Annotated in this window: 76 protein-coding genes (1 of these 76 only partly in view); 8 read left to right on the forward strand and 68 right to left on the reverse strand. The window is 41.6% G+C overall.

The window, feature by feature from the left end; genetic code table 11:
• The 7 genes from ACRD7A_RS02885 to ACRD7A_RS02915 form a co-directional block, all read right to left on the reverse strand.
• A protein-coding gene (locus tag ACRD7A_RS02885) for a class I adenylate-forming enzyme family protein (protein ID WP_430809847.1) crosses the window boundary here: on the reverse strand, positions 1 to 503 show its beginning. 961 nt of this gene lie to the left of the window's left edge; the window shows 503 of its 1,464 coding nt (coding positions 1–503); it begins with the start codon at positions 501 to 503; the stop codon falls past the left edge of the window.
• Between the two features lie 6 nt (positions 504 to 509).
• Positions 510 to 1,493, reverse strand: a complete 984-nt coding sequence (nadE, locus tag ACRD7A_RS02890; protein ID WP_430809848.1) for an NAD(+) synthase — start codon at positions 1,491 to 1,493, stop codon at positions 510 to 512.
• Between the two features lie 10 nt (positions 1,494 to 1,503).
• Positions 1,504 to 3,477 (reverse strand): asparagine synthase (glutamine-hydrolyzing), encoded by a 1,974-nt coding sequence (asnB, locus tag ACRD7A_RS02895; protein WP_430809849.1) that lies wholly within the window; start codon positions 3,475 to 3,477, stop codon positions 1,504 to 1,506.
• A gap of 9 nt (positions 3,478 to 3,486) precedes the next feature.
• Positions 3,487 to 3,729, reverse strand: coding sequence for an acyl carrier protein (locus ACRD7A_RS02900; RefSeq protein ID WP_430809850.1), 243 nt, complete (start codon positions 3,727 to 3,729; stop codon positions 3,487 to 3,489).
• Between the two features lie 185 nt (positions 3,730 to 3,914).
• Complete coding sequence (locus ACRD7A_RS02905; RefSeq protein WP_430809851.1) at positions 3,915 to 5,207, reverse strand: T9SS type A sorting domain-containing protein; 1,293 nt, start codon at positions 5,205 to 5,207, stop codon at positions 3,915 to 3,917.
• 365 nt (positions 5,208 to 5,572) lie between these two features.
• A complete protein-coding gene (locus ACRD7A_RS02910; RefSeq protein WP_430809852.1) occupies positions 5,573 to 7,507 on the reverse strand; it encodes a polysaccharide biosynthesis protein in 1,935 nt (644 codons plus the stop codon).
• 464 nt (positions 7,508 to 7,971) lie between these two features.
• Positions 7,972 to 9,192: a T9SS type A sorting domain-containing protein gene (locus ACRD7A_RS02915; protein ID WP_430809853.1), complete on the reverse strand. Its 1,221-nt coding sequence runs from the start codon at positions 9,190 to 9,192 to the stop codon at positions 7,972 to 7,974.
• Positions 9,193 to 9,287: 95 nt separating this feature from the next.
• Here ACRD7A_RS02915 and ACRD7A_RS02920 point away from each other — a divergent pair, with 95 nt between their 5' ends.
• A complete protein-coding gene (locus tag ACRD7A_RS02920; protein WP_430809854.1) occupies positions 9,288 to 10,160 on the forward strand; it encodes a hypothetical protein in 873 nt (290 codons plus the stop codon).
• Positions 10,161 to 10,172: 12 nt separating this feature from the next.
• Here the strand turns inward: ACRD7A_RS02920 and ACRD7A_RS02925 are convergent, their stop codons facing one another.
• Positions 10,173 to 11,066 carry a hypothetical protein gene (locus ACRD7A_RS02925; RefSeq protein ID WP_430809855.1) on the reverse strand — a complete coding sequence of 298 codons (894 nt, stop codon included), beginning with the start codon at positions 11,064 to 11,066 and terminating at the stop codon, positions 10,173 to 10,175.
• 47 nt (positions 11,067 to 11,113) lie between these two features.
• Positions 11,114 to 12,547 (reverse strand): MBOAT family O-acyltransferase, encoded by a 1,434-nt coding sequence (locus ACRD7A_RS02930; protein WP_430809857.1) that lies wholly within the window; start codon positions 12,545 to 12,547, stop codon positions 11,114 to 11,116.
• Positions 12,548 to 12,829: 282 nt separating this feature from the next.
• Between ACRD7A_RS02930 and ACRD7A_RS02935 the strand changes: the two genes are divergently transcribed.
• The gene (locus tag ACRD7A_RS02935; RefSeq protein ID WP_430809858.1) at positions 12,830 to 14,827 is read left to right on the forward strand and encodes a right-handed parallel beta-helix repeat-containing protein; all 1,998 of its coding nucleotides are present in this window, start codon (positions 12,830 to 12,832) and stop codon (positions 14,825 to 14,827) included.
• A gap of 184 nt (positions 14,828 to 15,011) precedes the next feature.
• Here the strand turns inward: ACRD7A_RS02935 and ACRD7A_RS02940 are convergent, their stop codons facing one another.
• The 46 genes from ACRD7A_RS02940 to ACRD7A_RS03165 all read right to left on the reverse strand — a co-directional run bounded on the left by ACRD7A_RS02940 (position 15,012) and on the right by ACRD7A_RS03165 (position 69,433).
• Positions 15,012 to 16,160, reverse strand: a complete 1,149-nt coding sequence (locus ACRD7A_RS02940) for an aminotransferase class I/II-fold pyridoxal phosphate-dependent enzyme (protein WP_430809859.1) — start codon at positions 16,158 to 16,160, stop codon at positions 15,012 to 15,014.
• Positions 16,161 to 16,186: 26 nt separating this feature from the next.
• Entirely contained in the window at positions 16,187 to 16,771 is a 585-nt protein-coding gene (locus ACRD7A_RS02945) for a sugar transferase (protein ID WP_430809860.1), read from the reverse strand.
• A 150-nt stretch (positions 16,772 to 16,921) separates the two neighbouring features.
• Positions 16,922 to 17,518 carry a GNAT family N-acetyltransferase gene (locus ACRD7A_RS02950; RefSeq protein ID WP_430809862.1) on the reverse strand — a complete coding sequence of 199 codons (597 nt, stop codon included), beginning with the start codon at positions 17,516 to 17,518 and terminating at the stop codon, positions 16,922 to 16,924.
• A 6-nt stretch (positions 17,519 to 17,524) separates the two neighbouring features.
• The gene (locus ACRD7A_RS02955; protein WP_430817923.1) at positions 17,525 to 18,835 is read right to left on the reverse strand and encodes a phenylacetate--CoA ligase family protein; all 1,311 of its coding nucleotides are present in this window, start codon (positions 18,833 to 18,835) and stop codon (positions 17,525 to 17,527) included.
• Between the two features lie 23 nt (positions 18,836 to 18,858).
• Entirely contained in the window at positions 18,859 to 19,941 is a 1,083-nt protein-coding gene (locus ACRD7A_RS02960) for a CapA family protein (RefSeq protein WP_430809865.1), read from the reverse strand.
• A 2-nt stretch (positions 19,942 to 19,943) separates the two neighbouring features.
• Positions 19,944 to 21,065, reverse strand: coding sequence for a hypothetical protein (locus tag ACRD7A_RS02965; protein ID WP_430809866.1), 1,122 nt, complete (start codon positions 21,063 to 21,065; stop codon positions 19,944 to 19,946).
• Positions 21,065 to 21,970, reverse strand: coding sequence for a polysaccharide deacetylase family protein (locus ACRD7A_RS02970; protein WP_430809867.1), 906 nt, complete (start codon positions 21,968 to 21,970; stop codon positions 21,065 to 21,067). The genes ACRD7A_RS02965 and ACRD7A_RS02970 overlap by 1 nt, the downstream gene beginning before the upstream one ends.
• Positions 21,971 to 21,977: 7 nt before the next feature.
• Positions 21,978 to 23,159 (reverse strand): carboxylate--amine ligase, encoded by a 1,182-nt coding sequence (locus ACRD7A_RS02975; protein ID WP_430809868.1) that lies wholly within the window; start codon positions 23,157 to 23,159, stop codon positions 21,978 to 21,980.
• Complete coding sequence (locus ACRD7A_RS02980) at positions 23,152 to 24,363, reverse strand: glycosyltransferase family 4 protein (RefSeq protein ID WP_430809869.1); 1,212 nt, start codon at positions 24,361 to 24,363, stop codon at positions 23,152 to 23,154. Before ACRD7A_RS02980 ends, ACRD7A_RS02975 begins: the two co-directional genes overlap by 8 nt.
• A gap of 65 nt (positions 24,364 to 24,428) precedes the next feature.
• Positions 24,429 to 25,574, reverse strand: a complete 1,146-nt coding sequence (locus tag ACRD7A_RS02985; RefSeq protein ID WP_430809870.1) for a glycosyltransferase family 4 protein — start codon at positions 25,572 to 25,574, stop codon at positions 24,429 to 24,431.
• A gap of 24 nt (positions 25,575 to 25,598) precedes the next feature.
• A complete protein-coding gene (locus ACRD7A_RS02990) occupies positions 25,599 to 26,513 on the reverse strand; it encodes an NAD-dependent epimerase/dehydratase family protein (protein WP_430809871.1) in 915 nt (304 codons plus the stop codon).
• A 33-nt stretch (positions 26,514 to 26,546) separates the two neighbouring features.
• Positions 26,547 to 27,635, reverse strand: coding sequence for a glycosyltransferase (locus tag ACRD7A_RS02995; protein WP_430817924.1), 1,089 nt, complete (start codon positions 27,633 to 27,635; stop codon positions 26,547 to 26,549).
• A gap of 15 nt (positions 27,636 to 27,650) precedes the next feature.
• Entirely contained in the window at positions 27,651 to 28,676 is a 1,026-nt protein-coding gene (locus tag ACRD7A_RS03000; protein ID WP_430809873.1) for an ATP-grasp domain-containing protein, read from the reverse strand.
• A 67-nt stretch (positions 28,677 to 28,743) separates the two neighbouring features.
• On the reverse strand, positions 28,744 to 30,654 hold the full coding sequence (gene asnB, locus ACRD7A_RS03005) for an asparagine synthase (glutamine-hydrolyzing) (protein ID WP_430809874.1): 1,911 nt from the start codon (positions 30,652 to 30,654) through the stop codon (positions 28,744 to 28,746).
• A 325-nt stretch (positions 30,655 to 30,979) separates the two neighbouring features.
• A complete protein-coding gene (locus ACRD7A_RS03010) occupies positions 30,980 to 32,122 on the reverse strand; it encodes a CapA family protein (RefSeq protein WP_430809875.1) in 1,143 nt (380 codons plus the stop codon).
• Between the two features lie 118 nt (positions 32,123 to 32,240).
• The gene (locus tag ACRD7A_RS03015) at positions 32,241 to 33,368 is read right to left on the reverse strand and encodes a hypothetical protein (protein WP_430809876.1); all 1,128 of its coding nucleotides are present in this window, start codon (positions 33,366 to 33,368) and stop codon (positions 32,241 to 32,243) included.
• A 29-nt stretch (positions 33,369 to 33,397) separates the two neighbouring features.
• A complete protein-coding gene (locus ACRD7A_RS03020) occupies positions 33,398 to 34,465 on the reverse strand; it encodes an EpsG family protein (RefSeq protein ID WP_430809877.1) in 1,068 nt (355 codons plus the stop codon).
• A 373-nt stretch (positions 34,466 to 34,838) separates the two neighbouring features.
• Positions 34,839 to 35,960 (reverse strand): glycosyltransferase family protein, encoded by a 1,122-nt coding sequence (locus ACRD7A_RS03025; protein ID WP_430809878.1) that lies wholly within the window; start codon positions 35,958 to 35,960, stop codon positions 34,839 to 34,841.
• Complete coding sequence (locus ACRD7A_RS03030; RefSeq protein WP_430809879.1) at positions 35,953 to 37,614, reverse strand: asparagine synthase-related protein; 1,662 nt, start codon at positions 37,612 to 37,614, stop codon at positions 35,953 to 35,955. The genes ACRD7A_RS03025 and ACRD7A_RS03030 overlap by 8 nt, the downstream gene beginning before the upstream one ends.
• A 34-nt stretch (positions 37,615 to 37,648) precedes the next feature.
• Positions 37,649 to 39,337, reverse strand: coding sequence for an asparagine synthase-related protein (locus ACRD7A_RS03035; protein WP_430809880.1), 1,689 nt, complete (start codon positions 39,335 to 39,337; stop codon positions 37,649 to 37,651).
• A gap of 55 nt (positions 39,338 to 39,392) precedes the next feature.
• The gene (locus ACRD7A_RS03040; protein WP_430809881.1) at positions 39,393 to 40,436 is read right to left on the reverse strand and encodes a glycosyltransferase family 2 protein; all 1,044 of its coding nucleotides are present in this window, start codon (positions 40,434 to 40,436) and stop codon (positions 39,393 to 39,395) included.
• Between the two features lie 37 nt (positions 40,437 to 40,473).
• Positions 40,474 to 41,445 carry a glycosyltransferase gene (locus ACRD7A_RS03045; RefSeq protein ID WP_430809882.1) on the reverse strand — a complete coding sequence of 324 codons (972 nt, stop codon included), beginning with the start codon at positions 41,443 to 41,445 and terminating at the stop codon, positions 40,474 to 40,476.
• A gap of 28 nt (positions 41,446 to 41,473) precedes the next feature.
• A complete protein-coding gene (locus ACRD7A_RS03050) occupies positions 41,474 to 43,033 on the reverse strand; it encodes an O-antigen translocase (protein WP_430809883.1) in 1,560 nt (519 codons plus the stop codon).
• A 266-nt stretch (positions 43,034 to 43,299) separates the two neighbouring features.
• Positions 43,300 to 44,268 (reverse strand): Gfo/Idh/MocA family oxidoreductase, encoded by a 969-nt coding sequence (locus ACRD7A_RS03055; RefSeq protein ID WP_430809884.1) that lies wholly within the window; start codon positions 44,266 to 44,268, stop codon positions 43,300 to 43,302.
• A 98-nt stretch (positions 44,269 to 44,366) separates the two neighbouring features.
• Positions 44,367 to 45,506, reverse strand: a complete 1,140-nt coding sequence (locus tag ACRD7A_RS03060; RefSeq protein ID WP_430809885.1) for a DegT/DnrJ/EryC1/StrS family aminotransferase — start codon at positions 45,504 to 45,506, stop codon at positions 44,367 to 44,369.
• Positions 45,507 to 45,527: 21 nt separating this feature from the next.
• Entirely contained in the window at positions 45,528 to 46,442 is a 915-nt protein-coding gene (locus ACRD7A_RS03065) for a DegT/DnrJ/EryC1/StrS family aminotransferase (protein ID WP_430809886.1), read from the reverse strand.
• Entirely contained in the window at positions 46,442 to 47,377 is a 936-nt protein-coding gene (locus ACRD7A_RS03070; protein ID WP_430809887.1) for a hypothetical protein, read from the reverse strand. Before ACRD7A_RS03070 ends, ACRD7A_RS03065 begins: the two co-directional genes overlap by 1 nt.
• 2 nt (positions 47,378 to 47,379) lie before the next feature.
• Positions 47,380 to 47,802 carry a sugar 3,4-ketoisomerase gene (locus tag ACRD7A_RS03075; protein WP_430809888.1) on the reverse strand — a complete coding sequence of 141 codons (423 nt, stop codon included), beginning with the start codon at positions 47,800 to 47,802 and terminating at the stop codon, positions 47,380 to 47,382.
• Positions 47,796 to 48,224, reverse strand: a complete 429-nt coding sequence (locus ACRD7A_RS03080; protein ID WP_430809889.1) for a sugar 3,4-ketoisomerase — start codon at positions 48,222 to 48,224, stop codon at positions 47,796 to 47,798. Before ACRD7A_RS03080 ends, ACRD7A_RS03075 begins: the two co-directional genes overlap by 7 nt.
• Positions 48,225 to 48,235: 11 nt before the next feature.
• Positions 48,236 to 50,557, reverse strand: a complete 2,322-nt coding sequence (locus ACRD7A_RS03085) for a GumC family protein (RefSeq protein ID WP_430809890.1) — start codon at positions 50,555 to 50,557, stop codon at positions 48,236 to 48,238.
• Positions 50,558 to 50,715: 158 nt separating this feature from the next.
• The gene (locus ACRD7A_RS03090; protein WP_430809891.1) at positions 50,716 to 51,501 is read right to left on the reverse strand and encodes a polysaccharide biosynthesis/export family protein; all 786 of its coding nucleotides are present in this window, start codon (positions 51,499 to 51,501) and stop codon (positions 50,716 to 50,718) included.
• A gap of 169 nt (positions 51,502 to 51,670) precedes the next feature.
• A complete protein-coding gene (locus ACRD7A_RS03095; protein WP_430809892.1) occupies positions 51,671 to 52,567 on the reverse strand; it encodes a TolB-like translocation protein in 897 nt (298 codons plus the stop codon).
• Between the two features lie 20 nt (positions 52,568 to 52,587).
• A complete protein-coding gene (locus ACRD7A_RS03100; RefSeq protein WP_430809893.1) occupies positions 52,588 to 53,517 on the reverse strand; it encodes a PorP/SprF family type IX secretion system membrane protein in 930 nt (309 codons plus the stop codon).
• Positions 53,518 to 53,522: 5 nt separating this feature from the next.
• Positions 53,523 to 54,380: a T9SS type B sorting domain-containing protein gene (locus tag ACRD7A_RS03105; protein WP_430809894.1), complete on the reverse strand. Its 858-nt coding sequence runs from the start codon at positions 54,378 to 54,380 to the stop codon at positions 53,523 to 53,525.
• Between the two features lie 504 nt (positions 54,381 to 54,884).
• On the reverse strand, positions 54,885 to 55,727 hold the full coding sequence (locus ACRD7A_RS03110; protein ID WP_430809895.1) for a hypothetical protein: 843 nt from the start codon (positions 55,725 to 55,727) through the stop codon (positions 54,885 to 54,887).
• Positions 55,728 to 55,895: 168 nt separating this feature from the next.
• The gene (locus ACRD7A_RS03115) at positions 55,896 to 56,852 is read right to left on the reverse strand and encodes a polysaccharide deacetylase family protein (RefSeq protein ID WP_430809896.1); all 957 of its coding nucleotides are present in this window, start codon (positions 56,850 to 56,852) and stop codon (positions 55,896 to 55,898) included.
• Positions 56,853 to 56,862: 10 nt separating this feature from the next.
• Positions 56,863 to 57,972: a glycosyltransferase family 4 protein gene (locus ACRD7A_RS03120; RefSeq protein WP_430809897.1), complete on the reverse strand. Its 1,110-nt coding sequence runs from the start codon at positions 57,970 to 57,972 to the stop codon at positions 56,863 to 56,865.
• 251 nt (positions 57,973 to 58,223) lie between these two features.
• Entirely contained in the window at positions 58,224 to 59,780 is a 1,557-nt protein-coding gene (locus ACRD7A_RS03125) for a lipopolysaccharide biosynthesis protein (RefSeq protein ID WP_430809898.1), read from the reverse strand.
• Positions 59,781 to 59,782: 2 nt separating this feature from the next.
• Positions 59,783 to 60,802 carry a polysaccharide deacetylase family protein gene (locus ACRD7A_RS03130; protein ID WP_430809899.1) on the reverse strand — a complete coding sequence of 340 codons (1,020 nt, stop codon included), beginning with the start codon at positions 60,800 to 60,802 and terminating at the stop codon, positions 59,783 to 59,785.
• Complete coding sequence (locus tag ACRD7A_RS03135) at positions 60,789 to 61,838, reverse strand: glycosyltransferase family 2 protein (protein WP_430809900.1); 1,050 nt, start codon at positions 61,836 to 61,838, stop codon at positions 60,789 to 60,791. The genes ACRD7A_RS03130 and ACRD7A_RS03135 overlap by 14 nt, the downstream gene beginning before the upstream one ends.
• Positions 61,748 to 62,617 carry a glycosyltransferase family 2 protein gene (locus ACRD7A_RS03140; RefSeq protein WP_430809901.1) on the reverse strand — a complete coding sequence of 290 codons (870 nt, stop codon included), beginning with the start codon at positions 62,615 to 62,617 and terminating at the stop codon, positions 61,748 to 61,750. Before ACRD7A_RS03140 ends, ACRD7A_RS03135 begins: the two co-directional genes overlap by 91 nt.
• A gap of 1 nt (position 62,618) precedes the next feature.
• On the reverse strand, positions 62,619 to 63,842 hold the full coding sequence (locus tag ACRD7A_RS03145; protein ID WP_430809902.1) for a hypothetical protein: 1,224 nt from the start codon (positions 63,840 to 63,842) through the stop codon (positions 62,619 to 62,621).
• Positions 63,832 to 65,064: a glycosyltransferase gene (locus tag ACRD7A_RS03150; protein WP_430809903.1), complete on the reverse strand. Its 1,233-nt coding sequence runs from the start codon at positions 65,062 to 65,064 to the stop codon at positions 63,832 to 63,834. Before ACRD7A_RS03150 ends, ACRD7A_RS03145 begins: the two co-directional genes overlap by 11 nt.
• A complete protein-coding gene (locus ACRD7A_RS03155; protein WP_430809904.1) occupies positions 65,055 to 66,194 on the reverse strand; it encodes a glycosyltransferase family 4 protein in 1,140 nt (379 codons plus the stop codon). Before ACRD7A_RS03155 ends, ACRD7A_RS03150 begins: the two co-directional genes overlap by 10 nt.
• A 1-nt stretch (position 66,195) precedes the next feature.
• Entirely contained in the window at positions 66,196 to 68,559 is a 2,364-nt protein-coding gene (locus ACRD7A_RS03160; RefSeq protein WP_430809905.1) for a polysaccharide biosynthesis tyrosine autokinase, read from the reverse strand.
• 85 nt (positions 68,560 to 68,644) lie between these two features.
• Positions 68,645 to 69,433 (reverse strand): polysaccharide biosynthesis/export family protein, encoded by a 789-nt coding sequence (locus ACRD7A_RS03165; protein WP_430809906.1) that lies wholly within the window; start codon positions 69,431 to 69,433, stop codon positions 68,645 to 68,647.
• Positions 69,434 to 69,579: 146 nt separating this feature from the next.
• Between ACRD7A_RS03165 and ACRD7A_RS03170 the strand changes: the two genes are divergently transcribed.
• A complete protein-coding gene (locus tag ACRD7A_RS03170) occupies positions 69,580 to 70,230 on the forward strand; it encodes a DUF8692 domain-containing protein (RefSeq protein ID WP_430809907.1) in 651 nt (216 codons plus the stop codon).
• A gap of 359 nt (positions 70,231 to 70,589) precedes the next feature.
• Here the strand turns inward: ACRD7A_RS03170 and def are convergent, their stop codons facing one another.
• The 6 genes from def to ACRD7A_RS03200 all read right to left on the reverse strand — a co-directional run bounded on the left by def (position 70,590) and on the right by ACRD7A_RS03200 (position 80,666).
• Positions 70,590 to 71,138 (reverse strand): peptide deformylase, encoded by a 549-nt coding sequence (def, locus tag ACRD7A_RS03175; RefSeq protein WP_430809908.1) that lies wholly within the window; start codon positions 71,136 to 71,138, stop codon positions 70,590 to 70,592.
• Positions 71,135 to 71,548, reverse strand: a complete 414-nt coding sequence (gene ruvX, locus ACRD7A_RS03180) for a Holliday junction resolvase RuvX (RefSeq protein ID WP_430809909.1) — start codon at positions 71,546 to 71,548, stop codon at positions 71,135 to 71,137. Before ruvX ends, def begins: the two co-directional genes overlap by 4 nt.
• A gap of 106 nt (positions 71,549 to 71,654) precedes the next feature.
• Positions 71,655 to 74,360 (reverse strand): pyruvate, phosphate dikinase, encoded by a 2,706-nt coding sequence (ppdK, locus tag ACRD7A_RS03185; RefSeq protein WP_430809910.1) that lies wholly within the window; start codon positions 74,358 to 74,360, stop codon positions 71,655 to 71,657.
• A gap of 232 nt (positions 74,361 to 74,592) precedes the next feature.
• Positions 74,593 to 75,603, reverse strand: coding sequence for a dihydroorotate dehydrogenase-like protein (locus tag ACRD7A_RS03190; RefSeq protein WP_430809911.1), 1,011 nt, complete (start codon positions 75,601 to 75,603; stop codon positions 74,593 to 74,595).
• Between the two features lie 177 nt (positions 75,604 to 75,780).
• Positions 75,781 to 79,320, reverse strand: a complete 3,540-nt coding sequence (nifJ, locus tag ACRD7A_RS03195; RefSeq protein ID WP_430809912.1) for a pyruvate:ferredoxin (flavodoxin) oxidoreductase — start codon at positions 79,318 to 79,320, stop codon at positions 75,781 to 75,783.
• A 170-nt stretch (positions 79,321 to 79,490) separates the two neighbouring features.
• A complete protein-coding gene (locus ACRD7A_RS03200; RefSeq protein ID WP_430809913.1) occupies positions 79,491 to 80,666 on the reverse strand; it encodes an ATP-binding protein in 1,176 nt (391 codons plus the stop codon).
• A gap of 431 nt (positions 80,667 to 81,097) precedes the next feature.
• On the opposite strand from ACRD7A_RS03200, the gene ACRD7A_RS03205 reads away from it, so the two are divergent.
• Entirely contained in the window at positions 81,098 to 83,677 is a 2,580-nt protein-coding gene (locus tag ACRD7A_RS03205; protein ID WP_430809914.1) for a beta-mannosidase, read from the forward strand.
• Between the two features lie 86 nt (positions 83,678 to 83,763).
• On the opposite strand, the gene ACRD7A_RS03210 is transcribed toward ACRD7A_RS03205, so the two are convergent.
• Genes ACRD7A_RS03210 through ACRD7A_RS03220 form a run of 3 tightly spaced genes read right to left on the reverse strand, consistent with a single transcriptional unit; the run spans position 83,764 to position 86,886 of the window.
• Entirely contained in the window at positions 83,764 to 84,741 is a 978-nt protein-coding gene (locus ACRD7A_RS03210; RefSeq protein WP_430809915.1) for a type I phosphomannose isomerase catalytic subunit, read from the reverse strand.
• Between the two features lie 48 nt (positions 84,742 to 84,789).
• The gene (locus ACRD7A_RS03215) at positions 84,790 to 85,878 is read right to left on the reverse strand and encodes an ROK family protein (RefSeq protein ID WP_430809916.1); all 1,089 of its coding nucleotides are present in this window, start codon (positions 85,876 to 85,878) and stop codon (positions 84,790 to 84,792) included.
• A gap of 30 nt (positions 85,879 to 85,908) precedes the next feature.
• Positions 85,909 to 86,886: a LacI family DNA-binding transcriptional regulator gene (locus ACRD7A_RS03220; RefSeq protein WP_430809917.1), complete on the reverse strand. Its 978-nt coding sequence runs from the start codon at positions 86,884 to 86,886 to the stop codon at positions 85,909 to 85,911.
• A 250-nt stretch (positions 86,887 to 87,136) separates the two neighbouring features.
• On the opposite strand from ACRD7A_RS03220, the gene ACRD7A_RS03225 reads away from it, so the two are divergent.
• A complete protein-coding gene (locus ACRD7A_RS03225) occupies positions 87,137 to 88,090 on the forward strand; it encodes an endonuclease/exonuclease/phosphatase family protein (RefSeq protein ID WP_430809918.1) in 954 nt (317 codons plus the stop codon).
• A gap of 104 nt (positions 88,091 to 88,194) precedes the next feature.
• Here ACRD7A_RS03225 and ACRD7A_RS03230 read toward each other — a convergent pair whose 3' ends face one another.
• Entirely contained in the window at positions 88,195 to 89,409 is a 1,215-nt protein-coding gene (locus ACRD7A_RS03230; RefSeq protein ID WP_430809919.1) for a PNGase F N-terminal domain-containing protein, read from the reverse strand.
• A gap of 444 nt (positions 89,410 to 89,853) precedes the next feature.
• On the reverse strand, positions 89,854 to 91,218 hold the full coding sequence (locus ACRD7A_RS03235) for a DUF3078 domain-containing protein (protein ID WP_430817925.1): 1,365 nt from the start codon (positions 91,216 to 91,218) through the stop codon (positions 89,854 to 89,856).
• Between the two features lie 430 nt (positions 91,219 to 91,648).
• Between ACRD7A_RS03235 and tnaA the strand changes: the two genes are divergently transcribed.
• Positions 91,649 to 93,040, forward strand: a complete 1,392-nt coding sequence (tnaA, locus tag ACRD7A_RS03240) for a tryptophanase TnaA (protein ID WP_430809921.1) — start codon at positions 91,649 to 91,651, stop codon at positions 93,038 to 93,040.
• 170 nt (positions 93,041 to 93,210) lie between these two features.
• Positions 93,211 to 94,551: an MATE family efflux transporter gene (locus ACRD7A_RS03245; RefSeq protein WP_430809922.1), complete on the forward strand. Its 1,341-nt coding sequence runs from the start codon at positions 93,211 to 93,213 to the stop codon at positions 94,549 to 94,551.
• Positions 94,552 to 94,599: 48 nt separating this feature from the next.
• On the opposite strand, the gene ACRD7A_RS03250 is transcribed toward ACRD7A_RS03245, so the two are convergent.
• Positions 94,600 to 95,484, reverse strand: a complete 885-nt coding sequence (locus ACRD7A_RS03250; RefSeq protein ID WP_430809923.1) for a MerR family transcriptional regulator — start codon at positions 95,482 to 95,484, stop codon at positions 94,600 to 94,602.
• A 138-nt stretch (positions 95,485 to 95,622) separates the two neighbouring features.
• Positions 95,623 to 96,999 (reverse strand): fasciclin domain-containing protein, encoded by a 1,377-nt coding sequence (locus ACRD7A_RS03255; protein ID WP_430809924.1) that lies wholly within the window; start codon positions 96,997 to 96,999, stop codon positions 95,623 to 95,625.
• 244 nt (positions 97,000 to 97,243) lie between these two features.
• On the opposite strand from ACRD7A_RS03255, the gene ACRD7A_RS03260 reads away from it, so the two are divergent.
• Positions 97,244 to 98,119, forward strand: a complete 876-nt coding sequence (locus tag ACRD7A_RS03260; RefSeq protein WP_430809925.1) for a YicC/YloC family endoribonuclease — start codon at positions 97,244 to 97,246, stop codon at positions 98,117 to 98,119.
• The last annotated feature ends 85 nt before the right edge of the window (positions 98,120 to 98,204 follow it).

Genomic DNA, 98,204 nt, shown 5'->3' on the forward strand with positions numbered 1-98,204 from the left:
ATATTACGATGTGAAATCATCACACCTTTTGGCAAAGCCGTAGAGCCGGAGGTAAATATAATTTGTGCAAGCTTATCATTACCAACCTTACCGGACTGCCAGGGCACATGGGATTCTGCTTTTAATAATTCATCCAGATTGGGTTCTGTTAACACCTGCCTTAGGTCTGGCTTGATACGTGCTTCCACCTGACGCGATAAAACTGCATATTGGGCTCCACAACGCATGATAATATCCTCAAAACCCGCCTTTTCAAGCTGCGGATTAAGGGGCACCACCACATTACCCGATTTCATAATGGCCAGGTAGCTTATTACTGAATAATGGCTATTGGGCATCATCAAAATAATATTGTTGCCGGTGCCCACCGCTTGTTCGAACCACGCGCTCAGCTTGGCTACCCCATCGGCCAAGTCGCGGTAGGACAATGAAGAACCTCGTCCCAAAATAAAATTATCAGATCTTTCCGTGTGCTCTTGCAATAGATAATCAACACAATTCATATACGATCAGTTATAGTTGTGGATGGGTGGTCGTCGCAGATAGTCTGTGGTTCTTTTCTTACGCTCAAAATTTCGGAAAATGCGCTCAATATCTAGGCGTTCCTTACCCATCACCGATGCTACTTCTTCGGGCTGGTAACCATTCTCCCAGGCATACCACAGTAAATCCATCGCTTCAAAAGGCATTTGATAGAAGAACTCCTCCTGGGTCTGTTCGGCGCTGTAGGTGTCGGTGGTTGGCGTTCGTTCGATAATCTCGCGGGGCACTCCCAGGGCATGCGCCAACTCATACACCTGTGTTTTATACAAATCACCAATGGGCATCACATCAGCCCCTCCATCGCCGTACTTCACAAAAAATCCCTGCTGCACCTCATGCTTATTGGGTGTTCCTATCACTGCATAATGGCGTGCTTCTGCGTGATAGTAGAGCATGGTCATGCGGCTACGCTGCTTAAAGTTAGAAGCTGCCACAATCTGAAGATATTCGGCCATGGGCAGGCGCTCGCTCTGCTCCCTTCCATCAGCAAAAATGACGGTAAGGTAAAACACAGGTGGCAGGTTAGAGTTAATAAATTCTTCCGGAATGACAATCTTCATCTTGTCGCTATCCGGATTATAACTGGGTATCACTCGCTTAACAGCTTCATCGCGCCGTTGGTAACAGGCAAAGCCATCCAAAGCAGCGCTGATGTTCTCTTCCACCACTTCAATCCCAAACTTATTCGCCAACTTAAGTGCAAAGGCTTTGCTATCGCCACTGGAATCCTTTTCAGGCAGCATTACCCCCAAAACCTTATCGGCACCAAAGGCCTTTACTGCCAAAGCCAATGTTACCGATGAATCGATGCCACCGCTAATGCCCACAACAGCTCCCTGCCTTCGTAACACACGAGTTACATCATTTTTAAGACGTTCAACAATATGGTTGATGGTAGCCTGAACATCATTGATTTTTATGAGATCTTTTGAAAAAACGGGTTTGGTCATATTTAGAATATTAATAGGTTACCTTTTCTTTATTGCGAACAATGCCACGCAGCACACTCCCTTCATCAGATGGCTTAAAATCGGCAATATACTTATCGTGCAAAATTTGGGTGGATAACACAGCCATTAGCGCCATATTATCCTGCTCGGCCACATCACGGCTCTGGCTGATACGGATCAATAAAGCACCCACCTTCTGAGGATTAAAGAGTTGTGCCGCACGAATACTATCCGGATTCAAATATTCATCAATCAATACCTTATTGCGAAGTAAAGCCTGCGCTATGGGCGCACGGTAGGCCTGTTTAGAACGCTTCAACACAGCCTCAGGGAGCTGTTGAGCCATCATCTGCTTAAGCACATATTTCTCGTTGAGCCCCTTCAACTTAAAGTTATCAGGCAGAGAAGCACAAAACTCAGCCACACGATGATCAAGAAACGGATAACGCCCTTCCACCGAATTGGCCATGGCCATACGATCGCCTTGTGAAGACAACAGATAGCCCGACATGAACAGGCGTGACTCAATGGCCTGAGCCTTTTCCAAAGCCGTGTAATTTTGAAACTCACCCTCCAATTGCTCTGCCATCTTTTCAACTGGATTATATCCATCCAGGGTCTCCAACAAGGAAGGGTGTAACAGTTTGGTAAGCTGCGTGCCATTTTTCCAGCGCAACAAATGTGAATATACCGGTGATTGCGTCTCGCCCAGTCGGTAGGCAAAGAAGAGCTTTAGCATCATGGGACTTGCATTGGCCAGTTGTGGAATATAAGGATATAGCTTCTTCAGTAACAGGGGGCGAATGACCGACTGCGGCTGACGCGCCCAAAAATGGCGGATCAAAGTTTCCTTAAAGATATTATAGCCGCCCAGCAGCTCATCAGCTCCTTCGCCTGTCAGCACCACTTTAATACCCTGCCGGCGCACAAGACCCGACAGCAACATCATGGGGATGGGGGCAGTGCGCAAAATGGGCGCTTCTGCATGATACACGGCTTGAGGCAGCCAATTGGCAATGTCCTCATTGGTACAGGTCACATGCTCATGACGTGTCTTTAAAAATGAAGCCACTTTATTCTGATAGGCCGATTCATCGTATTGGGCATCCTCAAAGCAGATGGAGAAAGTATTCAGCACCGAAGGATCTATCTCCTTCACCAAGGCGGTTGTAACGCTCGAGTCAAGTCCGCCACTGAGATAGGCAGCCACCTGTACATCAGCACGCAAGCGCAGAGAAATACTACTTTTCAATAAGCTACGCAATTCCTCAGCCGCCTCATTCACAGTGCCTTTAAAACCCTGATGACCTAAAGAATACTGCCAATACGACGCTTTTGTTATGCTGCCTTGGTCAAAAGAAAGGTAATGCCCGGGCGGCAACTCATAAATGCCCTCAAAAAACGTATTGGGTGACTGTGGTGCCCAATGCACAAAGCTTTCCTTAAGGGCGGCATAGTTAATACTGCGAGCCACATTTGGATGACTTAGCAAACATTTTATCTCCGAGGCAAATATCAGTTCATCACCCTGTTGCGTATAGTACAAGGGGCGAATACCGAAACGGTCACGCGCCAAGAAAAGAATTTTTTTACGCTCGTCCCATATCGCAAAGGCAAACTGACCGTTTAATGCCTGTAAACAATCAGCACCATATTCCTCATACATGTGCAGCACGACCTCAGTATCGCAATTTGTACGAAAACGATGTCCTTTTTTGCGCAGTTCATCACGCAGTTCCGGATGATTATATACTTCGCCATTATAGGCAATCCATAAACTACCTTCCTGATTACACAAGGGCTGTTGTCCGCTTCCTAAGTCCACAATACTCAGGCGCACATTGCCCATGCCACACTGGGGTGAAATATATAGACCCGTTTCATCGGGCCCGCGATGCTGTATGCGGGTCAACATAGTGTTGAGCAGGCGCTCATGTTGCACTGCCTCTCCCTTATAATTGGTGAAACCTACAATACCACACATAGCTATTTTTTAGCTTACCAATGCCCTTTTTCGCTCCAGATAATCAGCAATGCGTTGCACACTACCAAAATTTTCTTCCTGCAGGTCAGTATCCTCGGCTACTACACCAAATTCTGATTCCAGAAAGGTGATTAAATTTAATAATGCCATGGAGTCAAAAATTCCCTCCTCGAAAATGAGGGTATCGTCTTTAATAATCCCAGGATCGGTATAGGTTGCCTCTGCAATAAAATCACGGATTTTGTCTTTCATAGTTCAAGCCATTTTATGATTGGATTAGCATTCGTTATGTTGCTCACTCATATGGTAAAAGATGTGTTAACCAATTAAATATATCAAAAAAAAAAAGCACCTGAACAATACTTTGCCCAAGTGCCTGATTTAATAGACTAACCGTCTGTTTATCACAATCAATGACCTATCACTGATAAGCTTTGCTATTTTTTGATAAACTTCACTGTGCTTTCCCCTCCTTCAAACTTAACAAGCAGAATATACACACCCGCTTTAAGACGACTAACATCAATGCTACGTCCACTTGCCATCACCTCCTGTGTGTGCACTACTTTGCCATCCATCGAACAGATAGCCAACTCACGTGCCTCGCCCTTATAATTCATTATCAAGTAATTTTCAGCAGGATTCGGATAAACGCTTAGACCAAAATCCTCCTGCTCTTTCACATCCTCGCCTGAGGCTGTCATGGGTTGATAATGATAAACGGTTTTTAAATACTTATCGTAGTCTTCAGTCTGCGAATTATAGTAATAAATTGACTCTTCTGTCTTAATACCATCCTTGTTATACCCAAGGACAATTCGCTTATAGGGCAGCCAATCACTTAAAATGGCATCCCATTGCTCAAGGTTTCGCTCCAACAACTGTCCATTATTCCCCAACTCGTCGCTTTGTCTCACTGAAGGTGCCCAATCATCTAATGCGACATCCCAGTTTTCTCGCACTTCTATTCGTATATTAGGCTGAGCGTTATTAATTTCCACCAGGCGCACATTCTCCCACTGCTGATTACTCTCATCCCGATCTATGATTTCCTGACGCAGTAACTTTCCGGATGCATCGTAAGTCTGCAGCACCTGCCATTCATCTTTCCACAGCCTTGTATCAGCATCGAAGGACTGATTGACTACCTCCACAAGTTTTCCGTTTTCATCATAAACCCTATCGTACTTCCAGTAAGAAATCCATGAATTGGTCCCGGCATCCCAATAATCCGTGTTATAGGCCTGAAAATGTCCGGCAGAACTATACAACTGCTTCTGCTGCCAAACGTTCTGCCAGGCATTATCTTTCCACTCGGCATAACGAATGCTCAACTGTCCATTAACCGGATTATTGTCGTAATACTTAGTCCATGTATTTTTCCATGTATCATTACTCTCATCCCATCGCTGCTCCAACTGTTGAACAACATTCTCATTTGTATAGATGTACTGTAAACGTGTTGCATCCTGCCAGTTATTCAATGCCTTAGTTTGTACCTGTGAATTAATCAGGTCTTTTTCATCGTTATACACAAATGATTCGCAACCTACCAGCGACCACATATCATTTTGTACTATATAGGTATAAACTGAATCCAGCCGATAGTAGAAGCTATCTGATATTTCTACAATCTGACCACTTCCCAGGCCTTTCGCCTGTAATTCAAGCTGCGCCCCAATGGGCTTAAAACACGCCACCAAGGCCGCCACAATCAAAATCTTTCTCATCACAATATTATAATTCAGGTGTTTTTTTTGCTTTCTACGGCGCAAAATTAAAAATGTTGTCATTTATCACAAATAACAATCACTTAATCACCTAAAATAACACACTCGCAGGCAGTACAATAGCCTTTATCAAATGTGCAAATGATGAGATATTATGAATCGAACTAACGCTTAGTGTGTAACATTACTGTAAAGTACAATTTCCTGTGTTTGATATAATCAGCAATAATGGCCAACTAATAATTATTTATAAATTATTATTATGAAGCTATTTTTTTGATGTGAAATAAATCGCATTTAAGACATTTTGAGCCTGTTAAGCCATTATCTTAATTAATTCTAAATAATGTTGGGACGATATTTTTTTATCGGAAAGATATCATTTCAATAGGTACTGGAACTATTCTACCCTGAACTTCCACTTCAGTATACTTGCTGTTCTGACTCAGATATTCAGGCACCAACTTTTTTAAACGCAGCACCAAATCAACATCCGTCTCGCTTTGCAAGGCTAACAATAGTTCTTCGACCTGCCCATTTACCTCATCATAATCAAACAAAAGCGTCTTACCAATCATGATTTTATCATGATGAGAAGGAAGAGTGTTTTCTTTAGAAGCCAATAACTCCTCGTACAGCTTCTCACCGGGTCGCAAGCCCGTATAGGCTATATTAATATCTTCGTCCACTTTTAACCCCGACAAACGGATCATCTCTTTGGCAAGATCAACTATTTTAACTGGATCTCCCATGTCAAAAACAAAGATCTCGCCACCAGCACCCATAAATCCAGCTTCAAGAACCAATTGACATGCCTCCGGTATGGTCATAAAATAGCGTACAATATCCTTGTGCGTGACGGTAACCGGACCACCATTCTGAATCTGTTTCTTAAACAAAGGAACCACCGAACCATTGGATCCCAATACATTACCAAAACGCGTGGTAATAAAAGCTGTTTTGATATCGTTACGTTGCGCCAGCGCCTGCACATAGATCTCACATGCCCGCTTACTGGCGCCCATCACATTAGTTGGATTGACGGCCTTATCAGTAGATACCATCACAAACTTATCTACCTGATATTTTAAAGCAAGATCAGCTAAATTCTTAAGTCCTCCAATATTAACACGAACGGCCTCATAAGGGTAGGCTTCCATTAAAGGAACATGCTTATACGCTGCAGCATTAAATATAATCTGAGGCGCGTACTGAATAAACAACTCTTCCATCCGTCGATGGTTAGTAACGTCAGCCAACACTGCCTCGAAGGGATGATCCTCATGCCCCAGCAATAACTCTTGCTGAAGATCATACAAGGCGGATTCTGCCATATCAACCATTACCACCTTACGCACAGGGAAACGCAATAGCTGACGTACAATTTCTGAACCAATGGATCCGGCGGCTCCGGTTACCATAATCGTTTTACCACTGAGTCCATCAGTGATACGCCGCTGGTTAAGAGTAATCTCTTCACGCCCCAAAATATCTTCAATACGGATATCCCGTATTTGCTGCTGGTTAGATACTCCATTCACCCAATTGCGTACCGAAGGCATTACTTTTAACTTACACCCCTTATCGAGGCATGCCATAGTAATCTGATGCTTTCGCTGCACACTGATGTGGTTAACGGCTAAAATCATCTCTTGCACATTTTTTCGTTCACACAGATCCATGGCCCTGCTCCAGCTCATAACCGGACGCCCATGCAATAAAATACTTTGCTTTCTTACTGCATCATCCACAAAACCAATGACATTATATCGATTATCTTTGTCATTGCAAATTGCCTCGTAGGTAATTTGACCCATTTCACCAGCACCAAAAATCAACACATCAGTCGTGGTCTTCTTAGGCGTAAGGAAGACATATACCTCTTTCACAAACATACGAAATGTAATGGTGAGCAGAGCCGTGAGTAAGAAATGAAAAATCAATAAGAAACGTGATATCTGCAGCCACTCCACATTAAAATAGATAAGTAACTCATTGCCGATAAAAAGAAAAGTAAAGGCCAAAAAGCTCACCCTCAACATCATTTTGAAGTCCTGATAGTTACTATGCCTTACCACCCCCCGGTAAGATCCCGTTGCTAAAAACACAAACCCATAACAGGCGAGCACTACGAATCCACTAAAGGAGATACTTGACAAGGAATAGTCCGGTAAATAAACGTTGATCCTTAAAAGATAAATCACAATAAACACATTGGCAACAATCCCCATATCAATCATGAATATCCACCAAGGCGACACGATGCGGCCTTTGAATAATTTTAAGAGTAATGCTCGCATAAAAGTTTGATTAATCCATAGCCCAATCTGTTTGGCTTAATGCATCTCTTCGTCAGTTCCTAATAGCGCCCAGACCTTCTTTTGCAGCATTCCCATACCAACAGACTGATAGCTAATTTATGACATGTCAGAGAGAATGTCAGATAATATGGGGTTAAATCCAGCTTTTTGTGATGAATGATATAAAATAAAGGGCTAATCGCTAGCGATTAATTGTGAGGATTATAACTAAAACAAGGAGGCTGTTCAAAAGAGGTGTCATTAGATCCATGAACAGAACAGTCCAACCAATACGCTAGAATTAAGAGTAAACCCAAGGAACTATCAAAACCAACCAAAAAGCAAACTCGGGTTCCGTGAAAAAAAGAACACTCAATTGAAATCAATTAAATAACACCACCTATGAACATTAAGAATCATATCGGTTCCTAAGGGTTATCAACGCATCAACCTATTAGGCACAGCTACAAAATTACCTTTCTTGTTTCTGAAGCATCAGATTTATTTAATTTCACAAAATAAACTCCTCTTCTATGGCGATCTGTCCGGATATGACAGCTACCACCTCTTACAACGACTTCATCCACACATTTGCCTTCCAAATTGATTAACGTTACAGAAGTATATCCTGCAGACTCATCCATCTCAATCACAATCTCACGATCATGCACGAATACTTTGGCTGATTCAACTCCATTATCATTTGGTTCTATTCCTGTAGATTCTCCATCCCAACCTGCGGCACGCGCCAGGAGCCACCACATGGCCTTGGCGATACGCAGCGCTCCCGCATCACCAATATGATCATCCATCTCACCGGGGGGAAGTGACACACCGGGTATAGCTTCCAGATTATCCGGGTGTATCTGATCGTGGGCACGGGGTGTGCCCCCATCATCCCAAACGGCCTGATGCTTCTCTCCTGCGGCATTATGACTCAATATATCCGCATAATCCAGAAAGAAGATATTAGGATCATTGCTATTCAACACGTAATTACGGATATGCTGATTCTTTAACTCACGCTGAAAACCGTTTTCCGTACCGGCATTACCGTCGATGGCACCCGTGGTGATAAAGAACTTAGTGTCATAATTATTGGTAAGGGTATGCGTGATAAAAGTGTCCGTAGTAGCCAGATAATAATCCATGCAGATGGGGTTACCTGTCAGGGCTTCATCACCCGCATCCAGCCCCCATATACCCAGTACATTACCCCCCCAATGCACATTATACACGGGATCGATGGTGCCGCCGGGGGGATTCTCCCAGGTCGATTCATAGCTGTGGGCGATCCAATAGGCATGAATAGGGTTATTGGCGGTATAGGAATTATCGATATCAATCATGGTGTTTCGCCTAAAAGGGGTCTCACTCCATTGGGTGGCACCGCCCCAGCCCGGTCGTCCCAGACGTAAGGCGTTGGTCTGTGGTGCAAGGGGATCGGTATGATACCAGATATCCACCTGAAAGCGATTATCGACCACCTCCAGCAGTTCTGCTCCGTAGAAATAACCGTAGCCATGCGACATGCCAGGTACCCACACCAGTTGCTTTTTTACCAAATCAATCCACTCCTGCGGAATATTATCAAAATCATCTACAATAGCATGATTTGCAATCACCTGAGCATTCACAATTACAAGGTGAAAGCAAAACAAAAACAAAAAATATAATCTTCTCATGATAAATGTACTTCTAATTAAAAATCATGAATAAATTTCTGGAAAAAATTGAAATAAATCCATTTATAACTTATTTTAGAACAAACTTTTAAACAATGTCTACAAAAATTACTATCTCTGCCCTTATGGCTTTAGCTCTTTTATTGGGGTCATGCTCGACAGGAGATATGACAGAAAACGAGGTTAATATTATTTTCTTACACCACAGTACAGGTGATCATATTTGGAACGGACAGCCTCCCTCCTTCTCCCGGAAAGTTATTAGAAAACTAAGCCCTCAGTTAGATAAAAAATTGAATAGTAAAGGACTACTTCCCTCGCTTTTCAATACACACAACGAGACGCACAAAACGAATTACGAGGTTGTAGAACAAAATTTCCCTAAGGTATCCCCTTACGGCTGGAACAACTATCCCTTTGATTATTACAATATATGGGTGAAACATGCGGGTAACAACTTGTTCAAGGAAGAACCAACGCTTGAACTCCTAAGCCCAAAATACGATGTCATTGTTTTTAAACATTGCTATCCGGTCAGCAGCATTGTAAGTACAACCGATTCTAATAATATCGAATCATATCAACGAACACTTGGCAACTATAAACTGCAATACTTAGCATTACGTGATAAGCTGCATACCTTTCCTCAAACTAAGTTTATACTATTTACGGGGCCAGTTCAAGTACAGGCAAATTTAGAAACAGAAGAAGCTCTTAGAGCTAAAAAATTTTATGATTGGGTAGTTAGTGAGTGGGACCAACCCGATGATAACATTTTCTTGTGGGATTTATATGCCCTCCAAACGGAAGGTGGTTTATTTTTTAAAGATGAACATGCCGTATCTCCAACTGATTCTCATCCCAACAAAACTTTTTCAACCCAAGCAGCTAAGCTTTTATTTGAAAGAATAATAGATATAACAGAAAATAGTGGCAAAAACACCCTTCTAACAGGACACAAAAAGTAAACAAGATTATTTCTAATCCATAGAACTTAATTGATTTCTTAATTGAATCTCATTTAAAAGTCGGTAGGTAAACTTCACTGCACCATATTTGTTAAAATGCGAGAGTCCTGACCAGTCCCTATCCGGGTCAATAAATTCACAAAAAGATCGTGAATTAAAGTTATATAACTTGGCAGAGGATCCATTTTCAAATTCCAGTATGAAAGGGCCCACTTCACATTGGTTTTGAGTATTTTGAACCCCTGGAATTTCGATCAGAATTAACTTTATCTGATAATCATGACATAGATTAGCTGTCTTTTGTATCCATTTGGCATCCCGATACTTTTTGATATCTAATTGTAAGGCTTGATGTTGCGTCTCATCCGGTTCAATTCGAATACTTTTTTTGTGACCACTGGTCATGCTCATTTTTCTATAATCTGAGAACAAGGCCTTTTTTAAAAGCTCCATCCCTGCCCATCCAAATTTACTTACGGGTACATCTTTAATTCCATAGCGATGTCCTTGCATGGTAAACTCGACAACTGGTTGTATTCCTTCCTGATGAAAAGCTTCCAAATAAGCATTTACAGCCAATATCACAACTTTTGGTTGTGACTGATAATTATGAAGGTACTCCCTTAATTGAATATAATTTGTCTTTATCGAACTCCCCACCAACGATAAATTAAAGGAAGGGATGCCCTTGCTTGACATCAGTTCTGTATCAATACCGTACTCACATAAACTTGAGCCCAACACCAACACTTCGTAACTTGGCTGATCAAAACGTAAGGACTTAATTCTTTTAACAAAATCCCAGTCGGTATTAAAAATGACTAAGAGAAAAATTCCATTGATAAGAATGGAAAATAAAAGAAAGTAAATAACGAAACTAACTGCTCTACGTACTAGACTTTTCATATAGCTAAAATTAAATTCCACCGCTATAACATATTCAATTCCTTCTTTTAGAAATTGGCATATACAAACTGTTCGGACTTAAGCCCCTGAATAAACATAATCGTAATGAGAGTAGAATAAATTCCCCAGCGCAATATTCTGCTCTTTTTTGTTTTGGCATACCACACATTTCGCAATTTTGCATTATAATCGGGATAATCATTTTCAAGCAGTTCTAATAAAAAAATCACAGGCACATAAATTAATAAAAAAATCGGTTTCGTACTAAGTGCATCCAATGGTAACTCACCACTAAAGCTTAATAATTTAGCCAGATAATCAAAAGCATACTTCAAATTTGGCGCAAAAAAGAAGACCAATGAAACACTGTAGAATAAATAGGTAACTACACGTCCAAACCAGATTCGAAGGCTATTGGGCCAATGGGAATAAATACGATAACGCCATTTTTTAGTAAAAAACTCATAATATATAGCAACAGCCTGTAGAACACCTAGTGCAAAAAAGTTCCATCCTGCTCCATGCCAAACACCGAATAAAATCCATGTTATAAAAACCCCATACACCGTAGCATAAGTACCCCATTTTCGGAACTTAAAACTAAATTGCCGAAATACATATTCATTAAACCAGCTTCCTAAGGTGATATGAAAACGTCTCCAAAAAACTGTCATATTTTCAGAAAAAAAAGGTCGTTTAAAATTATCAAGCAACTCAATGTTAAAGCATCGGGCAAGTCCTATGGCCATATCTGTATAAGCTGAAAAATCGAAATACAGATAAAGTGGTAAAATCAAGGTCATAACCAATAGGGAAGCTCCATTGAATTCTTCTACATTACGAAAACTATCCATTACGTAGGGTGCCAACTCATTGGCAATGGCTATTTTCTTAAAAAGACCATATAAAATTAAGCGCAAGCCATTTATGAAATTAGACTCTGTGAATTGCATTTTACCTTTTAACTGAGGCAAAAAATGCTTTGAACGCTCAATAGGTCCCGCCAAAAATTTTGGGAAAAATGAGATATACAAGAAGAAATGGTCAAACCGCTTTTCAGGTTTCTCCCACCCCATCTTAACATTAATAATGTAACCTATGCCCTGTAAGGTAAAGTAAGAAATCCCAATCGGCACCAACAATTCAGACAAAAGAGAAACTCTCACACTACTATTAAACCACTCAAAAACAGGATCGATAATAAAATCGGCATAATGTAAAAGAACTAACTGTAAAAGATTAAATGCAATAGCGATACGATAAAACGTAGCATTTTTTCGATCCTGAGCAATACGCTTACCCCAATAAAAATTAATGCCACTATACGCCAGCACATACACGAGCAACTTTAGATCAATCAAACTTAAAAACACACTGCTTAATAAAACTAGATAAAGCACTCTGTATTTTAAGGCTATAAAATTTAATATAAAAGCAGCAGTGATCGTTACTAAAACAAATGTTGGGGACAAAATATCCATACAATATTGATTTTAACGCAATTGTTAAAGAAAAATATAGAAATACATCGAGTTAATTATAATCAGCTATTACAATTTTGACTAAACCCCTATAAAACCGTACTAACAGCAAGGAATCTGAGCATGGATTGCCCTATAAATTAGACTGTTTTATTCTGGTATCTTTATACTTGATTAGTTTTTTTATAGAAAAAAAACATAACCTTTTCGTAAAAAAAACGTTTATTCGCAGTGTAATTTGCAATGATGCAGCAATATAAATGATGGAGGTTAATTTTTAACATGAAGAACGTTTTATTAGTGGCCTTACTGCTTCTATGCTGGAAGAGTAATGCCCAAGACATTGGGGGAGATTATTATGTTGCAGTCAATGGTAATGATGCCAACCCCGGAACTTACGAACAACCCTTTGCCACATGGCAACGAGCGGTTGATGTAGCTTTACCGGGTGATACGGTTTACATCAGAGGGGGTGTGTACTTACCCAAAAGGCATGCACATGGCACCGGAGCCTTTATGATTATTCGCCCTCGAAATGGTATTGGAAAAAGTGGAACAAAAGCAAATCCCATTTGCTATTTTGCTTATCCAGGCGAAACGCCTATATTAGATGGCAGTCAATATATACCGGATGGGAACTGGAATATGGCTATTGGCGTTGAATATGCTGAATACATTCATTTTAGAGGGCTTACCGTTCGAAATATCTATCAGTACTATCATCCGGCTCAGGCACATGGTATTTCAACGCTGGCCGTTGCCAACATGACTTTTGAAAATTGTGTGGTTCACCATGTATCCGGCAGAGGTTTTTATTATGAGAGTGGTGCCTGGACAGAAAAATATGGCCCCGGTGCACCTTTTACCTCGGATACAACCCGATACATCAATTGTGATGCCTATAGCTTATGCGACAGTATTGATCATACCCAGTCCAATACACCGGGTAATGCCGCCGATGGTTATAAATTAATTAATTACGATGGAAATCTATTGGTTTTTGACGGGTGTCGTGCTTGGGATTATTCAGATGATGGTTTTGATCCTAATCCTTTTGGCCGTATGGATATGACCAACTGTTGGGCTTTTAATGCCAAAGATCGAATCTTCTATCAGGGAGCCTGGCATACGATGGAAGGTAACGGCTTTAAGATAGGAGGCAGAGCAGCTGCTTACGCCCCCTATGATGCCTATAGCAATGCGACGGTGAGCAATTGTATAGCGGCCAATGTACCAGGCAGGGGATTTTATAATAACCTTGAATCGGAGATTTATAACAATGCCATTTTTTTGAATAACACGTCTTACTTAAACGGTTATGGTTTTGCCAATGTTTACTTTGGCGAACCGGCACCCAATGGTAGTATATTTCGCAATAACATTGTTTATGGTAGCACTAATGTATCAGCTATTCAAGAACCTTATGAATGCGCCTTGGGACAACCACCTTACGAAGAAAGTAATAATACCTGGATTTATGACAGTGGCTACCCTTATTTTCAATACAACCCGGCAGTGACGGTCAGCGATAACGATTTTGTCAGTCTGGATGTTAATCAACTGGCACAAGCGCGTAAGGCTGATGGTTCATTGCCGGATATCACTTTTATGCAACTGGCACCCGGTAGTGATTTGATCGATGCAGGTACTGATGTAGGTCTGACTTATTACGGAAACAGTCCCGATATTGGTGCTATTGAGTACAATGATGGTATCACGAATACTCACCCAAGTGTACAATTAACATCGCCCCAGTCAGGTAGTTCTTTTTCCGTTGGACAAACCATAAAACTTAGTGCTGAAGCATCTGATACAGATGGCACAGTTGAAAAAGTAAGCTATTACTTTGGAGATTCTCAAAAAATAGGAGAATCCACAGCCGCCCCATGGTCATACGATTGGACCAATACGCCAGAGGGTGAATACCAGATATGGGCCATAGCAACTGACAATCAGAATGCACAAACCAATTCTAAGAAGGTTAACATCACTATTGAGGAAGATAATCAGGTCATCTATTTCAAAATACTCAACACATCACCGAACCCTACCGTGGATATTATTACTGCAGAATTTACCTGCCCGCGAGCCACTAAGGTTGGAATTAATGTAGTGGATATTTTCAATCGTAATGCTTTATCGGATCATATTGAAACAGATATTGGCCGAAACAAACTTGTACTAAATTTATCCACACTAAAAACGGGAAATTACACTATCATCCTTAATATGGAAGATGAAGAAATAAGAGTTCCAATTACCAGACAAGAAATCTTGTGATAATTAAGGTATTTCTATTTGTTGATAGATGCCAAAAATAAAAACCCACAAGGGACATATCTCAAACTAAACTTCAGTCAAAGGGCGCAAGTTGTAAAACACTATTTTTTTTACGACTTTGCGCCCTTTATCGATATTATACTGCGCATACTCAGGAATCGCTATTTGATTTACTTAGCGTAATTTACCTTTGTAAAACTTTTAAAATCTCAACTAATACATGCTGCTTTTCAGACTCTGCCATATTTGTACCCGATGGTAAACATAGGCCATGTTGAAACAAGCAATCCGAGACACCACTGATATAACAGTCATAATCCTTAAAGATTGGTTGCCGGTGCATAGGCTTCCACAAGGGGCGAGTTTCAACATTCATTTTTTCAAGATGCTGCTGTATTTGCCCTCTGGACAACTTATACTTTTGCTCATCAATTAATATGGTTGTTAACCACCGATTGGAGAAGAATGAACCGTCAGGCTCCGCTAAAAAAGTTAAGCATTGCTCTCTGCTCAAATTCTCTTTATAAAAAAGATAGATCGCTCTTTTCTGCCTAACCCTTTCATCTAAAATTTCCATTTGCCCCAAACCAATCCCTGCTAACACGTTGCTCATTCGGTAGTTATAACCAAGCTCACTATGCTGATAATGTGGTGCCGGATCGCGCGCCTGAGTAGCCAAAAAACGGGCCTTTTCGGCATATGGCTCTTCGTTGCAAAGAAGGGCGCCTCCTCCTGATGTCGTTATAATCTTGTTACCATTAAAAGACAAAATACCTATTTTGCCAAAGGAACCCAAGGCTTTTCCTTTATATTTACTCCCCAGCGATTCAGCCGCATCTTCTACAACGGGTACTCCATAACGATCGGCCACATCCATTATCCGATCCATTTGCGCCGGCATGCCATATAAATGCACCACAATGATGGCTTTTACCCTCTCCAAACTATTCTTTGCCTTGCGATCTGCCAGTGCCTGCTCTAACAATTCGGGATCCATATTCCAGGTCACATTTTCACTATCTATAAAGACCGGTTGTGCACCTTGATAAATAATTGGGTTCACGGATGCTGAAAAAGTAAAGGTGGATACCAACACTTCATCTCCTTGCCGGACGCCAAGCATTATTAATGCCAAATGGATGGCCGCCGTACCAGAACTCAGGACCGCAGCATGATTTACTCCGCAATACTGTGCTAATGATTGCTCAAAGGCATCGACATTTGGACCCAATGGTGCTATCCAATTTTGCGCGAAGGCCGCTTGTATATATTTCTGTTCGTGCCCCGACATGTGCGGGGAAGAGAGATAAATTCGTTCCTTACTATTCGCCATTACATCTAAATTATTAACTCATTGGCTTACCAACGGAATAGTGTTTTCAAAATGATTTTTATATCCAAAAAGAATGTTCGGTGATAGTAATAATCTAGGTTCATCCTCACTTTATCTGGCCAAATAACCTCATCGTTATACCTATACGGATCGGATACGGTAGACAATATTTCTTCTTCCTTGGCATATTTTAAGGATGCAGGTCCAGTGATGCCAGGGCGTAATTCCAGAATCAGCTTCTCTTCCCCACGGAGACGATCATAAAATTCAGCCGTATCAGGTCGCGGCCCCACGAAACTCATTTCCCCTATCAGCACGTTCCACAACTCGGGCAACTCATCGAATTTATACTTGCGCATCCAAGCTCCTAGAGGAGTAATCCTGTTTTCGCCTTTCACCGAAACAGTACTTCCCCCGTGCCCCACTGTCATGCTCCTAAACTTATGAATGGTAAAAGGCTTGCCATACCGTCCCACACGCCGTTGATGAAACAATACAGGTCCGGGCATCTTAACCTTTATTAGTATGGCTATCAGAATGAATAGGGGCCATAAAAGCATGAGCCCAAGCAAAGAGAACATCACGTCAAAAATTCTTTTTCCCAAATTCATATCGGTCTATTAGTTATTAGGCAGTAGTAATTTGAGATTTGAGTAGTGAGAAACATTTGCATCATATATAAATTCGAAAAATGATGACATAACTTGCCTATTACAAATCTAAACCACTACCCATCAATCAACAGAATCATACCACCGGTGCTATTGGCTATTTTGCACAAACTCCACTAGCAAATAATCGTTACTAAGCTTTTTTAAGACTTTCATAGACGAATTTTTTGAGTGAGCCTGCATAACAGCCTTGTTATTTTGTGAAATGGTGGAAAGACAACGGAAATTCATCTGCCAGGCAAGTTCATACATTACCTTATTCATTATTTTACCAAGCCCTTTACCTCTATAGTTACGATCAGTTAAACGTCCCACAAAACACTTTTTATTGATAAAAAGTCGGAGGAAGAAATAACCAACCAAAGTATTTTTATCGAAAACACCCATCATTAAAAAAGCAGATTTACTAAATTGTTTTTCTAGTGATTTCATATCAAAACCATGAGGTTTAAAATATTTAAGATCGCTGACATCTTGCGAATTGATTAAACAATATAACTGATGCAAATCTACTCTGCGCAACTCCCTACAGCTTAATTCTCCTGGATTTATATTGGTTAAGGCATTTTCCAAAGCCTGATTAAAAATAGACTTAAAAAACGCACTAAATAAATGATTATTAAACCAATCAATTACATTCCAAAGAAATGGAAATTTATGCTTAACGTAAATTAATAAACGCTCCATTGTGGCTTAATAATTTTTGTAATTATTAACTATCTTCCTTCTTTTTCCTGATGCCAATAATGGTATCTCATCCACATACTCAACATTCAACAAAGCATCTGTACCTAAAAAAGTTTTAAACTCTTCAACCAACTGCTTTTCTTTTAAAAATGCTCCCTTCACATTTATCTTAAAACAGTATTCTTTGGCTCGTTCCTGTATTAGTTGATACTGATCAATTTCGGGATACTGCCACATATTTTTGTAGACTATATATGAAGATACAAGCTCACCAGATGTATCATATAGCAAGTCGAGCTTTCTTCCTTCTACAACTGAAAGGTACTTTAGCCCCGGTGTTGTCGGATCGGTTTGCAAAGCCCCTATATCTCCCGTATCATACCTGATAAAGGGCATTAAATAGTTAAAATAGTCCGTAACGACAATCCTACCCATTTCGCCTTCATGGGCTGGTTCATCAGAATCCATTTTTAATATCTCGATATGATAACTGGCGGTATTAATCAAAAACCCTTTTGATCCATTCACCTCTTGTTGGGCTAGAATACCATTTTCAAGATTGGAATACCGGGAAACAACCGGTACCTCAAAATATTTTTCCATGACCAATTTTGTATGATCAGTAAGCGCTTCCGAAATGGCAATAATAGAATTTACCGCTACGTGCGAATATGATTTATCTTCCCGTTCTAAATGCGTACACATCAAATCTAGTACGGAGGAATAGGCCAGTATTCCATAGGTGCAGCTATTCTTTCTAATGGCATTTAACAATCGGGCTATATCCTTCTCATTAAACTGAATTACGTCTATGGGGACAATATTTTGAGCCCAATAAGCGAGTTTATTACGCATTTTCTGCTTCACCCAAATTTTCATATATATCAGCCGATGCCCCACTTTATATCCTGCTCTTTCAGCAAAATAAATTGTATCTGCATTGTTACGATACTTTTTATTCTGATTTTGATAGGACCTAAACGGCGTACCAGTTGACCCACTGGTAGTTACCTCAAAGGACTTTTCGGATAATTCTTGGACTTTAAAGCGGTTTTGATTATTCTTGATAATACTCTTATTCACAACAGGGAAGGAGCTCAATTCAAGACTTCCTGCATTTTTACTGTAATAATCGCACTGCTTTACTACATGCTTAAGTAGTTGTCTCAGGTTATGTGCATGGAGTTCTTTAGCCCTGCTTGAACCCGGATTTTCCATCACAAATTTTACTTCTTTGTAGTGCTTTAATACTTTACTACCGCGAAGAAAATCAAATATCCAAAAGATACGATATCGTATATATTCCAAAACTCTCATTATTTAAAAGTCATATCATATTACTAATTTTGCCAACCAATAAGCTTTATCTTGGCTAAAAAACGTGCTGTTGTTGCTCTTCCTTTCAATAAGTATGTATTGATGGCATTTGTCCGAATCTGTTTGTAATTCTTATATGTCGGAATTAGAAATTTCTTTCGTCGATTTTTTTTAAAAAAATTTACATACTCTTTTCTATTCAACCCTTTATATGGCGAATATTTGTGCAATAATTCAGAGGTTTCAAACTCATCAGAATTTTTAAGCTGCCAACTAAAATTATCAATGCTATCATTAAATTCAAACCAATGGCATTTCATTTTATTTTCACTCACATTCCAGTCCAGAGCCAATTGCATGATTGATAGAGAAGGGAACTTCAGTTTCCCTTGAGCATAAATACTGCTGGGTATAAAAAAATTACCCAATCCATAAAAGATAATATTGCCATTGTATTTCTCACCTCCCTGAATACAATGAGAATGAGTTCCTAAAACCAAATTTGCTCCTACATCAATAAGATCCATTGCAAATTGGCGATACATAGGAAATGGTAAAATCTCCAGATCCAAACTCCAGTGGAAATAGATAACGATATGAGCATTAGGTGAAGATTCTCGCCACTTCCTTACTTCTTTTAGTAATCGATTTTCCTTAATTTCTGCAACAAATACATTACCTGTTGGATTCTTGTGATTGTATAATAGGAAATTCCAACAAGCATTAAACAGTAAAATTTCATTCTCATTTTCGTAAAACCTCACTGGTTTACCTGCTTCTGCAGGAGAATTACCAGCACCACAAAATGGAATATCTTCATTTTTAAGTATTCGTTTCGTGTTCTCAAATTGATCGGCAAGATCCAATGTGTGATTATTGGCTAGACAAAATACTGGATCAATATGCTTTTTCAATTGCTCAGGAAGATGTGGGTGGTTAAATAAAACTGGCTGATTATCGCTATTGGGGTCATGGTCGGCCAGCAATCCTTCAAGATTAAAAACAACCTTATTCTGGCTGAATACCTGTGAATAGGTTTCGAAAAATTCACCAATGATATTATTGGTCTGCCGGTTGGGGGATGCAATGTCACCTAAAAAAATCAAATCTACGCCTTTTTATACATGCAGTTTAACAAATCTCTTGAACTCATAAAAATCACATCTGGCCATTTCTTTTGAATTAATTCCAATAGCTTTTGCAATTCTCTCAAGCCTTTCTCCCTATTTTGGGGATCTATCCCTCCAACAAAGTTGACCCGGTGGGTGCTTATTACCGCAGGCTTTCGCCATCGAAAAGCAGATTCAATTTGCTTCAATGTGGCATCAACTCCAATATACTTTGGATCTGATGGTTCAAACGCACAGTTTCTAACACAATATGTTAAACCCGACTGGGATTGCTTTCCATTTCTATAGTACTTCAGCCGAATGTCTCCCTTCTCTGGTATTGGATTAAGATGCATAACATTTAAATACTGAATACCAGAATCTGCTAATGTCGTTTCAAATTGAGGATGAAATATGCCATTACTTGGCACAAACAATTTGGGGCTATAACCTAATTTCTTTCTGAAAATTGTAACCCCTTCCTTTATTGACTCTCGAAGAAACGGAATGCGCCTTTCATTTTCAAAATAAAACTCAGCCCTGAAACCACGTGCAGCTGGAGGCACACTACTCATTTCTAATGATACATATTCCTGGCTAAATGCATAACGCAGGTCATCATGGCCTTCTCTTAATTTCTCCATCCAAAGTTGAACTGCAATATGTTCCTTTCCATGTATTTCAGGCACAAACACACCATTACTCAAGCCTTCCCTCCATAAATCCAACACTTGCTTCCCTCTACCATAGCGTTCCAAAGTGTTTGAGAATTCTTCAAAATAGTAGTTTTGATAATCATCCTTTTCAATTCTCTTGAAATCCGGATTTGCAACATTTACAATAGGAGTCATCACTGCTGGCTTATCATTTAGACCTTTAACACTTCCCAGGGTATAAAAAAGCTGCTCCATATCTTCTACAGTAGCCAATGTATCGAACCGATAACGACAATGTGGGTCAACCAGGTTTCTATCAACTAAGTTGTCATATACTTCCTTTGATGGAGTTCGTATTCCCCCCCAATCATCGCATTCAATAACAACAATCTTCTCTGAGACCTTAGGTCCAGGTATGTTTTTAATATTGCGTATAATTGATTCCTTTATCCCCGGAAGTCCCATTATTGCCAGATATTGAGTTTAACATTTGGAATTTTCTGCCTTTCATCCATCTTTTGAATAATTTCTCTCATTGAAGTGATTTTAAACTCCTTCGTGATTCTATCAAGTTTGGTGGCAACTGTATCCTTTTTAAATCTATATAAACTTAGCAATGCTCTTTTTTTCATTGGTGCTTTAGAAACAGCCTCATGAAAATAATCCGGATACTTTTTGGTGTCCAGTTCATAGGGATGCAAGTAGAAAATAGCTGGCCGTTGCCTTACAATTTTCGATATGGCTTTACGCGTCAAGTCATATGGGAAGTAGCGCAGGTATCCACCTCCCCCGACAGGAATGTCCCTACCAAACAATCGAACAACAGACAAAGGAACCTCAACCAAAGAATTTGAATGATCCAGCTCTATTCGACAAATATCCTTAGAAAATCCTTTCCATCCATACCTCAGTGATAATGAAGGGAAGATACTACTATCATAAGTAAATCCAGACTCTGCAATAATTGGAAGCGCCCAAGCAGTTTTTGCATTAATCGAAAATGCTGGTGCTCGAAAACCATCAATTTCTTTTCCAATTAATTCGCCAATTTGCCCCCGTGCACGTTTCAGATCCTCGCGTAGTTTCTCAGGTGATAAGCGGAATATTTGATGATGTCTGTATCCATGTACTCCAATCTCATGACCTAAAGAATCTATCCTCCTTATCAATTCCGGGTAATTCTTAGCAATTTCTCCTAATATGAAGAAGGTTCCTGTGACGCTATTCTTCTCACAAATATCCAATATAACCTCTACATTATCTACAACCCTGGAAGTGGGTTCCATTTTTACTTTGAAATTATCATACATGGAAATATTAATGCCATCCTCGACATCTATAGTCAATGCAGATAAGTGAGAATTTCTCATAATTTATTTACTTAAGAAACTTCGCCTTAAAATTTTTAAAACTCAAATATTTTTTAATCATATGTAAAAAGAATCCCAGGCCGGTAAAAGGATCATCCCAGCTAAACAATTGATCAACTGAGTTTTTACCATACAACCTTAAAAGTGAAGGCTGCATATTATGTTTCATTTCCCAGGTCGAGAACAAAAACCATAGTATCTCAAGAAATACATTACGACACAAGACATCTTTTCGATAATCGCGAATCAAAGGAACCTCTTCTTTAAGTGCCAGATTTAAGTGCAAATCAGCAAAATCAATTCCGGCCACAAATCCTATTTTAATACCTGCCGTAACACGAGGATTAATTTCGAGAATTTTTGGAGTATTATCTCGTGGATCAAAAATGTAATCAACGTCTGCAGGTCCCTGCCATTTCAATCCCTCCAAAAGTTGTTTGGTGATCTCATGAATTTCGGTATGCTCAACTGTTACATTTGCCGTACTGGTTCCACCGGTCACCGGGAAAAACCTCGGTTTGAGAATAACCAAACAAGCCCTCAGCATGTGCCTTTCGTCAAGAAAGGCTTCGGCCTGATACTGAACTCCACCCTCTTGTGGTATATATTCCTGCACAAGCAAAGATCCAAACTCCTGCTTAAGAGAGGAATACTCCTGTGTTAAAGTATGAATGTTATTATACCTTTTCACGCCAACAGCACCAACACCCCGGAGAGGTTTGATAATCACAGGGAATCCGATAAGACTTTCAAGTTTGCCAAGGATAGATTCATCCAATTCAAATGTTTTAGGACATGGCAGGTGATTCGCCATGCAATATTTCATTAGCTTCAGCTTATCTGCTCCTTGTAAAAACGTCTCATATTCAGGTGAAGTTATATGAGTGAACTTCTCAATCCTGCTCTTGTTTTTAGATAAGATATCGGATGATATATCCCCAACACTTATTGTAACATCAACCGTATTATTTTCTAAATACTCAAATAATTTCTGTTCAAACTCATCTCTTTGGTTGACATAATTCGGCCACAGAAGTTTTCGATTAGGATATCTTGAAAAATAACATTCATTAAGCCTTGTATTGCACACTACAGTTATATGGTGTCCTGCCTTTGCATACGACTTCAAAAAAGGAAGAGCTTGTCTTCCTGCATCAAGAATTAGGATATTTAGATGAGGCTTACGCATTCAAATGCTTCATTATTATATCGTAACTATGCTTAACTGTATATCTTTCCAATAGTAACTGCCTTCCCTTCTCTCCCATCTGCTCTCTTTCGTCACTATTCTCTGAAAAGAATTTGATTTCTTTAATAAAATCAGCCATTTCACCATGAATTACCGAACGACCACAACCATAATCTGTTACAATCTCACCAATGTCAGTTTCTTTATTTACAGCGCAAAGAACAGGTTTTGCATACTCTAAATAGCTTAATAAGCGCGAAGGAAATTGTGGTGAGGTATAACGATAAAGAAAAATAAGCCCCACATCACTGGTTTGTAATATTTGCTCGTAATCCTCTCTTGGCAGCCAACTGTAAAGAAGTGCATTTTTCAATTGCAATTTATTCAACTCATTTTCCAAATAATTATACTGCGTTCCTGATCCACCGATAACAAAATAAGCTTTGGGGTAATCAAGCAGCTTTTTTAGGGTGTCAACTATAAAATGTAGTCCGTGTCCAATACCCAGATTCCCACTAAACAAAAACACACAAGCATCGGATGGAATGTTATACTTTTGCCTTATATCATTATTAGCGATCACTACATGCTTTTCTTTGGGTCTAATTGAATTGGGACATACCTCAACTTTTGACGGTTCTATGTAACCATTATTGGATATTACATACTTTGCTCCCTTAGGTGACATACAACCAATAAAGTCAGCCTCTTTATAGATACGTTTTTCATGTGATCTAAAGAAAAACCAAGGCAAACTATATTTCCTAAAAACTTTTAGATCGACGGAACCCTGTGGCCAAATATCCTTAAGTAGCAAATAAAATGGTGAGTTGTACTTTTTCTTCAAACTTTTGTATAAATATGATAATGTAATTGGTGGTGTGGGACCAATAATCAGATCAAAATTATACTGTGAATAATGCTTATTAATTGCTTTCTTCATCTTCGTACCCAGCACAATCAAAGATCTAATCTTTCTTAAATACGATGCCTTTCGAATTTGACCGGAAGCTACTCGAACGACCTTCATACCCCTTTCCTTCGATAAATCAGAACCCATTTTCAGATCCGCATCTTTTGTTCCAACAACAAAAACATCATGTCCTTGGGCTACAAATTCCTCCATAAGGTCGGTGTACAAATTAGCCTGCCCCCTTTTGGGCCAGGCAATGGAGATAAACAGTATTTTCTTTTGAATCACCATTAAAATAACAGCTCCGTACCATTTCGTAATGAATCTCTCAAAATCAGATAATATACTTCTTGGCTTTAAACTGGACTTAAAATTTTCATAAGGGTTTGTGCAGCTTCTTTAACCCGCTTCTCATAAGGATCATACAACATATCACCCATATTCCTTTCTGGATAATCCTTCAATATTTCCACCAATTGATCTACGTTATGCGGATCAAAGTAACCGTGATCATCTCCCAACTGCTCAATATTCACACCTAAGCTGGAAGCAATAACAGGCACCTGCAACGACCTTGCATCTTCAATAACTGTGCTCCACCCTTCGAATAAACTCGGCTGAATAACAGCTTGTGAGTGTCTCATTAATTGTAACTGATCGTTTCGAGATATAATTCCAAGAAGGCTGATTTGATCATTAAGTTTATTCTCATCAATTATAGCATGCAACTCACCCATATACGGGGAAACTGATGCATCAGGCATCTTACCGGTCATTGCCAGGTGAATACGAATACCCATTTTTTTCATTTTAGCCAATGCCAAAAGAACAACTTTATGGTTCTTATGTCGATGAAACTGATTCGAGATGATATAGTACTTATCTGGAAGGTCATACTTGGCTCGTAATTCCTTCATATTCACATCTTCAACTTTATCAATAATTGAAACGAAATGATAAATGTGAACATTGATACCATCACGAACCTTAAAAAAATGCTTAAGATCTTTGTGTGCATCATGACTGGATAAAACCAGATTATCCGTATTTTTAAGGGCATTATTAACCCGTTGATGCCTTCCAATAAGGTTTTTCTTAGTAAAAAATTCGGGATAGTGTTTATTTTGGAAATCTGCGCTCCATGAAACGAGTTTCACCTTTGTTTTCGTCCGTACTGGATAATCCTGCAACGGATATATTACATCTAATTCATACTTCTTTAATAGTGGACTTACAAAAAGATTTTTCCTCAATAGCCACGATTTAACATTTCCCTTTACAAGAGAAGGATAATCGTATTCGACCTTTTTCAGATATGGGTATTCATCAAATTCGTTTAAAAACTTAACCAACTCTGGCTTATAAAAAAGTGTAATAGCAGGTTTTTCCTCATCATCAAGAAAATTTAAAGTCTTCACAATATTGATGATATATATAATGCCTCCCATCCAGGATGGCTGGAAGTTAAATAGTATACCTAGCTTCAATCGTTCTCTATGCATAATTTTAAGTGTTAGTTTCTGTCTCTATTTCCAGTTATCAATAAGGTTTTTGATTCCTTCATCGATCCCCCAAACTGGTTCCCATCCAATTTTCTTTAACTTGGTAACGTCTGCCAATAAATGCTGACGTTCTACTTTTCGAACCCTTGCCTGATCAACATTTATCTGTACCTTTTCATTTAATTGACGCGCAAATGCCTCCACTATCTCAACAACCGAATACTCTATTCCTCTCCCAAGGTTAAAAACGTCGAAACCAATGTCCTTTTGAGCCAGCAATGTTTTTACAGCGTTGGCCATATCGTGGGTATGAATAAAGTCACGTTTTGGTGTAAGATTACCCAGATTTATGGTGCGCAAGCCTTCCCTTAGCTGCTTTTCAACCTCAGGTATCAGGTGTGGATTTGTTTCGTTGGGACCAAAGGCGTTAAAAAAACGGCATACGATTGTATCTATCCCCGTGTCCAAATAAAACCCCGAACATAAATGTTCGCCGGTAAGTTTGCTCAAACCGTATATGTCAAGCGGATGTTGCTCGTGTTTTTCACTTACCGCCTCATCATAGATAGGATACACTGCGGCTGTTGAGGCAAAAAATAGTTTTTTCAGTCCCTTCACTTGTTTGATGGCATCCAAAATGTTCATGGTGCCCCTGATATTGGTATCTGCTGCCTCGTAAGGATGCTGGTTACAATATGGTATAAAGTGAATGGCTGCCAAATGAACAACTATATCCGGCTGAATTTCCAGTATCGCCTTTTCAACAGCTTTCTTGTCCCGAATATCAGTCAAATAAAAATGGTCATCGTTTACATCAATAAAATCACGGCTACCAAACGAAAGGTTGTCAAGTACAAATACATCGTATCCTTCCTTTTGAAGCAAGGGGACTACTGCTGATCCGATAAAACCGGCTCCTCCTGTGACTAAAGTTTTCATAATGTGGGATTTATATTAGTGATTCAACAATAATTAATTCGGAAGAATAAAATTCAGGGTTTCCGCCCCAATCTTATCAATGCTAAAATTTACTATGTCAATACGCCCTTTTTTTCCAAAAGCCCTTCTCATTTCCTCATTTTCCATGAGTGCCCTTAATTTCTCCTCGAACTCTCTATAATTGAAAAGAGGAATCAAGAAGCCATTTTCACCATCATTAATCATTTCCGACGGTCCGGCAATACAATCGAATGCTATTACCGGAAGACCGGCAGACTGTGCTTCCCCAATCACATTGGGAAATCCTTCGGAGCTTGACGTAAAGGCAAAAATCTTACTGCTTAAATAATAAGCCTCCACATCAGACTGCTTACCTGCTAGGGTAATCCTATCCTGAGCGTTGCTTCTCGCTATGATTCTTTTTAAATTTTCAGAATTTTTTTGTTTTTGGTGATCGTACCCTACAATAACCAACTTCCAATGGGGATTGGCAATATTAATAAACATCTCTATCAGCTTGTCGTGATGTTTTGTCTTTATTAAACGGCCAACCATCAGTACAATGTTTTGGCGGCCAACATCCCCACGTTTTTCTATTTTTCTGATTGGGTTGCCGATAACACGAATATTATTATGATTAAATTGAGTATGGTAAATCTGTTTTGCTTTTTCGGTTTGAGCAATTACACCTGTAGCCAAAGGATAAAGCCACTTGCGCAACTTATCGTGTAGTTTTCCAAAGGACTTATTGGGCTGGCATCTGTCCGAAATAAAAAGAGGAGTTCTTTTTCCCAACAGAGCAATCAACACTAGGCTATTCCAATATTCCCCAAAACTGAGGGTGGCATCGGGGTTAATATCCACAACTACCTTACGAATATAAAGGACAGTTTGAAGGGTGGAGTAGAGCCGTTTATTATTATTGAACTTGAACTTAGGCTTGTGAATAATCACATTGTTAGGTAGATCGTAAAAAATCTGGCGACTAATGCCGTACAGTACTAAGTGAGTTTCGATGTTTTCCTGCGAGGAAAAATAAGATGCCAGTTCCGCCATTACCCTTTCCATCCCCCCTGCTTGCATAGAATGAATCACTAAGCATACTTTTTTTTTTCGCTTCAAAACCATTATAAAATTTTATACCTCCCTATTCTTTATGCTGTCTATCAAATCATTCACCATCCAGCCATAGGGATTGAAGGACCCGGAATGCCAGTTCATATCTCTATCCCAGTATCCTACGCAATCATCATAACCATGCATAGCAAACCCGTAGCTTATTTCTACAATAAGCGGTTTTCCATCATCAAACACAAAATCATAAGCCATACACTGATCGTTTAGCCTTTCTGATACCTGAAAGGCAGTTTCAATTGTATCTTCATCAAAGTATTTTTTATCATATAGAATCGTTCCGCTACCGGAAGCTCTAAAATCATTTTCGCGCACCATTCGTTTAATAGCAAACGCTCTTCCGTTAACCACACAAACCCTTATATCAGAATCATTGCCCGGAATAAAATCCTGAAAATAAACATAGCCCTTCTCATTGCCAGTCACCCGGGCATATTCCGTAGTATACCCTAGCCTTAGAATTCCTTTTGTCACATTCCACGTTGATGTTTTTCCCTTGCGGTATTTTCTCAATCGCTCCTTTAGGTTTGCCCAGGCGTCGTATTGCTGAAAACCTCTGCCAAAGGCTTTGCGTATTAACCGCTCAGCCTGCTTGTGGCTTTTGACCAGTTTTACATTGTCCGAGCCTGCACCGTTCCGCAACTTAAAAACTATGGGAAGCAGTGTACTCTCAGCCCATTTAAGAGCCTCTTTTTTGCTGTAAAAAACATAAGAAGGTGCGAGTGGGGCTCCAATACCTTCCAAAAGGTATTTCTGCGCCACCTTATCGTCAAAGTGCCACGCGGTATGAAAATCAGGAAACACAACCTTACCGGCATGCTGTACAGCGTGCAACAGTTGTTTGGCAAATTTACTCTCGCGAGCACCTTTGTGGTTAAAATGCCACATTAGCGCATTGCAGTCGGCCAGATGTTGCATAATATCACTGGCATAACAGTTCACGATTTTATAATCGATGTTATTTTTATCGCAATAAGGAATCCACCTGTCGCTAAACGATCCTTTGGCGCTGTGTATGGCTATTCGCATAAAATGAGATATTAGATATCAGACAAAAGATGGGAAGATCCTCTATCCTACTTGAGAGAAACTACGCTTACTTTCCATCCAGATACACGGAAGCCCAGGTTTCGAAGGCCATGGCTACCCACAAGGCATCGAGTTCGGAGGGCTTTATCGTTTTAATGTGTTCCACCCAATGCTGTACTTTTTTACCATTAAAAATCCCCCTGCTTTTTATGCCAGGCACGATTTTATCGTTGAGATATTGCGAGAAATCGTCTTTCATGAAAAACTCACGAAGGGGTATTCCAAAGCCCATTTTATCACGAAAAGCAAAGGGATGCCCAAACACCTCGGCTGTCATCTGCTTTAGCAGGTACTTTTGACTATTGCTACCCATGCCATTATTTCGGCTCAGCAAAAATTTCTCGGGGATAGAAAAAGAACGGCTCACCACCTCATTATCGAGAAAGGGCACCCTGTTTTCAATGGAGTGTGCCATCGACATCTTATCCTGTCTTATCAGCAGGTCGGGCAAATAGGTTTGCATCTCATATTTCACTTGTCGGTCGAAGCGCGTACCGCGTAAAGAGGCATAACTTTGTAATCGGTCGTGACTTGCTTTATTGGTAGTAAACCCGGGCAAAAGCTGCAGCGCCAGATGGGGCTGCATATAAGCCGTGGCCATAACGGCACGATGAGCCTCCTTAAAATAGCTAAGCATCTGCGCCGGTTGCTTTATATTATTTTTTACTTGCCGCAACAGCCTGAGCCCGGCATAAGGGTATTTAATGCCGTGGAAGCGCTCGTAACCGCCAAACACTTCATCGGCTCCTTCGCCACTAAGGAGGACGGTTACATAGGCCTTAGCCCGTTGCGACAGCTGATAAATACCAATGGTATTGGGATGGTTCAGTGGCGCCTCCAGATGCCAGGTAGCCTTTTCGATGTGCTGCAGGTAATAATCGGAATTCAACAAAAATTTATGAGCCGTAATGCCGAGGGTATCCCTTACGCGGTTAATATATTTTTCTTCGGAAAAACGGGCATCATTAAAAACAATGGATACCGACTCAAAATTACCGCTGCTGCTCTGATGGTTGGCCAGCCAGGTAACTAAGGAGGAGTCGATGCCCCCCGACAGCTGACAGCCCAGCTTTACATCGCTCATTAACTGACCATGTACACTTTTTTCAAGCCATCCTTTTAAGTCATGCTGCAATAGAGCCGCGCTATGCCCCTCTCTCCTGCAACGTTCGTAATTGTTTACATTAAAAAACGAGTGATGCTTGATTTCCTTTCCGGGTCGGTAACAAATATAACTGCCAGGCTGTAGGCTCCGAACCCCCTCAAACAGCGTATCATGCAGGGTATTCCTAAAAAGCATGTACTCGTCGAGTTTATCACTGTTTAACGCAAAAGAAAAGCCCTCGAGACATCCAAAACTCTTCAGCTCTGAAGAGAAGGCAAAGCGCCTGGATGAATTAATATAATACATGGGCTTAATACCAAAGCGATCGCGTGCCAAATAAAAAGTCTGCTTATTCAAGTCAGCAATGGCTATGGCAAACATACCATTTAGCCTACCTAGAGTTTCTTCGAGGCCATATTTCAGGTAAAGAGCAAGAATCACTTCTGTATCGGTATTACTTTTAAAACGATAACCCCAATTTTCAAGCTCATTTTTAAAATCGAAGGCATTGTATATTTCCCCGTTAAAGGCAAGTAACACATTACTGTCAGGACTTAGCATGGGCTGATGTCCATTTTCGGAGAGATCGAGTATGCTCAGCCGGTTAAACCCCAGCATGCCATCGAAGCCATCTTCGAGAGGAGCCGGATTACGGCTATCCACCTCTACTGAACAGCCTCTTTGCAGGTTAAAAGCCCGCACCCCCGAATCATCCGGACCACGATGCCGCTGTACCTTCAGCATAGCAACAATCTGCGAAGTGTCGTTTATGCCAGCCTGATTGGTGTTAATATATCCGGTGATTCCACACATATTTTAGTTGTGAGTGATGAGTTGTGAGTATAAAGCGTAAAGTGGAGAGGACTTTCAGTACCCTTCAATCTCTTGTCTAAATATCAAACCTAAAATTTGAAGTGATAAGCTTGAGTAATGAGCGTAAGGTATTTTCAATCTATCTAAATCTCCTTCAATCCTTTCAATCTCATGCCTAAAGTCTATTGTCTAATCGTCTAAAGTTTTCAAGTGTTGAGTGATGGCTTAAAAACGGCGTTTATTACGGCTATCGCCCGGGTCAGTCCCATCTTCTACCTTAAAGATATACGCAAATTTCGTTATTACACTATTCTGTTTACCAATATTATATGAGCTGCTCATTTTCTTTGAGCAATCGCAATAAAACATCCCTGTGTGATTCGCAGCGCGACAGATTAAGGTGAAACAATCGTTTTTTACGATTAAGAAAACGGGGGAGCCAGCCTCTTTTTTGCAGTGCGGCTATATACCTGCCCCAATAAGGTTCAATAAATGCATTGTACATGGGAAACACTGACTGGCAATACTGTGCAAACGCTTCCTCCAATGCGGCATCATCGGCAATAATTCGGTTTAACGCTTTAATATCTTCATCAAACTGCTTTCTTTCATCGTCGTTTAGTTTGAAAACCCCAGGTTGCTCGTTGCCCTGCTTTAGAGGAATTATTTCAAATTGCATTTCCTCTCCTATCATCAACCTAACTACGTAGCCCCTGTTCCAATCGGAATACTTTTTGCTGGGCCAGTCGTACACAAAGTTACCCAGTCCGTAAAAGATGGGTTTGCCCTTATATATTTCGTAACCGGAAAACACATGGGTATGGTGCGAAACCACAGCATCAGCTCCCTGGTCGATGAGAAACCGGTATAGTTTTTTTGTACGTGGCGAGGGCAGCCGATAAAACTCATTGCCGGCATGCATAATCATCAGTACGTAATCGTTCTCCTGCTTTGCTTTACTAATGTTATAGTGGCATTGAATGGCATCAATAGGATTACAGGTGTAAGCACCGTCGGGTGTCGTCAGAAATTCATTATCCGCTGCATTCATAATGGCTATCCTTTTGCCCTGATGTTTCAAAACAAAAGGCCGGGCTGCTTCTGCTTGGGATGTGCCAATGCCAATGGTGGCTATCCCGTTTTGTTGGCAAAGTTCCAGCGTATCTTCTACCCCCCGCGTAGCGAAATCCATGATATGATTGTTGGCCATGGCAGCAAGATCAACTCCTGCATAGGAGAGAGCTCCGATGGTATCGGGGTGTGCATTTTGATAAGGCCCCGTTTTTGGGCGCGTATATTGCGCATGCGTGAGCGGACATTCCAAATCCACAACATTCAAATCGTTATGCTGAAACACATCGATAAAATTGTTAAACACGGATGCGAAATCTCCCTTACGGCATAATTCTTCCACCCGATTTAGCGGAGCGAAGTCGCCAGTGATGAGGATATTGACAGTTTGCTGCATATTTTGATTTTCCTGTATTTAACATTTGTTTTGGCAGAGAGAATAAAGCGTAATGCCATACATAAGAGACAAAAAATTGAATGGATTGAAGGAGATTGAAACACTCAACGCTCATTACTCACGACTCATCACCCAACACTCCGTTCATAAAATCCCCTAACTTATCGGATGTCATAAACTCCACATCGGGCCATTTTTGGGTTATTTTTTTTAACAAAGCATTGAGCAACTTTAGGTTGCCGGCTCGATTTTTCGGATCGAGGGCGCCGATATAGTTAATTCGATGTGAGCCGATGATAGCCGGCTTATTCCATTTAAAGGCGATATTAATACGGCGCAAACACTCCCCTACAGGATCGGATATTTTATTCAATGCCGGTTCAAAAAAGCAGTTGCGCGTCAGGTAAGACTGCCCATGCCGGTTGCGGCTACCCATATAATGATATTTGCGTTTGTAGTTTTCGAAGGTACCCGTGGGTACAGATTGTACCACCAATCCCTGAATGTATTTAACTCCACCAAGTGCCAGTTCCTCTTCCACGTGACTATCCCAGGTGTAACAGGGCGGAATAAAGGATTTGGAACGAAAGCCAAACAGTTCTTCAAACATATCGAGCCCTTCCCGAAGACCTTGCTTCATTAGCTTCATGTCGGCAGGCGTATTGTAATCCAACACCTCCATAAAATTATAATCGCCATTGCCAGAGAAAGTGGTTCGATGTTGGAAAGTAAACATGATTTCGGGCGTCTTTTTTCGCAGAGCCTCCATCCAGCGCACCACATTCACATGCTCCCGCCCATGAAACTGCGGATGAAACAATCCTAGCTTATTACCTTGCTGCCAAAGTTGCAACACCTGATCACGCTGCGGGTAGACACTAAGGGTTTGTTCCACTGGCTCTACAAAGTAGGTCTGAAACTCAGCTTCACGGATTTTTACAAAATCGGGATTGCCCACCACCATATTGGCCGTTAAAACAGCCGGTTTCCCATAGGCGTCGGTATGGCGGCTCAAGGTTTCCAATAAAAGCGTCATATCCTCATTGTTTTCGAGGGTATCGAGACGATTATAATCCGAATCAGCTACACCCATCCCCTTGTGCTTAAACAACTGATAAACCTCAATGGAAGGCATGCGGATACTCCCCCAGTCATCGCTTTCAATCACCACTATTTTACGATGGGTACGGAACCCGGGTAGGTTGATCAGATTTTGGGAAAAATAAGTTTTAACAGCATTTAACACAATGCAAGTAATTAGAAAATGAATAGAACTTAAAACAATACCTCTGCCAGAGAAAGACCTGAAGCTATTAAAGGAGATCCAACTAAAGGCGTAAATAGCCAGGCACTAATAGTTTCTGAACCAATTCTAAAATGCATAAGACTGTATAAAAGCATCGGGAAAAGCCCAAATAAAATAATCCAATTTATTTTGGCACCAGTCTTTCGTTTAACAGAACCTAAAAAAACATAAACCGTGGCAAACAGGTAAAATACAGTTTGGTACCTGCCTCCGAAAGTTGGGATTACCTTACCAAAGTTTACAAAAGACAGGAACACGAGCAAAAAACTAAATAAATTAGCGTCTTCTCTTTTCTGTATGCCGGGTTGAAATTGATACCCTAAACGAATAAGAGAAATACAAATTAACAAAAAGTAAAATACCAAATCATCGCTTAGGAACACAAACCAAGAAGCCGTTTGGGCGTTATCTTGCATTCCCATAATATACCCTTCACTTGAATATCCCTCATACCGCGATTGTATAACACCTCCTAAACTCATTGAGATGGTTTCAAAAACAGGTGCAAAAAAATGCGGTACAAAGAATGAAGCTATTACAATTGGCAAATAGATTTTATCACGATTGCCCGCAAAAACATAAGCCAAAAGAACCACATTTGCTGTTACAAAACTCCAGTGAACAAGTGTTGCTGATAAGGCGAGAATTATAAATCTTTTATCCTTATTTAAAACAACCTGGCAGGCTCCATAAAAAAATATCCATGTTGCTGTTGGCATCCTTATCCCACTCACCGAAGTTAAGGGCAATATAAACATAAAAAACACCAATAAGACAAGCGAGTTCAATCCTGGTTGCTTTGTATATTTATCATATAGCAAGTTAATGGATTTTAAATAAAAAAAACCCAGAATAGCAGTCCAGACTGCAAAATACACCCCTGCATTTGTTGTAAATCTTGAAACTAAAAAGGAGATTAAGGGTTCAAAAATATCAATCGTAGTGTCACTGTACAAACCTCCGATAATATTAAAAACTTCAGAAAACGGCCGCATCGAGTTAGCTTCCAAAGACAAAACGTATCTATAAGAATCCATAAACTCGTTTTGGTTATTAAAGGTTAAGCCATAATAAATAACAAACATGTATACAATATACTTTGCAACCCGACTATTGTAATTGTATAACGCAACACAAAACGCAAGGAATGGCCACAAAATAAAAAGTATCAGAAACTGCCAATAATTATTTACTCCCCTAGAAAGAGTGTTAGCATTGAAGCTTATTGCATTAATCATTATAATAATGAAACTATTGTATATTTGATCACTGCCAGAGTGGTACTTTTGTTAATCAAATCCTTGATTACTTACATATGAGCAATAATGAGTGTCTTACTGTGGTGTTTTGATTCCATGTAAATCAATCTCATCACCCATTTCTCGACACCCACATATTATTAAATTACATCTATTTGATCAAGGAAATAAACTTGGAAACTACTATTTTTATATCAAACTTAGACTTATCTATTATACGTTGTTTTGAATAATTATGATCGAAAAATTCCTTTACCAATTCTGTATCCAGGTGAGCTGAATTAATGTTCAAAATGGGGCGGCCAGACAAAGCATAATCTATTAATTTACTGGGAATTGCTTCGACATTATTTTTACTATCATGTATCGTATCAATATTCACTAAAAAGTTAACTTTGCTCATTTCGTAGATAAGAGATATACGATCTATATATTCTTTAATCAACAGTTTGTCACCCAATTTACTTTTATATTTCAAATAGTAGTCGGGCTGATTTGTGTAAACAATAAATAAAAAATCAAGATTAGAACTCACAAGAAATTCCAGCAGCTTATCCAGATCTCTAATTCCAGGTATAACAGAACCCGCAAAAATAAATGACGGGCGATGGTTATTTACTGCTTGCCCGCTTAAGTGAATATCTGAAAAATTGAAGCCCTGAGGAATAACCCTCATCTTGGATTTAAATTCGGGGTAAAACTGATCACCCAACTGACTAAAAGGGATAGAAATGTAATCACACCTGCGGCAAAAACCCTTTTCTAAATACTTGAAGTAAAAGGGCTTTCGAAAAGTATCCAATCTTGCAAACATATAAGCATCTCCACAATCGGCCACCCACGTATGGGCTATAGTATGCTTTTTACGCCTGGCCCAGGCCACGCCCCAATGCACGGGGAATGGAACTGCAAAGGATATCATCATATCATACCCTTGCTCTGTGCGGAGCATTTCTTTCACCTTAAACATTTCAATTATTGCCGGATACTCAAATAAAACAGCTATGACTCTTAAAAATATCTTCAGCCCATAAGCAAGAGGTTTAATTTTTAATGTACCCCCCCCCGAAAAATAAGGCTTACTCCACATCTTTAAGCTAAACGGATACATTTTAAGAAAATCGGTGTAATCAAAATCCCTAAACTTTGAAATGACGGTTACTTCATATCCCTGTCTACAAAGCTCTTTAGCCAACTCCGTAGCTCTAAAGCTGCGTGGTGACACTTCGGGATGAAATGCGTTTGATACTAAAAGTATTTTCTTCTTATCCATTGATTTGGGGAACTTCTTCGATAAAAACTTCTTCCTTTAAAGTATAAATGGCCATAAGCGCATTCACATTCATCTGATAGGGCTTTCGGATTAAAACAGGCGATAAATACCTCTTTATATGTAAAGGATATAACTTCATTGGATATAAAATCGCTCCGACAGAATTGGCTTTAAGAGCAAATATGCTATTTGTTCCTTCACCGATTACAACCTTTCGTTTTAAAACCGATACAATATAGCTCTTTAAAAGCTGAGGGACCATATCTGCCATTTTACTTTTGGGGGGCACAACTTTTTTGTATTTATTAATAACAGGCAGTTCCTGAATATTATTATGGAACAGTCTTTTATTAGCAACATGATACATGATCTCTCTTTCTATCCGGTCGTCAAAGTCTAATTCATGCCAAAAGTCAATCACCTCCTTTTCCCAAAATGGGATACGCCAATTTAATCCGAAAAACTCGTATGCCCTGACACTATTGATTATGAATTTGGATTGTCGCTCCTGCCAGTTAAAAAACTCAGGAAAGCTCTTATTGGATTGTTCACCCTCATCGAACAGACCAGCTAATGTTGATACAAATTTCGGGTAACTTTTGATGCTCGGAAATAAGGTGTAATATTTATTAAATACAAATTTCAGTGCCTCTGCTTGAGTCGAAATATTTTTGATATTTATATTTGCAGCCTCTGTAAAAGCCGTGTGCCCGGGTACCACAACATCATTTTTACAGATTACACCTTCATCAATTAGCTTTTTCAATGCAAGAAAATCCTGAGAATGAGGCAAACAACAGCCATTAAAAGCATATCTTACATATTTATCAAAAAGCCCATTTCTGTGTAATACCTCCCATTCCTTTTCAGAATATTCAACAAAATACCATTTAAAGCTAAACGCTTCAGCTGCCTGTTTGCTATAAGCAACCTCCTGAGATGATCTAATACCATATGTAAAACAAATAACATTCTTACAACCCAATCGATATAGATAACTAATAATCAACCGAGAATCTAAACCACCACTTAACGGCACTATCCAATTCTTTACATTTGGACAGCTTTTAAGCATGCGTTTGAAGGTTTTGATCAATAAATTGTCGATTTGGTCATAAACATGCTCGAAATGTAAAGCTGACTTCTTCCTTAATGGATCTGATTTAAGTACAAAATATCTTTTAAAAATAATATTACCATCTAAAACAATGGCCATCTCTCCGGCTTGAATGCCTTTTACATTTTTATACACAGTTCTGTTTCCTGTTACTAACCCAGCGAGTAAAAATTCCTCCTGGGCCAGTTTATCATGTTCTTTTTTGAAGATTAATTGGCCAATATGATCTGTGACAATTAAGTTAGAAGCGTCATTAATAATGTAGAGTGGATAATTACGCGTATAATCGCAGGCAATTAGATACTGAGATTTATTCTTTAAAATAAGTGCAAAATTTCCATTGCCGTTTGGCAAAAAGGTATCCAAAATGAAACTTACCAATTCCACTTCTTTTTCTTTTATCTGTGCAAAGAGAACTGCTAATTCAGATGCTTTTAAAAAAAGTGTAGATCTAAATTCAATATATCCAATAAAAAAGATTGAAAATTCTGAAGTCTCAAACTTTATCCAACTTTTATTAACTAAGTCAATTTTCATAGCTCGCCAATGTTTACTAAATAAAATTAATTTGCTAGTTATCGGAATCTTTCGATTTATCCAGAAGTCTTCTAATAGAATATAATGTGGTCAATATAATGGGATTAACCTGGTATGGGTATCTATCAATAAATTTTATAAAATAAGCTTGCGTATTTGGTGGAAAATCCTCAATCGGTTCGAGCATGTCCTTAACTGAATTGGCCGACAAGGCAAATACCTGATTTAAGCCTTCGTTAAGTCTCGCTTTTCTTTTTAATAGCCGCAAAAACCGTTGTAAAAGGCTCTCAGGGATATTCCTTTTCACTATTTTTATAAGTGCTGCTTTTACAGATTTCTTCGTTTCAGATGCAAATGGAATTTCCAGTAGCTGCTCAACCAGCCCTCCGTTCTTTTCCAATTGATACAGTGGATCCCTTTTAACCCTCTTTTCTACAGGCATTTTCATCCAAAAATTAAAAATCTCCCAGTCCCACATGGGTTGATAATTTTTGAATCCGAAAAACTCATAAGCTCGCACACTATTAGTAATATATTTCGACTGTCTTTCCTGCCAATCACAATAGGCCATAAAATTTCTAGGTTCGACATTTGCCTCATCATACATTTCACTAAGTGCATCATGCATAAGTGAATCATCTTCTAAATCTCGCTTCATAGCCAAAATCTTCGAATACACATAAGTAAGTGCCGATTCTTTATTTTTCAGTTGCAGTGTTTCATTACCAAAAACCGTTTCAGTTTCTGTTACTACTGTATGTCCCGGCAAAAAAATATCTCCACTGTTGAATATTCCCTTTTGCTTTAACTCATAAATTGCCAAAAAATCCTGGATATGTGGTGTAGAAACACCATTGAAAGCATAATCAATGTATTCCCCAAATAGGCCGTTGCTATGCAGGGCTTGCCATTTTTCAGCTGTATATTCCACAAAATGCCATTCATATCCGAGAGCTTCAGCCACCTGTTTGCTAATTTGTGCTTGTGTATTATTAGGAATACCATAAGTAAAACAAATCACATTTTTAACACCTAAACGATACAGATAGTTAACAACAAGGCGTGAGTCATGTCCACCACTTAAAGGGACTAACCAATTGTTGACTTGTGGATTGTTCTTAACCATTCGAGAAAAAACCGATAGAAACAGTTTATCAAAAGCCGAAATAAAATCATCCTGTTTTTTATAAAAATCTGGTTTCTTGGAAGGCCTAAATATGAAATGCCGATGAGATTCCATTTCCTTTTCATCAATTGATACCAACTCTCCTGATTGTACCCGATAAACACCTTGATACAAAGTGCGATTCCCAAGCACATTTCCATAGGCTAAAAACTCTTCAAACCTATTTATATCAATCCTAAAAGCTCCGTTTTCCTTCTGAAACGCCTCAAGGTTATCCGTAATAAAAAATTGATTACGAAAATTACCATAAAACACAGGGTAGCTGCTAATAGCATCAGATACCAAGAAGATTCTATTATTACTTATAACTATTAATAAATATAGTCCTGTTGTTACCTTTAAGCGCTCAATCAAACATGTCTCTATTTGTGTTCCGCTGTGTTTTATTGATCTAATCGTATCTTCAATCCATTTATCTGCACCGTCATCCCAATTCGCACGCATTGGATTACCCTGAATATAGACAATGCGATTGTTGATTGTAATTTTTTGCGGTTTTAATTTCGAATAAAAATAAGCACCACTAAATTCCTTCATCTCAGTTTACAATTTTATTTTGCAAAAAATCCCTATCTTATTACATACCGCTAACTCAGACACTTTTGAACAATTTTTCCGCCTTAAATTTCAGAGAATGCCTTATAGAAAATAATACCCAGTATAAATACACAAAATGAATGGAGAGATTATAATATCTGGCTATTTTTGTATAAAAACGACTGCAACCTGCATTATCTAATTTTCTTAATGATCCTGTTTTTAAAGATGCATGCAGTTGAGGGTAATACTTTATATACTCCTTTATTTTTACGCTTACCAAAAACATAAAAGTAAAATGAATAATAGACTGGTTTACGAATTCTTTTTGCCCGGTTTCAATACATTTATTCAATTTGAAGATATGCAGGTTATTCGCTGCTTTCAAAAACCCTGTTCTGGCTCTATCGGTATTAAACAAATTGCTATGCGTCGCAGAGCCCGGGCGGGTAGTGCGCATATAAAAAGGAGTATTAATAAATATAACCCGTTGTGCCAAACAGGCAGCTCTTGTTATCAACTCTCCATCTTCTAAATAAGGTACCTCGGAAAGGTACCGAATGGTATGCTGATTAAAAAAGCTCCTCCTGAAAAAAATCGCGACAGACCTGTGAGGATCCCTGATTTCTACTTTCCCTTTTTCGTAACGATTGAAATATTGAATTCCTGATATTACCTTGTCTTCTTTATAAATTGGATCATAACGATATTCTTCTTTTAACTGGCCATCTAAAATAACATAGCCGGTATAGCCTATATCCACTTTAGACTGATCGAGGATTTTCAATTTCTCTGCAAATACATTAGGCAGCACATAATCATCCGGATCGATCATTAAAAGGTAATCTCCTGTTGCCCGATCAATTCCATTATTCCGAGCAACAGAAACACCTTGGTTTTCCTGGTCAATGAGTACAATATTGCTAAATTCATTCTGCAAAGTTCGCACCACCTCCTTGCTATGATCAGGAGAACCATCATTAATACAAATCAACTCGTAATCTTCTTGTGGAACATCTTGATCTTCGAGACTTCTAATGCATCTTTCAACATAGGGTGCGACGTTATACATGGGGATAATAACCGACAATCGTTTCATACTACTGGCTTAGCCTTTGCTGTTTTTGTAATAATGATTAGTTATACAATTCATTTTTCTGTAAATTCCGATTCAACATTTTCCTAAACTTAACAAAATACTTGAACGGATTAAGATAAATAGTAAAAGCAGAATGCAGACACCTATTAGCAGGGATATCTTTATTAAAGAAAGGCAACCTAAACAATTGTGATACCATCCATTGATATTGACAATTTAGCTTTATATCAATTGGTATATTAGGATATATATATATCCTTCTAAATGCCTCTTGGCTGAAGTAATTGGGATTAATTAAAAGCTTGTTACTATTATTATTAATGGCCGCACGGTGTTGCCGATAATTAACTGTAACCTTATTCATAAAATGAAGTTTATGCCCATTCCTGGTTAGATTTAGCCAAAGCGGGTAGTCTTCCAATAACTTAAAACGCTCATCAAAACTACCCACCGACAATAGCGTTTCTCTATGAATAAATAAGGAAGGCGTATAATGAATCCTATCGGAAACCAGGAGCTGTCGGTATTGCGATTGAACTGTCCTCCCAGGGTACATAATGCTATTGGGATTAAAGGGTTCTGTTGGAGTTGTTTTAATATAATTTTCTTTCGAAAAAGTGTTTTGATAAATATCAACAGCTGAAAATAACACCCTTATTTCAGGATGTTCGTTCACCCACCGTATATTATCCGCTATGCAATCACGTTTAAGCCCATCATCACCTGCAGGGAAACAAAGCCATTGACCACCTGCCCTCTTAAGTCCACGATTAGCATTTGCTGCGACACCCGTATTAATTTTAGAACCTATTATTTCAGTAGACACAAACCTATGCCCGTTGGCTTTAATCCATTCATGACATATAGAAACTGTATTATCAGTAGAACAATCATCGGTGATTATCAATTCAATATCGGGCCATGTCTGCTGACTAATACTGTTCAAAGTTTCTTCAACAAAAGAGGAAGAATTATAAGTAACAACAATAACAGAAACAAAGGAACCCACTAAATATTAATTCTTTAAATTTTATACATTACTTCCGCTTCAACCTATCTCTAATCATTTGTTTAATGTCTATCATTTTGTTTAGTTGACCATAAGAATACAAAACTATTAACACGAGTAAGCAAATCCCGACAATATATTTAACCAATACATTGAGGATAAATACGGATAAGAAAGACATAAGCACAAGTCCATAGGTAGTAGCAAATCTACCGTAAAACTTTTTTGGATAAAAAAAACCATATTTTCTATTAAGAACAAGATATCCAATTAAACTACCAATTATAAATGACAAAATAAACGAAACGCCAAGACCATTTAACCCATAAAAATAATAGAACAGAAGATTTAATGTCAGGATGAGTATTCCTGATACAATTTCTAAAATCAGAAAAATACGACCATCCCCTTTGGCCAGAAACACATAGCCCATTGCCCATGATACAGCCTTAAACTGCATTCCCAGAACTGTTAAATTAGCAAACATAACAATTGGCAAAAAAGCCTCGGTATAGAGTACCCTAACGGCGAGAGGCATGGTTACAATTAAAAGTGCTAATAACGGTGCCATAATTAACAAGGCCGCCTCTGCCTGTTGACTTACCAAAACCCTAATCTTCTGATTATCTGACTGTATCACTGATAGTCTCGGAAAATAATCTGTTGCCATAGCTGTGAATACGATTCCAGTATATTGCCCAACCACTCCCCAACCTGCATTATAAAGTCCTACTTGCTCTACTCCACCGTGGTTACTAATAAATGCACTGAGAAGGTAAGTAGATAAACTTGCCAGAAAACCGGCAAGGGTCATTGAAACACCAAGCTTTGCCATATCAAACCCTCTATCTCTTGTTTCTCTAAGACTCAGGTGTACATTTTGAACAGACACTTTTCGAGAATAATTCCATGAAAGAATCAGTGCGATTATTGAGCTAGCAATCATTGAAGGTACAATTCCCTCTAAGCCATAGAAGTAATACAACGGGATGGCTGTTACAAGCCCTAATGCAGACCCCAGCACTCCAGCTTTAGCCAAATCTTTTAACCTCCGTGTACCTTGCAAAATAGCTTTTTGCCCCTCAGTTAAGGAGTAGAGAAGCAGAGTCACTGATAACCATACAAATGCCCAAGTATAATCAGCATTACCAAATGACCACTTGCTTAATACAGGAGCCAGTGAAATAGTAACAATTGATCCTAGCAAACCTGTTAACCAGGCCCATCTCCTAAGGGTCATAACTGATTTAGCAATTCCTACCATATCACTATTGCCATGGGCCTCAGAAACATCCCGCACAGCACTAAAAGCAATACCTAAACCAGTTATGGATATTATCAATTGTATGGGTGCATTCAAAAGCCCCATTATTCCTACTCCGGTTGTACCAAGTAATACAGCAACAAACTTAACGCGCACTATACCAATAATGATGTTAAAAACCTGCACGCCGCCAAAAAGAGAAGTAGCCTTAAATATTTGGCGATATGAAGATTTTTCTTCATTAACGGATTGCATCTTCGTTGTAGCACGCTCTTTGTTTTCAGCAATTAAATCTTCCTTTAAATCTCGAACGTCCTGTTTCAAACTGATAAGCTTCTTTTTACCCCCCCTTCACTATCCGTAACAATTAGTTTGGCATGAATTTCCCATGCCATTGTGTCCAAATAGCCAACCGGTTCTATAAATAAAATACTTTTTCTATCTCTTGCTAATCAATCCATTTTGCTGCCCATGTGAACCTCCAACTATCCCAGGATTATAATCAGGCTGACGTATATCTAATTCATCAACAACATTTCTGACATATTAGAATATGAAACTTGCCTGATCATAACATTTCCCTATTTAAATCACTTTGCAAAAGGATGCTTTGCGAGAGGTTTCTTAGCAAAAGGATGATAGTCACCAATTAGCCCAACCGGCTTTTCATGACGAATTGCATGAACAATTTCGATAGCCTGTCTTGGAGCTTCCAGCCCGTAACCACCACCCGCCAATATTTCTTGATAACTGCGGGTATGCAAGTCGGTAAAGCCATTACTGAATTCCAGCTCCACCCCTTCGATCAATAGGGATCGATATGTACGTTGCCCTTTAGCAATAACTTTTGCTGGCAATACTTCATCGTTAATGGATAAAAACCAACGCACACGAGCTCTCTCAAAATAAAGAAATCCGGCCGCCCTGTCATGGGTATGGATATGAACAATATTTTGCTTCACATTACCAAATATATATGATAGCATGTCGTAAAAATGCACGCCGATATTTGTGGCAATACCACCCGATTTAGACAAGTCGCCCTTCCATGATGTGTAATACCAATTTCCGCGCGAAGTCAAATAAGTGAGATCTATATCGTAGATTTTATCCTTCGGACCATTGTCAACACGTTTTTTTAAGGACACAATGCTTGGATGCAAACGAAGTTGTAATATATTATATATTTTTTTCCCTGTATCTTCAACCACTCTTGCCAAGGCATCAATGTTCCATGGATTTAACACCAATGGCTTTTCACATATTGCATCCGACCCTCTGCGCAAGGCCATGCGTATATGTGCATCGTGTAAGTAATTAGGAGTACAGATGCTCATATAATCTAAGTCTATCCCTTTATCATATTTTAACTTCTCGATATGACGATCAAAACGTTCCGTCTCCACAAAAAATGCTGCATTGGGAAAAAAGCTATCCATAATGCCTACACCATCATAAGGATCCAAAGCTGCAATTAGATTGTTACCTGTTTCTTTGATTGCCTGCAAGTGTCGCGGAGCGATATAGCCGGCAGCTCCTATTAGGGCAAATTGCTTCATGAGATTATACTATTCTAACAATATGAATAAATATACTACTAAGTATTGGATCAAATCCAACTTGTATACAACACGGGTTTTTCGTGAAAGTTACCAAATCATCCATGAAAGGTATTGAGAACATCCACTACAAACTTTACTTCACTTTGAGTCATTACCTGACTAATCGGTAAAGAAAGTACTTCGTGATGTATCTTTTCAGTTATCGCCAGAGATAAACCATTCATGTTTTTATATGCTTTTTGCTTATGGGGTGGAATGGGATAGTGGACAAGAGTTTGCACTCCTTGTTCCGTTAAGTATTCCTGCAAAGCATCCCGCTTGGGGTAGCGGATAACAAACAGGTGCCATACGTGTGATAGATTATTAGCTGCTGACTGTTGGCGATTAGTTATCGGTAGAATTACATCCGGGTGTATGATGTTTTGCAAATAATAATTCGCAATCCCCCGGCGATGCTGATTGTCTTCGTCCAGGCGTTTTAGTTTAATCCGTAGCATGGCAGCTTGTATCTCATCCAAGCGGGAATTCAAGCCCTGATAGTCGTTTACATACTTATTCATGGATCCGTAATTGGCCAATGCGCGTATGACATTCGCTAACTCCTTATCATTGGTGGTAACAGCACCCCCATCGCCCAAGGCGCCCAGGTTTTTACCAGGGTAAAAGCTATGGCCTGCGGCATCGCCAAGTGAACCGGAACGGATAAGTGATTGAGCATTGAGTGATGAGATTTGGGCACCGGCGGCTTGTGCATTGTCTTCAATAATTTTCAGTCCGAACTGATTGGCCAAGGCCTGCAATTTTTCATCCCAGCAAACTCGTCCATATAAATGAACCACCATAATGGCTTTTGTTTTGGGGCTTATGTACTGCTCTATTAGGTCAATATTCAGATTATAGCCATTGATATCCGGCTCCACCAAAACCGGCTTTAAGTTATTGTCGGTAATCGCAAGTATGGACGCAATATAGGTATTGGCGGGTACGATTACCTCATCGCCTTCGTGCATCAAGCCCATTTGGATATAGGCTTTCAGAATCAAACGCAGCGCATCCAAACCATTACCCACTCCAATACAGTGATTTACACCTATATATCTAGCATATTCCAATTCGAAATTATCGACTTCTTTACCCAGGAGGTACCATCCACTTTCAATCACCTCTTGCACAGACCTAGAAATTTCAGGCTCAAAGCTTGCCGTTATTTTCTTTATATCTAAAAACTTAATCATTTACAGGTTCTGTAAGCATTTTTACTTAAATAGAAAGTCCTTAATTATTGCCACAAAATAATCCAAATCCTCTTTCTCCAAAGCCTGATGTACAGGAATAAAGAAGGCCTCTTCACCATAAAACACACTACATTGCACCCCGTGGGCATAAAAATGCTTTTTGAGTTCAGGCAGGTCTATTCCGCTACCTTTGGCTTTGAACATAAATACTCCAGGCATAATTCCCTGTTTCAATTCAAATCGTTCACTAAATCCCATATCATGCAATTCTTGACTAAGATAATTGTAGTTACTAACACGCTTTTCTATTATTTTTTGCCGAGAATCAATATAGTAAGACAATACATTTTTAATATACCTTAATAACTTATCATCTATTTGATAATGCTGTTTAACTGATTTTAAATCATTGGCTACCAAAAGACCACCAACTTGTAGCGGGAAGGTTTTTGGGAAACTGTAAATCACGTAATCGCCAACAGTCCCGGGATCAGCTCCAACGCCTTTGGAAAAAAAAGCGTTGGCACAATCTTCTATAATGGGTAATCCATATTCCTTTAATCTTTCAGGATGATCATACGGGAAGCCAAACTCATGGTTGACAAACAAGACTTTGGTTTCCTGCATAATTTCTCGCGACCAATTACAAAATTTCTCTATCTCCCTGGTTACGCATCCGCTGATGTAAAAATTACCGGATGTAGTTAAAATAGTTACTACATCATCCTTCTGCAAGTTTAAACATTGCAAAGCAAAATTAATGGCTTGTCGCCCATTTTCAGTATAGGTGAACTTTCTTCCATCAAAGCGCTCGTTGAAATACTTATCAATTGTATTGTCATCCGGTAAACAATGATTGATCGCTACATCTTTGGTGCGAAAAGGACCGATACGATAACACGGCAAGCTATATGGGTCAGGGTTAATTATAAACATTAGGACGGATTACTATTCAAAGAAAATGAATATTTTAGGGAAGAAATAGCTTCGTGCGTTTCTTTAAAGCGCAATAACCCAACGTTTGGAATGCTCTGCTCCGTTGATATTCCCAAGTCAACATACTTGTAACTTAGTTCTTTATAATGCTTCCACAAGTTAAATAGCATAAAATCCATAGCACGCAGTGAACGTCCATGCTCATTATCTCCCCAAAAAAGCGCAAATACAATATCGGAATGAAAACGATAAAAAATAGCGGAAGCCACCATTAATCCGTCAGGGGATGTCACTTTAAAAAAATCAACAGCCCATATTTTTTTTACTCGACGTATATCCTCTAAGGTCATGAATATAGGCCGATCATACCTCGCCCTGTTCTGTTTGATGATCCCATAAGCTATTTCCTGTTCCTCCGCAGAAGAGATACTATCAAATACAAGCTTATTTCTCAAAGACTGACGGTAATATTCACGGCTATTTTTCTGTTTGTATCGATTATTAAACAAGCGAAGATCGACCCAACTTGTAATTTCAGGAATTTGATATGTAAAACCACTTCTAACGAATGAGCTAATGCATTTTGCATTAAAAGAAGGCGTGTAAATATCAGGTGGCAATGTTATCTGAAACTGCTCATTTGTATTATCATAGAAATACCTTTTTAAGGAAGAAATAAAAGCATCTATCCTATCTACATAAATATTCTCTTTTTTATAATGAAAACCACCGAAAGGAGCCGAAAAGGGGGATAAAAGATTCTTATCCTTCACCCCAGCTATCAAACCCATTTCAGGTTTATCAACTTCTTCAACCAAACAAACCAGCTCATCTGCTTTAAACCTATTTAATTCAATAAAGCAACTTGTTATAAAAGGATTTCTCTGATCAGGAAAAAGATCGCAGTAGGTGTTATAATCTATTTCAATAAGCATATTTATTGCATTTTATATGCCAAAAAATCTTCATACCCCCGAATATAATCTTCCTCACTATACTTTTGGGATGCCAACACAAAACAAATGGCGCCTGATGAAAAATTGACGATCTCACGCCATATGCCGGGAATTACCATTAGACCAAAATTAGGTCTATTCAGTTGAATGATTTTTTTCTGTTGACCATCGTCAATAATTACATCAAAGCTGCCACTGGCTGCCACTATTAACTGATATAAATTTTTATGGGCATGACCTCCCCGCTCTGAGCCGCCGGGTACATCGTACAAATAATAGATACGCTTCACATCAAAGGGCAAGTCGGCACCATTTTGCACGATGGTAATATTACCGGCAGGATTGTGTATTTTCGGCAATTCCACCACATTACAATTGTGGATGTCGGATACGTAACTTAGCATAGGGTGAGTTTTTTAAAAACTTTAAAATCACGAATATAATCATCAACCTCGTAATTTGTAGAAGCTATGATAACCGCCAATGAGTTGGTAGAGAAGTTCTCAAGTGAGCGCCACATCATCTGCGGCACAAATACGCCACTGTAAGAGCGGTTCAAAGAATATTTATACTCCTTTTCTCCATCGTTTAGTACCACATCAAAACTTCCCGATAAAGCAATAATCAACTCCTGCGTTTTCTTAAAAGCATGACCACCTCGGAGCTGTCCCCCAGGCACATCATAGATCCAATAAACCCGCTTGATTTTAAAAGGAACATGCTCCTGCTCTTCTACAAAAGACAGATTACCCCGTTGATCGAGGAATTTTGGTAATTTAATCAACAAAGGCTTTAGAGCAACATTTGTAGTACGTTCATTAAGCATGCTGAAAAATTTTATGATTTAACACTTACATAAGATTGATACTTTTTACCATATCCATATTTACCATGTTGCTCAATCGTCTCATTTACCACCAGCGATAAATGATCAACACCAAGCGTCTGTATCTCACCAATGGCTTGTGCCATGGCCTTACGGTAAGTATGCCCCATACGAATTACTAGGACATTCGCATCAGCTAATGGCAATAGATGGTGTGTATCTGAAATTAAAGCCACAGGCGCTGAATCAACGACAATAAAATCATAACGCGATTTTAATTGTTCAAACATGGTTTTTGTAGCTTTAGAAGCGGTTAATTCAGATGGATTTGGCGGTACTGGTCCGGCTCCAATAATATCAAGATTAGGGTAATCTGTAGTTTTTATTACTTCGTCTAAGCTATGCTGGCCAATTAAGTAAGTTGAAACACCTTTGTCTTTTTTAATATTAAAAACAGTTTCTGTTTGAGGGTTTCTCAAATCAAACCCGATTAATATCGTCTTCTTCCCTAATAAACTATAAACAGATGCCAGGTTGATAGCTGTTGTTGTTTTACCATCTTCAGGCATTGCAGAACTAATCAAAATCACCGGACTCTTCTGTGTTTTTGAGACAAACTGCAATTTACTACGCACCAAACGATAAGCCTCAGCTATATTTGACTGGGGGTTATCTAAGACCGTCATATTCTTTTTCCCCTTGATGCGAGGAATACTTCCCAACAAAGGCAGCGTTGACAAACTTGAAAGATCCTCTTCTCGCAAACGCTTATTCATGCTAAACAAAATAAAGAGAATGACCATCGGTATTGCCGAACCCAGAAATAAAGCGACGAAGTTAATCATAGTAGGATTGGGCGATACCATTTGACTAAAGGCAATGCTGGCAGGATCCACTACTTCACTGTCAGAACGGTTGGACGCCTTTTGCATCTGCAACTCTGAACGTTTTTCCAGTAAAAACGTATAAAGAGCATCGTTAATCCTGAACTTTCTTTCAATACCTAAAAGCTGCCGCTCAGTAACCGGAAGGGCACTTGCCTGAGCATTGGCGCGTCCGATTTGAGATTGATTTTCTTGCTTGGCAAGGTAATTGGCACGTTTAAGACCGTTAAGCGTCTCTAACAACTCTTGCTTTTTTGTCTTCACCTGCTCTGTTAACAAATTACGCAAAGGGTTCTTATCACCACCACCGGCACTAGATAACTGTGCCTGCAACTCGGCCAACTCGGTAACTAAGGTGGTCAGTGCCTCATCCTCAAGACCCATACTAACTGGTAGCGGCACCTCACCATCCTCATTATTTTCCAAATAAGCAGATAAATAATCGTAATAATTGGCCTCTAGCCGCAAACGGGCACGTTCGTTTTCCAAATCGCTGACCTGAGTAATCAATTGCTGCCCCTGCGCCGACAAATTCATCACACGGCGTGATGAGCGAAATTGCTGCAACTCATTTTCTGTGATCACAAGTGAGTCGGTGATACCTACCAGTTGAGAATTAATAAACTGAATCTGACGATCCGCTTCAGCATTTTTCTTCTCTAGCGATAAATCCTGAAAAACGTCTGTGAGGCTGTTTAAAAAGTCTACATCTCTGGCACGGTTAGTTCCCATCAAACTCAATTCCAAAACAGAACCTGAACGGGATGCAACCCCTACTTGTAACCGATTATTAAAATATCGCACCAGATTCTCCGTATTATACTTGACAAAGCAAAGGGTTACATCCTTATTTTGAATAAACCAATCCGTATTATTACAAATAATCCGAAACCAACCATCACCATAATCCACCTTTTGGCCAAATGTCGCTTGATGGTTATAAGCATCATATTCTGAGATCATTTTATATTCATCATTACCCAAATAAATAACACTAAATTCTACATTCATGGGCAAAGCGCATTTTTCACTGATGACCAGTTCGATAGGAGAATTTTTATAAAGGGGAAGGTTGTTACGTTTTGTCTTGTAATAATACTCCATTTGTAAATCCAGTTTTGCCAGAGCACGACGCGTTAGCTCACGGGAAGTGAGTATCATCATCTGGTTATCGATACTGCGAACTCCGCCCGGCAAACCCATACCCTGCAACAACTCTTCGTTATCGGCTGTGTTTCTATCATCAGCCTCATAAATAAGCACCGATGTAGACACCTGATAAACAGGCAGTGAATGACCAATGAAAAAACGGGCACCCAACAAGGCAATTCCTATACTGATTACAAAAACATACCAGCGTTTGAATATAATTTTAAGAACTAATCCTGGGTCGAGTCCCCAACCATTACCTTTGGTACTCAATTCATTATTTCTTTTTAAACTCTGCATCTCAATTATTTCTGTTCTAACAAGCTAACCCAATACCTAATTCGTTAACGTTCAATTCAATTACTACTTACAGAACAAATGAATTTAACCTTTAGTGGACCTCCCCGCCTACCGGCAACCCTCCTAAAATTCAGGAGGGTAATGCCTTTAACATGGTGTTACTCTCGCTGTGCTTCTATTAAAGCATAAATAACCAATCCCATATTGATTACTCCCAAAGCTAAAGAATAGATAAAGGCATTCATCTGGAAAGTACGACCCCTCAACGGAGGTGCATAAATAATATCATTGGGCATCACGTAGTAATATTCTGAGCTGAGTATACTGCGATCGCGCAGACGAAACTCCTTGATGACGGGTCCGAATTCTGTGGGACGTATCAGTTGTATCTTCATCCGATCACTATAATCACTCAAATCGCCTCCCAACGAAAGCGCCTCAAAAATAGTAACGCGATCCTTCTCCAGGCGGTAGCGCCCCGGATTATTGAACTCACCAATAAGGCTGATGGTATTATTAACTAAACGCACGCGTATAGCGGCATCTTTCACATAACTTTTAAAAGCTTCATCTAGCTTAGCGCTGATCTCTTCAACTGTATCGCCGGCAACCAAAATCTTACCTACATATGGAATTTTGATATAGCCACGCGCATCAACCGGGTAACTAATAAAAACTGCAGATTCCTCACTTATTGTTCCTTCTCCCGCCGAGGCATTAAACATCTCCGACCAGCGAGGATCAGGTGTCACCACATTGATATAAAGATAGTCATAGGGCTTCACCTCATAGTCGGCAGGCGTTACGTGGTTTATCAACTCACTTAACTCCCTAGATAAGTCAGCATCGGGCTGGAGATAAGTCAGCTTTTTCTTAGATACACAGGAACTTATAGTGAACACAGCTATCAATACAAATAAAAATCTGGTATGGGATGTTCTCATTATATTTGCTTTACGCGGTGAATTTCTCGTTTCAAATTTATCTTAGCTGCATGCTTGTATTACAACCTTAGTAGCCGAGGGAGATGTGATTAACAAACTTGTTTTAAATGGCTCAAAAACTGTTTATACTGCACTCATTAACTCTTGACGACAATTAACTAAGGGTTTACTAATAATCATATTCAAACTGAAAAATATCAAAATTGCCCAGTCGATTGGATGAAAAATAGCCCAGGTGATCGATGGCATCTATAAACACCCCAATCTCATCGTACTCGGTGTTAATGGGTGCACTCAAAGCCATAGGAGTTGTCCATTTATCATTGTTACTGGTTGTCACAAAAATATCTTTACCTCCATATCCTTGGTGTCCATCTGATGAAAAGTAAAGCTCACCGCCTCGACTCAGAAAGGGATATATCTCATTGCCCGCGGTGTTAATAGTACTCCCCAGATTAACCGGATCAGACCAATGACCGTGTTGGTAATACGAAACATATAAATCCATTCCCCCGTAGCCTCCCGGCTTATCAGACGCAAAGAATATACGCTGACCGTCATGAGAAAGACAGGGAGTTGTTACATTGAACCAATCATTACTTAAGGCAGCCTCCTGTATATTAAACCACTCCCCTTTATGGTTATCTGCTGAAAAAATTCCGAGCTTATTTAATTGTGCATGTCCACTTCCTTTTGCCGGATCCACATTTAGGTTGCGGGAAAATAATATATACTGATAATCAGCACCAAAAGTAACCGGACCATCATTAAAAGCTGTTGTTAAAGCCTTTGAAAAAAGCCTCACAAATCTTTTTCGATTCTTTTTATCCAAGCTGATCTGAAAAATATTTAGTGGCTCTCCTTGATTGCCGCCAACATTTTTTACAAAATTTGAATAACTACGATTGCTGCAAAAAATCAACATATTTTGGAAGCGTACAGGAGCAATTTCATCATAGCGATCGCTGCAAAATTCCAGCTTTGAAACACGATAGTGCGCTTCCTGTCCAAAAACAGGCAAAACAAGTAAAGAAGACAAAAATAATAATATCAAAAATCTATTCATACTGTGGTTCACGATACTCTTCAATAATCTAAAGGACTTATTGCATCGGCTTTAAAGCGCAGTGTATATTTAATCATCACCTCGTGTGAGGCTGCAGCATAACGTGCCAAACGACTTAACTCATGATGATATATGTATCCGAAATCCAGTTGATTTGTCACCTTTAACCGAAGCAATGCGCTTAACGAACGCTCATAACGGTAGGAGGCACCCAGCCATAGAAAACTTCGGTAGGCAAATAGCGCATTGGCATCAAACTGCCATTTTGTTTCATCAGGGATGTTAGCATAACGCAGCAGCACCGATGGTTCAATGGAAAAATCATTGGAAAACCTAAGTTCTGTGCCAGCATGCAGCAAATAATTAGCGTACTTCAACTGATCATATACCTCATAAGCTTCTTTCTCCGGCAAATAACGGTGATTAACTAATGAAGGAATAGACAAACCAACAAAAAAGGAAGGATGTGCATAATTTACTCCAAAACTAACGACCGGTAGCGCAAATATTTTTTCGTTCTGCAAATAATAATTATCGTCAGGATGCAGCGCCACAAGTTGTGAATAGTCCGTATTACTAAACTTCACCCCTCCTCCAATTCCCAGGGAAAGTATGCCCTTTGCGGTATAAACACGGTAGGCATAAGAAAGAAACACCTGATTATCGGTAGTTACTCCTATCTTATCGTGTGTCAGCATCAGACCGAGTCCTACCTTGCGCTTAAAGAAAGGAGCATCAGCACTAATATTAATACCCGATGGCGCCCCATCCATCCCCGCCCACTGCTTATTATAAAAGGCAAACACATTCAAGGCCTCCTCCGCTCCTGCCATGGCCGGATTAATGGATACGGGATTTAGCAAGTACTGCGAATTATCCGCATTTAACTGTGCCTTGGCTGTCAATAAAAGCCCACCATAAACAATGACAAGAAAGATGCTTTTTCTCAAAAAAATCATTTATTAATTACAAAAAATCCGGAAAAGGGCTGTCTGCGGGCAGATGCCTTGATGGAATAAAAATACGTTCCGTTGGGCAGTAACTGCCCACGTTGATCTGTGCCTCGCCACTCATTGTTATATGCGTTATTACGGTACATCTCCACGCCACGACGATCAAAAACAATAAACTCAACGGTACCCAGCGATTCAATGCCCTCCAGAAAAAAATAGTCGTTTTTACCATCGCCGTTGGGCGATAGAAAACCCGGCACCTTCAAATCATTAACGACAAGGGTTACATAATCAAAACTCGATGGACAGGCTTCATTGCTTACCGTCCAGCGAAACACATTGGTGCCTATGCCGAGGTTACGAACAAGCGTTTTTGATTGATTCGGGTTTGTGACAATTCCACTGCCTTCGAATAACTCCCATATTCCGGACTCACCACTTGACAGTATGCGGGCATTTAATTCGTAATCAAATTTATAGTTTAGCACTGTATCGCGACCGGCATACGCCAAAGGAGGTGCTAATACGGTGATAAAATCCTGCTCAATCCGATAGGTTTCGCCCTTATCGGTAAGTGTTAGCGTAACAGTCTTTTTTCCGGGTGTTTCGTAACTCACCGTCACAGAACCTGCTTCATCTGAACTTGCCGGGCTTGCCAATTCGCCAAACTCCCAATAATAAACAGCTTCGGTCGAAGCTCCTTGTGTAAGATTATAAAAGGTGAGATCTGAATTGGTGCATACTGTAGAATCATTGGCACTAAAATTAACGACTTGCGCCGGCGCTGATATAACAGCCAAACCATAGCAGCATAAGCACAGGAAGTAAGTTAAAAGATACTGGTATGAAGAAGTATTCATCAAAATTTTATTGACAGTATAATATAGAACTGTTTATCAACCACTTGCCCAAAACCTCAACACCAATTTATCACAAGATAATGAAGGCTTTCGGCACGCTGCCGCCTGGTCAGTCCCACCCTTTAGAGTGACTAACAACGGCGAAAAGAGGTATCATAAAGGGCTTACGCAATTTTAGCGCAACTTCCTTGAATGATTAATTTATGTTTTTATTTCTTAATAATCCCTATTCTAAAGTAATAAAAATACCTTACTATAAGAACCTAATTTGATCAACTTACAATATGCTTATACAAGCGCATGACTTTTTACACACAAACAGTTACAGTGGAGCTGCAAGCTTTAAAAGTAAGATTTCAAGTGATACTATTGCAAGCTTGCCTTTATCCCACTAACGCCAGATATGTTAATACTTGTTTAAATCGAGCGCAAAAAAAGTAGGCGACGAGTCGCCTACTCAATAATGATTCTACAATATTTTTACTACCAATCGGTGTAACAAATTTAATTTCCGGAATAACCCATCGGATACTCTTGCCAGTCTTCGGGAGGAATAGCTCCTTCATCGTCAAGATAGGCAGGGTATGTACCTTCAGGCATAAGCGGTATGGAATTGATGTAATCTATTTGCTCTTGTGTCAAATCACCATCACCATCTGTAAGCGTCCACAATGCTTCCTGCAGGTTCTCACTTATTTCATCATACTTGGCAAGGTCTTCAGCCGCCATGGCCTTTAATTCGTATTGATGAGCGGAAGTACCATAGTAAAACTCCTTATTGATCTTTCGCCATCCCAGGCGCTGAAAAAAGCGCTTCATTACCGGTGAGCTTGTAACTCCCTTCACCTTATATGTGACAGATGTATCTGACCCTGACCGACCACGATTAATACAAAATACTTCCAAAATAATATCACGTGTTTGATTGGCACGCAACCAGATGGGTGTCCAGCACATAAGCATACCATGTTGATATGCAGGGTCGGAAACTTCAAAGACCAAGCCTCGTGGCAACCAGCAGCAACGACCATAATCTTTCACATTGGTGATCGTCAATTTTATCTTAATAAAGCGCCCCGATCCATAAGAATTGAACCATCCCGAACCACTTTTAAGAGCCGCTGTACTTGGTACATAAGATTTAACTCCCGCATTTGATGATCCATAGTTTACTCCTATACCATCACCTATCACAAAACCCTCAGGAGCCTGATAATCTTCTACTACCTGCAATACACCTTCGGCAGTACCCATGCCAGGTATTTCTCCTGCCTGTTCTTCATCACTACTACAGCCCGCAAAACTCATCATTAGGGCAATCACAATAAGGTTAAAAGTATACTTCATAGCGTCAAAATTTACTAGTTTCTAATTTGAACAAACGATAACTCTTACTTCCACTTATCGCCTGTTTATTATCTTGCTAAATTCCAGCAAAAAACAATCAATGTCAATTATTTTATGACGAATGTTGAGCAGAACTAGTTAAACGCAGAGTAAACAATGGGCAATATTTTACTCAAAGCCATAAAACCATTTTCTTACTACCCAATTTCCTTTGGGAGTCAGATGAAAACGGGGAATAGAAAGAGGATCTTCACCTTGCGTAACAAAACCGGCCGCAGTAGTAAAGCCCAGTTGATAGCCATGTTTAACCAGCATCTGCCTACTCTTGTCTGAGTAATCTAGCAAAGTACCATTAGGATAGGCAAAAGTCACTGGGTGCTCATCCAAATACCGCAATGGGTGCATCAGCTCTTCATCTAAACGGTAGGCAGGCTGTTGAGCATGATGAATCAAATGTCGACTACCATGCGCCCCCAGATGTACGAGCGGATGAGCTGCCAGCTGCTGCATTTCACCCCCAGTAAGCAACTGATCATTGTTGTATTTCTCATATAATTCAGTCCACTGCGCTTGACTGAGCATCTCAACAGCTGTTTTAAGTAATACCTGCCCTTCTGCAAAGGGCAAATATTTAAAATGATTAACCACAAAATCAGCAGCCTGCTTGCGTGTTAATCCTTTTTTTAGCTGAAAAGTACTGCGACTATAAAACCGATGCAAAGCAGCCTTGGAAGCATATTGAAAAGCACAACGAATATAAAAAGATGGCATACGCTCCCCGTCTTCAATTAATCCGGTACTTACAAATACACTAAATGGAATATTATATGCCTCCATAATGGGCAACAGCGTTGTCAGGTTGTTTCGATATCCATCGTCGAAGGTAAAATGCACCCATGACCTTTGGGCTTTAAAACCAACACGACTAAGCTGCCATAAATCATCCATGCTAATAAAATCCACACCCATTCGTTTCCAGTAGTGCAATAAATCAACAAAATCCGCCTCTAAAATATGAAGGCGCTCGATATAACTATCCTGCCTCTTGGGAGCTACACCGTGCCCAAAATACACAAATCCTTTTCTTGAAAATCGAATTAACAAACGTGCCAGTCTTTCCTTCATTGTTCAAATTTCAGATGCCTCTATTCCTATACAGCAAGACCTGATATATATCATTATATTGCTGAGCGATGCTTGACCAGCGATAATTTGCCATTAGCCTGGAATAAGCAGCTTTGCATTTTTCCTCCATGCGCTTAGGGGTCTTAAGATAATTATCTAAGGTACTTGCGAGGTCAGCAACATCATCAACGCGAAAATATTCCACCTCATCATTACTAAAAATAGCTTTATTGGCAGGTATATCACTGCAAATAAGTGGTGTTCGCATCATTGCTACTTCTAATAGCATCATGGACATGGCTTCTGTTGATGAGGGAAAAACAAATACCTGCGCTTTTTTTACATAAGCCATCAGCAAGGCCTTGTCTTTTATCATGCCAAGAAATTCAACATTTAGGTGTTTGCGATAGGACAATAAGCTTTGTCCATAGGCCTCCAGCTGTGTGTAATCGCCTACAATAAGCACCTTTCCCTTATACTTCATACGAGTTAGCGCCTCCAGAAAAATATGACAACCTTTGAGGGGAATGATACGACCTGCTGCGAACATAATATAGTGGTCGTCAGATGGCAGAGCAGCAACAGCCTGATTCGGGTTCACACCATTGGGTATATAATGGGAGCGATGGGCGGGTACATTCCTAACCCGTCTGTGTTCGGGTTGGGACACAAAAGTGATGTGATTGGCAAAGCGAAACATAAGTTGCTCAGTTATTCGAAAAAACACCCGCATGCCACGTCCCCATTTATCCATTTGGTAGGTGCGACCGTGGTGAGTAGCCACTACTTTATAACGCAAACGAAGCAGGGGCACAATATAGCCAATATCAATCTGGTGGGTATGCACCAAGTCGTAGTTGCCAAATAAAAGGGCGTGTAAAGCCCCAACAAGATTATAGTAAAATATATTGAACTTGTGAGGTAAAAACTTTTTAAAGATAAACAAGCGTACCCCCTCATAGGGTCGCCGATTGGATGCATGAGACTCTGTGGCATAAACAGTAAATCGATATTCGTTACCTAGCACTTGCACCAGGTTTTCGCCAACAGTAGCCGTTCCTCCGATAGCCGGAAAGCCTTTAAGGCCGAATAATGCAATATGGGGTTTTGGGTGATTCATGGAGCTTAATCAGTAGTGAGTGGTGAGATCCGAGTAATAGGAAATTTCCATAGTCGTAAATAACAATACATTAATAATTGGGCATTTAATCTGCTCACCTTAGTAATTTGATAAATCTTTAACATTGCAGATGCATTTAACAGTTTCATCCTCCTCCCCACTACGTGGGACTCCTCCTTTGAAAGGAGGAGAGTGAGTCAAATCCATACCCCTCTGAACTTCAAAAGATTACAGATGGATGCAATTATTATTTAGATGCGCTTGCCCCGAAACTCCCTGGTCAAGCCCACCATTCTATCCCATATACGGGCCACGCTGACATTCGACCGCATGGTTTTGACGAAAAGCTCGGTTTCTTTGATATTTAGGGGATGAAAACGAATGATGAACCATCCGAAGTAAATAATAAACAGTGTGCTCTTGATCATCCACATAGCAAGACCCTGCGCTATATAGCTCATTGGAAAAAAGAGCATGAGCGCAAGCAATATCAAAAGTCCATAACGGCTGAATATTTTCAGATCATACCTAATTATACAACCCCGCCTAAACAACCAAAACATAAATAAATTCTTAACCAGCTCGCCAATTACCGTAGCCAATGCCACCCCCACAACACCCATGGATTTCATGAGGCCAACACCCAGTATGAGGCTTAACACCACCACAACGCGCGATAGCAAAACGATTTGCAAACGCTCTTTCAGCTGTATCAGCATAATTAATGGATAGAAAACACCGTTGGTTAACAAGCCCAGAAGAATCAGTGTCGTTACCCAATAGGCCTCTGCATATTTATCACCAAACAGATGATAAATAAAGTCGGAGCCAAAAAGTAAAAAATATAAAAAGGGCAGAATAAACAGGGGCAGAAGCACTTTCACGGTATAATTATATACACGGTTCAGCACCTCGTCACTGGCATTATCATCATACTTTTTAAAGAAAACCGGCTTCACCACCGATTCAAACTCACGGATGGGCAACAGCTTATAGCACATCTCATATATTTTTACGGAAAAACCGTAAATACCTACACTATAAGGATTAGACAAAGCCGCCACGATGTAGGTATCGCTGGTACGACCAATCATACCGGCCCCCAACTCAGTGAGTATTGAATACAGCCAGAAACGCCGTATGCGTCGCTGCAAACCCAACTGAGGCCTTACATCCGGCTCTCGCTTTAGGCTTCGCAAACTCATAACAATAAAAAGGAGTACAACAAGTACATAAATCAATGACAGACAAGCATCGATGCTCAACAGCCAGTTTACATCAAGGCGCTTAAGTAGGATAATATAAGCAGTACTTCGAAACAGAGTGATAAGCACATTAAGCACTGCCATCTTCTTATGCAAGAGCAAGGCCATCAGTACAACCTCAGCCAAATGACGCAGTGAATAAAATAATACAAACAGTATAAAAAAGTAGAGATGACTGCCGAAATCCGGGATATTGAAGAAAGCCGCCAACTGAACCTGAAAAGCAAGCACTGAAACCAGCATTATCACAACCAATAACAAGGCTATGCCCACAGCAATTCGCAATAACTTACCAATGGCACCGGAAGCCGATTTTTCTTTTAAACCGGGAATAAAACGCAAGAAAACATGCTTCAGTGGACTGGTAACCAGCAACTGAAAGATGGCAAAAAGACCAAACAACAGCACGTAGGTACCATATACATTTACCTCCAGCTTGCGCAGTACAAGTATGGAAGCCAGCATTCCCAGGGCCTGCACAATTAGCTTGGCCATGTACAGCCAGATGGTATTTTCGAGCAGTATCTTTTTATTATCACTCATAATCAAGCATCACGCTGGTGTACAGTTTTGTTAAATAGTTTTTGGATCGTATACTTTAAGTAGGCTGTCTTAAGTGCCGTTGGCGCACTAACTCCACTTCCCTCAAGGGCTATGCGATGAATGTGATTGGGTACCACATCCTTTTTCAGTCCCTGAACGCCAAAAGACAGATCGCAGCCCCTTGCTGTTTCATCGAATAAGGCTAAGCTTAAACCACTATCATTTGACGGATAGGCCATTAAGCGACATGGGGCATCGAAGTGTTCAGAAACGTAGGATACGCTATCGAGTGTTTGTTGGACCTGTTCCTCAATACTCAACTCCTTGTAAGGCGGATGATCCATACTGTGGGCACCTATTATCCAACCGGCATTGCGCAGTTCCTTAATCTCTGTACTACTCAGATAAACGGGCTCCCGGGCCAGATATTCAGCATAGCTAAAACCCAGCACTCCTGCCATCTCGTCCAACAAAGCCCGATCACTGTATTTTATGTTGGCCAATAAATGATCAAACTCCTCATTCAAACCTTTTTCTTTCATAAAGGCGTTTAAGCGCTGACCCTTCTCCTCATGCGCGCTACAGAAGGCCAGCAACATATCGGCTTTGCGCCTGTAATGCAGATCAGCATTATCAACAAAGGCCGGGTTGATAAAAAGTGCAGGCTTAATGCCATGCTTTTCCAGAATTGGGAACATCTTATCATACACCACCTTAAGACCGTCATCAATGGTAATAAAAAGACTGTTTGGCGGAAGCGGCCAGCCCTCTTTCTTCCAGGCAATCAGCTGTTCCATCGTCACTAGCTGATAATTATGCTTGAGAAAGAGGATATCCTTCTCAAACTCCTCAGCAGTGCGATAGGGCTGGCGCGCCTGCAGAGCATCTCCCCTCCACCCCTTGATGCTGTGATAGTTTACGCATACTAACTCAGCCCTTGCTAAGGAACGCAGCCTATTAAAAGGCAAAAGAGCCGCCGCACGGTAGGCCACTTTTCGAAAGTATGAGCTAGCATTCTTCATAAATATATTTCACTTTATTGCTTGGATAAAAGAAAAAGAAACCTCCCAGCATCTGCATATCGCGCAGCAGCTGCACTATATAACGCTCAAAAAAAAGGAACGTAAAGGCCTTGCGCATACTATAAGCCACAGCAGCCAGCGTTATCATCAGATAAAAAGCCAAAGGCAGCCATGGGTGTAACACCAACGCTAAAGCGATTGAGAATAGGAGCACAATTAAAGTGGGATCGCTGCTCAGCATACGTTTCAGCACATAGATATTGTTCCAATGACTCCGGTACAAAACCGAGCGGGCATACATGCCGGAACCGCTCAGCAGATCCTTCCACATGCGAGCCGAATATTTATAATCCACAGTATGGTGAATAGCCATGGTATCTTTTTTTCGTAACAACAAAATGCCGCGTTGAGCCAACCGATAACCCAAATCCAAATCCTGCCCCCGTTTAAATTTGGGGCGCATGCCGCCAACCTCATCCCATAGCTGCCTTGTGATGGCAAAGAGGCCGCCCGTGGTGGGCTGATAAGTATCCTCATCGCAAAATATCTTGCGATAATAATCTTTCGACAAGAAATTGCCGGATGTATCGTAGTAGTAATTGATAAAATTACCCGAAACAAAAGGATATATTAAGGCACCTTCATCCGTCAGAATGAGCGGTAGAAAATCAGCCATTAATTCCATATCGCCATCCAAAAAAATAAGAGTCTCCCCTGCTGCTTCACGCGCTCCTATGTTACGGGCGATGGCAGCATTGCATTTTCCCTTAATTAAAAACGCCCGGCAATACTTCCCAGCTAATTCCAGGCTCTTATCAGTCGATTGCGAATCCACATACAGCAACTCGGCCTCCAGATGATTGACCGCAATGGCATTAATCACACTCTGCAGGCAACGTTCCAGAGTCGTCGCTTCGTTTTTTCCTATGACAACAAATGAGACTTTCATTTCTCCTCCTCCAAAATATTTCGTTTGCGATAAAAGGAGACCATGCTGCGTAAGAGCTGCAGGGGCAGGCCGCTTATCGCCTGCCATCCGGCATGGCGTTTATAATAGTGCCATAGCATACGCAAACTGCTTGAGGCGTGAGGATCGTTGAACGAACGTAAGAAATCGCCCCAGGATTGACATATAAAGCTTCGCCCCTTGCCGGTTTCTTCTATTACCGACTGAATCCGAATATCCCAGCAGATAAGGCTTGGGTAAGCAAAGCGGACAGCACGCAAAGTAAAATCATAGTCGGAAGCATACTGCGGAAAATGCGCATCATCAAAGCCCTTTGTTTTTCGCAGCGCCTCGGCCGGAATTAAAGTACCCCGCCCATTGAGGCATTGGGTGGGTCGCACACCTTTCATAGGCTGCTCCGGCTGTGAAAACGCTTTATAATATTTGTATTCCTTGGCTTTCCACCATGATATTTTACGTATTCCAGCAAAAAAGATACGACCATCCATGGTGGTATTTAAGCAACCCAATATATTCTTAGGATGCCGCTGATGCAATTTCACAAGGTCGGCAATGAGCCACTCATCAAACACAACATCATTATTCAGGGTAATCACCACATCAGCACCCTCTAACAGGGCTCGCTCAAAGCCTTTGTTCATGGACTTGGCCCACCACCAATCACCACTTCCCTTCACCTGTATCACCTCCGGATACAACTTCGTAAGCTGTGCTGCGGTACCATCGGTAGAACCATCATCCACCACCACAGTGCTGAAATTACTGAAACGCTGTTTGGCCAGCAGACTCAAACAGTGCAAGGTATGTTCGATGCGGTTAAAAACCGCAATGACTACAAAAACATTCATATCAGCTAGTCCTTTGGTTACTTAATTCATTTTTACTAGTAAACAATATGGCCATCATGCTTAAAGCCATGAAAAAAACTTTACTGAAGTATTCTTCGGAGAAGCCAATGAGTAGCACAATAAGCAAGGCTCCCAAGGCAAAGCGACGATCAAAACCGTAATAGCCGCACATCCTGAGGAAAGAAATATACATCAACAAGAAATAAAGGGTAAAGCCTAATACACCAAAGCTTGCCATAAAATTGGTTACACCATTATTTCGATGGATGGTTCGCTTATCGGTTTTACCATCGAAGCGTGTTTCTTTGGATTGCCCCAGGCCCACCAAAGGACTCCTGCTTAAATCCTGTAAATCCTTCTGCGCACTTTTAAAGCGTGTGTTATAAGTGCCGGCCGTGTAAGACATTTTACTATGTATCTTCGCCCCAATAAAGTCCACTTCGTTGTAGAGAAATACGAAGCCGATAAACAAAACGGGTATGAGTAAAACCCTTTTCAGCATGCCGGAACGGAGCCACAGGTGCACCAGGATAAACAGCCCCAGCACCACCAAACCAGCGGTGGAAAAAGTACTCATCAAACCAGCCATCAGAATAACACCCTTAGGGTTAAACAAACGCCCGCTGATAATGGAATTAAACAGCAGCGCCACCATGATAAATCCGGCAAAAGCACCGGGCTCCCAAAAAGGACCCGCATTGCGTTTGAGCCATCCGATGGACTCCCCCTTGGTATTAGCCGTGTAAACAATCAGGTTATCGGGCACTTTATAGTTACTGACCTTATAAAAGGGATGCTCAAAAAGCGGTGTTATCTTATTGGTTAAAAAGGACTCGAAGGAGGCAAAGTAAGATGGAAAATAGAATATCCAGCTAATGAGCACCGACACACTAAGAATAGTGACTACATAAGCGGGCAGTTTAGTGCCCACCGATCGCAAGATGAGGTAGGCAAACACCAAACGGATATGCAGTCCCAAAAAACTCGTGAGTGGCAGATAGTAGAATTTCAACATCTGACCCGCTTGTATGATCAAGACCACTACCAGGTAACCTACAAAAAGCTTGTCCACCTGTTTTTGGCGATAGATAAATACGGCCAAAGCCAGCAACAAACCCACCATGAGAACCTCCACGCGCGCACGGTAGAAGAAAGGGATACCCGAAAATGCTATCAGGAGGTACACCAGGAGGTAATCAATTAATTTGGTGGTGTTAATGCGCATACCCGGCTGTTAATTGTTGATACAAAGCCCTGTACTCACTACCCACCTTGGTCTCGTTAAACTTTTCCAAAACAGCGGATCGGGCGCGAGCAGACAACTCCTTCTGTCTTTCATCATCCTCGAGACACCAGCCGATACCTTGAGCCAGATCATTGCTAGAGAAGGCTTCCGCAAGATAACCGTTGACCTTATGCTCAATCATATCGCCATTACCCCCCGTAGCGAAAGCCACTACCGGGGTGGCACAAGCCAGGGCTTCCATAATCATGTTGGAGAGGTTTTCCATGCGCGAAGGCACAACCACCACATCGGCAGCCGACAGATAATCAATCATTTTGCCCTCCTCTTTAACGAAGCCGGTGTTATGAATTGAAAAGGACAGGTGGTCAAAGCTTGTCTTTCCCTTATCGCCCACGATGAGCAGTGCATAACGATCGGCCGGAAGATAGGAAAGTGCTTCTTCCAAGAGGTCAAACCCTTTGTTCTTATCCGACAAGGCATCCACCGCTGCAAAGAGAATCAGTTTTTTATCTTCCCCAAAGTCTAGATCCTTTCGTGCCTTTTCATTGGCAACATATTTTGTTGTGTCGATGCAATTGGGCAGGTTAAGTACATGCTGATGGTGTAATAAAGCACTCTCTTTGGCACATTGCTCCATCCATCGGCTTAATCCCACAAATGCCAGTTTATCAGTTTGATTATAAATGGTAGATTTCAGCCCGTGCCAACGCATCACCCGCTGCGCGGTGGAACGATCCGCTGCCCGAATGCACCCTTCACAGCCACTACGATACTTAAAACAATTGGTGGCATAGTGGCAGCCACCGGTATAATACCACATATCGTGCATAGAAACAACAACAGGAGCCTTGATACGAGTCAGCGCTCTTATATTGAAAAAACCGCGGTTGATCCAGTGAATGTGCACAATATCGGGTTTCAGCTTGTTAATGCGGCGCGTTTGTCGAAAGGCACAGGTGCCACTGGAAAATAAGGTTCCGGGCGTGAGGTGAAGCAGCATTTTCTCAATCCTGATGAAGACCTTGCGCAAGAAGCGGAAGCCGGCGCCATCCTGGATATTCACTACACGTCCATCGTTGGATTCCTTCTCACCCACAACCATCAGCGAGTCCACGCCCTCTTTTAGCAGGGCGCTGTGCAGCCGGTAAGCGGCTCGCCCCGCCCCGTAAAAATCTTTTCCTGTAAGATGTACTACTCGCATAACAATGGTTTAATTAATTCAGTAAGCTTATCAACATTCCTTCGTACATCGAAGGTTTGATGAGCATAGGCATATGCACGTTCGCATATCTCAGAACTGTTATTCCCGTTCAGGTATTCATCGAGCTTAGCCGCCATGCCTTGTATATCATCCTTAAAACACAGCCCCAGCCGATCGTGGTCAAAAACACCATTTGGATTAACCTTCAGGCTCAACACCAGTACTTTGTTCATCCACGACTGTATAAAAGTGTTGGGCATTCCTTCAAGCTCACTGGTATTTACATAAAATTGTGCTTTAGCAAACAAACTATTCACGGTTTCATAGGGTTGAGGGCCCATAATTTCGACGGATGGATGTTGCAAATGAGCATAATCATCCCCTTGGGCACCAATCATCACAAAGTGCCATCCTTTCCTGGTCTGCAAAGCATCTACCAGCCATAAAAAAAGGTCAGGACGCTTGGCAGCTCGCATATTACCCACCCACAGCACCAGCTTTTCCTTGTCTAGCGCTTGCTCCTGCTTATTAATGGGATAACTATTTTGAATGATGTGCGCAGGTCGCCTAAAATGAGTCCTCAGCAGCGCTTCCTGCTCCTTGTTCTGACACACCAGCAGGTTGGCCTGTTGTTTGGCATAATTGACCATGGCATCCACCATACCAAAATCAATCCGGCGCATGCACTTCTTAAGATGGCTGCGGTAAGTGAACTGCTGCATCAAACTACGATATTTCCCGCGTAGGGCATCGGTATCCTGCGCCAGGGCATAGATCATTACTTTCTTAAGCAGGCGACAATAAAATGCGCAGGCAGCACTCAGTGCAAAGTCGGTACGCTGATAATACACCTTCGACCGGGTGCGCAACAGGCAGGCCATCACACCAAAAAACTCCAGGCTTCTGAACTTGCGAAAGCGGTAATAATGAAAACGGATGCGTGTGTCGAAGTAAGGACTCTCCGCTATGGTATCCTCTTGCCCACGGCCGCCACAAATCAACTCAACCTGCCAGCCCCTTCGCAAAAATTCATTTACAAGATAATGCACCTGTATTTCAGCGCCTCCCGTAGCGAAAGTCACGTAGTACGGTATGACAAAGCAAATTGTATTTGTCGCTTTCCCTTTCATATCAAGCCCTATTATCTGGTGTTCCCAGGCGATAGCTATCGTAATACTCGTATTTATACTTGCGCCCTTCCATGCGGCTCGCATTTAACACCAACCCCAGCTTATCAATACCTTTGCCTTCCAGTTCTTCAAGCACAGACTTCACAACGTTTTTCTCGCTGTAATTTTCGCGTACCACAAACAACTTTATGTCGGCATACTTCATAAGCAGCAAGCCATCACTTACCACACCCACAGGCGATGTATCCACTACTATGTAGTCGTACCGCTCCTTTAACTGTTCAAATAACGAGTCGGTCGTACTGCTGTTTATCAATTCCATGGGATTGGGTGGCACCACCCCCGATGGGATTACATCCAGCTCATACCATTCGGTCCGGTGCACCACCTCATCAAGGGTAGCGCGGTGCACATATAAAGAAGTAAGTCCCAGTCCGGAATTCATAACCTGCTCCTTAAACTGATTATTCTTGCGCAGATCAAAACCCAGCAGCAGCACTTTCTTATTGAGCTGCGACAGGCTGAGCGCCAGGTTGAGTGCCACAAAGCTTTTTCCTTCACCCGACACACTGGAAGTTACCAGGATGGTTTTATGGCCCTCGCCCTGCAGTGAGAAGGACAGGTTGGTGCGCAGGGTTCGAAAGGTTTCGGCCACTGCTTCCGAAGGCAGTTTCATCACCACATCATGATGCTCCGATTGATGCTGAAGGATGGATCCCATAAATGGCAAATATTTATAATCAACCAGGTCATCCTCACTTTTTATGCGCGTATCGAAATAATCCATCACCAATATTAACAAACTAGGTAACAGCAGACTTAAAAATACGGCCAGGCCATAATTGATGGTAGTATTGGGATACACTCTGGTAACGACTTGCGCCGGCTCCACAATCTCATGCTCAGGCAGGTTAGATGCCTTGGCAATCTGTGCTTCGGCCCTACGCTGCAGTAAGAAAGTGTAGATGGCATCGTTAAGCTTAAATTTACGCTGAAAACCCACCAACTGACGCTCTGTTTCGGGCAGCGCTTCCAGATTACTCTTGAGCTGTCCGATCTTACTATCTAAATTGGATAACGCACGCTCCAGGGTACCTATGGAAAACTGAATATTTTCAGATATAGGGTTCTTGAGACTTTCGATCTGCACCTCCAGGTTCCTCAGGTATGGGCTTTTCTGTTGCTTCTTACCAATCAACTCATTGCGCTGATTTACCAGAATAATCAGATTCCGTATCAACTCATTGAGCGTTTGATCAGTAATGCCCATGGAAGAGGGCACAACGAGGTCGGCCAGGTTATCGTTATCCTGAAAAAACTCATTGAGGTAATTGTAATACTGAAGCTGCCGGTCGATATTGGATCGTTCCAGCTCAATCTGATGCAACTGCTCGAAGATGCGCCCCGCCTTACTGGAGATATCAATCACCTGATTGCCTGCCCTAAAGCTCTCCAGCTGCTTCTCAGCCACATTCAGTGAGTCGGAAATCTCATCCAGCTGTGCATTGATATAGGCAATGGTATTCAGGGCGAAATGATTTTTACGCTCCAGATTTTTTTCAAGGTATAAATCGGTCAGCGCACTGATAAAATCCAGACCTTTCTGCCGGTAATTGGTCTCCAGACTCAGCCGTATCACGCTCACTTCTGGATTTTCAGGCACTACAGTAAGGCTAGCTTGTAACTCACGCACCAGCTTCTCCTTATCACGAAATACAAAGTAATATTCCTGATCTATAAACTCTTCCACGCGATGCGGCTCCTTCAGGTACACCTGAAACTTAAAGGCTTTATCCTCCACCCGATCTGATTGAAAGCAGGTTTTCTCAAGTATCACAGGGTCTTCACTCATACGGCTCCGGCCACTGAGATAATTCACAAGCTTGTGTTCATCGGACTGTGCACTAATGCTCAGCCTGCCATCGGCATGAAAGCGCAAAGCAAATGGTACATCAACCAGCTGCACATGACTGGAATCGTAAAGCACCACAAAAGGCGCATCCTTGTACAGCTCCTTATCCATCCAGGCATCGTCACGGTAATATTCTATCTCAAAATTCAGCTTATCAATGGCTTCGCGCACCAAAGGACTCGACCTGAGTACCAGCATCTCATTCTGAAAATGACGCGACTGATCGAAGAGCTGGAAACTTTGCAAAAACTCCATGGCCTTCTGTCCCTTCACACTGCCCTCTTCTTTTATGTATATGCTGGAAGATACCTCATAAACGGGCGCAATCATTTTACCGGCAAAAAAAGCTGCCAGCAGACAAAGCAAAAGGGCAATCAGATAATAATGGGCCTTCTTACGCAATAGCGTAAGTACTTTCTTAAAATCAATATATTGATCGGTATGCTCTTTCATAAAGATAGGTTTAATTCGCGTCAAATTGTACAAAGCAGCGAAGGCGCTGCCATGTGCCGTCATTATCAATCACACATCAACATTCCTAATTGATATAATTGGCCACAAGGATAAAAGTGGTAATGCCCGATAGTATAAGGGCCCATGGAAAAGTTTGCATACCCCAATGGCGGCGCTTAAGCGGCTCAACATAAACGATATCGTTGGGTTGCAGATAATAGCGGCTATCGGCCAGCAGATCTACGCGGGTAAGATCAATCCGCTGCTTTGTCACTTCGTTGTTATGCTCCCGTATAAGCACTACATATTCACGATTGCCGTACTCAGTTATATCGCCGGCCATGCCCAAAGCCTGTAACACATTAATATGCTCACTGGCGTAGAAATAACGCCCGGGCTGCTCAACATTGCCCAGCACCGTAATATTCTTATTCACAAAAGATACCTTAACGCTTGGTGTATTCAGATACAGCTCCAGTTCGGCTCTTATCTTCTCGGCTGCAGCATCGGCCGTTAAGCTCAGTACATTAAAAAGACCAATAATGGGCAAGTTAATATTACCCTGCTCATCCACAGAATACGACACCATGGCCATGTCAGCCTCGGAGCGCCCACCTCCATAACGGTTGGCATCATTACTCATAAAGTTAAGCTGGCCGTTATCAAAACTAGATACTTGAATATAGAGTTGATCGAAAGCCTTGATAATCTGCTTTCCTTTTTCATTGCGGAAAGTAAGCTCCTGACTTGCTGCCATCTCTTCCTGAAGATAAACCACTTTTTTCTGTGGCACACAGGCTGCCATGTGAACAAGTATCAACAGGGCGACAATTTTTTGTAGGTTGGTGAGGTTATCGGTCATTATTTCAGTCATTTGGTACGGGTAAAAATAACATTTGCCGGCACAAAGCCTGCTCTTTTTTTACGAACGACTGATTTTGCCGTATTAAAGTTTACAATGGCTTGATTTTACTTCACCGCTTTTCTCTACTTTTAGCCAACCAATTAAAAACCTGCCCAATGCGAACACAAAAAAAACACTTTGACAGTTTCCATTTCCTGCTAAGCTTATTGAGCTTTAACCTTTTGTTAATCGTCATTGCCCTGCTGTGGGGCTATGGTAAAAATGAGCTAGCCATGAAATTTGAAGAATACGGATTTATTACCACTTTCTCATTCATTCAACTTTTTATAACCGGGCTCATTAGCTTTTTTACCTACCTGAAGCGTAAAAAACTAATATGGATATTGGTTGCTTTGGGCTTTGTCTTTTTATCCCTCGATGAAAAATTCCTGATTCATGAGCAGCTGGATACAATGCTACACGAGCTGTTTAACATGAAGGAGACAGCACTGAGCGATCGCATCGATGACTTTTTGATATTGGGTTACGGCCTTATCGGTCTGGTGTTTCTCATCCGTTTTAGAACTGAGTTTCTAAGACACAAAACAGGAGTTGCCATGCTTTCGCTTGGTTTTGGCGTGATGGTTCTATCGGTAATTTTTGATACCCTGGGCAATAGCAACACATGGGATGACATTTTCAGTGGTCGGATTCCCTCTGCAGCGCTGCACCAGCTGGGAATTGTCGTTGAGGAAAGCCTGAAAATTACTGCTGAAGCCTTTCTGCTCTCGGGTTTCTATGCCTACTTGTGCTATTATAGAAAATAATCATTATATAATGGAATATTAATATTAATCAATAGGAGGGGTGTGTTTATTCAACCAGCCCTGGGTTTGGGGCTTAGAGATGGATAGTTGCCACAAAGTTGTCGCAAAAGCGTTTGAAATAACATTCCAACTTTCAGTTAGCCCATTGATAATCCCATTCCACCGCCTGTGGCGCCGTAGTTCCCCTTACTCTTAAACGCAAAGGGAAGAAGTGTTGGGCTCATGATAACACTTCGTAAGGTCAAAGAAAATATTAATGTCTCTTGAGACAGCCTCATGATTATTCACATTCCAACTCTCCGAGCTTAATATGACACAAACGAACATGTGCCGGACACACACTTTGTGGTTTCGCTCATTTACTGAATGACGCGGTAAGCAGGTTTACATTTCCCTCTTCGAATTTGACGCAGAAATATTTGTAGTAGAAAGCGCTTAAATCGACCAAGACGATCGATAAAGAGGCATCCCTCCAGATGGTCGTATTCGTGCTGAATAACCCTGGCGGCAAAACCTGCATAAACCTCTTCATGCGCTACAAACTGCTCATCATAATAATGAATTCGCACCTTATCGCTCCTTTTTACTTTTCGACTGATGCCCGGCAAACTAAGGCAACCTTCTGTCATCCACACCCTTCGCGAAGGTAAAACCTCCAGCTGCGGATTGATAAATACCTTTTTAAAACCTTTCAACTCAGGATGCTCATCTTTATACACATCCAAATCCACCACAAAAAGCTGTAAGGAGTGTCCAACTTGTGGAGCGGCTAAGCCTATTCCATCGGTTCGGTACAGGGTGGCCCATAGGTCCTTTATTAATTGTGAAATCTGCTGATCATCGGGCAACACAGGTGCCGCCTTTTTACACAGCACCGGGTTTCCATAGAGGGCTACAGGTAAAATCATCGTTGTTGCTCCAGATAGGTTTGTAAAATAATGGTGGCACTCACCTTATCAATCATGCCCTTATCCTGGCGCGCCTTCTTTTTCAGTCCGCCATCAATCATAGCCTGAAATGCTATCTTAGAGGTAAAGCGTTCATCTACCCACTCGATGGGTAAGTCCGGGAAGTTCTTTTTCAAACGATTTACAAAAGGCTCGATGTATTTCATCGATTCGGAGACGGCGCCGCTGGTTTGCGTAGGATAACCCATTACAATGCGCTCCACCTCTTCCTCTTTCATGTAGTTAACCAAAAAGTCATATAATTCGTGCGAGGCCACTGTGGTTAAACCATTGGCGATGATCTGCATCGGATCGGTCACTGCCACCCCGCTCTTCTTTCGCCCGTAATCAATTGCTAAAATTCTGCCCATGTTAATGATTTGCTGCAAAGATAATGCATTGTATTCACACCGATGCTAAAAATATAAAAGGTCGCCCCATTGAGCGACCTTTTATTTCCAATATTCAATTATGTCATCATCGCAAGCTGGCCTGCGCGGCTGCCAAACGGGCTATGGGCACCCGGAAAGGTGAACAGCTCACATAGTTCATGCCCTGCTTCACACAGAATTCTACTGATGAGGGCTCACCACCATGCTCACCGCAGATTCCCACCTTAAGGATAGGGTTCACTTTACGACCCTTTTCAATACCTGTTTGCACCAGCTGACCCACACCTTCCTGATCCAGCACCTGGAAGGGATCATTCTTCAGAATGCCTTGCTTCAGGTAAACGGGTAGGAACTTACCGGCATCGTCGCGCGAGTAACCAAAAGTCATCTGCGTAAGGTCATTAGTACCAAAGGAGAAGAACTCGGCTACCTCGGCAATCTCATCGGCGGTGAGTGCAGCGCGGGGTATCTCAATCATCGTACCTACCAGATACTCCACCTTATCACCCTTTTCACGGAAAACAGCATCAGCCACTTCACGCACAATCTTTTCCTGCATCTTTAATTCTTTCACCGTACCTACCAGCGGTATCATAATCTCGGGGAAAGTGGGTTTGCCTTCGGCTTTCAACTCCATGGCCGCCTCCAAGATAGCACGTGCCTGCATTTCTGTAATCTCAGGATAAGTATTACCTAAGCGACAGCCACGATGCCCCAGCATGGGGTTAAACTCATGCAGGTCTTCCACTTTTTTCTGAATTACCTCAATGGAAACACCCATTTCTTTGGCCATGGCCTGCTGATTATCGGTCTCCTGCGGCACAAACTCATGCAGCGGTGGATCCAGCAGACGTATAGTCACCGGCAGGCCTATCATGGTATTCAGAACGTTCTTAAAATCCTGACGCTGTATGGGTAATAGCTTATCTAGTGCCTTACGACGTCCAGTCTCATCATCCGACAGAATCATCTCACGCATGCGCACCAGTCGCTCGCCTTCAAAAAACATGTGCTCCGTACGACAAAGGCCAATTCCCTGAGCGCCAAATTCACGTGCCACCTTGGCATCGCGCTCTGTTTCTGCATTGGTACGCACATTGATCTTCCTGAATTTATCGGCCAGTTCCATGATGGCAGCAAAATCGCCGCTCAACTCCGGATCTTTGGTGGCAATTTTTCCTTCGTACACATCACCGGTTGATCCGTTCAGCGAAATCCAGTCACCTTCTTTAAAGATTTTACCACCCGCCGTTAAAGTACGTGCTTTGGCATCGATCTTACATTCGCCGGCACCCGACACGCAACATTTACCCATACCGCGCGCTACTACGGCAGCGTGGGAGGTCATTCCACCACGGGCTGTTAATATTCCCTGAGCAATATCCATCCCTTCCAGATCCTCAGGTGATGTTTCGATACGTGCCAATATGGTCACGGGAAATTTGTTGGCCTCATCGGCATGGAACACCAGCTGACCTGTAGCTGCGCCGGGCGATGCCGGTAATCCGGTGGCCAGTACATTAGCTTTCACCATGGCATCCATGTCAAACACAGGGTGCAACAACTCATCGAGCTTATTAGGCTCCTGACGCAGAATGGCTGTTTTTTCATTAATCATGCCTTCGCGTAACATATCCATGGCTATTTTTACCATGGCGGCTGCCGTACGCTTTCCGCTTCGTGTTTGCAGCATCCACAACTTACCATCCTGAATGGTAAACTCCAGATCCTGCATATCTTTAAAGTAACTCTCTAGCTTCTCCTGCATTTCAAACAACTCCGCATAAGCCTTAGGCATCGCCTCTTCCAGTGAGGGATAATTCGCCACCCGCTCTTCTTCAGAAACCTTGGCTAGTTGAGCCCAACGGATCGATCCTTCCTTGGTGATTTGCTGCGGTGTGCGAACACCAGCCACAACATCCTCACCCTGAGCATCAATCAGGTATTCACCATTAAACACGTTTTCACCAGTTGCAGCATCACGTGTAAAAGCCACTCCTGTTCCGGAATTTTCACCCATATTACCAAATACCATGGCCTGCACATTAACCGCAGTACCCCATTCGGCAGGTATCTGATTAATCTGACGATAATAGATTGCCCGCGGGTTCATCCAGCTATCAAATACGGCTGCTACTGCACCCCACAATTGCTCCCAGGGATCCACAGGAAAATCATGGCCTGTAACTTTTTTAACAGCCGCCTTAAATTTAACCACCAAGTCCTTCAGGTCATTCACATCCAGGTCTGTATCATTATCAACGCCTTTGGCCTCCTTCATATCCTCCATTATCGCCTCAAACGGATCAATATCTTCTTTGGACTCAGGCTTCATGCCTAGCACTACATCGCCGTACATCTGCACAAAACGACGGTACGAATCCCAGGCAAAACGCTCATTACCCGATTTTTTGGCGAGGGTTAATACAGCTTCATCATTCATCCCCAAGTTAAGAACCGTATCCATCATTCCCGGCATGGACACGCGGGCACCAGAGCGCACAGACACCAACAGTGGATTCTCTTTAGAACCAAATTCCATGCCCATGGTCTGTTCCACTTTTTTCATTGCCTCCTTAACTTCACTGCGCAACAGACCCACAATCTTATCGCGACCCATTTCATTATATTCAATACAAGTATCTGTGGTAATTGTAAAGCCGGCAGGCACAGGCACACCAATCAGATTCATCTCCGCCAGATTGGCACCTTTACCACCAAGTAGATTTTTCATATCAGCTTTTCCTTCTGCTTTGCCATTGCCAAAGGTGTAAACGCGTTTGTTGCTCATAGATAGATTTTTAAAGTTTTATTGAAAATTGTTAACTGTCGAGTATTTTAAAAGAGTTTGTTAAAAAAAGCAAAAACAACTCAAATAAACAAAATAATTTGGCAAAGAAATTATTTTTACATGGCAAATAGCAAAACTGCTTACTCGGGCATAATTACCGCCGATACAACAAAAAACCGCATCCTTATTACGTAACATAAGAATGCAGTTTGTAGTGAATATATTTTAAATTTTAATTGACAGGGTATTTTTTCAGAAAGGCTTTTGCTTTCATCAGAAAATCGACATACTGAGCCCGACGGTAGGCATGCGGATCATCAACATTCTTTTTACACAGCTTCCCTTTAAAGTCGTCTATCTTATCATAGCCCTTCTCTTTCATCCACTCCTGAAGCTCATCAAGCATGCGGGTTATCTGTATTACACCATTTTTATAGATAGTACTCACTACCTGCACGGCATCAGCGCCGGCCAGCAGCATGGTAATCATATCTTCACCATCGTGAATACCTGTATTGCTGCAAATATTTCCGTTAAGATTACAGGATAACATACCGGCAAAGCGCAAAGGCAACCGATTATCGCCCTTTTGACTCAGATTATAAGGCATTTTCAGTTTTTCCTCCTTGATGTCAATATCCGGCTGGAAAAGTCGGTTGAAAAGCACAAAGGCTTCGGCACCGTTGCGATCCATACGATATACCACATTCATCATATTGGTGTAAAACGGACTGAGTTTCACGCTTATCGGAATATTCACTGCGTCTCTCACCTTTTTCAGAACCTCTATTTGCTGATTTTCAATGTCCGCAGGGGTCTTTTCCACATCCGATATGGCAGCGTAAAAATTCAATTCAAGTCCATCAATACCGGTGTCTTCCAGATGTTTGGCATATTCCACCCAGCTAACATCGTAGGTACAATTCAAACTGGCAAATACCGGAATAGAAACGCTCTCCTTTAACTTTTTCAGCGCCATAAGGTGAGCTTTGGGACCAGAATGTTCAATATTGGGAAACAGGGTGGTCATTTCGGCATGGATGTCGTCAAACTCATGAAGCTCCTCTTCCAATTCTGCAGCCTCCAAGTGCAGTTGTTCTTCAAACAGCGATTTATAAACAATCGCAGCAGCACCTGCATCTTCTAGTTTCTTGGCCATTTTAAGGTCTAAAACCAGGTTGCTGGCACCAATAATAATGGGATTTTTCAGTTCAATCCCCATGTAAGTGGTTTTTAAATCCATGTTAAAAGTACTATTAAAGGGTTACATAACTACTTATCTTTCAATTAACACAGTTTAATGTACAGCCTTTAATTGGTAAAATCAATGTTAATTTTACCGCACAGAAGAAATGGGAGATAAAAAAAGTCGCCCTGCACGAGGCAAGGCGACTTAGTTTATATCAGATATGAACAATTATTATTCAATCACTTCATACTCCATGTCGTTCAGACGCTTGTATGAGCTATAGCGCCACTTGGCATTCTTCTCTGATTCGCTAAAGAGCACCTTCGCCTCTTCGGGGAATGACTTGGCCAATGCTGTATATCGCACCTCATTCATCAGGAAGCTTTGGAACTTATCCCATTGTGGAGGCTTAGAGTCCAGGGTAAACGGATTCTTACCCTCTTCTTCCAACATTGGGTTATAGCGGAACAGATGCCAGTAACCACACTCAACGGCAGCCTTACCTTCGGCCTGTGTTTTACCCATACCGGTTTTCAAACCGTGAGCAATACATGGCGAATAAGCGATAATAAGCGATGGACCCGGATAGGCCTCAGCCTCTTTAAGCGCCTTGAAGTATTGCGCCTGATTGGCACCAATAGCTACCTGAGCCACATAAACATAACCGTAAGTAGTAGCCATCAAGCCAAGGTCTTTCTTACGAATGCGCTTACCGGAAGCAGCAAACTTAGCCACAGCACCCACCGGTGTTGACTTGGATGACTGACCACCGGTGTTAGAGTAAACCTCGGTATCCATTACCAGAATATTTACATCTTCGCCGGAAGCAATCACATGATCCAATCCTCCGTAACCGATATCGTAAGCCCAACCGTCACCACCGAAGATCCAGATTGACTTCTTAGACAGGTAATCCTTCAGTGCCAATATTTCTTTGGCCACAGGATGCGACTCATTGGCCAGAGCAGCTACTACCGCCTTAGATGCAGCAACATTTTCGTTACCATTATCTTTGGTTGCGAACCACTTCTCAAAGGCTGCCTTAGTCTCAGCATTTACCTCTGCCATTGACTCATTCATCTTACGCTCGATGCGCTCGCGTAACTTATTAACACCAGTAGCCATACCCAGACCATACTCGGCGTTGTCTTCAAACAATGAGTTTGCCCAGGCCGGACCTTTACCCTCTTTATTAGTACAGTAAGGTGTGGCGGGAGCCGAACCTCCATAAATAGATGAACAACCCGTAGCGTTAGCCACCATCATACGATCGCCAAACAATTGAGTAATCAGCTTAATATAAGGTGTTTCACCACAACCGGCACAAGCTCCTGAGAACTCAAACAAAGGCTGGGCGAACTGGGAAGCTTTCACATTCATGTCTTTAGGCATGATATGGTCTTTGATCGACACTTCTTCCACCATATAGTCCCAACGTGCTACTTCTGCTTTTTGGGTCTCAAGCGGCTTCATTTCCAACGCTTTGTTCTTGGCTGGACAAACATCGGCACAGTTACCACAACCTGTACAGTCTAAGGCACTTACCTGAATGCGATATTGCAGGCCGTCGAATCCTTTACCGTTGGCTTTCTTAGTAGCAGTTCCTTCAGGGGCACCTGCCAACTCTTTTTCATCGAGCAAATAAGGACGAATGGCAGCATGCGGACATACATAGGCACACTGGTTACACTGGATACAGTTATCCACATTCCACTCAGGAATATCAACCGCTACACCGCGCTTCTCAAAGGCTGTTGTTCCGGCAGGCAAAGTACCGTCTTCGCGACCTTTAAAAATACTCACCGGCAGGTCGTCACCTTTTTGTGCATTCACAGGGAACACAAAGTCTTTAATAAACTGAGGCGCCTTTTCGTTGGTTGGGAATACCACCTCAGCGGCTTCATTGGCCCATGATGCAGGAATGGTAATCTCATTCACAGCGCCTCCTTTGTCAACAGCCTGATAGTTCATGTTAACAATGGTCTCGCCTTTTTTGCCAAAGGTTTTTACAATGGCTTTCTTCATCTGTTCAACCGCCAGATCGTAAGGTATTACGTTAGCAATTTTAAAGAAGGCCGACTGCATAATGGTATTGGTGCGGTTACCCAGACCAATCTCCTTGGCAATATGGGTTGCATCAATGGTATAGAATTTAATTTTATGATCTGCAATATAGCGCTTCACGAAAGCAGGAAGGTTACTTTCCAGCTCTGCCTCGCTCCACGAGCAGTTGAGCAGGAAGGTACCGCCATCTTTAAGACCTTTGAGCATGTCGTACATGTTCAAATAGGCCGGTACGTGACATGCCACCAGGTCAGGTGTATTAACCAGATATGGCGAGCGAATAGGTGTATCACCAAAGCGCAGGTGAGAAATGGTAATACCCCCTGATTTCTTTGAATCGTAGGCAAAATAAGCCTGCGCATATTTATCGGTGTTATCACCAATAATTTTGATAGAGTTCTTGTTGGCACCAACAGTACCATCCGAACCTAAACCATAGAATTTACCTTCGAAAGTACCTTCATCACCTAATGAGAACTCAGGTAGCAAAGGCAGTGATGTATGCGTTACATCATCCACAATACCCACAGTAAACTGGTTCTTAGGCTCGTCTTTCTTTAAGTTTTCAAAAACGCTAAGCATCATGGCCGGCGTAGTATCTTTCGATGACAAACCATAGCGACCCCCCACAATAACAGGAGCATTTTCCTTACCATAGAACAAGTCGCGAATATCAAGATACAAAGGATCACCATTAGCACCGGGCTCTTTGGTACGATCCAGTACAGCAATTTTCTTGGCTGTTTTTGGGAAGGCCTCCATAAAATACTTGGCAGAGAAAGGACGATACAGGTGAACTGCAATCAATCCTACTTTTTCGCCTTTGGCTGTCAGGTCGTCAATTACCTCTTTAATAGTATCGGTAATAGAACCCATGGCCACAATAATGTTTTCAGCATCCTCAGCACCGTAGTAATCGAAAGGACGGTACTTACGGCCGGTAATCTTGCTCAGCTCATCCATGTATTCAGCCACCATATCAGGCACTGCATCATAGAATGGGTTGGCCGCCTCACGAGCCTGGAAGTAGATATCAGGGTTTTGAGCGGTACCGCGTGTAACAGGGTGCTCAGGGCTTAGTGCATTATTGCGGAAAGCCTGAAGTGCTTCCTGATCTACCAAGTGAGCCAGGTCTTCATTTTCAAGGGCTTCAATCTTCTGAATCTCGTGCGAAGTACGGAAACCATCAAAGAAATGCAAGAAAGGTACACGTGACTTAATCGAAACAAGGTGAGCCACCGCTGAAAGGTCCATCACTTCTTGTACCGAACCTGTTGCCAGCATGGCAAAACCTGTCTGACGTGTGGCCATCACATCGGAATGATCGCCGAAGATAGACAAGGCCTGCGCAGCCAAACTACGAGCACTTACGTGGAAGACACCGGGTAAAAGCTCACCCGAAATTTTGTACATATTAGGAATCATCAGTAATAATCCCTGGGAGGCAGTAAAGGTCGACGTTAATGCACCCGCCTGTAATGAACCATGAACAGCACCTGCTGCTCCGGCCTCCGACTGCATCTCCTCAACTTTTACGGTTTCACCGAAGATATTTTTTTTTCCGGCTGCAGCCCATTCATCCACATTTTCCGCCATGTTCGACGATGGCGTAATAGGATAGATAGCCGCCACTTCGCTGAACATATACGCGATATGTGCAGCGGCATGGTTACCATCACATGTAATAAACTTTTTTTCTTTAGCCATTTTATATACTCCTAATAATTAATTGGTTATTATTCTAGTAGATTAAAAGACTGATAGAAGCTGAAACTATCTGACCATCGTCCGATAACGGTTTCAATACCTGCGATCCATCTGTCATCCTAATCATATCTTATCCTATATATTAATTCTAAAAGTCAATCAGTTGTTTATCAATACAGAAAACCAAAGAGCCACAAGGGTATGCGTTTATCATCGCCCACCTCCAGCATCTGATGGGCTAAAAACTCTTTCTCGCCCGGGGTATGCTTCATCATGGAATCATCACCCACATGAAAATGCCACTCATTATCCACCTTAAAATCCCCTACTTTAGATACATTGACCTGATGCCGGTAACTCAACTGATTCAGAAAAAAGGTGCGATTCATGTTTAACTGATTGACAGCACCATGCGTCATTGAGTAATAAACATTAGGGTTGTGAACGTATATCTTCGAGGGCTTTTTCGATGACTCACTATCTTCATACAGGAGATTGATCAACCGACCATTTTTCAGATAATTCAAATAATTCATCACAGTGGCTCTCGACGTTTCGATCACCTGACTCAGGCGACTCACGTTAGGTTGAAGGGGTGCCGTTTTGGCAATGGCGTAAAGTAATTTACGCAATTTAGGCAAATACTTCAATTCAATCTGTTCCAGGTATGAAATATCGATCTCCAGTATCAGGTTAATATTCTTCACCACGTTCTCGGCATAGTTGTGCTTTTCCAGAAAAAAGGGATAATAGCCATGCTCCAGGTAATCGTTAAAGTAAGCTAGAGGGCGCACCTTCGAACTTATCTCTGCACTTATCTCGCGATGATTGGTCAGAATGTCGTCCAGCGAGCAGATGGGAAATTTATTTTTCGTCACCTCATTCAAGTTCTCCCGGAAAGAAAAGCCATCAAGACGATAAACAGCGACACATCCATTCAAGTCGTTATTCTGATCTAAAAGCCGCATGACCGCCGAGCCACTGAATACAATCTTTAAATCCTTAAAATTATCGTAGCAATAACGCAATTCTTGAGACCAACCCGGATATTTATAAACCTGATCGAGTATTAGTGTTTTACCACCCTTCTTTCGAAACTCATCGGCAAATGAAATAATGCTGCGCTCGGTAAAGTAAAGGTTGTTTAAATTTACATACAGGCAACTTTTATGCATACCAAAACGCGACTTGGCGTAATCCAGCAAAAAAGTTGTCTTACCCACACCCCTGGAACCTTTAATACCAATGAGCCGCTGATTCCAATCAATTTCATTCATTAATTCGCGGCGCACAGGCGTGCCAAGATGCTCTATAAGATATCGATGAGTTTCAAAAAATGATTGCATTTCTAATAATTATACTTGCAAATCTAAACTCTTATCGGAATAAATTGCAAACTCTACATTACAATTTTCAGAAACCCGTGCTATTTATAATTAATAAAAATAACCACAACAACACTTTCATTTTCAATGCTAAATTGAAGAAATATTTCCATATTGAAAGTGGAAATTGTTCGTTATTAATCCGCTGCGGATATTTTTTATTCAATTAATTTGCTTTTTAGCACTCAAAAAATTATCTAAAACGAGTTGTTCAGTTAACGCCTCACTCCTTATTCTCATCTTTAGAAAGCATAATGGAAAAAAAAAGATAGAAATAGAAAAGCTTGAAAATGGTTTGGCCATAAAACTGGATTTTTTCCATCTTTTTAAACAAATGAACCCATTCAATCCAACCATCATGCATTAGTTTTACCACATAAAACACAGCAAACATGAAACTATTTTTTTACGGACTACTATTATCCATCCTTGGAGGACTCTACTCGTGCGCACCACAAGCCACCAAGGAGTCGCATACAAGCATTACCATTGATAGCGGCTGGCAATTTAGCGAAGTTGATAAAAACGAATGGCGCAACGCCAGTGTGCCGGGTTGCGTACATACCGATCTGCTCAGTCACGACCTGATTGAAGATCCCTTTTACCGCTTAAATGAACACGACCTGCAATGGATCGACAAGAAAGACTGGGAGTATAAAACCACATTTACCCTGGATCAATCAACTCTCGACAAAGATCAGATAGAGCTTCATTTTGCAGGCCTGGATACCTATGCCGACGTTTACCTTAATGGCGAACTGATATTGAAGGCCGACAATATGTTCAGAGGCTGGACCAAAACCGTTAAACAGCTACTGAAGGTGGGTGATAACAACCTTCGTATACTCTTTCACTCACCCATCAAGATGGGACTCGAAATATACGATAACTACCCCTACGTGGTGCAGTCATCTGCCAACGACCTGGCAAAAATTGGCAAAGTGCCGGGCGAGAAATGGGTAAGCCCACATGTACGCAAGGCACCCTACCACTTTGGCTGGGACTGGGGACCGCGCCTGGTAACGTCGGGAATATGGGAACCCATTACGCTGAAAGCCTGGAATACTGCACAAATTACCTCCATCCATACCCAACAAAAAACCTTAAATGATGAGCAGGCAAAGCTGAGCGCAGTATTTGAAATTGAAGCCCTGAATGAAGAAACAGCGTCTTTAACAGTGCGTATAGATGGCGAAACCCTTGCCAATGAAGAAGTGCAGCTGAAAAAGGGTCGTCACACTTACCCGGTGGATTTTCAAATTGATCAGCCGAAACGTTGGTGGACAAATGGACTGGGCGAAGCGCACCTCTACACTTTAAAAGGAGAACTAAAAACAAAGGCCGGCACCGAGACCTTTGGACACCAGTTGGGGCTCAGGACTATTGAACTGGTGCGCGAAGACGATGAAGTAGGACGCTCTTTCTACTTTAAACTGAACGGACAGCCTGTATTTATGAAAGGTGCTAACTACATCCCCAACGATGTGTTTCTGGATCGTGTGACACCCGAGAAATATGAGCACATTATAAAATCGGCGGTGGACTGTAATTTTAATATGCTGCGCGTATGGGGTGGTGGCATCTACGAAAAAGAAATTTTCTACGACCTGTGCGATCAATATGGCATCCTGGTATGGCAAGACTTTATGTTTGCCTGCAATATGTATCCGGGCGATGACGCCTTTCTTGAAAGTGTGAAGCACGAGGCTGAATACAATGTACGACGGCTACGTAACCACCCCAGCATTGCCCTGTGGTGTGGTAATAACGAAATACTGGCAGCCTGGTTTGGCTGGGGTTGGAAAGAGGATAACGAGAAGAAGCAACCCGAAGGCGCCAAAGCCATGTGGCAGGCCTATAAAGACATCTTTTTAGACATACTGCCCAAGGCCGTGGCGGCGCACGATCCGGCCAAACAATACTGGGCATCGAGCCCGCAGGCGGGCGATACTATTCGCACCAATAAGATCGATGGCGACGAGCACGACTGGCGTATCTGGTTCCAGGATGTACCTTTTATCACCTATCATGATGGGGCAGCACGTTTTGTGAGTGAATATGGATTTCAGTCCTTCCCTGAGCTGAAAACCGTGAAAAAATATACCACACCGGAAGATTACAACATCAACTCCGAAGTGATGAAGTCGCACCAGCGATCTTTTATTGGCAATGGCGCCATCAAGCGTTATATGGATAACTACTATCGTAATCCAAAGGATTTTGAATCTTTCTTGTATGTGGGTCTATTGCTGCAAGCCGAAGGTATAAGAACCGGCATTGAGGGACACCGCATTAATATGCCCACTACCATGGGAAGTCTTTACTGGCAGCTGAATGATGTGTGGCCGGCAGCATCGTGGTCAAGCATCGACTATTACGGCAACTGGAAAGCCCTGCAATACTACACCCGCAAAGCTTTTGCTCCTCTCATCGCCGTGCCCGACACCAAAACAGACGATCTGCTGATTTACACAGTATCTGATCAGTTTGAGGATCAGAAAGGACAGTTGGAACTTGAGATACTGGATTTCAACGGTAAGCAGCTTTGGGCACACAGTTCAGAAATAAATATTAAAGCCAATACATCCAGCATAGCCTTTAAAAAATCACTTAAATCGGTACTGAAGGGCATTGACACCAAAAATGCTGTATTATCAACAAAATTAATGGTTGAAGGCGAAGCAGTTTATACAAGCACTTTCTACTTTAAAGCGGCCAAAGACCTGACGCTGCCAACACCCCAGCTGACAGCAGAAGTTGAGAAGATTGCCGAGGGATACAAAATTACCGTGAGCACCGACAAACTGGCCAAAAATGTATATTTAAGCTATGACGATGCAGAAGGCTGGTTCTCGGACAATTATTTCGATTTGCTGCCCGGACAATCACAGACCCTTGTATTTGAAACCAAGGCTAACATTAATAAGCTCAAGGAGAAACTACTGATACGCAGCCTTCAGGATACTTATTAAAACCTTAACAATGCCCTTGGGCAGAATATAAAAAAGCGGTTCTCATCCTGATGATGAGAACCGCTTTTTTATTCAGTTAACTGTGCTTAGGCTTCAATATACACTTCCAGTAACTTTGCCGTCCCTTCAGCACTTATCTCCACTTCATTGATGGCAGCCGGCAATAAAGTAGCCTCCATCTCTTTCAACTCAACATCAACACCATTGGCTTTGATAGTGCAAGCACCGCCTACGTTCATCAAAATAACGAAGGACTTCTTTTCACTGTAGTCCTTTTGTAAACCACCTTCTACCTGCAGCATATTAGTAGTAAAATACTGACAGGAAGCCACATTGACAGAGCTATTGACCACTGCCTGATAGTCCACCTTACCCGATGCATCATCGGAGAAGTCCATGGCATCCATCGCTAATTCGTGGTGCAGCTCACGCGGATTACCAAACTTATCACGACGATCGAAATCATAAATTCGGTAGGTAATGTCCGAGGTTTGTTGAATCTCAGCAATCAGATTACCACTACCAATGGAATGCACCTTACCGGCAGGAATAAAAAAGGCATCGCCCTCGGCGGTCGGGTGCTTGGCCATCAGCTCCATTAGTTTACCCGATGAATGATAGGTCTCAAATTCCCCGGCCGTCGTTTTTTTGCTAAAGCCCGAAATCAAACCGGCACCCTTTTCGGCATCCACCACATACCACATTTCAGTTTTACCGAATGAATCGTGCTTCACCTTTGCCAATTCATCATCGGGATGTACCTGAATAGACAGGTCGTCGTTGGCATCAATGTATTTGATCAACAGAGGAAAGTTAGTGCCAAACTGTTGATATACTTTCTCACCCAGTAGATCACCTTTGTAGGCCTCAATCAGTTCCAGCATGTTTTTCCCAGCCAGCTCACCATTGCTCACCACAGATAAATCATTCTTCAAGCCCGACACAGCAAAATTCTCACCGATCTTCACGTCTTCAGCCACTTCAACATTTAGTTTCTGAGGTATTTTTTTACCTCCCCATATCATCTCTTTCAGAATGGGTTGAAATTTTAATGGATACAACATTGTATATTCTCCTTTTGTATGGTTATTATTCTATTTTAGTTCTCCCGCTTACTGATCCAGTTGACTCAGTGCATAGGCATAGGCACCAATGGCAATCGCCTCGCTGGCATCAAGCTTACTGGTTGCAATGGCAATTTTCTGCTCCGGTGAATAATCCACCTTCTTATCAGTAAAAGGTACGGTAATTTGATGACTTTGGGTATGAAAAAATGCTTCCTTTTCATCGGCATTATCAAGGCAATAGACTTTTTGTACCAGGCGATCCTGACCATTATCAAACTGCCCTTTAATCACCTGCATCACAGCGGGCATGTACAGGCTACTGGCTCCGGTGAGGCCACCGCCAATTACTACAATACCGTCAAATAGGTTAATTAAATTGGCTACTGCATCGCCCAGATGGCGGCCAAAAATCGCAAAAGCCTCACGTGCCGCATCCTTATTACCTTCCTTATTACCCTCTGCAATATCAAACACATCTTTGGGCATTAGCGAAGCTGTGTTACCACTCAAACGGTTGTACTCGTTAATAATGGCACGGGTACTCACGCCTTCTTCGGCGTTGCGCTCAGGCGATACAGCATTACTGACATTCCAAACCTCGGCCACAATACTATTATCGCCAGCAATCAGCACATTGTCGTGCACCAGTCCGGCACCAAATCCGGTGCCTAGGGTTAAACCAATCAGATTCTTATAGCATTTTGTGCTACCCTGCTCCTTCAATGCGGTATTTATCTCAGGAAGGATGCCCCCCAAAGCCTCTCCATAAGCATAAAGATCCCCATCATTTTGTATGAAAACAGGAATACCAAAATGATGTGCTAACATTGGCCCCAAGGCTACACCCCCACGAAAAGCCGGAAGATTACCCAGGTCGCCAATGATACCATTGGGATAATCGGCAGGACCGGGAAAGGCAAAACTAATGGCCTCTGGCTGATGATCCAACTGTGCAACCACAGCTTCGAAGCCTTCGATCATATTTTTCAAACAGCGCTCCAGCTGATCGCCGTTGGCTGCTTTTTTAATGGGAGCCAGCAGGCTTTTCCCGCCACGCATGGCATTAAAAACAAAATTTGTACCGCCTGCATCCAGCGTCATAACGGTTCTCTTGTCGGAATAAATACTACTCATAGGTTCTTATTAAGGAATAATATTAAGATTTTATCTATCAATAATTTTGCTCGAATAACATCGGTTCACGGGTACTTTTCCATCTTCAATTTGCTTACATAGTAACTCTACACAGTCATGAGCAATCTCTCTGCCGGGTTGCAAAGCAGACACCACTCGCGGATACGCATAATCAAACAAATCAAGATTATCGAAGGTTGCAAAGTGAAGTTTATCAACGGCCAAAGGATAATATTTATTAACCGCCCACAAAGCATGGGCAGTCATCACATTATTTAAAAACAGAATACCATCGGGTGGATGCGGCAAGCTAAAAAAATGATGCATCGCCTTCAGAACACCTGCCTTTAACTCCTTCCCATCAAGCTCCTGCATTAGTGACGCATCCGCAGCCATACCATGCTTTTTCAAAGCTTCCTTATAACCCCTGACACGATCTTGTATAGTGGGCAAAAAAGCCGATAACTGCAACAGACCGATGTGTCTACAGCCCTTTTTTACAAGATTTTCGGTGAGCGCAAAAGCAGTCTCGGTATTATTAATTGTCAGGGCTGCGGGAGAACTATCCGTAAAAAGCCGATCGAAACACACCGTTGGAATCATAGCCGATTTATCGAGGGGCGCACAAGGTGCAATAATAACGCCATCGATCTGTCGCTTGGCAAAAGCATCCAGTATAGCTTCCTGCTTATCGGCCCTTTCATCTTTACTGGCCACCATCACCGAGTATCCACGCTGCTCTGCATAATACTCTACCAGCCGCGCAATCTTACCAAAGAAGGGATTAGAAATATCAGGCACAACAAAACCAAGTGTATAAGACCGCCCCATGCTCAGACTTCGCGCCAGATGGTTGGGTACATAATTTAGCTTTCGAGCCGTGTCCAATACCCGCCTCTGGGTTTCAGCACTGATATTCATCTCATTACCCCGTCCGTTTAGTACAAACGACACGGTGGTTTTTGACACACCCAAGTGCTCTGCAATGGTTTTAATCGATGGTTTCACACACTTTACTAAACCGGTTAAGTTGCAAATATACACAAGAAAGCCACTACGCGCAAACTTGGCCAACAAGGAAAGATAATCTGCTTAAAATACTACCTTAGCACAATAAAATCTTAAAGCTACCATGCAAAACAAAGTTCAAGTATCCCCCAAAAACAGCATAAAGATCGCAAGCATATTATTAATATGCCTGTCACTATTCCTCTCGCTAACGGGCTGCAAAAGCAATCAAAAACAAGAGATTAAGGTCATGCAGTTTAATATATGGCAAGAGGGAACGGTAGTGGAAAAGGGTTATCCAGCCATACTCGATGAAGTAATACGCCTTGAGGCCGATGTGATTGCCTTAAGTGAAGTACGCAACTACAAGGGTGAAATACTGGCTGATCGCCTTGTGAATGACTTTAACAAACGCGGCTACACTTTCTATTCGCAAAAGAGTCAGGATAGTGGTATCTTATCTCGTTATCCTATCCTTTCACAGGAAGACCTGTATCCTGTGAAAAACGACCAGGGATCAGTAACCAAGGCCCTCATCGATATTAATGGCACAGTACTGGCATTTTACAGCGCCCACCTCGATTACCGCCACTGCGCTTTATATTTACCCCGTTCTTATGATGGCACCACTTGGAAAAAACTGGATAAACCGGTGACCGATACTGCGCTTATTGCGGCCTACAATAATCAATCTATGCGCGATGAAGCCATAAGAGCAATCATTGCCGATGCTAGTGAAGAAAGGGAAAAAGGTCGTTTGGTAATGCTGGGGGGTGACCTGAACGAACCCTCCCATCTGGATTGGGTGAGTGCTACCAAGGATCGCTATGATCATAACGGCGTTGTAATGCAGTGGCCCAATACCAAGACCCTTGAAAAGGCCGGATTCATTGATGCCTACCGGCAACAGTACCCCAATGTACTAACGCATCCCGGCTTTACTTATCCAGCTGATAACCCGCTTGTCGACATAAAAAAACTAGCCTGGAGCCCCGATGCCGATGACCGTGATCGAATAGATTATATTTTTTACCAAGCTGACAAACGCCTGAAGTTAAGAGATATTAGCATTGTGGGGCCACGCGGATCCATCGCACGCAACCGGCGGGTCACTGAAGATACACAGGATCCAATCATACTGCCGGACGGCACCTGGCCCACTGATCACAAAGCCATATTGGCAACTTTTATCCTCGCGAAGTAAAACTCATAAAAAAAGCTCACCATTTCCAGTGAGCTTTCATTTTTTATCTAATACTGATGAGCTGACTCCCAAACTCTTTACACCAATTCAACTTTATCATTTACCTACTCTTCCCAGGTAAGGTAAGCCGAAACCAACCAGTGGTTCAGTTTATCACCATCGATCTCTTGGGCCTCGGGAATGCTAAAAGTGAAGGTATGTTCACCGGCAGCCACATCAAGATCCACCACCACAGGCTGAACATCGGAACCGGGGCACCAGTTGGAGCGCGATAGATCGGACGATGCCAAACGCTCTTCAATAACCTTCTCCTTATACTTTCGCGCCTTGCTATCGATATAAGTAGCTGTATCCTTAATTAACCAAAGACCCGAACCCGGATTAAAGCGACGAAAAGCGGCACAGTCATCACGCCAGGGAATGAAGTTAATCACCTCTTCACCATCCACCTTCACAATATTTACCTTCTTCACAAATTCATCGCCACCGGAGTGACCACCATGTCCTGTGGTAATATAGTTCAATTTTACATTAGAAACACCGGCCGGCACAGTCGCCTTCATCACCAAGTCCTTACGACTAAACAAATCAACATGTTTTTGACCACGATAGTAAGGAATGGTATTCAACAAGGGCTGAACCCCTGTCTTGGGTTTAGCAGCGTAGAGATAGTCTGTTTCATCGAACTTCAACTCGGCCGATACAGTATACCCTTCTTTGGTCCAGGTATCAATCCACACCCCTACCCACACATCGCCTTCCAGCAATGATAAACGATCGGTGATATCCTGCTCCCACACCACTTTATCTTCCCAATGCGGAATATAAACTGGCTTACGCAAGTCCATCTTATCATTATAAAAACCTATACCAAAGGGTGTCATAAAACGCATCAGCTCAACCACGGGTTGATACTCACCGGCAGCAACCACACCGGGCAGTCCTTCATGCTCTTCCAGACCTTTGGGCAAGTCGCCACCCGCCTGAAGCGATACAAAATTTGGCATGGCACCCTCAGGTATCACAAAAAAGGAACCCGACTTATCCCAACGATCACCAGCTGAAGCCACCGTTACTTTGACCGAAGCAGCCACCTCGCGATCATAGCTTGGCAAACTAATCTTTTTCATTAAAATTCGACCATCCATAATCCGGTAAACCTTATCACTCTGATCCAGTTCTGCATCAAAAGCGCCCCCATCGAAATACAAATGCTCGTTATCAAACACTACCATGTGCTTATCGCCAATTGATGGCACCTCCTTTGGTCCGCAAGCAAACAGCAATACGGCCAGTAACAATAAAATCGTATTCTTCATGTGTTTATTATTTATTTATCAAACGCTAACTCATCCCTCCGCCAATATTACCCCATTCAATATACGGCGTTTCACTTTAATAATACAAGTTAAGCTTCACATCCCCACATCAGAATAGATTACATATGGGCACAAAAAGAAAGCCGCCTTAAAGCATTCTTTAAGACGACTTTCAACTTTTAACCAAACCTAACCCTAAACTATGAGAAAACTTACTCAATATCTTGTTGACACACTTGTGTCGAAATTTCTTTTTGATTTGTAAGAAGCGACGTCTAAATGTCGTTGTTTTCCCTTTTTCTTACACTGCAAATGTAAGCGCTTTTATCGCTAACACATAATAAGGAACGTTAAAAGAAGTTAAAGGCCATCTTAAGAAATTATTAAATCCGAAACCCCCAGCTAACAACAGACTCACAATCAATTCTTTTACAAAAACCACCATTAAAAATTATAACTAAAGTTAATATTAAAATTTTCTCGCAGCTGCACTTTGTCCGATTCGTTGGTAAAATAACGAAGATGCCCCAGTATTCGGGTTGATAAAAAACGATTGATCTTCATATCCAGAATCACCTCCCAGTCAATTTGCACACGGCGGTCCTTATCCTTATCCGGCTTTCCCAAATATTGGTAGAAGGCATCGAGGCGCGAAGATAACTTAAACTCACGGCTAATATTATGGCTGATATTATTCACCACAGAAATACCATTCACGATGTTTCCATTGCGCCCCTCCTGGATGCCGTAATCGGTTTCATCGAACTTACGGGTATTCGCAACCAGTGTTAAACGCGAGGTGATAGGGGATAATAGAAGGGTAAACTTTTTGTCGGGCTTATAATCCATACCGACGGCAAACGACATATAGGCCGGTGCCAGAAAACCGGATACCGGGTCTCCATCGGGCTTGTCATAGCCATAAAAGAACTGTGTTTTGAAATTATACAGAAAACTATAGTACCATTTCTGCGATGCCTTTAAACCATATTTTGTATTCAGCTCTATCAGGTCGGTATTAACTTTTCCTTTTTCGGTTTCGGTAGATACAATCCCCACCTTATGAATGATGTAATTATCCCATTCATGCTTATTTTTCTTATAGTTAGCAGTCAAACGCAGGTCACTACCAAGGCTCACATTACTCTCTCCTCCTTTTACCCAATTATCCACATAGCCTTGCGACAGCAATATATTCTCGGTTCCTTCAAAGGTCCAGGGACCGGTTTTTATGGATATCTTTTCTAGATTCGTCTGTGTTTCATAGGAATGATTATGTAGCAAGGTTCTAATACCTGCTTGTGCCGAACGACGTTCCAAAAAACCATCTTCGCCAAGTTTGGGAGCATCAGGAATTGAGTCCCACACGGCACCCATACTGCTCAGATGCGTAAACATAAAACGATCGTGAGCCTCAGCAATAAAATACCGCTTCGAAAACACATCAGCGTAGGATTTACTCAATTGCTGCCCTTGCATAAAATCCTGATATGCATTCAATGTTTCCTCAGCACTATTGCGCGGCACAAATTTTATCTCAGGATAGGACGGCACTCTAAATTTAGGAGCGAACCTGTAAGTTTTAACCTTCTTATCGACTAAAGGCGGGAAAAGATGAACCGCAAAAATACTTTCCCGGTCAACATGCTTAATAATGTAATCCTTAAGAAACATGGGCTTTAAAGTCGTCTTGGCCTCGTTAGTTTGATAACGATAGAAAGAAGAATACCAACCCACCGACAATGATTGCTCCTGCCGATCGGGCAAAACACTTGACACCTTCTGCTGCGCCAAGCCATTAGCCGGCATGCACATTGATAAAACGACGCAAAATAAAGTCAAACCCAAGCGCCCGAAAACTGATAATATTCTAATGATAATTGTATCGTTCATTTCAAAAACAAAAATAGCAGCATTATCCTAAACAGAAAAAGAAAAGCGCTTAAGAGATGACTTATCTCACTTTGGTCAATCTTATTTTTGTCAGGTGCTATAGTTTTTTACATTTGCAATAGTAACTCATGCTAAAATGGTAAATACAAACATACAATCCGTATTATCCACCCGGCTGTTTCTCAACATTAAAAACCGGGACGAATTTACCTTCTAATACCAACAACCGTTGGTAACACTTTCTACTGCACATTTTTGCATCAACTAATACAATGGCACAAAATACTATGCGATGGCTTGTTGGTACTCGGCATCGTAAATTATAAAATCCAAAAAATCTAAGATAATGGAACTTCCTTTTTCTGAATCATTTAAAATTAAGATGGTTGAACCCATCCGCAAAAGCACCCGCGAAGAACGTGCCGCATGGATTAAGGCAGCACGATACAACTTATTTAACCTGCGCAGCGATCAGGTATTTATTGACCTCCTTACGGACAGCGGTACCGGTGCCATGAGCGACCGTCAGTGGGCCGCTATGATGCTGGGCGATGAGAGCTATGCCGGAGCTTCATCCTATTACAACCTAAAAAATGCCATTAAGAACATCATTGGCTTTGATTACTTTCTACCCACCCACCAGGGAAGAGCTGCTGAAAATGTGCTTTTCTCAGCGCTTGTAAAAGAAGGCGATGTGGTACCGGGTAATACCCATTTCGATACTACCAAAGGCCATATCGAGTTTCGCAAGGCACAAGCCATTGACTGTACCATCGATGAGGCTTTCAACACCACCCTTGACCATCCCTTTAAAGGCAACCTAGATCTTAACAAGCTGGAAAATGTACTACAGAGTCACCCCCAGGAAAATATCCCTATGATTATTGTTACAGTCACCTGTAACTCATCAGGCGGGCAGCCTGTTTCCATGAAAAACATGCGAGAAGTATACAAGCTGGCTAAATCGTATGGCATTCGCGTATTGTTTGATTCGGCACGCTTCGCAGAGAACGCCTATTTCATAAAAATGCGCGAGGAAGGTTATGGGGATAAGAGCATTAAAGAAATTGTGAAAGAAATGTATAGTTATGCCGATGGCATGACCATGAGTAGTAAGAAAGATGCCATTGTGAACATGGGTGGTTTTATTGCGCTACGCGAAGAAAAATTGTTTAAAAAAGCCAGTCAGTTTAATATTATCTACGAAGGCTTTGTAACCTACGGAGGCATGTCGGGCCGCGATATGAACGCCCTGGCGCAAGGCTTGGATGAAGGCACGGAGTTTGATTACCTGGACACCCGGATCAAGCAGGTGGCCTACCTGGGCAATAAACTCAAAGAATTTGGCATACCGGTGCAGGAGCCCTTTGGCGGCCATGCCATTTTTGTTGACGCTAAACGCTTTTTACCGCATCTACCCAAGGAGGAATTTATTGCCCAAACACTGGCCGTTGAGCTATATAAGGAAGCCGGTATACGGGGTGTTGAGATTGGCACACTGCTGGCTGATCGCGATCCTTCAACCCGCGAAAACAGATACCCGGCACTGGAACTCTTGCGCCTGGCCATACCCCGCCGCGTTTACACCAATAATCATATGGATGTAATTGCCGTGGCTCTTAAAAATGTTTATGATCGACGATCTGAGATAAGCACGGGATATCGCATCGTGAACGAAGCGCCGCTAATGCGCCACTTCACCGTTGAGCTGACACCTGCCTTGAAGGAAACCGTTTAAATTGAGCAATAAGCCCCTTAAGAGAAGGTCGGTTCACCCATGAGCCGGCCTTTTTTGACGCTGTCGTTGCACACCCACTTCTTTTTTCTTTGCTTTGTATTCCACTAACAAAGATATAAACCAAAACCGATGACTGTTGGTTTTACTTGTCACAAAACACAAATAATTCAATGAGAGACCTGACCGTAGGCAACGAAGCGAAACTGATTTTTAAATTTGCATTACCTATGGTATTGGGCAATCTACTGCAACAGATGTATCATGTTGTAGACAGCATTATTGTAGGTAACTACCTGGGTACAGAAGCGCTGGCTGCCATTGGTGCCTCATCCCCCATCTTTTATGCCCTTATTGCCTTTGTTATTGGCATTGGCAGTGGTGCCACCATCATCATCAGCCAGTATTTTGGAGCTAAAAACCTGGAAAAGGTAAAACGTGCCATCGACACCAGTTACATCTTCTTGTTTGGCGCTTCTATCATCATCACCACCATCGGCATCGTTTTTAGCGATGATATATTTCGGCTATTACATGTTGAGGAAGAGGTAATACCATTAGCCACCGACTATTTCAATGTATTTATGATGGGTATGATTGCCTTCTTCGGCTTTAGCGGTACCTCATCCATACTGCGGGGCCTGGGCGACTCCATGACACCCCTCTATTTTATGGTGGTGGCCACGGTGGTGAATATTGTGCTCGACATTGTATTTATTGTGGTGTTTGAGTGGGGCATCAGCGGGGTAGCTTATGCCACATTAATAGCACAGGCAGGCGCCTTTATTACGGGTGCCATCTACCTGAATAAGAAGCATGAAATCATTTCCTTTAATGTCTTTAAGTTTCGCTTCGACAAGGAACTATTTATGCAGAGTATTCGCATTGGCTTACCCACAGGCTTCCAACAAACCTTTGTGGCACTGGGCATCATGGCCCTTATTCGCATTGTCAACAACTTCGACACCAATGTATTGGCAGCTTTTTCTGTGGCCAGCCGTATCGATGCACTGGCCGCCATGCCGGCCCTTAACCTGGCCAGTGCGCTGTCGGCCTTTGTGGGCCAAAACCTGGGGGCGCAAAAGGTTGATCGCATCAAAAAAGGACTACGCGCTACCCTTTTTATGGCTTGGGGAATCTCACTGGTGGTAATGCTTATCGTTGTATTTTTTGGCGCTTATATTATGCAGGTATTCACCAAAGACCCGTCGGTTATTGCCCATGGCAGCAATTATCTGGTAATTGTCAGCTCGTTCTATATGATATTCTCCACCATGTTTGTAATGCATGGTGTGTTACGCGGGGCCGGCGACACACTTATTCCCATGTTTATCACCTTGTTCTCTCTGTGGGTGATACGCATCCCCTTTGCCATTGTTCTGTCGAAACATTTTGGTGTGAACGGCATCTGGTGGGCCATACCCATCGGCTGGAGCATGGGACTTATAGGCTCCATCGCCTATTATTTCACCGGACGATGGAAACTAAAAAGCGTGGTGAAAAGAAATCAATAATCGGCAGTATCCACAACAAACTAATTTGACAAGCTCATCCCAAAGACGCTAAAGACGGCTTAACTTGGTTTTGAATTCCTGCGATGCACTCACTATCTGAAAAAGAGGTGGTAACTGCGGCTGCAACTCCCGCACCTGCAAGCCCATCACATATACTGGTATGTCCGGTATATTGTGTGCAATATCATTCATGATGGCTTCCAGATTCTCCTTTTCAGTGGCATTAACAAAAGACGTAAACAAAGCATCGGCACCACGCACCTCCACGACCACCTTTAAATCACACACAGGAACTGATGCCCCCAGGTATATTACCTGATAGCCTTCTTTGCGGGCGATAAGACTGTAAAACAAGAGGCCAATCTCATGCAAATCATGCTCCGGAAGGAAAAAGACAATGGTTTTATCGGACTGCGGAACAAAATTTTGCATCTCATTATCGATGGCCACAATCAATTTTTGTCGAATAAGGTTGGAGATAAAATGCTCCTGCGACGGATTAATGGTGCCTGTTTGCCACAGGATGCCAATACGATTAAGAAAGGGAAATAAAATAGCTTCAACAGTAGCTTCAAAACCAAGCTTGATGATGGAGTTGCTAAGCACATTGCTAAACTTACTCTCGTCTAACTCCAGCATGGCCACCAAAAGGCTTTCGACCTGCACCCCCACATTGCGCGTGTCCAGACATAAGTCAATGACGCGGTCGCGCAGCTGGCCCTCATCCATATGGGCTATCTTCGATATTTTATAACCATTCTGGTTAAGTATTGATACATTTAAAATTCGTTTTAAATCCTCATCGCTGTAAAAACGTATGTTAGTGGCCGTTCGCTGCGGCTCGATCAGCTTATAACGACGCTCCCATATACGAATGGTATGCGCTTTAATACCGGAGATTTTCTCCAAATCTTTAATTGAATAAGATGCCATATCTGGTTCCCTGTAATGCAACTTTATTTATTGAAGCTAAAACGTTGGGGGACTAATAATGTTCAGCCTTGCGCGCATTTTCATTAACAAAAATGGGGGCAACAAGTGCCCCCATCAACCCAAGGTCGAAACCGACTATTAAGGAACAATCACCTTATCAATCACGTGAATTATTCCATTGACCCCCTGAATATCAGGTGCTACAACATTAATGGTTTCATCAATTGTTACGCCATTATCAATGTTAACCGCCAAACTCTTCTCTGTATTTAAGGTAGGAACATTCCCATTGCTTAGTCCATTTGAAGCTACATTACCACTCACAACATGGGCCAACAATATAGGTGTCAGGTCGTCTTTAGTTAGTGGATCTATTCCACTAACACCCAAGTCAGCAAAGACTTGTTCAAAGGCTGCATTGGTAGGGGCAAATACCGTAAACGGACCGTCTCCCGACAACGTTGTAGCCAGTTCAGCCTTTACAACAGCGGCAACCAAAGTACTGAAATCAGGATTATCGATAGCAATATCAACGACGGTAGGCGGCATAATCACTTTATTAATGGCATGAATAATACCGTTAGTAGCTACCACATCGGTGGCAATTACCTCACTATCTCCATTCAGAAATACACCTCCCTCAGTATCAATCTTTAAATTAATCGCACGCTCATAAGCAGTACTCAGCGTTGAAACATAACCGGCCTCAACCATACTTGCCGGCACTACATCGCCCAGCGCGTGATATAATATTACCGATGACAAGGTTTCAGCACTCAGGTCGTCTAATCCTATACCCAACTCTGTAAAAAAGTCATTGAAAGCATCATTCGTTGGCGCAAATACAGTAAAAGAGGCCTCATCATCATCCAGTGCGCCGGCCAAATCGGCTTTTGTTACACCGGCTACAAGAGAACTAAAAGCAGGGTTGGCAACAGCATGATCGGTGATACTCATTGGTAGCATAACCTTATCAATAACATGTATTACACCGTTATCCGCTTCGATGTCAGTCGCAGTAATTCTAGCCCTGCTATTGATCATGGCCATTTCCATGTCTACGTAGAATGATAAACCATAGCCGTCAACAGGCCCTGAACTCATAGTAGAATAATAACCAGTTGCAATCATGGAAGCTTTGTTGGTACCCGTCGTTACATGATACAACAACACATCGGTTAAAACGTCATTGGGTATATCATCCAAACCTGCCACACCCAATTCCTCTAATAAATCTTCAAAGGCAGTATTGGTGGGGGCAAAAACAGTTAAGGATGCATCCTTCGTTGCCAGATCATCATCAAGACCCGCCTTTTTAAGTGCCGCCACAAGAATACTAAAGTCAGCATTTCCGGCAGCAATGTCAGTGATGGTCATTGATTCTTCCGGCAGGGGTTTTTCGTTACCCGAGTTATCATCATCATCGTCGTCACACGATACGTTTACAAAGGCGAGGCCCAGTAAAACAATAAAAATCCAAAGATTTCTTCCTAAAATGTCAGTTACTCGTTTCATGTCCTTAATATTTAATAGGTTTTCAAATGGTGATTTGTAAGAGAAACTGTAATGAGACAATTTTGTTTAATCATTTTTAGTTTTTATTAAACATTATTACTCCTTCTAAATAATACTTATTGATTGTTTGATGTTTAGTGAAATTATTTAGACGGATATTTTAAAAATACAAGTCAGAATTTAAGCTCCCCTAATAATGGAAAAACATTACCTTTGCGCTTTACTATAGAAATACAAGAGACTTATGATTCAATCGATGACCGGTTATGGCAAGGCTGTTTGTGAATTGCCGAATAAAAAGATCAGCATAGAAATAAAATCGCTAAACAGTAAGCAGCTGGATTTAAACACGCGCATTCCAAACCTGTACCGGGAAAAAGAAATTGAAATAAGAAGCCTGCTGGGTAAAAAATTATCGCGGGGTAAAATTGACCTTAGCTTTTATGTGGAGGCCGCCACATCAGACAAGATAACCAAGGTTAACCAGCAGGTTATTAAAAACTATCACGAGCAACTAAAGACTGTAGCACAGGAACTGGGCTTGGATAATAACACTGACTACCTGAAAGTGATTATGCCCCTGCCTGATACTGTGAAGGTAGAACTGGCTGAACTGGACGAAGAGGAATGGAAGGCCATTGCTCAAACACTCAATGCCGCCATTACTGATATTATAAGCTTTCGTAAGCGCGAAGGGCTGGCCCTTGAAAATGACATACGTGAGCGCATTGCCCTCATTGCCCAATTACTGACGGAGGTACCTCAATATGAAACGCAGCGAATTGACAAGATTAAAACCCGCATCCGCGAAAATTTGGAAGAGCTGGGGCAAAACAACAAAATTGATGAGAACCGCTTTGAGCAGGAAGTCATCTTTTATCTGGAAAAACTGGATATTACAGAAGAAAAAGTACGCCTTAGCAATCACCTGGAATATTTCTTAGAAACCATGCAAAGCCGCGATGCCGTGGGTAAGAAACTGGGCTTTATCACGCAGGAGATAGGACGCGAAATTAACACCCTGGGATCCAAGGCCAACGATGCCGACCTGCAGAAAATTGTTATACGCATGAAAGACGAGCTCGAGAAAATTAAAGAACAAAACCTCAACGTATTATAAATAATGAAGGCTGTAGTTTACAATAGCGTTTTAATTTTGTAACTTAATGAGAAAATGCCATGGATACCGCCAAAATAAAAGAAGT

It is taken from the genome of Carboxylicivirga longa (genome assembly GCF_050589825.1).
GTDB classification, from domain to species: Bacteria; Bacteroidota; Bacteroidia; order Bacteroidales; family Marinilabiliaceae; genus Carboxylicivirga; species Carboxylicivirga longa.

What these genes read in the sequence shown, in the direction of transcription:
- nadE (WP_430809848.1), bottom strand. Translation starts at nt 1,493, where the DNA reads ATGACCAAACCCGTTTTTTCAAAAGATCTCATAAAAATCAATGATGTT.
- asnB (WP_430809849.1), bottom strand. Translation starts at nt 3,477, where the DNA reads ATGTGTGGTATTGTAGGTTTCACCAATTATAAGGGAGAGGCAGTGCAA.
- ACRD7A_RS02900 (WP_430809850.1), bottom strand. Translation starts at nt 3,729, where the DNA reads ATGAAAGACAAAATCCGTGATTTTATTGCAGAGGCAACCTATACCGAT.
- ACRD7A_RS02905 (WP_430809851.1), bottom strand. Translation starts at nt 5,207, where the DNA reads ATGAGAAAGATTTTGATTGTGGCGGCCTTGGTGGCGTGTTTTAAGCCC.
- ACRD7A_RS02910 (WP_430809852.1), bottom strand. Translation starts at nt 7,507, where the DNA reads ATGCGAGCATTACTCTTAAAATTATTCAAAGGCCGCATCGTGTCGCCT.
- ACRD7A_RS02915 (WP_430809853.1), bottom strand. Translation starts at nt 9,192, where the DNA reads ATGAGAAGATTATATTTTTTGTTTTTGTTTTGCTTTCACCTTGTAATT.
- ACRD7A_RS02920 (WP_430809854.1), top strand. Translation starts at nt 9,288, where the DNA reads ATGTCTACAAAAATTACTATCTCTGCCCTTATGGCTTTAGCTCTTTTA.
- ACRD7A_RS02925 (WP_430809855.1), bottom strand. Translation starts at nt 11,066, where the DNA reads ATGAAAAGTCTAGTACGTAGAGCAGTTAGTTTCGTTATTTACTTTCTT.
- ACRD7A_RS02930 (WP_430809857.1), bottom strand. Translation starts at nt 12,547, where the DNA reads ATGGATATTTTGTCCCCAACATTTGTTTTAGTAACGATCACTGCTGCT.
- ACRD7A_RS02935 (WP_430809858.1), top strand. Translation starts at nt 12,830, where the DNA reads ATGAAGAACGTTTTATTAGTGGCCTTACTGCTTCTATGCTGGAAGAGT.
- ACRD7A_RS02940 (WP_430809859.1), bottom strand. Translation starts at nt 16,160, where the DNA reads ATGGCGAATAGTAAGGAACGAATTTATCTCTCTTCCCCGCACATGTCG.
- ACRD7A_RS02945 (WP_430809860.1), bottom strand. Translation starts at nt 16,771, where the DNA reads ATGAATTTGGGAAAAAGAATTTTTGACGTGATGTTCTCTTTGCTTGGG.
- ACRD7A_RS02950 (WP_430809862.1), bottom strand. Translation starts at nt 17,518, where the DNA reads ATGGAGCGTTTATTAATTTACGTTAAGCATAAATTTCCATTTCTTTGG.
- ACRD7A_RS02955 (WP_430817923.1), bottom strand. Translation starts at nt 18,835, where the DNA reads ATGAGAGTTTTGGAATATATACGATATCGTATCTTTTGGATATTTGAT.
- ACRD7A_RS02965 (WP_430809866.1), bottom strand. Translation starts at nt 21,065, where the DNA reads ATGGGACTTCCGGGGATAAAGGAATCAATTATACGCAATATTAAAAAC.
- ACRD7A_RS02970 (WP_430809867.1), bottom strand. Translation starts at nt 21,970, where the DNA reads ATGAGAAATTCTCACTTATCTGCATTGACTATAGATGTCGAGGATGGC.
- ACRD7A_RS02975 (WP_430809868.1), bottom strand. Translation starts at nt 23,159, where the DNA reads ATGCGTAAGCCTCATCTAAATATCCTAATTCTTGATGCAGGAAGACAA.
- ACRD7A_RS02980 (WP_430809869.1), bottom strand. Translation starts at nt 24,363, where the DNA reads ATGGTGATTCAAAAGAAAATACTGTTTATCTCCATTGCCTGGCCCAAA.
- ACRD7A_RS02985 (WP_430809870.1), bottom strand. Translation starts at nt 25,574, where the DNA reads ATGCATAGAGAACGATTGAAGCTAGGTATACTATTTAACTTCCAGCCA.
- ACRD7A_RS02990 (WP_430809871.1), bottom strand. Translation starts at nt 26,513, where the DNA reads ATGAAAACTTTAGTCACAGGAGGAGCCGGTTTTATCGGATCAGCAGTA.
- ACRD7A_RS03000 (WP_430809873.1), bottom strand. Translation starts at nt 28,676, where the DNA reads ATGCGAATAGCCATACACAGCGCCAAAGGATCGTTTAGCGACAGGTGG.
- asnB (WP_430809874.1), bottom strand. Translation starts at nt 30,654, where the DNA reads ATGTGTGGAATCACCGGATATATTAACACCAATCAGGCTGGCATAAAC.
- ACRD7A_RS03010 (WP_430809875.1), bottom strand. Translation starts at nt 32,122, where the DNA reads ATGCAGCAAACTGTCAATATCCTCATCACTGGCGACTTCGCTCCGCTA.
- ACRD7A_RS03020 (WP_430809877.1), bottom strand. Translation starts at nt 34,465, where the DNA reads ATGGATTCTTATAGATACGTTTTGTCTTTGGAAGCTAACTCGATGCGG.
- ACRD7A_RS03025 (WP_430809878.1), bottom strand. Translation starts at nt 35,960, where the DNA reads ATGGATAAGAAGAAAATACTTTTAGTATCAAACGCATTTCATCCCGAA.
- ACRD7A_RS03030 (WP_430809879.1), bottom strand. Translation starts at nt 37,614, where the DNA reads ATGAAAATTGACTTAGTTAATAAAAGTTGGATAAAGTTTGAGACTTCA.
- ACRD7A_RS03035 (WP_430809880.1), bottom strand. Translation starts at nt 39,337, where the DNA reads ATGAAGGAATTTAGTGGTGCTTATTTTTATTCGAAATTAAAACCGCAA.
- ACRD7A_RS03040 (WP_430809881.1), bottom strand. Translation starts at nt 40,436, where the DNA reads ATGAAACGATTGTCGGTTATTATCCCCATGTATAACGTCGCACCCTAT.
- ACRD7A_RS03055 (WP_430809884.1), bottom strand. Translation starts at nt 44,268, where the DNA reads ATGAAGCAATTTGCCCTAATAGGAGCTGCCGGCTATATCGCTCCGCGA.
- ACRD7A_RS03060 (WP_430809885.1), bottom strand. Translation starts at nt 45,506, where the DNA reads ATGATTAAGTTTTTAGATATAAAGAAAATAACGGCAAGCTTTGAGCCT.
- ACRD7A_RS03065 (WP_430809886.1), bottom strand. Translation starts at nt 46,442, where the DNA reads ATGTTTATAATTAACCCTGACCCATATAGCTTGCCGTGTTATCGTATC.
- ACRD7A_RS03070 (WP_430809887.1), bottom strand. Translation starts at nt 47,377, where the DNA reads ATGCTTATTGAAATAGATTATAACACCTACTGCGATCTTTTTCCTGAT.
- ACRD7A_RS03075 (WP_430809888.1), bottom strand. Translation starts at nt 47,802, where the DNA reads ATGCTAAGTTACGTATCCGACATCCACAATTGTAATGTGGTGGAATTG.
- ACRD7A_RS03080 (WP_430809889.1), bottom strand. Translation starts at nt 48,224, where the DNA reads ATGCTTAATGAACGTACTACAAATGTTGCTCTAAAGCCTTTGTTGATT.
- ACRD7A_RS03085 (WP_430809890.1), bottom strand. Translation starts at nt 50,557, where the DNA reads ATGCAGAGTTTAAAAAGAAATAATGAATTGAGTACCAAAGGTAATGGT.
- ACRD7A_RS03090 (WP_430809891.1), bottom strand. Translation starts at nt 51,501, where the DNA reads ATGAGAACATCCCATACCAGATTTTTATTTGTATTGATAGCTGTGTTC.
- ACRD7A_RS03095 (WP_430809892.1), bottom strand. Translation starts at nt 52,567, where the DNA reads ATGAATAGATTTTTGATATTATTATTTTTGTCTTCTTTACTTGTTTTG.
- ACRD7A_RS03105 (WP_430809894.1), bottom strand. Translation starts at nt 54,380, where the DNA reads ATGAATACTTCTTCATACCAGTATCTTTTAACTTACTTCCTGTGCTTA.
- ACRD7A_RS03110 (WP_430809895.1), bottom strand. Translation starts at nt 55,727, where the DNA reads ATGAAGTATACTTTTAACCTTATTGTGATTGCCCTAATGATGAGTTTT.
- ACRD7A_RS03115 (WP_430809896.1), bottom strand. Translation starts at nt 56,852, where the DNA reads ATGAAGGAAAGACTGGCACGTTTGTTAATTCGATTTTCAAGAAAAGGA.
- ACRD7A_RS03120 (WP_430809897.1), bottom strand. Translation starts at nt 57,972, where the DNA reads ATGAATCACCCAAAACCCCATATTGCATTATTCGGCCTTAAAGGCTTT.
- ACRD7A_RS03125 (WP_430809898.1), bottom strand. Translation starts at nt 59,780, where the DNA reads ATGAGTGATAATAAAAAGATACTGCTCGAAAATACCATCTGGCTGTAC.
- ACRD7A_RS03130 (WP_430809899.1), bottom strand. Translation starts at nt 60,802, where the DNA reads ATGAAGAATGCTAGCTCATACTTTCGAAAAGTGGCCTACCGTGCGGCG.
- ACRD7A_RS03135 (WP_430809900.1), bottom strand. Translation starts at nt 61,838, where the DNA reads ATGGCAGGCGATAAGCGGCCTGCCCCTGCAGCTCTTACGCAGCATGGT.
- ACRD7A_RS03140 (WP_430809901.1), bottom strand. Translation starts at nt 62,617, where the DNA reads ATGAATGTTTTTGTAGTCATTGCGGTTTTTAACCGCATCGAACATACC.
- ACRD7A_RS03145 (WP_430809902.1), bottom strand. Translation starts at nt 63,842, where the DNA reads ATGCGCATTAACACCACCAAATTAATTGATTACCTCCTGGTGTACCTC.
- ACRD7A_RS03150 (WP_430809903.1), bottom strand. Translation starts at nt 65,064, where the DNA reads ATGCGAGTAGTACATCTTACAGGAAAAGATTTTTACGGGGCGGGGCGA.
- ACRD7A_RS03155 (WP_430809904.1), bottom strand. Translation starts at nt 66,194, where the DNA reads ATGAAAGGGAAAGCGACAAATACAATTTGCTTTGTCATACCGTACTAC.
- ACRD7A_RS03160 (WP_430809905.1), bottom strand. Translation starts at nt 68,559, where the DNA reads ATGAAAGAGCATACCGATCAATATATTGATTTTAAGAAAGTACTTACG.
- ACRD7A_RS03165 (WP_430809906.1), bottom strand. Translation starts at nt 69,433, where the DNA reads ATGACTGAAATAATGACCGATAACCTCACCAACCTACAAAAAATTGTC.
- ACRD7A_RS03170 (WP_430809907.1), top strand. Translation starts at nt 69,580, where the DNA reads ATGCGAACACAAAAAAAACACTTTGACAGTTTCCATTTCCTGCTAAGC.
- def (WP_430809908.1), bottom strand. Translation starts at nt 71,138, where the DNA reads ATGATTTTACCTGTAGCCCTCTATGGAAACCCGGTGCTGTGTAAAAAG.
- ruvX (WP_430809909.1), bottom strand. Translation starts at nt 71,548, where the DNA reads ATGGGCAGAATTTTAGCAATTGATTACGGGCGAAAGAAGAGCGGGGTG.
- ppdK (WP_430809910.1), bottom strand. Translation starts at nt 74,360, where the DNA reads ATGAGCAACAAACGCGTTTACACCTTTGGCAATGGCAAAGCAGAAGGA.
- ACRD7A_RS03190 (WP_430809911.1), bottom strand. Translation starts at nt 75,603, where the DNA reads ATGGATTTAAAAACCACTTACATGGGGATTGAACTGAAAAATCCCATT.
- nifJ (WP_430809912.1), bottom strand. Translation starts at nt 79,320, where the DNA reads ATGGCTAAAGAAAAAAAGTTTATTACATGTGATGGTAACCATGCCGCT.
- ACRD7A_RS03200 (WP_430809913.1), bottom strand. Translation starts at nt 80,666, where the DNA reads ATGCAATCATTTTTTGAAACTCATCGATATCTTATAGAGCATCTTGGC.
- ACRD7A_RS03205 (WP_430809914.1), top strand. Translation starts at nt 81,098, where the DNA reads ATGAAACTATTTTTTTACGGACTACTATTATCCATCCTTGGAGGACTC.
- ACRD7A_RS03210 (WP_430809915.1), bottom strand. Translation starts at nt 84,741, where the DNA reads ATGTTGTATCCATTAAAATTTCAACCCATTCTGAAAGAGATGATATGG.
- ACRD7A_RS03215 (WP_430809916.1), bottom strand. Translation starts at nt 85,878, where the DNA reads ATGAGTAGTATTTATTCCGACAAGAGAACCGTTATGACGCTGGATGCA.
- ACRD7A_RS03225 (WP_430809918.1), top strand. Translation starts at nt 87,137, where the DNA reads ATGCAGTTTAATATATGGCAAGAGGGAACGGTAGTGGAAAAGGGTTAT.
- ACRD7A_RS03230 (WP_430809919.1), bottom strand. Translation starts at nt 89,409, where the DNA reads ATGAAGAATACGATTTTATTGTTACTGGCCGTATTGCTGTTTGCTTGC.
- ACRD7A_RS03235 (WP_430817925.1), bottom strand. Translation starts at nt 91,218, where the DNA reads ATGCCGGCTAATGGCTTGGCGCAGCAGAAGGTGTCAAGTGTTTTGCCC.
- tnaA (WP_430809921.1), top strand. Translation starts at nt 91,649, where the DNA reads ATGGAACTTCCTTTTTCTGAATCATTTAAAATTAAGATGGTTGAACCC.
- ACRD7A_RS03245 (WP_430809922.1), top strand. Translation starts at nt 93,211, where the DNA reads ATGAGAGACCTGACCGTAGGCAACGAAGCGAAACTGATTTTTAAATTT.
- ACRD7A_RS03250 (WP_430809923.1), bottom strand. Translation starts at nt 95,484, where the DNA reads ATGGCATCTTATTCAATTAAAGATTTGGAGAAAATCTCCGGTATTAAA.
- ACRD7A_RS03255 (WP_430809924.1), bottom strand. Translation starts at nt 96,999, where the DNA reads ATGAAACGAGTAACTGACATTTTAGGAAGAAATCTTTGGATTTTTATT.
- ACRD7A_RS03260 (WP_430809925.1), top strand. Translation starts at nt 97,244, where the DNA reads ATGATTCAATCGATGACCGGTTATGGCAAGGCTGTTTGTGAATTGCCG.